General features: G+C 36.8%; 110 protein-coding genes and 1 other annotated feature (2 of these 111 only partly in view). Of the genes, 38 read left to right on the top strand and 72 right to left on the bottom strand.

The features are described 5' to 3' along the window. The 3 genes in view from HWV59_RS05995 to HWV59_RS05985 are tightly spaced (at most 50 nt apart) and all read right to left on the bottom strand, a layout consistent with a single transcriptional unit that may run on beyond the window. On the bottom strand, positions 1-74 hold the 5' portion of the coding sequence (locus tag HWV59_RS05995; protein ID WP_102228439.1) for an NAD kinase. It extends 730 nt beyond the left edge of the window; only the first 74 of its 804 coding nucleotides appear in the window; the start codon lies at positions 72-74; its stop codon lies beyond the left edge, outside the window. Positions 75-124: 50 nt separating this feature from the next. Continuing rightward, positions 125-751: a GTP pyrophosphokinase gene (locus tag HWV59_RS05990; RefSeq protein WP_102228438.1), complete on the bottom strand. Its 627-nt coding sequence runs from the start codon at positions 749-751 to the stop codon at positions 125-127. A 41-nt stretch (positions 752-792) separates the two neighbouring features. Beyond that, positions 793-1,176 carry a UPF0738 family protein gene (locus HWV59_RS05985; protein WP_175638305.1) on the bottom strand — a complete coding sequence of 128 codons (384 nt, stop codon included), beginning with the start codon at positions 1,174-1,176 and terminating at the stop codon, positions 793-795. A gap of 160 nt (positions 1,177-1,336) precedes the next feature. Between HWV59_RS05985 and HWV59_RS05980 the strand changes: the two genes are divergently transcribed. From HWV59_RS05980 to HWV59_RS05960, 5 genes are all read left to right on the top strand, one after another. Then, positions 1,337-1,921, top strand: a complete 585-nt coding sequence (locus tag HWV59_RS05980) for a CYTH domain-containing protein (RefSeq protein ID WP_102228436.1) — start codon at positions 1,337-1,339, stop codon at positions 1,919-1,921. A gap of 11 nt (positions 1,922-1,932) precedes the next feature. Continuing rightward, positions 1,933-2,571 carry a lytic transglycosylase domain-containing protein gene (locus tag HWV59_RS05975; RefSeq protein WP_407941616.1) on the top strand — a complete coding sequence of 213 codons (639 nt, stop codon included), beginning with the start codon at positions 1,933-1,935 and terminating at the stop codon, positions 2,569-2,571. 494 nt (positions 2,572-3,065) lie between these two features. Next, on the top strand, positions 3,066-3,500 hold the full coding sequence (locus tag HWV59_RS05970) for a globin domain-containing protein (RefSeq protein WP_175638304.1): 435 nt from the start codon (positions 3,066-3,068) through the stop codon (positions 3,498-3,500). After that, the gene (locus tag HWV59_RS05965; RefSeq protein WP_102228434.1) at positions 3,484-4,365 is read left to right on the top strand and encodes a ClpXP adapter SpxH family protein; all 882 of its coding nucleotides are present in this window, start codon (positions 3,484-3,486) and stop codon (positions 4,363-4,365) included. The genes HWV59_RS05970 and HWV59_RS05965 overlap by 17 nt, the downstream gene beginning before the upstream one ends. Positions 4,366-4,744: 379 nt before the next feature. Further along, positions 4,745-4,918: a hypothetical protein gene (locus HWV59_RS05960; protein WP_175637769.1), complete on the top strand. Its 174-nt coding sequence runs from the start codon at positions 4,745-4,747 to the stop codon at positions 4,916-4,918. Positions 4,919-5,113: 195 nt separating this feature from the next. Here the strand turns inward: HWV59_RS05960 and pepF are convergent, their stop codons facing one another. The 5 genes from pepF to mecA all read right to left on the bottom strand — a co-directional run bounded on the left by pepF (position 5,114) and on the right by mecA (position 11,023). Further along, positions 5,114-6,940, bottom strand: a complete 1,827-nt coding sequence (pepF, locus tag HWV59_RS05955) for an oligoendopeptidase F (RefSeq protein ID WP_102228819.1) — start codon at positions 6,938-6,940, stop codon at positions 5,114-5,116. Positions 6,941-7,080: 140 nt separating this feature from the next. After that, the gene (locus tag HWV59_RS05950; RefSeq protein ID WP_175638303.1) at positions 7,081-7,251 is read right to left on the bottom strand and encodes a hypothetical protein; all 171 of its coding nucleotides are present in this window, start codon (positions 7,249-7,251) and stop codon (positions 7,081-7,083) included. Positions 7,252-7,322: 71 nt separating this feature from the next. Further along, entirely contained in the window at positions 7,323-8,507 is a 1,185-nt protein-coding gene (locus HWV59_RS05945) for a competence protein CoiA family protein (RefSeq protein ID WP_175638302.1), read from the bottom strand. 128 nt (positions 8,508-8,635) lie between these two features. After that, on the bottom strand, positions 8,636-10,147 hold the full coding sequence (gene cls / locus HWV59_RS05940) for a cardiolipin synthase (RefSeq protein ID WP_102228432.1): 1,512 nt from the start codon (positions 10,145-10,147) through the stop codon (positions 8,636-8,638). A 204-nt stretch (positions 10,148-10,351) separates the two neighbouring features. Beyond that, positions 10,352-11,023, bottom strand: a complete 672-nt coding sequence (mecA, locus tag HWV59_RS05935; protein WP_102228431.1) for an adaptor protein MecA — start codon at positions 11,021-11,023, stop codon at positions 10,352-10,354. 504 nt (positions 11,024-11,527) lie between these two features. On the opposite strand from mecA, the gene HWV59_RS05930 reads away from it, so the two are divergent. Continuing rightward, on the top strand, positions 11,528-12,196 hold the full coding sequence (locus HWV59_RS05930; protein ID WP_102228430.1) for a TerC family protein: 669 nt from the start codon (positions 11,528-11,530) through the stop codon (positions 12,194-12,196). Positions 12,197-12,262: 66 nt separating this feature from the next. On the opposite strand, the gene spxA is transcribed toward HWV59_RS05930, so the two are convergent. The 7 genes from spxA to HWV59_RS05895 all read right to left on the bottom strand — a co-directional run bounded on the left by spxA (position 12,263) and on the right by HWV59_RS05895 (position 19,754). Continuing rightward, complete coding sequence (gene spxA / locus HWV59_RS05925; RefSeq protein WP_078435194.1) at positions 12,263-12,658, bottom strand: transcriptional regulator SpxA; 396 nt, start codon at positions 12,656-12,658, stop codon at positions 12,263-12,265. A 245-nt stretch (positions 12,659-12,903) separates the two neighbouring features. Then, positions 12,904-13,479: a GNAT family N-acetyltransferase gene (locus HWV59_RS05920; RefSeq protein WP_102228429.1), complete on the bottom strand. Its 576-nt coding sequence runs from the start codon at positions 13,477-13,479 to the stop codon at positions 12,904-12,906. Between the two features lie 486 nt (positions 13,480-13,965). After that, complete coding sequence (locus tag HWV59_RS05915; protein WP_235991667.1) at positions 13,966-14,904, bottom strand: ABC transporter ATP-binding protein; 939 nt, start codon at positions 14,902-14,904, stop codon at positions 13,966-13,968. A 1-nt stretch (position 14,905) separates the two neighbouring features. Next, a complete protein-coding gene (locus HWV59_RS05910; protein ID WP_102228427.1) occupies positions 14,906-15,949 on the bottom strand; it encodes an ABC transporter ATP-binding protein in 1,044 nt (347 codons plus the stop codon). A 20-nt stretch (positions 15,950-15,969) separates the two neighbouring features. Further along, complete coding sequence (gene opp3C / locus HWV59_RS05905) at positions 15,970-16,992, bottom strand: oligopeptide ABC transporter permease (RefSeq protein WP_102228426.1); 1,023 nt, start codon at positions 16,990-16,992, stop codon at positions 15,970-15,972. Further along, on the bottom strand, positions 16,992-17,921 hold the full coding sequence (gene opp3b, locus HWV59_RS05900) for an oligopeptide ABC transporter permease (protein ID WP_102228425.1): 930 nt from the start codon (positions 17,919-17,921) through the stop codon (positions 16,992-16,994). The genes opp3C and opp3b overlap by 1 nt, the downstream gene beginning before the upstream one ends. Positions 17,922-18,065: 144 nt before the next feature. Further along, positions 18,066-19,754: a peptide ABC transporter substrate-binding protein gene (locus HWV59_RS05895; RefSeq protein WP_102228424.1), complete on the bottom strand. Its 1,689-nt coding sequence runs from the start codon at positions 19,752-19,754 to the stop codon at positions 18,066-18,068. A gap of 403 nt (positions 19,755-20,157) precedes the next feature. Between HWV59_RS05895 and HWV59_RS05890 the strand changes: the two genes are divergently transcribed. Together HWV59_RS05890 and trpS are read left to right on the top strand one after the other, a co-directional pair. Further along, a complete protein-coding gene (locus HWV59_RS05890) occupies positions 20,158-20,520 on the top strand; it encodes a DUF3899 domain-containing protein (RefSeq protein WP_102228423.1) in 363 nt (120 codons plus the stop codon). 179 nt (positions 20,521-20,699) lie between these two features. Further along, positions 20,700-20,905: a binding site (T-box leader), on the top strand. Positions 20,906-20,967: 62 nt separating this feature from the next. Then, on the top strand, positions 20,968-21,957 hold the full coding sequence (gene trpS / locus HWV59_RS05885) for a tryptophan--tRNA ligase (RefSeq protein WP_102228422.1): 990 nt from the start codon (positions 20,968-20,970) through the stop codon (positions 21,955-21,957). 199 nt (positions 21,958-22,156) lie between these two features. Here trpS and HWV59_RS05880 read toward each other — a convergent pair whose 3' ends face one another. The 4 genes from HWV59_RS05880 to HWV59_RS05865 all read right to left on the bottom strand — a co-directional run bounded on the left by HWV59_RS05880 (position 22,157) and on the right by HWV59_RS05865 (position 26,459). Beyond that, entirely contained in the window at positions 22,157-22,909 is a 753-nt protein-coding gene (locus HWV59_RS05880) for a YjbA family protein (protein WP_175638301.1), read from the bottom strand. 141 nt (positions 22,910-23,050) lie between these two features. Beyond that, complete coding sequence (locus HWV59_RS05875) at positions 23,051-23,845, bottom strand: DUF2268 domain-containing protein (protein ID WP_175638300.1); 795 nt, start codon at positions 23,843-23,845, stop codon at positions 23,051-23,053. Between the two features lie 330 nt (positions 23,846-24,175). Next, a complete protein-coding gene (gene fabF / locus HWV59_RS05870; protein WP_175638299.1) occupies positions 24,176-25,417 on the bottom strand; it encodes a beta-ketoacyl-ACP synthase II in 1,242 nt (413 codons plus the stop codon). Between the two features lie 109 nt (positions 25,418-25,526). Then, the gene (locus HWV59_RS05865; protein ID WP_102228417.1) at positions 25,527-26,459 is read right to left on the bottom strand and encodes a beta-ketoacyl-ACP synthase III; all 933 of its coding nucleotides are present in this window, start codon (positions 26,457-26,459) and stop codon (positions 25,527-25,529) included. A 223-nt stretch (positions 26,460-26,682) separates the two neighbouring features. Between HWV59_RS05865 and HWV59_RS05860 the strand changes: the two genes are divergently transcribed. Next, on the top strand, positions 26,683-26,997 hold the full coding sequence (locus HWV59_RS05860; RefSeq protein ID WP_175638298.1) for a hypothetical protein: 315 nt from the start codon (positions 26,683-26,685) through the stop codon (positions 26,995-26,997). 217 nt (positions 26,998-27,214) lie between these two features. Here the strand turns inward: HWV59_RS05860 and HWV59_RS05855 are convergent, their stop codons facing one another. The 4 genes from HWV59_RS05855 to HWV59_RS05840 form a co-directional block, all read right to left on the bottom strand. Next, positions 27,215-27,397, bottom strand: a complete 183-nt coding sequence (locus HWV59_RS05855) for a ComZ family protein (RefSeq protein WP_102228415.1) — start codon at positions 27,395-27,397, stop codon at positions 27,215-27,217. Between the two features lie 28 nt (positions 27,398-27,425). Then, the gene (locus HWV59_RS05850; protein ID WP_175638297.1) at positions 27,426-28,379 is read right to left on the bottom strand and encodes a BMP family ABC transporter substrate-binding protein; all 954 of its coding nucleotides are present in this window, start codon (positions 28,377-28,379) and stop codon (positions 27,426-27,428) included. Between the two features lie 73 nt (positions 28,380-28,452). Next, complete coding sequence (locus HWV59_RS05845; protein ID WP_102228413.1) at positions 28,453-29,211, bottom strand: NAD(P)-dependent oxidoreductase; 759 nt, start codon at positions 29,209-29,211, stop codon at positions 28,453-28,455. 227 nt (positions 29,212-29,438) lie between these two features. After that, the gene (locus HWV59_RS05840; RefSeq protein WP_102228412.1) at positions 29,439-30,173 is read right to left on the bottom strand and encodes an alpha/beta fold hydrolase; all 735 of its coding nucleotides are present in this window, start codon (positions 30,171-30,173) and stop codon (positions 29,439-29,441) included. Positions 30,174-30,489: 316 nt separating this feature from the next. Between HWV59_RS05840 and HWV59_RS05835 the strand changes: the two genes are divergently transcribed. Further along, positions 30,490-30,681 carry a YjzD family protein gene (locus HWV59_RS05835; protein ID WP_102228411.1) on the top strand — a complete coding sequence of 64 codons (192 nt, stop codon included), beginning with the start codon at positions 30,490-30,492 and terminating at the stop codon, positions 30,679-30,681. A gap of 79 nt (positions 30,682-30,760) precedes the next feature. Here the strand turns inward: HWV59_RS05835 and HWV59_RS05830 are convergent, their stop codons facing one another. The 10 genes from HWV59_RS05830 to HWV59_RS05785 all read right to left on the bottom strand — a co-directional run bounded on the left by HWV59_RS05830 (position 30,761) and on the right by HWV59_RS05785 (position 42,407). Then, a complete protein-coding gene (locus HWV59_RS05830; RefSeq protein WP_026561040.1) occupies positions 30,761-30,940 on the bottom strand; it encodes a YjzC family protein in 180 nt (59 codons plus the stop codon). Between the two features lie 118 nt (positions 30,941-31,058). After that, on the bottom strand, positions 31,059-31,994 hold the full coding sequence (gene argF, locus HWV59_RS05825) for an ornithine carbamoyltransferase (protein WP_407941615.1): 936 nt from the start codon (positions 31,992-31,994) through the stop codon (positions 31,059-31,061). Positions 31,995-32,035: 41 nt separating this feature from the next. Then, a complete protein-coding gene (locus HWV59_RS05820; protein ID WP_175638296.1) occupies positions 32,036-35,125 on the bottom strand; it encodes a carbamoyl phosphate synthase large subunit in 3,090 nt (1,029 codons plus the stop codon). Beyond that, positions 35,118-36,188 (bottom strand): carbamoyl phosphate synthase small subunit, encoded by a 1,071-nt coding sequence (locus tag HWV59_RS05815; protein WP_102228408.1) that lies wholly within the window; start codon positions 36,186-36,188, stop codon positions 35,118-35,120. Before HWV59_RS05815 ends, HWV59_RS05820 begins: the two co-directional genes overlap by 8 nt. 102 nt (positions 36,189-36,290) lie before the next feature. Beyond that, complete coding sequence (locus HWV59_RS05810) at positions 36,291-37,451, bottom strand: acetylornithine transaminase (protein WP_175638295.1); 1,161 nt, start codon at positions 37,449-37,451, stop codon at positions 36,291-36,293. Further along, complete coding sequence (argB, locus tag HWV59_RS05805; protein ID WP_102228406.1) at positions 37,448-38,230, bottom strand: acetylglutamate kinase; 783 nt, start codon at positions 38,228-38,230, stop codon at positions 37,448-37,450. Before argB ends, HWV59_RS05810 begins: the two co-directional genes overlap by 4 nt. 11 nt (positions 38,231-38,241) lie before the next feature. Further along, a complete protein-coding gene (gene argJ / locus HWV59_RS05800; protein WP_102228818.1) occupies positions 38,242-39,474 on the bottom strand; it encodes a bifunctional ornithine acetyltransferase/N-acetylglutamate synthase in 1,233 nt (410 codons plus the stop codon). Positions 39,475-39,586: 112 nt separating this feature from the next. Continuing rightward, a complete protein-coding gene (gene argC, locus HWV59_RS05795) occupies positions 39,587-40,624 on the bottom strand; it encodes an N-acetyl-gamma-glutamyl-phosphate reductase (protein ID WP_102228405.1) in 1,038 nt (345 codons plus the stop codon). A 627-nt stretch (positions 40,625-41,251) separates the two neighbouring features. After that, a complete protein-coding gene (locus HWV59_RS05790) occupies positions 41,252-41,560 on the bottom strand; it encodes a metal-sulfur cluster assembly factor (RefSeq protein ID WP_102228404.1) in 309 nt (102 codons plus the stop codon). A 79-nt stretch (positions 41,561-41,639) separates the two neighbouring features. Further along, positions 41,640-42,407 (bottom strand): prolyl oligopeptidase family serine peptidase, encoded by a 768-nt coding sequence (locus HWV59_RS05785; protein ID WP_175638294.1) that lies wholly within the window; start codon positions 42,405-42,407, stop codon positions 41,640-41,642. A gap of 145 nt (positions 42,408-42,552) precedes the next feature. Between HWV59_RS05785 and HWV59_RS05780 the strand changes: the two genes are divergently transcribed. The 3 genes from HWV59_RS05780 to HWV59_RS05770 all read left to right on the top strand — a co-directional run bounded on the left by HWV59_RS05780 (position 42,553) and on the right by HWV59_RS05770 (position 43,830). Further along, complete coding sequence (locus tag HWV59_RS05780; protein WP_102228402.1) at positions 42,553-43,365, top strand: Cof-type HAD-IIB family hydrolase; 813 nt, start codon at positions 42,553-42,555, stop codon at positions 43,363-43,365. Between the two features lie 117 nt (positions 43,366-43,482). Continuing rightward, entirely contained in the window at positions 43,483-43,635 is a 153-nt protein-coding gene (locus HWV59_RS05775) for a hypothetical protein (RefSeq protein WP_175638293.1), read from the top strand. Next, the gene (locus tag HWV59_RS05770; RefSeq protein ID WP_102228401.1) at positions 43,636-43,830 is read left to right on the top strand and encodes a DUF3813 domain-containing protein; all 195 of its coding nucleotides are present in this window, start codon (positions 43,636-43,638) and stop codon (positions 43,828-43,830) included. A 22-nt stretch (positions 43,831-43,852) separates the two neighbouring features. On the opposite strand, the gene HWV59_RS05765 is transcribed toward HWV59_RS05770, so the two are convergent. Next, positions 43,853-44,335 (bottom strand): BsuPI-related putative proteinase inhibitor, encoded by a 483-nt coding sequence (locus HWV59_RS05765; protein WP_175638292.1) that lies wholly within the window; start codon positions 44,333-44,335, stop codon positions 43,853-43,855. A 7-nt stretch (positions 44,336-44,342) separates the two neighbouring features. Continuing rightward, positions 44,343-45,185 carry a YitT family protein gene (locus tag HWV59_RS05760; protein WP_175638291.1) on the bottom strand — a complete coding sequence of 281 codons (843 nt, stop codon included), beginning with the start codon at positions 45,183-45,185 and terminating at the stop codon, positions 44,343-44,345. 168 nt (positions 45,186-45,353) lie between these two features. Between HWV59_RS05760 and HWV59_RS05755 the strand changes: the two genes are divergently transcribed. Next, on the top strand, positions 45,354-46,211 hold the full coding sequence (locus tag HWV59_RS05755) for a DegV family protein (protein WP_175638290.1): 858 nt from the start codon (positions 45,354-45,356) through the stop codon (positions 46,209-46,211). A gap of 61 nt (positions 46,212-46,272) precedes the next feature. Then, complete coding sequence (locus HWV59_RS05750; protein ID WP_102228397.1) at positions 46,273-46,404, top strand: DUF3941 domain-containing protein; 132 nt, start codon at positions 46,273-46,275, stop codon at positions 46,402-46,404. A gap of 39 nt (positions 46,405-46,443) precedes the next feature. Here HWV59_RS05750 and HWV59_RS05745 read toward each other — a convergent pair whose 3' ends face one another. From HWV59_RS05745 to HWV59_RS05735, 3 genes are all read right to left on the bottom strand, one after another. Further along, a complete protein-coding gene (locus tag HWV59_RS05745) occupies positions 46,444-48,096 on the bottom strand; it encodes a methyl-accepting chemotaxis protein (protein WP_175638289.1) in 1,653 nt (550 codons plus the stop codon). Positions 48,097-48,105: 9 nt separating this feature from the next. Continuing rightward, the gene (locus HWV59_RS05740; RefSeq protein WP_407941614.1) at positions 48,106-49,068 is read right to left on the bottom strand and encodes a BMP family lipoprotein; all 963 of its coding nucleotides are present in this window, start codon (positions 49,066-49,068) and stop codon (positions 48,106-48,108) included. Between the two features lie 135 nt (positions 49,069-49,203). Continuing rightward, positions 49,204-50,067 carry a CvfB family protein gene (locus HWV59_RS05735; protein WP_175638287.1) on the bottom strand — a complete coding sequence of 288 codons (864 nt, stop codon included), beginning with the start codon at positions 50,065-50,067 and terminating at the stop codon, positions 49,204-49,206. 119 nt (positions 50,068-50,186) lie between these two features. Between HWV59_RS05735 and HWV59_RS05730 the strand changes: the two genes are divergently transcribed. The 6 genes from HWV59_RS05730 to HWV59_RS05705 all read left to right on the top strand — a co-directional run bounded on the left by HWV59_RS05730 (position 50,187) and on the right by HWV59_RS05705 (position 59,334). Further along, positions 50,187-50,678: a YajQ family cyclic di-GMP-binding protein gene (locus HWV59_RS05730; protein WP_102228393.1), complete on the top strand. Its 492-nt coding sequence runs from the start codon at positions 50,187-50,189 to the stop codon at positions 50,676-50,678. A gap of 717 nt (positions 50,679-51,395) precedes the next feature. Continuing rightward, positions 51,396-53,249: a bifunctional homocysteine S-methyltransferase/methylenetetrahydrofolate reductase gene (locus HWV59_RS05725; protein WP_175638286.1), complete on the top strand. Its 1,854-nt coding sequence runs from the start codon at positions 51,396-51,398 to the stop codon at positions 53,247-53,249. Further along, the gene (metH, locus tag HWV59_RS05720; RefSeq protein WP_102228391.1) at positions 53,242-56,664 is read left to right on the top strand and encodes a methionine synthase; all 3,423 of its coding nucleotides are present in this window, start codon (positions 53,242-53,244) and stop codon (positions 56,662-56,664) included. Before HWV59_RS05725 ends, metH begins: the two co-directional genes overlap by 8 nt. A 441-nt stretch (positions 56,665-57,105) precedes the next feature. Continuing rightward, positions 57,106-57,732, top strand: a complete 627-nt coding sequence (locus tag HWV59_RS05715; RefSeq protein ID WP_175638285.1) for an FMN-dependent NADH-azoreductase — start codon at positions 57,106-57,108, stop codon at positions 57,730-57,732. Positions 57,733-57,890: 158 nt separating this feature from the next. Beyond that, a complete protein-coding gene (locus HWV59_RS05710) occupies positions 57,891-58,325 on the top strand; it encodes a MarR family transcriptional regulator (RefSeq protein ID WP_175638284.1) in 435 nt (144 codons plus the stop codon). Between the two features lie 136 nt (positions 58,326-58,461). Further along, entirely contained in the window at positions 58,462-59,334 is an 873-nt protein-coding gene (locus tag HWV59_RS05705; protein WP_175638283.1) for an SDR family oxidoreductase, read from the top strand. 209 nt (positions 59,335-59,543) lie between these two features. On the opposite strand, the gene HWV59_RS05700 is transcribed toward HWV59_RS05705, so the two are convergent. Continuing rightward, on the bottom strand, positions 59,544-60,890 hold the full coding sequence (locus HWV59_RS05700; protein ID WP_175638282.1) for an alpha-amylase family glycosyl hydrolase: 1,347 nt from the start codon (positions 60,888-60,890) through the stop codon (positions 59,544-59,546). A 170-nt stretch (positions 60,891-61,060) separates the two neighbouring features. On the opposite strand from HWV59_RS05700, the gene HWV59_RS05695 reads away from it, so the two are divergent. Further along, entirely contained in the window at positions 61,061-62,815 is a 1,755-nt protein-coding gene (locus HWV59_RS05695; protein WP_175638281.1) for an alpha-glycosidase, read from the top strand. Between the two features lie 51 nt (positions 62,816-62,866). On the opposite strand, the gene HWV59_RS05690 is transcribed toward HWV59_RS05695, so the two are convergent. Beyond that, positions 62,867-63,727, bottom strand: coding sequence for a helix-turn-helix transcriptional regulator (locus HWV59_RS05690; RefSeq protein ID WP_102228385.1), 861 nt, complete (start codon positions 63,725-63,727; stop codon positions 62,867-62,869). Positions 63,728-63,847: 120 nt separating this feature from the next. Here HWV59_RS05690 and HWV59_RS05685 point away from each other — a divergent pair, with 120 nt between their 5' ends. Further along, positions 63,848-65,206 carry an MATE family efflux transporter gene (locus tag HWV59_RS05685; RefSeq protein ID WP_175638280.1) on the top strand — a complete coding sequence of 453 codons (1,359 nt, stop codon included), beginning with the start codon at positions 63,848-63,850 and terminating at the stop codon, positions 65,204-65,206. An 89-nt stretch (positions 65,207-65,295) separates the two neighbouring features. Here the strand turns inward: HWV59_RS05685 and asnB are convergent, their stop codons facing one another. Then, on the bottom strand, positions 65,296-67,146 hold the full coding sequence (asnB, locus tag HWV59_RS05680; protein ID WP_175638279.1) for an asparagine synthase (glutamine-hydrolyzing): 1,851 nt from the start codon (positions 67,144-67,146) through the stop codon (positions 65,296-65,298). Positions 67,147-67,358: 212 nt separating this feature from the next. Here asnB and HWV59_RS05675 point away from each other — a divergent pair, with 212 nt between their 5' ends. Continuing rightward, positions 67,359-67,919 (top strand): DUF2777 family protein, encoded by a 561-nt coding sequence (locus HWV59_RS05675; RefSeq protein ID WP_102228382.1) that lies wholly within the window; start codon positions 67,359-67,361, stop codon positions 67,917-67,919. Positions 67,920-67,980: 61 nt separating this feature from the next. Here the strand turns inward: HWV59_RS05675 and HWV59_RS05670 are convergent, their stop codons facing one another. Next, positions 67,981-68,340, bottom strand: a complete 360-nt coding sequence (locus tag HWV59_RS05670) for a YisL family protein (protein ID WP_102228381.1) — start codon at positions 68,338-68,340, stop codon at positions 67,981-67,983. Positions 68,341-68,499: 159 nt separating this feature from the next. Beyond that, positions 68,500-69,402: a fumarylacetoacetate hydrolase family protein gene (locus HWV59_RS05665; RefSeq protein WP_175638278.1), complete on the bottom strand. Its 903-nt coding sequence runs from the start codon at positions 69,400-69,402 to the stop codon at positions 68,500-68,502. A 266-nt stretch (positions 69,403-69,668) separates the two neighbouring features. Here HWV59_RS05665 and HWV59_RS05660 point away from each other — a divergent pair, with 266 nt between their 5' ends. The 7 genes from HWV59_RS05660 to HWV59_RS05630 all read left to right on the top strand — a co-directional run bounded on the left by HWV59_RS05660 (position 69,669) and on the right by HWV59_RS05630 (position 72,159). Continuing rightward, positions 69,669-69,848: an aspartyl-phosphate phosphatase Spo0E family protein gene (locus tag HWV59_RS05660; RefSeq protein ID WP_175638277.1), complete on the top strand. Its 180-nt coding sequence runs from the start codon at positions 69,669-69,671 to the stop codon at positions 69,846-69,848. A 222-nt stretch (positions 69,849-70,070) separates the two neighbouring features. Next, entirely contained in the window at positions 70,071-70,292 is a 222-nt protein-coding gene (locus tag HWV59_RS05655; RefSeq protein WP_102228378.1) for a spore germination protein, read from the top strand. A 52-nt stretch (positions 70,293-70,344) separates the two neighbouring features. Next, positions 70,345-70,584: a spore germination protein GerPB gene (locus HWV59_RS05650; RefSeq protein ID WP_102228377.1), complete on the top strand. Its 240-nt coding sequence runs from the start codon at positions 70,345-70,347 to the stop codon at positions 70,582-70,584. Between the two features lie 93 nt (positions 70,585-70,677). Further along, complete coding sequence (gene gerPC, locus HWV59_RS05645; RefSeq protein WP_175638276.1) at positions 70,678-71,283, top strand: spore germination protein GerPC; 606 nt, start codon at positions 70,678-70,680, stop codon at positions 71,281-71,283. A 15-nt stretch (positions 71,284-71,298) separates the two neighbouring features. Then, complete coding sequence (locus HWV59_RS05640) at positions 71,299-71,475, top strand: spore gernimation protein GerPD (RefSeq protein WP_102228375.1); 177 nt, start codon at positions 71,299-71,301, stop codon at positions 71,473-71,475. Next, on the top strand, positions 71,472-71,852 hold the full coding sequence (locus HWV59_RS05635; protein ID WP_175638275.1) for a spore germination protein GerPE: 381 nt from the start codon (positions 71,472-71,474) through the stop codon (positions 71,850-71,852). Before HWV59_RS05640 ends, HWV59_RS05635 begins: the two co-directional genes overlap by 4 nt. Before the next feature lie 88 nt (positions 71,853-71,940). Then, on the top strand, positions 71,941-72,159 hold the full coding sequence (locus HWV59_RS05630; protein ID WP_175638274.1) for a spore germination protein: 219 nt from the start codon (positions 71,941-71,943) through the stop codon (positions 72,157-72,159). A gap of 45 nt (positions 72,160-72,204) precedes the next feature. Here HWV59_RS05630 and HWV59_RS05625 read toward each other — a convergent pair whose 3' ends face one another. From HWV59_RS05625 to addB, 5 genes are all read right to left on the bottom strand, one after another. Continuing rightward, entirely contained in the window at positions 72,205-72,513 is a 309-nt protein-coding gene (locus HWV59_RS05625; RefSeq protein WP_175638273.1) for an HNH endonuclease, read from the bottom strand. 22 nt (positions 72,514-72,535) lie between these two features. Continuing rightward, positions 72,536-75,937 carry an SbcC/MukB-like Walker B domain-containing protein gene (locus HWV59_RS05620; RefSeq protein ID WP_175638272.1) on the bottom strand — a complete coding sequence of 1,134 codons (3,402 nt, stop codon included), beginning with the start codon at positions 75,935-75,937 and terminating at the stop codon, positions 72,536-72,538. Next, positions 75,934-77,115 (bottom strand): exonuclease SbcCD subunit D, encoded by a 1,182-nt coding sequence (locus HWV59_RS05615; protein ID WP_175638271.1) that lies wholly within the window; start codon positions 77,113-77,115, stop codon positions 75,934-75,936. Before HWV59_RS05615 ends, HWV59_RS05620 begins: the two co-directional genes overlap by 4 nt. Positions 77,116-77,201: 86 nt before the next feature. After that, complete coding sequence (gene addA / locus HWV59_RS05610; protein ID WP_175638270.1) at positions 77,202-80,921, bottom strand: helicase-exonuclease AddAB subunit AddA; 3,720 nt, start codon at positions 80,919-80,921, stop codon at positions 77,202-77,204. Continuing rightward, positions 80,914-84,405 (bottom strand): helicase-exonuclease AddAB subunit AddB, encoded by a 3,492-nt coding sequence (gene addB / locus HWV59_RS05605; RefSeq protein ID WP_175638269.1) that lies wholly within the window; start codon positions 84,403-84,405, stop codon positions 80,914-80,916. Before addB ends, addA begins: the two co-directional genes overlap by 8 nt. A gap of 386 nt (positions 84,406-84,791) precedes the next feature. Between addB and HWV59_RS05600 the strand changes: the two genes are divergently transcribed. Then, positions 84,792-85,934, top strand: coding sequence for an MFS transporter (locus tag HWV59_RS05600; RefSeq protein ID WP_175638268.1), 1,143 nt, complete (start codon positions 84,792-84,794; stop codon positions 85,932-85,934). Positions 85,935-85,942: 8 nt separating this feature from the next. Here the strand turns inward: HWV59_RS05600 and HWV59_RS05595 are convergent, their stop codons facing one another. The 3 genes from HWV59_RS05595 to HWV59_RS05585 form a co-directional block, all read right to left on the bottom strand. Further along, positions 85,943-87,112 carry an acetyl-CoA C-acetyltransferase gene (locus HWV59_RS05595; protein WP_175638267.1) on the bottom strand — a complete coding sequence of 390 codons (1,170 nt, stop codon included), beginning with the start codon at positions 87,110-87,112 and terminating at the stop codon, positions 85,943-85,945. Positions 87,113-87,258: 146 nt separating this feature from the next. Next, positions 87,259-87,759 carry a signal peptidase I gene (gene lepB, locus HWV59_RS05590; protein ID WP_175638266.1) on the bottom strand — a complete coding sequence of 167 codons (501 nt, stop codon included), beginning with the start codon at positions 87,757-87,759 and terminating at the stop codon, positions 87,259-87,261. A gap of 14 nt (positions 87,760-87,773) precedes the next feature. Further along, positions 87,774-88,385 (bottom strand): TVP38/TMEM64 family protein, encoded by a 612-nt coding sequence (locus HWV59_RS05585; RefSeq protein WP_407941613.1) that lies wholly within the window; start codon positions 88,383-88,385, stop codon positions 87,774-87,776. Positions 88,386-88,550: 165 nt separating this feature from the next. Between HWV59_RS05585 and HWV59_RS05580 the strand changes: the two genes are divergently transcribed. Then, positions 88,551-88,910 carry a hypothetical protein gene (locus tag HWV59_RS05580; protein ID WP_102228364.1) on the top strand — a complete coding sequence of 120 codons (360 nt, stop codon included), beginning with the start codon at positions 88,551-88,553 and terminating at the stop codon, positions 88,908-88,910. A 7-nt stretch (positions 88,911-88,917) separates the two neighbouring features. On the opposite strand, the gene HWV59_RS05575 is transcribed toward HWV59_RS05580, so the two are convergent. The 3 genes from HWV59_RS05575 to HWV59_RS27245 all read right to left on the bottom strand — a co-directional run bounded on the left by HWV59_RS05575 (position 88,918) and on the right by HWV59_RS27245 (position 90,096). Beyond that, positions 88,918-89,100: a hypothetical protein gene (locus HWV59_RS05575; RefSeq protein ID WP_142385582.1), complete on the bottom strand. Its 183-nt coding sequence runs from the start codon at positions 89,098-89,100 to the stop codon at positions 88,918-88,920. Between the two features lie 168 nt (positions 89,101-89,268). Then, positions 89,269-89,841, bottom strand: coding sequence for a competence protein ComK (locus tag HWV59_RS05570; protein ID WP_175638265.1), 573 nt, complete (start codon positions 89,839-89,841; stop codon positions 89,269-89,271). Between the two features lie 126 nt (positions 89,842-89,967). Continuing rightward, positions 89,968-90,096 carry a hypothetical protein gene (locus tag HWV59_RS27245; protein WP_268921749.1) on the bottom strand — a complete coding sequence of 43 codons (129 nt, stop codon included), beginning with the start codon at positions 90,094-90,096 and terminating at the stop codon, positions 89,968-89,970. A gap of 154 nt (positions 90,097-90,250) precedes the next feature. Here HWV59_RS27245 and HWV59_RS05565 point away from each other — a divergent pair, with 154 nt between their 5' ends. Next, positions 90,251-90,484, top strand: coding sequence for an IDEAL domain-containing protein (locus HWV59_RS05565; RefSeq protein ID WP_102228361.1), 234 nt, complete (start codon positions 90,251-90,253; stop codon positions 90,482-90,484). Positions 90,485-90,583: 99 nt separating this feature from the next. Here HWV59_RS05565 and aceA read toward each other — a convergent pair whose 3' ends face one another. The 6 genes from aceA to HWV59_RS05535 form a co-directional block, all read right to left on the bottom strand. Beyond that, a complete protein-coding gene (gene aceA / locus HWV59_RS05560; RefSeq protein WP_102228360.1) occupies positions 90,584-91,867 on the bottom strand; it encodes an isocitrate lyase in 1,284 nt (427 codons plus the stop codon). A gap of 40 nt (positions 91,868-91,907) precedes the next feature. After that, on the bottom strand, positions 91,908-93,497 hold the full coding sequence (gene aceB / locus HWV59_RS05555; protein ID WP_102228359.1) for a malate synthase A: 1,590 nt from the start codon (positions 93,495-93,497) through the stop codon (positions 91,908-91,910). A gap of 244 nt (positions 93,498-93,741) precedes the next feature. Next, entirely contained in the window at positions 93,742-95,004 is a 1,263-nt protein-coding gene (locus HWV59_RS05550; protein ID WP_102228358.1) for a M48 family metallopeptidase, read from the bottom strand. Between the two features lie 101 nt (positions 95,005-95,105). Continuing rightward, positions 95,106-95,414 carry an AzlD domain-containing protein gene (locus HWV59_RS05545; RefSeq protein ID WP_102228357.1) on the bottom strand — a complete coding sequence of 103 codons (309 nt, stop codon included), beginning with the start codon at positions 95,412-95,414 and terminating at the stop codon, positions 95,106-95,108. Next, positions 95,407-96,135 carry an AzlC family ABC transporter permease gene (locus HWV59_RS05540; protein WP_102228356.1) on the bottom strand — a complete coding sequence of 243 codons (729 nt, stop codon included), beginning with the start codon at positions 96,133-96,135 and terminating at the stop codon, positions 95,407-95,409. Before HWV59_RS05540 ends, HWV59_RS05545 begins: the two co-directional genes overlap by 8 nt. Positions 96,136-96,159: 24 nt before the next feature. Beyond that, positions 96,160-96,711 carry a helix-turn-helix domain-containing protein gene (locus HWV59_RS05535; protein ID WP_175638263.1) on the bottom strand — a complete coding sequence of 184 codons (552 nt, stop codon included), beginning with the start codon at positions 96,709-96,711 and terminating at the stop codon, positions 96,160-96,162. Positions 96,712-96,856: 145 nt separating this feature from the next. Between HWV59_RS05535 and HWV59_RS05530 the strand changes: the two genes are divergently transcribed. Next, on the top strand, positions 96,857-97,603 hold the full coding sequence (locus HWV59_RS05530) for an SIS domain-containing protein (RefSeq protein WP_175638262.1): 747 nt from the start codon (positions 96,857-96,859) through the stop codon (positions 97,601-97,603). Positions 97,604-97,642: 39 nt separating this feature from the next. Here the strand turns inward: HWV59_RS05530 and HWV59_RS05525 are convergent, their stop codons facing one another. Then, a complete protein-coding gene (locus tag HWV59_RS05525) occupies positions 97,643-98,368 on the bottom strand; it encodes a GntR family transcriptional regulator (RefSeq protein ID WP_175638261.1) in 726 nt (241 codons plus the stop codon). 115 nt (positions 98,369-98,483) lie between these two features. After that, on the bottom strand, positions 98,484-99,935 hold the full coding sequence (gene nagE, locus HWV59_RS05520; protein ID WP_102228352.1) for an N-acetylglucosamine-specific PTS transporter subunit IIBC: 1,452 nt from the start codon (positions 99,933-99,935) through the stop codon (positions 98,484-98,486). A 277-nt stretch (positions 99,936-100,212) separates the two neighbouring features. On the opposite strand from nagE, the gene nagA reads away from it, so the two are divergent. Both nagA and nagB read left to right on the top strand, forming a co-directional pair. Then, positions 100,213-101,421: an N-acetylglucosamine-6-phosphate deacetylase gene (gene nagA, locus HWV59_RS05515; RefSeq protein ID WP_102228351.1), complete on the top strand. Its 1,209-nt coding sequence runs from the start codon at positions 100,213-100,215 to the stop codon at positions 101,419-101,421. Continuing rightward, complete coding sequence (gene nagB / locus HWV59_RS05510; RefSeq protein ID WP_102228350.1) at positions 101,408-102,154, top strand: glucosamine-6-phosphate deaminase; 747 nt, start codon at positions 101,408-101,410, stop codon at positions 102,152-102,154. The genes nagA and nagB overlap by 14 nt, the downstream gene beginning before the upstream one ends. A 36-nt stretch (positions 102,155-102,190) precedes the next feature. On the opposite strand, the gene HWV59_RS05505 is transcribed toward nagB, so the two are convergent. From HWV59_RS05505 to HWV59_RS05485, 5 genes are all read right to left on the bottom strand, one after another. Then, positions 102,191-102,985 carry an ABC transporter ATP-binding protein gene (locus HWV59_RS05505; protein WP_102228349.1) on the bottom strand — a complete coding sequence of 265 codons (795 nt, stop codon included), beginning with the start codon at positions 102,983-102,985 and terminating at the stop codon, positions 102,191-102,193. Next, positions 102,960-103,955 carry an ABC transporter permease gene (locus HWV59_RS05500; RefSeq protein WP_102228348.1) on the bottom strand — a complete coding sequence of 332 codons (996 nt, stop codon included), beginning with the start codon at positions 103,953-103,955 and terminating at the stop codon, positions 102,960-102,962. The genes HWV59_RS05505 and HWV59_RS05500 overlap by 26 nt, the downstream gene beginning before the upstream one ends. A 13-nt stretch (positions 103,956-103,968) precedes the next feature. Beyond that, a complete protein-coding gene (locus HWV59_RS05495) occupies positions 103,969-104,982 on the bottom strand; it encodes an ABC transporter substrate-binding protein (RefSeq protein WP_102228347.1) in 1,014 nt (337 codons plus the stop codon). Positions 104,983-105,212: 230 nt separating this feature from the next. Next, on the bottom strand, positions 105,213-106,769 hold the full coding sequence (locus HWV59_RS05490; RefSeq protein WP_102228346.1) for a fatty acid--CoA ligase family protein: 1,557 nt from the start codon (positions 106,767-106,769) through the stop codon (positions 105,213-105,215). Between the two features lie 393 nt (positions 106,770-107,162). Continuing rightward, the gene (locus HWV59_RS05485; protein ID WP_102228345.1) at positions 107,163-107,903 is read right to left on the bottom strand and encodes an MBL fold metallo-hydrolase; all 741 of its coding nucleotides are present in this window, start codon (positions 107,901-107,903) and stop codon (positions 107,163-107,165) included. 223 nt (positions 107,904-108,126) lie between these two features. Between HWV59_RS05485 and yhfH the strand changes: the two genes are divergently transcribed. Then, positions 108,127-108,261 carry a protein YhfH gene (yhfH, locus tag HWV59_RS05480; RefSeq protein WP_102228344.1) on the top strand — a complete coding sequence of 45 codons (135 nt, stop codon included), beginning with the start codon at positions 108,127-108,129 and terminating at the stop codon, positions 108,259-108,261. A gap of 119 nt (positions 108,262-108,380) precedes the next feature. On the opposite strand, the gene HWV59_RS05475 is transcribed toward yhfH, so the two are convergent. From HWV59_RS05475 to HWV59_RS05455, 5 genes are all read right to left on the bottom strand, one after another. After that, complete coding sequence (locus HWV59_RS05475; RefSeq protein ID WP_102228343.1) at positions 108,381-109,400, bottom strand: LacI family DNA-binding transcriptional regulator; 1,020 nt, start codon at positions 109,398-109,400, stop codon at positions 108,381-108,383. Positions 109,401-109,586: 186 nt separating this feature from the next. Next, positions 109,587-111,878, bottom strand: a complete 2,292-nt coding sequence (amt, locus tag HWV59_RS05470) for an ammonium transporter (protein ID WP_102228342.1) — start codon at positions 111,876-111,878, stop codon at positions 109,587-109,589. A 168-nt stretch (positions 111,879-112,046) separates the two neighbouring features. After that, the gene (locus HWV59_RS05465) at positions 112,047-114,272 is read right to left on the bottom strand and encodes a YhgE/Pip domain-containing protein (protein ID WP_102228341.1); all 2,226 of its coding nucleotides are present in this window, start codon (positions 114,270-114,272) and stop codon (positions 112,047-112,049) included. A 113-nt stretch (positions 114,273-114,385) separates the two neighbouring features. Continuing rightward, the gene (locus HWV59_RS05460; RefSeq protein ID WP_102228340.1) at positions 114,386-114,958 is read right to left on the bottom strand and encodes a TetR/AcrR family transcriptional regulator; all 573 of its coding nucleotides are present in this window, start codon (positions 114,956-114,958) and stop codon (positions 114,386-114,388) included. An 89-nt stretch (positions 114,959-115,047) separates the two neighbouring features. After that, on the bottom strand, positions 115,048-115,343 hold the final stretch of the coding sequence (locus tag HWV59_RS05455) for a hypothetical protein (RefSeq protein ID WP_102228339.1). The gene runs 310 nt beyond the window's last position; the window shows 296 of its 606 coding nt (coding positions 311-606); its start codon lies off the right edge, out of view; it ends in the stop codon at positions 115,048-115,050.

The following is a 115,343-nucleotide window of genomic DNA, read 5'->3' as shown; positions in this document are numbered from 1 at the left end:
ATTAAATAGGTCTTCATTTTTTGCATGATTGAATTTGAAATTGGATCACCCTTTGATGAAATAGCAAATTTCATAGATACTACCCCTTTATTGTTTTATTTTCATAATAAGGCTAGTGTACATATTAATTATCGGTCTTTCTTGAGAAAATAGCTTGTGCTTCCTGGATTTCCCCTCTTATTTGGGACATTTCTTCATCAAGCGAATACGCTGCTTCTGCAGCTCGTTTTAAGCGGACTTTGATGTTATCAGGAATGTTCCCGCTATATTTATAATTTAATGAATGTTCAATTGTTGCCCAAAAATTCATTGATAACGTTCGAATCTGAATTTCGACTAAAAGCTTCTTTTCTCCCGCAATGGTCTGCACCGGATATTTTGCAACAAGATGATAGGATCTGTAACCACTATCTTTTTGATTTGTGATATAATCTCGCTCTTCAATGATTTCCAGATCATTTCGGTTTTTTAACATATTCACGACAAACCTAATATCATCGACAAACTGACACATCATCCTTATACCCGCAATATCCTGCAGACCTTCTTCCAAATCTTCCATTGATATATTTTTCCGCTTTGCTTTATCTAAAATACTAGCAATAGGCTTCACGCGACCTGTGACAAACTCGATCGGAGAATTGGAATGCTCCAGCTCATATTGTGATCGAATTCCTCTTAACTTAACCTTTAGTTCCTCAACTGCCTGGTTATAAGGAGCCAAAAATGCTTTCCATTGTTGACCTTCCATCTATGTATCCCCCTAACAAAACCTCCTGTTGTCAATACATGTTAGACAAGAGAAAAAAGTTCTACTACCTTACTCTCCATTTCATCTCCATAATTTGCATTATCTTTAATATTCTCTAATAGATAACGTAATTCTTCTAATAAATTTTCTAGTTCAACTTGATAATTACTCATTTTCATCTCAACTTGATAATCTTTGTCCAACGCTTCCTTTAGTTGTGGCCAAATTTGATGAGGAAGGCTTGCATAGACAAACTCATCATCTGATTCTAGTATATAAATAAATGCCAAATGATCTGAATCAACAAGCATCTGTCCTTGAGCCTTTAAAACACTTTGCTCTAACCCTGATGATACTTCTTCCGGCTCCAATATTAACGTATTATTTTCAATTTTTGTTTTAACTAATTCAATTCTAGTATTCATAATGAGTCTCCTTCCATTACAATCCAAGATTATTTTACCATATTAAAAAGTTACATGATAACATTGCAGACTATATAATTTCGAGATAATATTAAAAGCGGAAGCGCTCCGTTTACTTACGGCCTCCGCTTTAAACTATTGATTAGTGAGGGCAAACTGAATGTCACAAGAAATAGAAATTGAATTTAAAAACTTATTAACTAGTGATGAGTTTATGAACATAAAAGAAATCTTCCAATTGAAAGATGAACAATTCTTTCTGCAGGAAAATCATTATTTTGATACACCGCAATTTTCATTAAAAGAGCTTGGAGCTGCTCTTCGAATTAGAAAGAAACAGAATCAATTTGTGATGACATTAAAGGAACCTGCCGAAGTTGGCATACTTGAAACTCATCAAATGATTACAGAAGAATCAGCCCAAAAGATGATAAAAACAGGGAATCTCGAGAATGGACAGGTTACCGAAAGATTAACCAGCCTGGGAATCAATAAAAAAGATATGAGCTATTTCGGTACTTTATCAACATTACGCGCCGAAATAAATTATCAAAATGGTTTACTTGTGATCGATCACAGCCGATATTTAAATATAGAAGACTTTGAGCTTGAATATGAAGTAACAGATGAGCAGGAAGGAAAAAAGGTTTTCCTTAACCTTTTGAAAGAATTAAATATTCCATTCCGCGAGACAAAAAATAAAATCCGTCGTTTTTATGAGCAAAAATATAGTGAGATGAGGTAAGATTCTTGGATATTAAAATGAAATATTACAAAACAATGCTTGAATTGCAAGCACTTCAAAACTTTAATCAGTCTCCAAATCAGACGGGTGATTCCAATTTTGAAACGAATTTTCAAGAGTTACTAAAATCTTTTCTCTCAATGACTCCCGGTAATAGTGGGACAGTAAATTCGAATGTGCTTCCTGCACTTTCAACTTTACCAAAACTGGATATGAATTCTCCTGTTTTAAATCAGGTGACTTCAGCCAGCAAAGAAAACTCTCCTAATCAAGGAAACACAATTAATGAAATCATTAATAAGGCAGCTGAAAAGTATGGAGTCGATGAAAAGTTAATTCGTGCTGTGATTAAGCAGGAATCCGGCTTTAACCCAACGGCTAAAAGCCATGCAGGAGCAATGGGCTTAATGCAATTGATGCCGGCAACTGCCAGATCGTTAGGTGTCGATAATCCTCTTGATGCAACCCAAAATGTTGAAGGAGGAACAAAGTATTTAAAACAAATGTTATCAAGATACAATGGTGATGTATCCCTCGCTTTGGCCGCATACAACGCCGGACCTGGTAACGTAGATAAATACGGCGGTATTCCACCTTTTAAAGAAACGCAAAACTATGTAAGAAAGATTACTTCAACTTATATGGTGTAGGGTATTCTTTTACACAGACCATTCGTTATGATGGTCTTTTTTTTTTCACCTTTTTCCTGACTTTATGGAGCAAGATAATTGTACATACTCTCTTCTTTTACACATAAAATATTGGTAAATATAACATTTGAGAGCGGTTTGTTTGAGATATATAAGAACGCTTGTTAAAATGAACTTACATTAAAAACGAAAAACTACCTAAGATGAAAATCATTTTAGAAAGGCTGTTTTCGCAAAGATTAGTCTTTTAAAACAATATTTTAACTCTATAGTGAAATGGAGCGGAAGACACTCGACTCCTGCGGGAAGTGAGGAAAGCCTGAGACCCCGCAGGCGAAGCCGAGGCTCAGCTTCCTCCCCGCGGAAAGCGAGTGTCTGCAGCGCAATGAAACGGACTAATTTTTTACCTTTACTGTATCAAAAACAACAATTTGTGCGAAAACAGCCTTTAGAAAAGACCCTAGTATTTAGCATATCGAAAAGGAGAAATCAACATGACGAATCAACATTTAACACCTTATGAAGCGATTGGAGAAGAGACTCTTTCGCAGCTTGTTGATACCTTTTATTCACATGTAAAGAAACATCCATTATTGGCTCCTATATTTCCCGATGACCTTACGGAAACAGCCCGTAAACAAAAACAATTTCTGACACAGTACTTAGGCGGGCCACAGGCTTATACAGAAGAACATGGACATCCAATGTTAAGAGCAAGACATCTGCCTTTTGAAATTACACCTTCAAGAGCAAGAGCGTGGATAAGCTGTATGGAAGCTGCTATGAAAGAAACTGGCTTAGAAGGAGAAATAAAGGATTTTCTCCTCCACCGATTACAACTGACAGCTCACCATATGATCAACACATCTGAAACAGAAGAAGAAAGCAGCAATCAGAAAGAAGGCACAAGCAATGAAGGATCAGCATGAGAAACAGAACATATCCCTCTTCTTCTCCCATTGTCATGGGCATCCTGATAAGCCGATAGAAATCTATATGTTTGTCGATCCTCTATGCCCTGAATGTTGGGCACTAGAGCCGATCATAAAAAAGCTGCAAATTGAATATGGACGTCTTTTTACCATAAAATATATCATTAGCGGGCGTCTAGCGACATTGAATATTACGAAAAGAAAAAGCCCTGAAAAGCTCGCCCAGGCTTGGGAAAAAACAGCATGTCGTACAGGCATGTCATGTGATGGCAAAGTATGGCTGGAAAATCCGTTGTCCACTCCATATCGAGCATCACTTGCGATAAAATCCGCAGAACTGCAAGGAAAAAAAGCTGGCCTTCGCTACTTACGAAAACTGCAGGAATTACTATTTATTGAAAGCCAAAACGTATCTGATGAAGAGATCTTAGTAGAAATTGCTCGTAATGTAGGGCTAGATGCAAATGAATTTCGTAAGGACCTTCACTCTGAGAGTGCCGCAAAGGCTTTACAATGTGATCTAAAAATCACATCAGAAATGGATGTTCAAGAAATACCAACACTCGCCTTTTTTAGTGAAGAGGTTGAGCAAGAAGGATTAAAAATTACCGGCATTTATCCTTATGATATGTATGTACAGCTTTTAGAAGAAATGGTTGGTGACGTGATAAAACCATCACACACACCTCCATTAGAAATTTTTTTACAGCACTTTCGATTTGTTGCATCGGCTGAAATTGCCACTGTTTACAATATGACAATAAGCGAAGTAGAAAAAGAACTTAAGAAACTCGTCCTTTCTCAAACCGTTGAAAAGGTGCAAGCAAAACACGGAACATTTTGGAGATATATTGGAACGTAATAAGGGGTGACTGCTGTCATTCCCTTTTTTGTATACTTACTTTTAACAGGTAATCAGTATGAACATAAAAACAAAATAAAAAGACCCTATACAACGTATAAGGTCTTTTTTATATGTCTTAACGACAACAAAGGGGATGGGAGAAATTTTCACGGTCAAACAAAGGGGTAAATGTTTGTTTGTGATTAATTTCACATCTATAATATATCAAAATATGTCGACATTTGACAAGTAAGATAGCTCCTTTTCACAAAACTTTCACATTCAAATATAGAGCGCTTGCTGCTCTAGACAACTTAACCTGTCTCATCTTTCATGGATAATTAGGTAGCAGATAACATATAGAATACTAAGGATTAAATATAAGGGGGGATTGCTTTTGAAGCTTAGATGGATTCTACTTCTTACCATTATAACAATCATTTTATTCTTTATAAATTTATTAGCACTTATGGAAGTATTTCCGATTTATATTACATCACCACTTTTATTTATTGCTATTTTTATAACACTTTACTTAATTAACCATCGGAAAACGTTTAAAGGACTTTAAAAAGGAATGTGCATCAGCACATTCCTCAGACTGTTGACAAACGCTCGCTTTCTTCGTTACTCACCTTGCTGCGGTGCTCATTACCACCCCCGGTAACTCCGCTCCTCACAAGGCTTCGTGCCTCGAAAGCAAGCGTTAGCAATCAGTCTGAAGGGCTAGCGATTTTTACTTTGTCTACAGCACATTCCTTTTTATTTAACTATTAACCTTTGCTAATAGCTCTTCCATTTCATTTAGTTTTTCCTCGAACACCTTGCACGCTTCTTCAATTGGTGCTGATGAGGTCATATCAACACCTGCTTTCTTGAGTACTTCTATGGAATAATCTGAGCTTCCTGCTTTTAAAAATTCCAAGTATCGATCTACAGCAGGCTGCCCTTCCTCAAGAATTTGATTGCTTAATGCTGTTGCAGCACTATAGCCTGTTGCGTATTGATAAACATAGTAATTGTAATAGAAATGAGGAATTCGCGCCCATTCTAAACCAATTTCTTCATCAACCACAATATCTTCACCAAAGTATTTTTTGTTTAAGTCATAATATGTTTTCGTTAATAATTCAGGTGTTAGCGGCTCTCCATCCTGTGCTTTTTGGTGAATAAGATGTTCAAATTCAGCAAACATTGTTTGACGGAAAACAGTTCCCCTAAACCCTTCAAGGAAATGATTTAGCAAGTATAAACGTTTCTTTTCATCATCAATTGTATTTAATAGATAATGATTTAACAGTGCTTCATTACACGTTGACGCTACCTCTGCTACGAAAATGGAGTAGTTTCCATACGGATAAGGCTGTGATTTACGTGTGTAATAGCTGTGTACAGAATGCCCAAATTCATGCGCAAGAGTAAATAAGTTGTTCACATTATCCTGCCAGTTCATTAAAATATAAGGGTTTGTACCGTATGTCCCTGAAGAATAGGCACCACTGCGTTTTCCTTTATTCTCATGAACATCAACCCAACGATTTTCAAAGCCTTCTTTTAGAATGGAGATATAATCTTCACCTAGTGGCTCAAGACCTTTTAAGATATAGTCTTTAGCTTCATCATACGTTACATCCATTTTCACTTCTTTAATAAGCGGTGTGTACAAATCATACATATGAACTTCATCAAGCTTCAATACTTCCTTACGAAGCTTCACATAACGTTGAAGCAGACCCAGATGGTCATGAATGGTATTCACTAAATTTTCGTATACTTCTTCAGGAATATTGTCACTGCTTAGTGCTGCTTGTCTAGCTGAATCGTAGTTTCTTACCTTTGCACTAAAGTTATCTTTTTTAACTGTTCCGCTTAATGTACTAGCAAAGGTATTTTTGAATTCATCATATTTCCCATACACTGCTTTAAATGCCTCTTCACGTACTCGGCGGTCTTCACTTTCTAAAAAGCGGATATATCGGCCATGTGTGATTTCAACTTCTTCCCCATTTTCATCTTTAATAGTCGGGAAGGTTAAATCAGCATTGTTCAACATTCCAAATGTATTGCTTGAAGAGTCCAAAACCTCTGAAGCTTCTGCTAATAACTCTTCCTTTTCCGCTGATAAAACATGTGGACGTTGGCGATTAATCTCATCTAAAGCATGTTCATATAATTTAAGTTCTTCTTTTTCACCTAAGAATTGTTTGATTTTCGCTTCATCAACTGACAAAATTTCCGGGACAATATATGAGCTAATGCTTGAAGCTTGAGTGTATAAGTTTCTAGCACGATCATTTAGCGCCTGGTACTTAGAGTTTGTTGTATCCTGATCATACCTCATATGTGCATATGTATACAGCTTCCCTAAGCGCTCCATTACTTCATCTTGATAAGAAAGTGCTTCATAAAGAGATGCAGCACTATCCCCTAGTTTCCCTTTAAACTCTGCTAATTTAGGAAGTGCTTTTTGAACTTCATTATATTCCTTCTCCCATGCATCATCTGAAGAAAAAATATCCTCTAATCTCCAAGTATCTTCTACTTTGATGTCACTTCTAGATGGTAATTTTTTTACCGCTGCTTGCTCTGCCATATCATTTCCCCCTTTAACATTAACAGCCAATGCGGAGCTTGGATTCATTGTACCCATAAGTGTAAAAGCTGTTAGAAGAGATAACAGTTTGCTTTTGTTCATATCCAACCCTCCCGAAGATCATTCTCCGCATGAGCCAATTAAAAATCATTCCTTATATAATCGAAGGGATTTTCAGTTGGATATGATTCCTTACTATCTCTATCTTCACCCCGTATCGCTTCTTTTGTCAAATAGTAAGTTGCTGCCCCAACACCTAGCATCGAAGCAACCATTAAAACAGGATTACTTTTTCTCTTCATATTAAACATATGTCCACCCCTTTATGTTAATATCTCCCTTTTAATTTGTTCAAAAAATAAATTGCTATTCATCATTGAATTTATATTGTACTTATTATTTTTGTGTCTTCTAGTAGCAATTCGTCCATTTGGGTTATCCACCGTATTTCTTTTACTTTTTTTAAAAGTTCTTTCTCATCAAAAACAACTACTTTTAGAACAGCCAGCTTTTTAAGATATGCATCAATTGCAGTAATAAATGAAACCGGCTCTGTTAGAGAGCGAACTGTAATGAAACCATCATTCATTCTCATTGAAATAGCATAATAAACATCATGTACGCGAAATGAACCATACAAAGGGATAGACTGAATAAATAAGAGAATCAATCCTTGCCAAACATAGACAGGGGATTCAAAAATATAATTATAGACTAAAGGAAGAAATGCATAGGAAGGTAAATATGAAGGTGGGAGATGCACCATTTGATAGAGATATTGATGAAATCGAGAACTTTGTTTAGATTGAAATCCTGGGGGCTTGAGACGAAATTTTTTTATTTTTTGAAGCCATTCCTTTCGCAAATTGCCTTTATTATGAGTTTGCAGCTTCATGACATCTTGAAAGGATGTTGCAGGTAGAGGGTAATGTTTATGTTCAGATATAACTGTTCGTGAGGAGAATGGTAGAATATGATATAAAACAATTATTGACCTTAAATTAGGACAGTAAGCATAAAGGTAAGGAGCAGCATTTTTCTTTTTTATCACAAAATTCCATTGAAAAGGTGATAATTGATAGGATTGTTTTCCAACTCTAGTTAAAGTCTTGGCACCTAGGATCCATAAATAAGAGATTCCTTCTTGCTTATATAACTGTGACCTCTTTTTAAATGATCTCATATCTATTGTTGAACATTGATATTCGATAGCGATTTTCCTTTGGTTATATTCAATGTATAAATCAGGACGCTGTCTTGTTTCTTGTATGTAGGGTTCAAGTTGTACTGATTCTATTCCATGCTGACGATGAAACCAATGGTACAAGTCATGTTTTCCCTTCATATGATATTCACTTTCATAATTTCCTTTTACTGTAGAACATTCTCCATATTTTTTATGAGCAAAATGCGCCGCTATTATAGAGCCAATTTTCAAATCAACTTCCTGCTTACATGTTGGACAGATGAAGCTCCTTTCACTTCTTAACTTCATTAACCTCTGCCTTGACCACTTTTTTTCGGCAACATTTATCATCATTCCTTCTTGATCAATCGCAACAAACACGCATCTCCCCTCCTTTTCTTTTTATTATCCTCAGTGGAAACGGATTTGGCAAATCACTAAAATTAAATTTTCCTCAAAAAAATACAACCCGTTACACAGGTTGTATCAGAATGTCATGATTAACTATGTTATAGAAGAGGTGACATAAGCCTTGCTCCCGATTCAAAAAGTTTTACTGGAAGTGAACGTTTAGAAAACTGATCAAGCACGATTTCTCTGGAATTATTGATGTCATTAATATATTCATCTACCAGCTTTTGTGTACTACCCGTACGATATAGAAATGCGTTTACTTCAAAGTTAAGGTGAAAGCTTCTCATATCCATATTTGCTGTGCCAATGGATGCTAATTCATAATCTACAATGATAATTTTACTATGTAAAAATCCTTTTTCATATTCATATACTTTTACCCCTGCTTCTAATAATTCGGGGAAGTAGGATCTTGAAGCATAATAAACAATTTTTTTATCCGGTCGTTGGGGTACTAAAAGTCTAACATCAATTCCACTTAAAGCAGCAACCTTTAGAGCAGTGAGGATATCTTCATCAGGAACAAAGTATGGAGATGCGATCCATATTGATTCTTTTGCAGATATAATCATTGAAAAAAATAAATTCTTAATAACATCCCATTTATTATCCGGACCACTTGCGATTAATTGAACTCCACCTGTTTCCTCTATTGTATCTGCTTGTGTTGCTAAATACATTTGAGGTAACAGCTTTTTATCTGTCATATAGTACCAGTCTTGCAAGAAAATCATTTGTAATGTTCGGACTGCTTCCCCCTTGATGAGAAGATGTGTATCACGCCAATATCCAAAATAGGAATCTTTCCCTAAATATTCATCTCCTACATTCAAGCCCCCAACAAAACCAACTTCCCCATCAATTACAACGATTTTTCTATGGTTGCGAAAGTTAATTTTATTGTTTAGAAAGGGAATTCGAACCGGTAAAAAAGGAACCATTTCAATTCCGGAATTACCTAAGTCTTTAATATAGTCCTTTGGTAATTTCCAACATCCAACAGCATCATAAAGAAACCTGACCTCTACTCCTTCTTTCGCTTTTTCAATAAGGACATTTTTTAATTCCTGCCCTACCTCGTCAGACCTTACAATGTAGTACTCAAGATGAATATGATGTTTTGCCTTCTTTATTTCCCGAAAGATATGTTCAAATGTCTCAATTCCATCTGTTAATGCTTTAGTCCTCGTGCTAAAAGAAATTGGGCTATGGCCTAAACGATGAGCAAGATTAAACAATAATTGTTGATGGTCTCCCATATGCTCGATTTTATCTTGATAGGAGCGTTGATTTCCCTCTATCTCCAAAAAAGCTTTTTCATCTAAAAGAGCTTTCTTTTCAAACAAACGCCTCTTTTTAATATTTCTTCCAAAGAATAGATAAATAAAGAAACCTACTAATGGAAAACCTCCCAGGACAATAAGCCATGTGATCGTATGAGAAGGATGCCTGTTTTCCAAGAAAATAACTATGCAAATAAATATAATGGAAAGTGTAAAAAGAACACTGACAGAACCAACAATCCAATCTCCCCAAAAGTTTTTTGTAATTAGTATTATGGAAGCAATAAGTGTAATAAATAGTAGTAATCGGAATGTAAATTTCATTGGCTTTCACCTATCTTATTTTTATTCTTACTTCCCTTTATTTAATAAAACAAAACCTTTTTAATTTGGCCGTCGGTTCTTATTTCTAGTTTCTCACTATTTTATTACTTATCCACGATTTTTAACCCTTATTAGAAAAAATAAATAAAGACAGAAAAAACCGATTTATGAATAATCGGTTTTTCCTTACTTAGTATGATTTATTTAAGAGAAGTGCTTTCTGATAACTGTTAGTGCATGATCTTTTGCAATGATGGAACCATATTCCTCAAGGCGGTGAATCGTCACTCGAGATTCTTGTCCATATTCTAGGAGAATACTTAAAGTGTTCTCAATTTCGTCATCAGTAACCTCGTCATCAAACTCAATAAATAAATAATATTGTTGGTCGAGCGTGTATAAATGATTCGTCATCCCATTCAATAGCGAATATTTAGACAAGGAAATAATATGTTCTAGATCATTAAATTTTAACACAAACTGAAGCTGTTGCTCCATATCTTCTATGTGATCATCTTGTGAATCACTTGATTTATTGAAATGTTGATCCAAAAGGGATTCAATATTTTCATCTACTGGCAGTTCTTTAAGCTTCTCATCTGAAATTGGAAGTTCAAGCTTTTGTCCATCTTTTGATAATTGTGCCTTTGTCACGATCACTTCTAAGCCTTTATCAAGTGCCTGAACTTGAATCCAAAGAGGACCCTCAACCATAAACTCTTCTTCCTCATGGACTTCATCCATCATTTCCCAAAAAAGCTCTTCACTTCGATCACGATTATACCATATTTCATCACGATCAAAACCACGCTCTTCTATATCTAAATACGAAATATAAAACTTTACGGTATTCTCGTTTATACGTTCAATTTCCATTACTCAACCTTCCCTTCTATATAAGATGTTGAAGGGACAACCCCCCTCAGGGTAGTTGTACTTTACTACACTTTACCCAAAATTTCAACTATTTAACCGTGGGCAAAGGGAAGTGTCAAACATTCTCCTTAAAGCAAGAACGATTCACACCATTGTTCAAAACCTTCAATATTGAAAGAATCTTGTACTCCTATTTTATGATAAAAAGTGTTTAAAGGAAATAAAAAAACTCTGAATTTACAAAAACAGTTATTTACCTAGATGAATCTAAGGAGCATAACTTAAAAATGGTGTTCATATAATTGTACGAGCATTACGAAAAGCGTAAACGCCTCGTACAGCCCCGACAAGCATAAGACGATTTGGAATAGAAGGCGTTCTTTGCCTTCAATTCCAAATTGGCTTATGACCTCGAGGGGCTAGGCGTTGGAGCTAGACACCAAAACTAAGCACAAAATTATATACTTATTTAAACTTCAAAAAGCTGAAAAGAGGGTCTAAAAAATGGAACACGATTTTTTGTTATCACTTCTTATGATCATAGGGATTGATTTAGTCCTTGGAGCAGACAACGCTGTTGTTATTGCTATGGCATGCCGTAACTTACCCGTTGTTCAGCGAAACAAAGCCATCATAATGGGAACGATGCTTGCAATTGTCATTCGGATCCTCATTACTTTAGTTGCCGTGTATTTATTAAAAATCCCTTTCCTGCAACTTATCGGGGGTGTTTTCCTTCTTTATATCGCTTACCACCTCATTGTCGGAAAAGAAGAAGACACGAAGAGGATAAAAAGTCATCAATCATTATGGAAAGCCGTTAAGACAATTGTTGTTGCTGATTTATTAATGGGATTTGATAATGTACTTGCTGTTGCTGGAGCAGCACAGGGGCATATGATATTAGTAGCAATAGGCTTGTTTATTTCCATTCCTATCATCATATGGGGAAGTAAATTAATTCTTGTTTTACTAACAAAATATCCGTTTTTGATCTATATCGGCGGTGGATTACTGGCCCTTACATCAGGAAAGATGATTATTGAAGAACCTTATCTGCAAAGCCTGTATAGCTCTTACCCTATGATTGAGATGAGTATTCCTTATTTATCTGTATCCTTTATTTTATTAGCTGGCCTTATTTATCAACAAATCTCTTTGCGTAGAGACTAGCTTAAACATAAACAAAAAGAGGTATTTCTACATAGAGTCTATGTAGAAATAACCTCTTTCTTTTATTTAATTAACTAAACGTTGTGCTTCTTGTAATTGATAAGTACGAACACGACGCGGAAGGAAACGTCGAATTTCATCTTCGTTGTAGCCTACCTGCAATCTTTTTTCGTCAATGATAATAGGACGACGAAGAAGACCCGGATTCTCTTGAATCAACGTATATAGATCTTGCAATGGCATTGTTTCTAAGTTAATATTTAACTTTTGGAAAATCTTAGATCGTGTTGAAATAATTTCATCTGTTCCATCTTCTGTCATTCGAAGAATCTCTTTAATCTCTTGTATAGATAAAGGCTCAGAAAAAATATTTCTTTCAACATACGCAATTTCGTGTTCTTCCAACCATGCTTTAGCTTTACGACATGAAGTACAACTTGGTGATGTATACAATGTAACCATTGACTTTCACTCCTCTAAATATAGAATGAGTAACATTTATATCTTTCTAAAATTAAAATTAATTTAATTAAGAACTAATAAATTGATTATACTATAAAAAAGTAAGTATGCATATAGTTATTGTATTAAAAGTATGACAAAACGATTACAATCTTGAAAACTCTAAATAGTTTATGTAAACAATGACTAAATTTGGATATGTTCAACATTTATAATCCAAAAAAAGTCACTGTTCTCATTCTCAATTAAGATAGCTCATCGAAAATATTTTGATTATTTCCTTCATCGATTGTCAGTACTTCGTGTACAGGTTGATAGGATTCACCGTATAGTTCCTTATCTTTAAATGTATGAATAAGGGTATATGTTTCTTGCATCGCCTCAAAGATCGTCTTTTCAGATGCGTTATTTGGCGCCCAATATAAAATCTCTAGCTTATTTATTTCATTAGTCGCAAGAGAGCGTCTTTCATAGCCAATTGATTCAGCATGCTTAAATCCTTGTTTTTGATAAAATTTTAAGCGTTTTTCTGAATCAGAATCTTCATAATTAATTGGCTCGACCTCAAGAATGATGGGTTTTTTCTTATTTTTGAGTTTATTTATTAATTTACTGCCTAATCCTTCTCCCCGAGCATCTTTTGAAACGAATAGATAGTCAATAAAGATAAAATCAGGAAGTTCTGCATACATTAGGACATGGTTTACCCCTTCATCCTTATGATAGATATCTTTCCTCTCTTGAAGCAATGCTTCCATATGTTTCTTTGACTTCATTTCTTCAATGGGAAAATACTGATTTAACTTTTCATACCAGTTCATTTATCTACTCCTATCACATTTAATAAATTCTCCCATGCTTATGTATACCCTTTTGACGGATTATTAAACATATTAAACATTGACTGTTTACCACATACTTTGTTAGATAGAAATTAGTTCGTTCCATTTCGCTCCAGACACAAGATTCGCCGGGGAGGAAGCTGCGGCTTCGCCTGTGGGGTCTCAGCCTTTCCTCACTTCCCGCAGGAGTCAAGTGTCTTGCGCTCCATTCCACTATAAAGTTTTAAAATAATATTCAAACAACAAACTTTCCTTAAACAGCTAAACATCTCCACAATATAAAAAACCAAAAAGGAACATTTGTTCTATCTTAACATACTCTTCTATATATGTCTTGTTATTTATATAAGAAGATGAATTTTTGCTTTCCACCCTATTCAAATTTTGTTTTAAAAAAGAGATTAAATGAAACAATCTTTACACATAAAAAAAGAGAATACCAAACGGTAATCTCTTACGAAATGATTAAGCATGTTCTTTTTTATATTTCTCGAATTCAGATTCTGAACACATGACGAAGTGTCCCGGTTTTACTTCTCTAAATTCAACATTGTCACCTGGTTGGTAATTGTGTTGACTTGGAGAATATGTTTTTCTTACACGAGTACGCTCATAGTCTGGATCTGGAAGTGGAATTGCTGATAGTAAAGATTGTGTGTAAGGGTGAATTGGGTTGTTGTAGAGCTCTTCTGCACTAGCTAATTCAACAAGCTTTCCGAAGTACATAACACCAATTCGATCACTTATATATTTCACCATTGATAAATCATGGGCAATAAATAAGTATGTTAACCCTTTTTCTTTTTGAAGCTTTTTCATTAAATTGACAACCTGAGCTTGAATTGACACATCAAGAGCTGAAATTGGTTCATCAGCAATAATGAATTCAGGCTCCACTGCAAGCGCACGAGCAATTCCGATACGTTGTCTTTGTCCCCCACTAAATTCATGTGGATAACGATTTGCGTGCTCTTTATTTAATCCAACTGTTTCAAGTAATTCAATTACTTTGTCCATACGCTCTTTTTTCGATTTTGCTAGACCGTGAATATCAATACCTTCAGCAATAATATCCGAGACCTTCATTCTAGGATTTAATGATGCCTGCGGGTCTTGGAAGATCATTTGCATTTTTCGGTTAAATTCTTTTAATTGTGCACGGGATTTCTTTCCATGTACATCTACTCCATTAAATAGAACCTCACCATCAGTAGCATCGTATAATCGGATAATAGTTCGACCAGTTGTAGATTTCCCACAACCAGACTCACCTACTAGCCCCAATGTTTCCCCTTTAAAGATATCAAACGAAACATTGTCTACTGCTTTTACTTCATTAGGCTTGCCAATATTAAAGTATTGTTTTAGATTTTTAATTTCTAATAATTTTTCTGTTGTTTCCAATTTAGTTCCCCCCTTTTCCATCAGGGAATTGACGCTGGCGTCGTTGTACTGCTAAAGGTGGTTCAACCTTTGGCGCATCAGGGTGAAGCAACCATGTCGCAGCATAATGTGTATCAGATACTTTGAACATAGGAGGTTGCTCCTCAAGGTCAATTTGCATCGCATACTCATTACGTGGTGCAAATGCATCACCCTTTGGCGGGTGCAATAAATCCGGAGGTGTACCGGGAATTGCATACAATTCCTCTTCGTCTGTATCAAGACTAGGCATTGAGCTAATTAATCCCCATGTATATGGATGCTGTGGATTATAAAAAACTTCATCAACCGTACCAGTTTCAACAATTTTCCCACCATACATAACCGCAACACGATCAGCAACGTTTGCCACAACACCTAAGTCATGGGTAATAAAAATAATCGATGTATTAATTTTTTGCTGCAATTCTTTCATTAATTCAAGAATTTGAGCTTGAATCGTAACATCTAACGCAGTTGTAGGCTCATCTGCAATCAGAACCTTTGGATTACATGCAAGTGCAATCGCAATAACGACCCTTTGTCTCATTCCGCCTGAGAATTGATGTGGGTATTGATTAAAGCGTTCTTCAGGTCTAGGAATCCCAACAAGCCTTAAAATATCAATTGCACGCTCTTTCGCTGCAGCCTTACTTAGCTTTTGATGCTTGATAATCGGCTCCATGATTTGTTTTCCAACTTTCATCGTTGGGTTCAATGATGTCATTGGATCTTGGAAAATCATCGAAATATCTTTCCCACGAATTTTTTGCATATTTTTATTTGATTCTTTAGCTAGGTCTTTGCCTTCGAAAAGGATCTCACCTTGCTTAATATCTGAATTTGATTCGGGGAGCAAACGCATAATCGCTTTCGTCGTAACTGATTTTCCTGAACCAGATTCACCTACGATTGCTAATGTTTCCCCTTTATACAAATCAAAGTTAACTCCACGAATTGCCTGCACTTCTCCAGCAAACGTATGGAATGAAATGTGCAAGTCTTTCACTTCTAAGATTTTATCCATCTTCGGTTCACCTACCTTTTCTAGTCACGCATTTTCGGATCTAACGCATCGCGCAGTCCATCCGCAATCATATTAAAGCAAATCATAATTAAACTGATAACAATGGCTGGTATGATCATCTGATAAGGATATAATTGCAGAACTTTAAATCCATCATCAATGAGTGTACCTAGAGAAGCCAATGGCGGCTGTAATCCCAATCCAATAAAGCTTAGGAAGGCTTCAAAAAATATCGCACTTGGAATTGTAAACATTGTGTTGATAATAATAACACCGGCTAGGTTTGGTAAAAGATGCTTCCAAATAATCTTTCCATTTGATAGACCTAATGTTCTAGCTGCTAAAACATATTCCTGTTGTTTTAACTTCATTACCTGAGCACGAACAACCCTCGCCATTCCAACCCAACCAGTTATGGTTAAGGCGATGGTAATCGATAAAATCCCTGGATCCAACACAATAATCATGAGGATCACGACAACAAGGTTTGGAATACCTACTAATATTTCTGTAATCCGCTGCATAACATTATCTGTACGGCCGCCGACAAACCCGGAAATAGCACCGTATAATACACCAATAACCATATCAATAACAGCTGCTAATACTGCGATATATAAGGATACTTGAGTTCCTTTCCATACACGTGTAAATAAATCACGACCAAGACTATCTGTACCTAACCAGTAATATTCGTCTACATTCTTCTGCTCATATGCATTATAAACATCACCGTTTTTTCTTGTTAAGTTCCCATCAAATGGTAACCAGCTAACATTCTCTAACCCTTGAATTCTCGGGGGAAGATTTGAATGTTTAAGGTTTTGTTCATCTATCCCATGTCCGTTTATATGCGGGCCAACCAGAGCCATAATCGTTAGGAATGCTAATATAATTAAGCTGACGATTGCTCCTTTGTTTTTCCTAACTCGCAACCATGCATCCTGCCAATAATTAAGACTTGGCTTGGAAATCTCTTCACTCTTCGCTGAATCAATATGAGCGGGTTTAAACATATCTTTTGAAATTTTTTCATGTGCCATTATTTTTTACCTCCCGCTAAACGAATCCGCGGATCAATAATTCCATATAGTAAGTCTACAATTAAGATGACGACAACAAATAGAACCGCAAAAAGGATTGTCGTACCCATGATAACAGGATAATCATTAACTGTGATTGACTTTACGAATTGCTCTCCTAGTCCCGGAATACCAAATATCTTTTCAATAACAAGGGAACCAGTCATTAAACTAACAACCAATGGCCCTAAAACAGTTACTACTGGTATTAACGCATTTCTTAGAGCGTGTTTAAATGCAATTTCAAACCAGCTTGCACCCTTAGCCTTAGCAAGTGTAATATAATCCGATTCTAATACCTCTACCATTTCAGTTCTAACAAACCTTGCTGCAGTTGCAATCGGGAACATTGCTAACGCAATTGTTGGCAGAACTGTATATTCCGGACCTTTCCAGAATGCAACTGGAAACCATCCTAATTTTACCGCAACGTAATATTGCAATAGCCCCGCAAAAACGAAGGAAGGGATTGATTTACCAAGTACAGCTAAAAATGTTGCACTATAGTCAACCCATGTATTTTGTCTTAATGCTGAAATGACGCCTAAAATGATACCAAAAAATGTTCCGAAAAGGATCGCCTGAAATCCAAGTGTTGCTGAAGGACCAATGCTATCCATTAAGATCTCAGTAACTCCTACGTTATTGAATTGAAAGGAAACACCTAAATCACCTTTCAGCATATTCACCATATAGGTCGCATATTGTACCGGTATCGGTTCATCTAGACCATATTTGTCTTTCATAATTGTAAGCTGTGTCTCAGATAATTTACCAGCATTTGTAAAAGGTGTACCTGGGATTATTTTCATGAGGAAAAAAGTAAACGTGGCAATTAAAAAGAGTGTAATGACCATATAAATAACACGTTGAGTTAAGTATTTCGCCATATGACTGCACCTCCTAAATAAATTAAATATTCTACAAAGTTCGACAATTTCCCAACAAGGGAAAAGAGAGTATATCGGCATTCAATATACTCTCTCCTTACATCAATTATCACTATAATCAAAAAGTACTAATTAAATCAATACTTATTTTACAGATGCCCATTTGAAGCTGTATTCCGGTCCTACTAAGTGGTAAGTAAATCCGTCAACATTTTCATTTACTAACACGTTAGAAGAACGTTGATACATAGGTGCAATCGCAGCATCTTCTTCAAGTAGGATTCTTTCAGCTTCAGCAAGAGCTTCATAACGCTCTACTGGTTTTTGAGCTAAAGTTGTTTGAGCATCTTTAATTAATTGATCATACTTTTCATTAGAGTAATCCATTTTGTTGTTTCCTCCACCTGTTAACCATAGGTCAGAGAAAGTCATTGGATCTAGGTAGTCAGGACCCCAACCAGCCATTTGAATATCATAATCCTGAGAATTTTCACGATCTAAACGAACGCTGAATGGTACACTTTCAACTTTCAGTGTAAGTCCAGGAAGATTTGTTTCTAATTGGTTTTTAACGTATTCAGCAATTTTTTTAGCACTTTCCGTATCATCACCTAAGTATCTTACTTCAACTTTGTCTGTACCAAGTGCAGCTAAACCTTTTTCCCATGATGCTTTTGCTGCATCTACGTCATGTGGTAGTAATTCGTTTCCATTAATTTCACGGAAGTCTTTACCAGTTTCTTCATTCTTAACAAAATCTTGTGGAACAGCATAGTTTGCAACAATTGAACCGTTGTTTAATACACTGTTAACAAAATCTTCTTTGTTAACTGCTTGCGCAATTGCTTTACGAATATCTGGATTTTTTAGAGCTTCATTTTCTTTTTGGTTAAATTTCAACCAGAAGATTGTAGGCTCTAACCATTTTACCATTCTTTCATCGCCTTCATATTGAGGTACGATGTCAGAAGAAAGTTTTCCTGTTACATCTGCTTCACCAGTTTCAAATGCGTTTGCAGCTGCTTGAGAATCTTTTAATACATTCCATTGAACAGTTTCTAGCTTAACAGTTTCTGCATCCCAATAATCTTTGTTTTTAGTGTAAGTCCATTCAGATGCTGTGCTTCCGCCCCAGTCAGATAAAACGAATGGTCCGTTAAAAACTAGGTTTTCAGCTGTTTTAGCGTAGTTATCTCCTTGTTCTTCAACAAATTTTTGGTTTTGTGGATAGAACGTTGGGAATGCCATTAATGATTGGAAATATGGAATTGGTCTTTCTAATGTTACTTCAAGTGTTTTTTCATCGATCGCTTTAACACCTAATGTGTTAAGATCGTATTCTTTTTTCTCAGCACCAGCTGCAGAAATTTCAGCTGCTCCTTTGATTTTACCATCCATCATATATGGACCATATGGTGATGCGTTTGCAGGATCGATTGCACGTTGCCATGCATAAACGAAATCGTTTGCTGTAACAGGGTCACCATTTGACCATTTTGCATCTCTTAATTTAAATGTATAAACTGTACCATCTTCACTAACTTCAGGCTCACCTTCTGCCATACCTTCAACAACTTCCTGGTTTGGATCTAGACGGTATAAACCTTCCATTACGTTATTCATCGTAGTGAAACTTACTGTATCTTGAGCCATTACACTATCCATTGAAGGAATTGCTGTTGACTCCAATGCTGTAATTTTTTGCTCTGCTGTACCTTCATCACCGCCTGTATCTGTCTCTTTACCAGTATCTCCGCCGCCATTACATGCTGCTAAGAACATACTTAGTACAAGCGATAAAGCTAAAAGTAGAAAAAATTTCGACTTTTTCACAAATTTGACCTCCCTTTTATTTTGAACAAGTTTACTTTACGAGATTATTATACAAGTATTCAGTCAATTGTGCATTTATTTTTTTAATAAAGTTTACAGAAATGCAATACTGTTAATGAAAATCAAACAAAAAATAGGCATAAAGACCTATATATTTTCATTTGAATTTTCTTAATTTTTCATATAATTTCTTCACAATGCTTTAACGCGTTGAATTGTAAAGGGTTACATTATCTTCCAAACTTTTTTGTAGAAAATGTAGAAAAATGACGAATATATTTATATATTTTATACATTTATATCGAATAAATATTTCTACAATAACTTCGCTTCTTTTTTTCCAACCCCTTTCATCTGATATAATAGGTGTTAAAGTACTTTAACTAGAAAAGAGTGAAAGAAATTGCGCAATAAACGATCTGTTACACTCATTATTGTGTCTTTATGTTTAACAATCTTACTGTCTTTTATCATTTACCAAAAACTAACTATTTTGTCATTTGTTAATATTTCTTTCTTTTTTGCCATCGGATTGTTGTTTATATCCTTCTTTACAATCACAGTAAAAGGTGGTTTTTTTGATGGAATAACATACGGCTTTAGGAGAATGTTCGTCTCTAAAGGAAAAGAACTTTCAAAACAAGAAGTTAATGAAATGACTCCAGTTTCAGAGCTATTAACATTTAATCATTCTCCGTTTTTATTAAGCGGGTTAGTGATGACAGTCATTGTGATAATAGGAACGTTTCTTTACTATTTCATTTGATTCATTTATTATTTGCAAATGCATTCATGATCTCATATAATAAAGAAAACTCGCCGACTGGCGAGCCTGAAAGGTGAAGACAGAGGCGTAGTTGCACTTATACTTAGTACGTCAAATTAGCCCCTACGTCGAATAATCTTCCTTGCTGCTAATTTATATTTTTTAATGTATAAAAAAAATAGTTGGCTATGATGAAGAGTAGTACATATATGGCACATTTTACAGAGAGCCTGTGTGTGGTGGAAACAGGCAATGACCGATATGGAATGGACTTCTAAGCTTCTGTGCAGAAATTAAGTATGCTCAGACGTAATCTTGCGTTAAAAGACAAAGTGATTTCTACTAAGAAATAATTAGGGTGGCACCGCGGTCCATCGTCCCTATATTTGGGGCGAGTGGGCCTTTTTTGCGTTCATTTTTTATCTTACTTACTTTTAGGAGGCCAATATGAAAACAATTTTTTCAGGAATACAACCGAGTGGTTCAGTTACTTTAGGTAATTACATTGGTGCATTAAAACAGTTTGTTGATTTACAAGACGAGTACAATTGTTATTTTTGTATCGTTGACCAACACGCCATCACTGTTCCTCAAGACCGCTTAGCTTTACGAAAAAATATTAGAAGTCTGGCAGCTCTTTATCTTGCTGTTGGATTAGACCATGAGAAAGTAACATTATTCATTCAATCGGAAGTTCCTGCACATGCACAAGCTGGATGGATGTTACAGTGTGTTTCTTATATCGGCGAATTAGAAAGAATGACTCAATTCAAGGATAAATCACATGGAAAAGAAGCAGTTTCTGCTGGATTACTCACATATCCACCACTCATGGCAGCTGATATCCTTCTATACAACACTGATCTTGTACCGGTAGGTGAAGATCAAAAGCAACATTTAGAGTTAACACGTGATTTAGCTGAACGTTTTAATAAAAAATATAACGACGTTCTTACCATCCCTGAAGTAAGGATCCCAAAAGTTGGTGCCCGCATTATGTCACTAGTGGATCCTGTAAAAAAGATGAGTAAATCAGATGCTAATCAAAAAGCTTTTATTACACTACTTGATGAACCTAAACAAATAGAGAAAAAAATTAAAAGTGCTGTAACAGATTCTGAAGGAATTGTGAAATATGACAAGGAAAACAAACCTGGTATTTCAAACCTACTATCTATTTATTCAATATTATCGAATGAACCAATTGAAAAAATTGAAGCCAGATATGAAGGAAAAGGATACGGAGATTTTAAAGCAGATGTAGCTGAAGTTGTGGTAAATGCCCTAAAACCGATTCAAGATAAGTATTATCAGCTAATGGAGTCAGAAGAGCTGGATCAAATCCTTGATAAAGGTGCAGAAAAAGCCAATGCAGTCGCAAGTAGAACTTTAAAGAAAATGGAAAATGCGATGGGACTTGGCCGTAAGCGGAAGTAACACAGATTTTTAATCATCGCTTCCGGCTACGGCCGTCATAATTTTGCGACTTATCAAGTATTTTTGCAACTTGGGACGGTATTTTTGCAACTTTTCATTTTTTCTTGCAACTTCCCTGATATTTTTGCGACCACATGTAAATAGAAAAAACGATGTGTTCACTGACACATCGTTTTTTCTACAATGCAGCTTGTCCAAGTCAATTAACCTTTGATTCATGCTCCATATCCCAAAGCTTTTCGAAAAAGGGTTGTCCTTTTATTAGGCGTTCACATAACTGAATATGTTTTGGAGACCAACCAGCTAATGTTTCTTCATAGAGTTGATTCCACACTTCATCAAACTCTCTCTGCTGAATATCCTCATATTTTGTAGGGTTCCATTCTGTATACCAGTACTTAACTTCCGCAGTATTTCTCGTTGCTTGCAGCTGATCAAGTGCCATAAATAAAAGTTGTTTTAATTGACGCTCTTTTCTTGTTAAGCCTCTCATATATTGTGGTGCTAAAGACAATATATGATATTCTTTGTTTTCCTCTTCATTTATTATTTCTGTCGAATACATTTCCGGCTCAATATCTTTGATCATTTCAAATACCAACTGTTCTTGTCTTGGAATAATTCGGCTTTTGCGAATTGGAATTGTATAGCCAATTGTGTCAACTGCCAATATCCCAACTCCATCTGTCACTACAAAACAATAATCAAGTTGGATTCTCTCATGATTTTTACGAATATAAGCCTTTTGGAAAATATCTTTTAATAGACCAGGCGGTAACTCCGATAAGTTGTTTTCTATGTAGTCGAATAATAGGGAATCTACCTTTAATAAAGGAACCTGATCAAGGAGTTCAACACTGTCATCCTTTCTCCATTCATGAAAATGACAGACATTGTATCCATTCTCTTCACCTTCAAACCAATTTACCCAAACATCATGAAGAAATAACATATTAAAACCCCTCACTTCAGTACCATTTGTCAAACAGTATAGGCAAATTTTAGATAAATTATTCCATTCTATGAAGAATATGCATTGTTTTTTCATAAGTTTGAACATGTCCTAACACATTGTATGATTGATCCTTTCTGTTTATGAAGTATTCTTTATCCCATCATACTGTTTCATGATTCGTTCAGATGACATACCTAAAAGTTGTTTTGTCTTCAATCCTGTTTTGTCCATAATTGTCTTTACAATATGGTACCCTACAGAATAGCCCAACATATTTGGATAAAATCCGGTTCCATACATTAATTGGGGAAATTTTGAATGATCTCGTGCTATGTCTTTATGAGGCAGAATGATTCGCTTATAAAACCTCTCACATTGATCCAGGCCGTATAACTTCGTCCAATTAGATACAGCTTCTTCTCCAACTATTTCACGGACTGCATTTTCAGCTAACCCTTCCATGACCATGTTGTCTACTATAGTGAATGTCTCTTCAGACTTTTTAACAGTTGCCAGTCTGCAAACATGGTGATATTCATGTAAAAATAATGACTCAATGTCGTTTTTTAGTACATCTTTAGAAAGAAATAAAAATAACTTATCATGAAATGCCAGTCCTGATCTCCCTCGATATTCTCTCTCAATTTTCCGATTGGTTTGATCAATTGGAAAAATAAAAATGGCTACATCTGGACCATTCCATATATGTTGATATTTTTTTTCCAATGATCTAACATAGCTAACGATTTGTTTTTTTTCCATTTGTTCGATCCAGTCATTGATGTTTGATGTATGTTTGTACATTCCAAATGAATTTAGATAGGATGCAATTTCCCTTTTATTCATTTGATTGAAATAAGGTATTAATTTCTCACTAATTTCCAGCTGCTGTGGTGTTTTCGTTAACCAGTCAATTGTATTAATTAAGCTCATCGTATCATCTCTCCCTCATTTGTAGTTTATGAGGTGAAGGAGAAACTGTTCTTGATTATAGCTATCTAATTAGTGAAAGAATCATAGCTACCACAACTTATTCATTTTCTTACGCCCAAAACCGCTTAAGTTGATTGAAGCGGAAGGTGCGAGACTCCTGCGGGAAGAGTTGGACAGGTGAGCCCCCGCGGAATACGAGCAACCTGGAGCTGCAAGCAACAAAGCCTAAACTACTTACAAAGCATCTTCTAAAAAGAGACTAATCCTCTTCCCTTATTTATTAAACAATTTTCACAAAAATAAAACCCGACATTTCTGTCGGGTTTAAAGTTAAGCATCATACTTTTTAAAGATAATCGTTGCATTATGTCCGCCAAATCCTAATGAGTTACTTAGAGCTGCTTTTACTTCTTGTTTTCGAGCTTCATTTGGCACATAATCTAAATCACATTCAGGATCTGGAGTTTGTAAATTAATCGTTGGAGGAATGATCCCTTCTTTAATAGCTAAAACACTAAAAATAGCTTCAACTCCACCAGCAGCACCTAGTAAATGACCTGTCATAGATTTTGTAGAGCTTATCGCTAATTTATTGGCATGTTCACCGAATACCTCTTTAATTGCTAGTGTTTCAAACTTATCATTATAAGGAGTACTTGTACCATGAGCGTTAATATAATCAATGTCTTCAACTGCAAGGCCACTGCCATCAACTGCCATCCTCATCGCTCTTGATCCACCCTCACCACCTGGTGCAGGTGCTGTTATATGATAAGCATCTCCTGTAGCCCCATACCCAACGATTTCAGCATAAATTTTTGCTCCTCGTGCTAAAGCATGCTCTAATTCTTCAAGAACAACGATTCCAGCTCCCTCTCCCATAACAAAACCATCACGGTCTTGGTCAAATGGGCGGCTTGCTGTTTTAGGGTCCGTGTTTGTTGATAAAGCTTTATTCGCTGTAAAGCCTGCAAATGACATCTCTGTGAGAGGTGCTTCAGCGCCTCCGGAAATCATAACATCCGCTTCACCACGTTCAATAACACGGTACGCATCTCCAATCGAATTTGTCCCTGTTGCACAAGCTGTCACAGTACATGAGTTAAAACCTTTTGCCCCTAAAGCAATGGATACTTGACCTGTTGCCATATCCGGGATAAGCATTGGTACGAAGAATGGACTCACTCTTCTAGGACCTTTTTCTAAAAGTGTTCTATATTGCTGTTCAAATGTTTCCATTCCACCAATACCAGAACCGATCCAAACTCCAACACGCGGAGCGATTTCATCTGTAATTTCAAGGTTCGCATCTTTAACAGCCATGAAGGATGCTGCGACCGCATATTGTGTAAAGCGGTCCATTTTTCTCGCATCTTTTTTATCCATAAATTGTTCAACATCAAAGTCTTTAAGCTCTGCTGCCACTTTTGCTGAATAGGGCTCTGAATCAATTCTAGTGATTGGCCCAACACCAGACACTCCATTTATCGCATTTTGCCAAGTTGTTTCTACATCATTTCCAATCGGAGTTACTGCACCCAATCCTGTTACTACCACTCGCTTTTTTTCCATGATGATTCACCTCATTCTTTAATTATCGGAATTAATTTTTTTTTACAGCCAATAACTTTTATTTTTTTTAAACTGATTCCAACATCAGATTAACGAAACTCTTCTATGTTTATCGACCCCAACGAAGTGCGATTGCTCCCCATGTAAGGCCTCCGCCGAAACCGACCATAACTACTAGGTCACCATCTTTAATCTTTCCTGCTTCTACTTCCTCTACTAAAGAAATTGGAATAGAAGCTGCTGATGTATTTCCATACTTATGCACTGTTTTTGACATTTTTTCAACAGGCAAGTCTAAACGTTCTCTTGCTGCTTCCATGATTCGGATGTTTGCTTGGTGTGGAATTAAGAAATCTACATCTTCTTTTGTTAAACCTGCTTTTTCCAGCACATTTATACTAGATTCACCCATTTGCCTTACTGCGAATTTAAATACTTCCCGTCCGTTCATAATGATGTATTCATCTTGGTAAAGATGCTTTCCACCTGTACCGTCTGCACCTAATTCGAATGATAAAATACCTTTACTTTCACTTACAGGACCAATGACAGCTGCACCCGCACCATCTCCAAAAAGAACCGCGGTATTACGATCATCCCAGTCTGTAATTTTTGAAAGCTTCTCAACGCCAACAATTAAAACATTTTTATATGCACCAGACTCAACAAATTGTTTAGCTGTAACCATACCATACATAAAGCCTGCACAAGCGGCACTAATATCCATTGCAGCTGCTTTTTTTGCGCCTAATTTTTCTTGCAGCATACATGCAACAGATGGAAACGGTTGATCCGGAGTAACTGTGGCAACTAAAATTAAATCTAATTCCTCTGCCGCAATCCCGGCATCTTTTAAAGCATTTTCTGAAGCAAACACAGCCATATCTGAAGTATCGATTGAATCATCTGCAATGCGACGCTCCTCTATTCCAGTTCTTGATCTAATCCATTCATCAGATGTATCCATGATTTTTTCTAAATCTGCATTTGTAACAATCTTTTCAGGTGTGTATCGACCGATACCTATAATCCCTGCATTCATTTGAACAACTCCTGTCCATTCATTCTTCACTTACTTTGAAGTCTATTTATTGTTTTATATTAAAATTTTATATCAATTATTATGACTTGGTACTAATTTTATCTTATTTACTTTTTTTTTTCAATATCAATGTTTTAGTGCACATGTCTAGAACTTGCTTTTCATCAATTCATAAACTAGTTATAGATATGTATCGAAGACACTATGTTAGGAGGTGGTAGACATGACGTCTCATGAAAAAAAGGAAGACGAACAATTTGACTTAGAAGCACACTCAGATGACATCGAACAAGAAATTGAAACCAGCTCTCCTTCATCAGACCCTTTTACACAACTTATGTTCGGAAATAGGGTTCCCAAAAGATACAGAGAACAAAACAATTTGCAAGAAAAACAAGTGGAAGAACAAAACAATGAGGTAAATTATTTCACTTTAATGGAACAGATTGACGATATAATGTCTTCATTAGAAAATCTTAAACCTGTATTAAAAGAATTTGGACCGATTGTAGACTATATTAAGAAGAAAATTAAATAAAAAAAGCTACCATAAACAGGTAGCTTTAAGTTTGTAGAAAATGTAAGAATCGCTAGCCCCTCAGACTGATTGCTAACGCTTGCTTTCGAGGCACGAAGCCTTGGGAGGAGCGGAGTTACCGGGGGTGGTAATGAGCACCGCAGCAAGGTGAGTAACGAAGAAAGCGAGCGTTTGTCAACAGTCTGAAAGCTACCATAAACAGGTAGCTTTCTATTTTTTACTGAGCATCATTCTTCCCTAGCTCATATGCTTCACCCATTACTTTTGTAAAAAGTTCAAGCATTGGTTGGATGGTTTCCATTGATAATTCAATCCCTGATCCTTCAAGCTTTTCCTTAGCTTCAGGTAAATATTTCATAGCGATTTGCATAAATTCCATTGTTTTTGGATGTTGTTCCATTTTTCTTCACTCCTTTTTTCATTAAGTATTATAGCTGATTGGGTAAGAGTCCAGTTTCCTTGTACTCTTCAATAGATTCCAACACAATTGATTTGAATTCTTCATCAACTAGAGGACTAAATGTACCTAGTGAAATGACCCCATCTTTAAAATCATAATAGAGTTCTCCATTTTCTAGTTTTCCGTTATCAAAATCCTTTGCGACAACTTCGTACAATTTGTCAACATGTTGGACCGTACTTGTTAATACTGTACCTTTTCCCAAGTCAGATTGATCTGAAACAAAGCCGATTGCGTATAGTCCCTCTTCTTTTAGCTTTTCAATCACAGCTATATTATATCCGTCACCGGCTACATAGACAATGTCTACTCCATGTGCAATCATTTGATCAAGCAGAGTCAATGCAACATCCGTATTATTCCAATCTTGAACATATTGGATATCTACGTCCACATTTTCATTTTGATAATAAGCACCTTCGAAAAAGCCATCAACTTCAGGCTGCCATTCAAAAGCTGCTAAAACCGCAACTTTATTCGTCTCTGTCATTTCTCCGGCTAGCATCCCACCAAAAAAACCCATTGCATTGGAATCAAAATTCAAGCTTGTCACATTTTCACCATTGGCTTCTCCGTTAAAAATAACAAAATGAATGTCAGGGTATTCACTACTGATCTCATTAAAATAATTTGCAAATTCACTTCCATGTCCAAAAATGAGATTTACACCATTGTTATCAAATTCTTCGATTGCTTCACGTATACTTTTTTCATCTTTCATATTTTCTTTATAAAATACGTCCACATCTAATTCTGATTGAATTTTTAACAATCCTTTGTAGCCTTTAGCTCCCCAAACCTTTTCATCAATTGTTTCTGTAACAAGCAAACCAACCTTTTCGAGTTCCCCCGAAGCTATAGGTTGTCCACAACCAAAAAGCGAAAGAAGAATAATAAGAACAAAGCCTAGCTTTAAGTACATGGGCAACCACTTCCTTGTATACTTTTTCCCTTCTCTTTTTATTTTAGCCTTTCCTTATTTAGTTGTACAAGAGCTAACTATCAAGTTCATAGATCCCTTTAAAAGCTGTTATACAGGAAAGCTGTTTTAATAATCCCTCTTCAATAGGTGTCTTTGTTAAGAGAGAAAGTCGAATCGACTCGTCTTGAGCTTTTTCTGTTGCATTCATTTTTAACTCAACTGAAACTGATTCAATCTTTTCGTCCTTCAGTTCACTTAGAAACGAATACACTTTTTCATACTCACCTTTCCCTATTATCTCAACAATCGTTTCTGCAGCATCTGTAATAAATACAAGTGGCTCATTAATGATAAGAGACTTTTTCTGATCTGATAAAAAAGAATGTAAATGTTGATGAATTTGTTCTTCTGGTGGTTGAAACGGTCCAAAAAGCCTTGGCAATTTAAAGATTGAATAGGAGGTCAAGGTTGATTGAAGGTGCTGATACTCTCCTTCTCTCTGTATAGTTGCAGGGCTTACATAAAAATAATGACTTTTCGTTTCAAATGCTTCCTCAACTGATTTCTTAAAACAAATCTGATCTTGATCATGAGATTCTTCTTTACAATAAATCACATGGGTAACAGCTTCGTTTCTCCACTCATCTTCCAGTGAAAATTCTTGAAATAAAGCATTTCTACCAATTAACATCAATCTTTCTTCTAGAAGAAGCTTTTTCCTTTTTGAGGAACAATCTAGAAAGATTGCGCATACCTCTTTTCCTTCCTCAAGAAACCTTTCACAAAGTGCAAACCCAATATGTGACTGTGCTCCAAACACCATCACTCTCATATCCTTATTTCCCTCCTTATGGACGATATCATACAATATGCGAGGGATCGTTAATTTAGTATTCTTTCATAAGGAAAACTTAGTTGTTTGGAATCAAACATTAGAAAATCTTGACTATCACCAAAGCCCAAATGGCGATTAGTATACTATCATCCCTAAATACCGAGAGTACAAAAAAAGCTTAAGGGCAACTATTTGTAGTCATAGCACCTTAAGCTCTTTTACGTTTATAACACCTTTTCATTTTCTTTATAAAACCTTATAATTGATTGATTTATACGATACAGATTATCTCCAAGATGATAAATTAATTGAATAGGATGCTCCGCCTTACTTCTCATTTCCTCATATTTTTTACTGTGATCTTGTGGAGCATAGGTAGTGCTATTCATTTTTTGCCAAATTCTCACAGGAATGTGGTAACTTGTATTGTGAAGTGTCGGAAGATTTAAAGATGAAAGATTTCTTGGATCAACACCATATGCGGAGGAAATTTCCTTTTTCAAACGCTTATAAAAGAATTTATGTTCTTTTTCATTTTCAAGATGGGCTTGGAGGTCAAGGCAAGGATTCATCATGGCGACAGAACGAATCTTTTCAGGAATTTCCTGCATTAATTGTAAACCTGTTAATCCGCCCATCCCATCGATTAGCAGATGGATACGTTGATTTAATATTTCTTTTTTCATGACCATATGGTACAGCTGTTTCGCCATTGTGACTGAACGAGGGCTACCCCAATGGTTTCCATAAAGATTCGAATGAAAGAGTGTATATCCTTGCTTCATCAAATCTGATATTAATTGATTTCTTCCATAATGCTGATGCCAAAAGCTGGTAGTATCATCAACAAAATCAGACCGATCGCCAATGATTAAAATTCCAAACCCATTTGGCTTAAATGGTAAATGGATGACATTCCATTCTGTCTCAATCTGAAAAAAGCGTTCCGTTATCGTCATCACTTGCCCACCACCTTTCTCTTCTTTGTCATTTTATTTCTATATAATGTATGTCTAACTTTATAAAAAGAATGGGACTGTATCACGTTTCTTGTAAATATGGACACATGAAAAGGACAGCTTCATTAATGGATGCTCATCTTCGGTAACTATTCCCCAAATTCAGCACCTGTAAATCACCTTGAAATTTCTTTTGGTTTTAATATTTCATGCAGGTTATGGAGAGTTTATGAACAATTTAAAAAGGTTCTTTTAATCCTGAAATATTTTGTGATAATATATAATAAGAATTCGTCTGGAAATTGAGGTGAATGGTTTGCGTTTCTTTTGGACATTTTTTTGGGGCTTTTTATTAATTCATATGGCGTCATACGTAGTAAATAATATGACGGGTGGTCATTACGATTTTATGACTGCAACAGTTTTATCAGTGATTGCAATCGTTGTCATATTCTTCATTGCTGCAGTTATCCCTAATGAGCCTGCGGCTAAGCATGATCATCATTAAAAACTTTTGTACTAAAATGATTCGACTAAAAAGCAAAAAAACCTACTGTGAACAGTAGGTTTTTTTGCTTTTTCATCTATTAAGGCTTACGTTTATATGTCCATTGGCGATTATGATTAGCTGTTTCAGGGAAACGATCTCCAGCCTTCAGTTTAATTTGGCCAGGGTTTTTTACATTGTCCCCTGTTTCACCTATTTCTACATAAATTCCGTTATTTGGTGCTTTTTGTCCTACACGAAAACGATGTTGTTGTCCCATTATTAACCTCCTCTCATCGCATTACTACTATTATCTCCAGATAGCTTATTTTCATGTAACGGACAGCGGGGACAGGTTCCTCGTCCCAGTGGGACGAGGAACCTGTCCCCGCGTCTATTTATGAAAGTAATTTCTTTAGTAATGCTTTTTGGACATGAAGTCTGTTTTCAGCTTGTTCAAATACAGCTGAGTGTTCACCGTCAATGATTGAGGATGTTACTTCTTCCTCACGGTGTGCAGGTAAGCAATGTAAGAAGTGATAATCAGCTTTTGCATGCTGAACAAGTTGATCATTTACTTGGAATTCTTTAAATGCAACCAAGCGTTCTTGTTGCTCACTTTCTTGACCCATGCTTGCCCATACATCTGTGTAAATGATATCAGCATCCTTAACAGCCTCAATTGGATCATGCGTAATTGTAATCGTTGCACCTGTTTCTTCTGCAAGCTTTTGAGCTTTCGCCACAATATCTGCATCAGGTTCATAGCCTTTTGGACACCCTAATGAAAAGTCCATTCCTACTTTGGCTGCAGCAATCATTAAGGAATGAGCAACATTGTTTCCATCACCTAAATATGCAGTTTTAACACCTTCAAACGTTTCTTTAAGACGGTAAATGGTCTTTAAGTCTGCAAGTGCCTGACAAGGGTGAAAAAGATCTGTTAATCCATTTATAACAGGGATACTGGCATGCTTGGCCAATTCCTCAATTTTATCATGACCAAAAGTACGGATCATAATTGCATCAACATAGCCGGACAATACTTTAGCAGTATCAGAAACAGGTTCTCCTCTTCCTAACTGAAGATCCTGACTACTTAAAAATAGAGCATGCCCGCCTAATTGAAGCATTCCTGTTTCAAATGATACCCGAGTTCTTGTAGATGATTTTTCAAAAATCATCGCAAGAGTTTTTCCTTGCAGGACAGGCTGAAGCGGGTTTTCTTCTAATTTAAATGCTTCATCGATTAAAGCAAGAATTTCCTCCTTACTATAATCAAGAAGGGTTAAAAAATCACGTTTTTCGACTGCTGTTTTATTTTTGACTTGTATACTCATATCTAATCACTACCTTCCTTAGCTTAGACGGAAACTTATTGGTTTTTCACCAAAGGCTTTAAATATTCCTGAATTGAAAATGCATCATCATCAGGTGCAGTAATGGCTTGTAAACAAGCATTTAGTGTTGAAAGATTTGTAAATAAAAGCATTCCTTTTTCAATCGCTTGTTGGCGTGCTAATTTCGCTTCATCACTGTCAATTAAAGAGACGAAAATACCTTTTTCTCCCTCAACCCATGCTTCAAACTCATCTGTTACAACTTCAAGTCCAGCTTCTTTTGCTGTTTTTTCTGCTTCTTCATCTTTCAAATCGAAAAAGATACTTCTTACATTCTCTAAATCCTTTGTATAGATCTTTCGATAAATAGCTTCTAAACTATTTCCGATACACATTCCTTCACCAGTTGCCTTCATTTCCGGTCCAAGTGTAATATCGACATCATGTAATGCATGACTTGAGAATACAGGATATTTCACTGCCACCATTTTATTAGGCTCTGCTGGTGTAATGTCTAGTTCTGTTATTTTCTTACCACATAATAAATTAGTAGCATGCTTAATAATCGGAATTCCTGTTACTTTACTAATGATTGGTGCTGTTCTACTCGCACGTGGGTTTACTTCCACAATATAAATTGTGCCCTCATTTATTAGGAATTGAATATTCATGATCCCACGGTAATTCAGCTTGCCAACCAACGCACTTGCATAACTTTCAATCACCTGTTTATTTTCATCTGTTAGATGTTGAGATGGAAGAATTGCCAAGCTGTCTCCTGAGTGAACTCCGGCTGGCTCAACATGCTCAATATAGGTTGGAATAAAGATATCTTGACCATCTGAGATAAGATCGATTTCACCCTCAAGTCCTTGCACGAATTGATCAATAAGGACTGGATAAATCATATTTGTATTTTCCGCAAGTAACTTCACTAACGTTTCTTCATTATGAACAACGACCATGCCTTTTCCGCCAATAACGTATGAAGGTCTTAGAAGCATAGGGAATCCAATTTCTTTAGCTCCTTTTAATGCTTCTTCTGCATTGTTAGCTGTTAAACCAGCTGCATGTGGGATCGATAATTCATCAAGTATTTGATAGAACTTGTCTCGATCCTCCAACCAATCCAATGTTTCAGTATCTGTTCCCAGCAGCTTTATGCCTGCAGATTCTAATTGTTCAGCAAGGTTAATAGCTGTCTGTCCACCATATTGAACAATAACAGAATCAATTCCCTCGGAATCAACGATATTTAACACTTGTTCAAGTGTGATAGGCTCAAAGTATAAACGGTCTGCTGTCTCAAAGTCAGTACTTACGGTTTCCGGATTATTGTTAATCATTACCGCTTCATAGCCTAATTGCTTTAACGCCTTAATACCATGAACAGCACTATAGTCAAATTCAATCCCTTGACCGATACGTATTGGACCTGAACCAATGATTAAGATCTTTTTGTTTTCCGTTAATTCAGGCTGCTCATTTTCACCAAAGTAAGTAGAATAGAAATAATTTGTACGAGCTTCGAATTCTGCCGCACATGTATCTACATATTTATAGGATGCTTTTACTCCTGCATCGAGTCTAGCCTTTCTCACTTCTGCTTCAGGTGCATCTAGTAAGAAGGAGATTGTCTTATCAGAGAAACCTTTTTCCTTCACTGTCGCGATGAATTCTGCATCAAGTGTTGAGATGGTCTTTTCTTGTATTTGCTGTTCAAGATCGATGATTCGCTGGAATACCGAAAGAAAATACACATCCATTTCAGTTTGATCATGGATTTCTTTTATTGTTATTCCATTTCTTAACAGTTCCATAACCGCGAAGAAGCGGCGATCATCTGTTTTATTCATGACTATTTTTAGTTCATCAATAGATAAATCTTTTAACTCTGGTAAATGTGTACCGATATTATCCAGTTCTAATGAGTCACAAGCCTTCTGAATAGCAGCCTCCAGATTACGTTCAATTGCCATAACTTCCCCTGTTGCCTTCATTTTTGTTCCAAGTTTACGATCTGCCTTATTAAACTTGTCAAAAGGCCATCTCGGGAATTTCACAACAACATAGTCAAGAGCCGGCTCGAAGCTAGCGTACGTGCTCATCGTTAGAGGATTTTTTAATTCATCTAATGTATACCCTACGGCAAGCTTAGCAGCAATTTTCGCAATAGGATAGCCAGTAGCTTTTGATGCTAATGCAGATGATCTGCTGACCCGTGGATTTACTTCAATAACATAGTATTGCTTGCTTTTAGGATCTAAAGCTAATTGAATGTTACATCCACCGATCACACCAAGAGCCGAAACAATCTTTACTGCTGCACTTCTTAGCATATGGTAATCCTGGTCTGTTAATGTTTGTGATGGTGCAACAACGATCGAGTCCCCTGTATGAACACCAACAGGATCAATGTTTTCCATATTACATACAGAAATACATGTTCCTTTATGATCACGAATCATTTCATATTCTACTTCTTTAAATCCTGCAATGCTTTTTTCAATTAAACATTGGGTAATCGGACTTGCTTGCAATCCACTTCTGACGATCTTCTTAAACTCTTCAAGATTTGAAGCAATCCCGCCGCCTTTCCCGCCCAGTGTATAGGCAGGTCTGATGATAATTGGAAATCCAATTTTATTGGAAAATTCAAGTGCCTCCTCCAATGTAGTTACAATAGAGCTCTCAGGGATTGGCTCATTTAAATCATACATTAATTGACGGAACTCATTTCGATCTTCACCTTTACGGATCGATTCAATTGAAGTGCCCAGCAATTGAACACCATATTTCTCTAAAACTCCAGCTTCATGAAGCTCCATCGCTAAGTTAAGACCTGTTTGACCACCTAGAGATGCAAGTAAGCCATCAGGTTTTTCTTTATCAATTATTTTTGTTAAACTTTCAACCGTTAATGGTTCAAAATACAAAACATCTGAAAATTCTTCATCTGTCATTATGGTTGCTGGATTGTTATTAACAAGCACTACTTGGTAGCCTTCTTCTTTTAAGGCAAGGCATCCTTGTGTTCCTGCATAATCAAATTCTGCGGCCTGCCCAATAACAATTGGGCCGGACCCGATGACAACGATTTTCTTGATAGATTGATTTTTAGACATAAAGTATATCTCCTTTAGCAACTGCGACTATCTCTAAAAATTCATCGAAGATCCATTCACTATCTGAAGGTCCTGGATGTGCCTCCGGATGAAATTGTGCTGTTAAAATTGGTAAACTTTTGTGAGTTAATCCTTCAATGGAATCATCATTGATATGATAAAAACGTATAGATAAGTCTGTATCATGTAGACTTTCTTTTATGACAACATAACTATGGTTTTGAGAGGTCATGAACGCTTTGTTTGTCTTTGTATCAAGAACAGGCTGGTTTGCTCCTCTATGTCCAAATAACAGTTTTGTCGTTTTAGCACCAAGAGATAAAGCAATTAATTGATGACCTAGACAAATCCCCAATGTTGGATAAGCAGACACAACTTCTTTTATTTGAGTAAAGTAACTTGATAATTGCTCTGGATCTCCAGGTCCATTTGATAATAAGACACCATCAGGCTTTAAATCAGCTACTTTATCGATCATTTTAAATGGTACTGTCGTGACTTTACAGCCTCTATTTAATAAGGATGTGAGAATTGATTTCTTATATCCAAAATCTATTAAAGCAATATGCTTTTCACCATTTCCGTATGTTTCAAGCTTATCTGACACAACTTCAAAGACTCCATCTTCAAAAATGGCACATGGTTGCTCAGCTAAAGTAGATTTTGTTGTAATCGTAGCTGCCATTGATCCATGATGACGGATTTTTTTCACCACTGCACGAGTATCGATATGATGAATAATTGGAATATTCCACTTTTCCAAATACTCTTTAAAACTATACTGTGCTTCAAAATGAGAATATTGTGATGTACCTTCATAAATAACAACGGCTTTGACTTGTGGTCGTTTACTTTCATCATCACTTATATTTACTCCGTAATTCCCGATCAGCGGATACGTAAATACAACAATTTGATTTTTATAAGAAGGATCTGTCAGAACTTCCTGATATCCTGTCATTCCTGTGAAAAATACAATTTCTCCGTTTATATTCTCGGAAGACCCGTGCTCAAGTACTCCTGTATAAACTGAACCATCCTCTAAATGGAGATATCCTTTCATCTGCTTACACCTCGTTTGACTTTAATTCTACTCTTTTCCCTCTTGGATAATTATTTAAACATGAGTATTTTTATTCAATCATTTGTAAAAAAAATGCTCAAATTAATGAGCTTCTACCGGATAGTCCACTGTTGAGAAAACATCTTCTAATGTTTTTACAGCTATATCTATTTCTTCATAAGAAACCGTTAATGGTGGTAGTAGACGAATAACATTAGAACCAGCTGGTAGAACAAGTAGCTTATTCTCTCTTAGTTGGTTAATAATTTCCGAAACTTGTTCCTTACATTCGATCCCGACTAATAGGCCTTTCCCACGAACATCATTTACAAGTGGATGCTTTCCTACTAAACTATTCAACTTTCCTACTAAATAGTTACTTTTTTCTTCCACTTCTATTAAGAATTTTTCATCAAAAATTTTGTCTAATGTAACTTTTGCTGCAGCCATAGCAATCGGATTTCCTCCAAAAGTAGATCCATGACTTCCAGCCTGGAATGTTTCAATGAGTGATTTTTGACCAATCATTGCCCCTACCGGTAACCCACTGCCAAGACCTTTTGCAGATGTAATAATGTCAGGCTTAATTCCGTAATACTGATAACCAAACGGCTTTCCGGTTCTGCCTACTCCTGTTTGAACCTCATCGATAATTAGTAACGCACCAATTTTCTCACACGTTTCTGATACTTTTTGAATGAACTCTTTTTCAGCTGGAACGACGCCACCTTCACCTTGAACAACTTCAAGCATAATTGCAGCTACATCACTTTCTAGCTTATCTAAAGCTGCTAGATCATTGTAAGGCAGGTACTGGAACGTTTCGAGCATAGGCCCAAAACCTTGTTGAATTTTCTCTTGCCCTGTTGCAGACATTGTTGCAAATGTTCTCCCATGAAATGATTGCAAAAAGGTAACAATCTTTGTCTTACCTGTATGTTTTCTAGCTAGCTTAATAGCTGCTTCGTTCGCTTCTGCACCACTATTGCAGAAAAATACTGCATCTCCGTCACTAGCTTCAACTAGAAGCTTTGCAACTTCCTCTTGAATCGGCTGGTGAAATAAATTGGACATATGCCAATATTTTGTGAGCTGCTCTTGAACAGCTTTTGTCACTTCTTCATTGGCATGGCCAAGGTTACAAACAGCAATACCTGAAATAAAGTCTAAATATTTGTTTTCATTTACATCGGTAACCCATGAACCCTTTGCCTCTTTAATTGTTACGTCCCAGCGTGCATATGTTGGAAATAAATAACTCATGATGACAAGACCTCCTTTTCACTCACAATTTTCGTTCCAATAAAAGCATCTTTTTCAATAAATGCTTGCTGACCACTTACAATCATCACTTCTTGACAAATATCAGAAAGTGTTGCAACAGCTGATTCTACCTTTGGTATCATTCCGCCTGTAATGACTTCATTCTTTATTAGCTCATCAATTTGAGACGGTGTTACGGTTTCAATGACTTGTTTTTCTTTGTTTAAAATACCGGGTACATCAGTTACAAATAAGAATTTTTCTGCTCCGACCGCATCTGCAATAGCTGCAGCAGCTAAGTCGGCATTCACGTTAAGGGTTTGATGTGTATCAGTGTTTGCAAGTGGCGCTACAACAGGAATATAGCCATTATCCATTAGTAATTCTACTGCCGATGTGTTAACTGATGTCACTTTTCCAACCATTCCTAGGTTTTCTTGATCTAAGAAATCCGCTAGCAACAGATGATCATCAGTTCCAGACAATCCAATCGATTTTAATCCCTTTTGGTTTAATAGACTTGTAAGGTGCTTATTAATTTTCCCCGCTAACACCATTTCAGCAACTTCCAGTACTTCTTCTGTTGTTTTCCGTTGACCATTGTAGAATTCTGTCTCAATTTTTAAAGCCTTCAGCATGTTTGTGATATCTGGACCGCCACCGTGTACGATCATCACCCTCCAATTTGAGGAAATCAATGCTTGTAAGCTAGTAAAAAAGGACTCTGACAATTGATGAACTGTACTTCCGCCACATTTTAATACAACTGTTTTTGACATAACAATCTCCCTTACGTTCTATAGCTTGCGTTTATCTTTACGTAATCATATGTTAAATCACAGCCCCAGGCTTTCCCGTTTTCTTCACCAACACCAAGATGAACTGTAATCTTGACTTGATCCTGCTTTAAGTATTCTGTGGCAACTTCCTCTGAAAATGATTGAGGACGATTATCTGTAAACAAACAAATATCTCCTAAGTAAATATCGATTTTCTCCGGCTCAACCTGTGCTTCACTATATCCTACTGCACAGATGATTCTTCCCCAGTTTGCATCCGCACCGTATACAGCTGTTTTGACAAGGCTGGATCCGACAATCTTCTTGGCAACCACATTCGCTTCCTGCTTTGTTTTTGCTCCTGTTACTTCTACCTCAATTAGCTTAGTTGCCCCTTCACCATCTTTAGCAATTTGTTTTGCTAACTCTTCACTTACTTTATGAAACGCTGCTTTAAACTCATTCCACTCTGGATGATCCTCATTTAACAGCTCATTTTCAGCTTGCCCATTCGCCATAACCAATACCATATCATTTGTTGATGTATCACCATCGACTGTGATTTGATTATATGTTTTATCTGTTGTTTTGCTTAATAGTGCTTGAAGTGATGCAGAATCAATCTTTGCATCTGTTGTCACAAAAGAAAGCATCGTTGCCATGTTTGGATGTATCATCCCTGAACCTTTAGCCGCCCCACCGATGGTAACCGTTTTGCCATCAATTTCAACTGAATAGCACGACGTTTTCATTACTAAATCTGTTGTTAAAATAGCTGTTTGGAAGGCTTCAGCAGCTTCAGGTTCAGCTTTAGGTTTTAATTGCTCAATTCCAGCACGGATTTTATCCATTTTTAAAAACTCTCCAATTACACCAGTTGATGCAACTGCTACATAATTGGGTTTAATGTTAAATAAACCCGCCGTTTTTTCTCTCATCTCATAGGCATCTTTTAACCCTTGTTCTCCTGTACATGCATTAGCATTCGCACTATTTACAATAATCGCCTGCAGCAATTTTTCTTCAGCAATGCTTTCCTGCGTTACTTTTAGTGGAGCTGCTTGGAAATGACTTTGAGTATAAACTGCTGCACAATTTGCTGGTACCTCACTGTAAATAACACCTAAGTCATTTCTTGAATACCTGAGTCCGGCATGAACACCGTCGCTTGAGAATCCTTTGGGTGTTACAATAGATCCATTTTCAATTTTCGTAATAGCAGATGTTTCTTTTGCTTGTAGCACTTCTTTTTCCTCCCTGGTTGTCATGATCAAAACTCTTATACAATGACATTGGTTTAGTCAATATGCCTCAATCTTCGAGTCTGACCTTCCATTTCATCTGCAAAGTAGTCTTTTATGGATAAATAGGTGCGAAATACAAGCCGGTTGTTTCCTCATATCCGTTCATTAGGTTAAAGTTTTGGACCGCTTGACCTGCTGCACCTTTCATTAAGTTGTCAATTACCGAAACAATCGTGATTCTTCCTGTCCGTTCATCAAGCTTTAGCCCGATGTCACAGAAGTTTGATCCGTACACTTCTTTTGTTGAAGGAAATACATGTTCCTCACGGATTCGTACAAAAGGAGAGTCAGCATAAAAGCTTTTATATAAATCTAGTAATTTTTCTGTTGTATATGATTCTTCAACACTTGCATAAATGGTTGCCATGATTCCACGAGTCATTGGAATTAAATGAGTTGAGAATGTAATAGCACCAACTGCTTCATTTAAAGAGTGAAGAGCCTGCTCAACTTCCGGCACATGCTGGTGTTCATGAACTTTATATATTTTCGTATTTTCATTCACTTCAGAATAGTGTGTCGCCTGTGATGCATTGCGTCCTGCACCGGATACTCCAGTTTTAGCATCTACAATAATGGATTGCACATCGATGATTTTGTTTTGGACAACAGGTGCCAAACCTAAAATCGTTGCTGTTGGGAAGCACCCTGGATTTGCAAGAATATCAGCATTTCTGATTTCTTCCTTATTAAGCTCAGATAGTCCGTAAACAGCTTTCTCTAATACATCATCTGATACACATGGTCTTTTATACCAATGCTCATAAGCTAATCTGTCTTTTAACCTTAAGTCACCTGATAGATCGATAATTTTCACATTTGATCCTTGAAACTTTGGTGTTAAGTCCCTTGAAACTCCAGGCGGTGTGGCAAGAAACAAAAACTGTAAGTCATTTTTTATTTCTTCAACGTTGATATCTCTTAATATATGATTACTTAATTGATGCAGATGTGGAAACGAGTTGCTATATGGAACATCCATTTCTGAAGATGAATAGAGTATACATTCTTCTACATGTGGATGATTGGATAATATACGATATAATTCGACTCCACCATATCCTGTGGCTCCGATAATTCCGACTTTCACCAAATCACCTTCTCTTAAGTTCGTTATCTAAATTATTTCTCAATTATAAGTATGTATAAAAATAAAATCAAGTGTATAAATAATATTTTTGCTAATTTTTCAAAAAAATCATGATATTGAAAGGTTTTATAGGAAATTACGCGTTTTTATACGACATTATATATATGCATCTAATTGTATAAAATATTTGAAAATTGAATAGTGATTACATAAGGGTGGGTTTCGCGTACACTTGAAGTTTTTTGATAACACTTTCATATTCTATGGATTGAAATGTGGATTGCCACAGATTTAGGGATAATTATTTGTCATGGAATTCTGTCGCTATGTAATATGTATTGTTATGGTTGTTATAGGTAAAAATTGGTTCGTTCCAGACACTCGCTTTCCGCGGGGAGGAAGCTGAGCCTCCTTCGGCTTCGCCTGTGGGGTCTCACCCTTTCCTCACTTCCCGCAGGAGTCGAGTGCCTTCCGCTCCATTCCAATAAAGAGTTAAATTAATATTTTCAATCATAAATCTTTGCGAAAATAGTTTATAAAAAAAGTCAAAAAAAAGTAACTCAATATACAAATGATCTTCACTTAAATAGTGATGATCATCCATACAAGAGTTACTTTTACCCGCTTTTATTGAATTCCTAACGCGATTTTTGCTATTCTTGACATTTTATCTCTGGACCAAGGTGGATTCCATACGATATTAACTTCTGTACTTTTTACTTCGGGGATATCTTGAAGGGCTACTTTGATTTGTTCAACAATCGTAGCTGCTAGAGGACATCCCATTGAAGTTAAGGTCATTGTTACAATGGTATGGCCTTCCTCATCTTGTTCCACATCGTATACGAGACCAAGGTTGACAATGTCTACACCAAGCTCAGGGTCTATAACTGTTTCTAACGCACCGTAAATATTGTCTTTTAATAATTCATCCATTATTTTAAACACTCCTTTCTGCTAGTTCCTAGTTTGAGTATAGTAAAAGTTTTGAGTCAATGAAAGCATTATGCTTTCATTACAAATACCTCTCAAACCATTCCACCAATGCCAAGACACCTTCTCTTGATACTTTATGATCTGCTATTGGATCGGCTATAAAGTGGAGTTTCTCTGGTTCTTTTTCATACATCGGAACAATATCTTTATAAAATTGATAGGTTGGAGCAAATGGGACAACTTGATCACGCTCACCATGCCAAAAGAGTAATGGACGAAGTTGAAGTTTCTCTGTTTGAAGGCTTAAATCAAAGGGCTGCAGTAAGGAAAGCTGCTCTTCAATTTCTTCATTAGAAAGCGGAATTTCTGTACCGCTTTGCTTTATTGTGTAAAGCTGACTTTTTAGAAGCTCAGTATAACAAGGACTTCCCATTAAACTAACAGCTGCTTTAATCCAATCATATTGTGTCAGAGAACCTAAAGTTGTAATCCCGCCCATAGAAGTACCGGCAAGTCCAATTTTGTTAGGATGTATTAATTCATTATTTTCAAAGTATTGTTTGATTTTATTCACTTCTTCAATTTCATTTAGAACAATTTTCCAAAACCTGAAGGCAAGCTCTTTAGTACCATATTGCTCACTTCTTTCACCATGATACAATGCTTCCGGCAAAGCAACCCTAAATCCTTTTTCCGCCAAATAATAAGCAATATGGAGATTATTTTCCTTTGCACTTGTAAAACCGTGAATAAACATCACGAAAGGTGTTTTTGTCTCTTTTAACGACTCTTCCACAACGTGTAAGGTCGGAATACCTTCTATATGTAATTTCTCTACAATAATCAATGAAAAAGCGCCTCCCTAGTTATTTTCCCACTTATTGAGTGTAACATGTAGACATTAAACTTGGAAAAAAGATACACTAATAATGAAAAGCAGCAACAAATGTAAGAAAATTTCACAAAATATTTCATTTTAAAAAGGAGACGTTATGGATACAAAACCTTATTTAATCGCTTTAGATTTAGATGGGACACTATTAAAAGATGACAAGACCATTTCAGCTTATAACAAAGAAATGATAAAAAAAGCGAAAGAAGCTGGTCATGTTGTTTGTATCGCAACAGGAAGGCCATTCCGTTCAAGCTCCATTTACTATGAAGAATTAGAACTAACAACACCAATTGTAAACTTTAATGGTGCTTATGTTCATCATCCAAAAGATGATAATTGGGGAACTTATCATACTACACTCGATTTAGAAGTTGTGAAAGAAATCATCACTGTAGCTGAAGAGCACCATTTACATAATGTATTAGCCGAGATTATTGATGACGTGTATTTCCATTTACATGATGAAAAACTAATTGATGTTTTTAGCATGGGACACCCGAATATCACAATTGGAGACTTACGTGAAAACTTAGGTCAAGATGTAACAAGTATTCTTATTCATGCAGCTGAAGAAGATGTAGAAAAAATAAGAACTTATCTATCAGACGTTCATGCTGAAGTTGTTGACCATAGAAGATGGGCTGCACCTTGGCATGTAATTGAAATCATTCGGGCAGGAATGAATAAAGCAATTGGCTTACAAAAAATTGCTTCTTACTATAATATCCCGCAGGATCGGATCATTGCTTTTGGTGATGAAGACAATGACTTGGAAATGCTTCAATATGCAGGTCAGGGAGTCGCAATGGGAAATGCAATTGATGAACTAAAGAAAGTTGCGAATAAAGAAACAAAAACAAATGAAGAAGATGGAATTGCTCATTACTTAAAAGAAGTACTCTCCCTTTAGGGCACTTGAAAAACTCAAACAAATAAGATACATATTGCCATTTATATTATTTGCAGGAATGTACAAAATAATCTAGACGCGAAGTTAGCGTCAACACATATAAGGGGGGCTTTTTCAATGGGTAAACGTAACAAATCACGACGTTTTGTACAACAAGGCAAAGATACAGTTACTAAACACGATGAGAGGTTCCCTTACCATTCAACACTTTCTGAATCAGAACAACATAAATCAAATAAAACTGACGACAGTTTGCTTGGAGGTTTTTAAATGACAAATCAATTATTCCAACAAGCACGTGAAGCTGTCGCATATGCCAATTCAGTTGCCACAGGCTCTCAGCAAGGTGATAAATATGAAGCTGTCTTAAAAGCAAAAAATGCCTTGTCCTCAGCTTATGCAAATTGCACCGATGCTGAAAGAGCTCAATTAAGAGAGTTTCAACAAGCGATTGACTCCATTTAAGCTATTTGGACTGACCTTCAGTTTACTTATCTGAAGGTACAGTCCATTCTCTTTCCATTGTGAGATTTTCATCCTTATGAGATAAAACGGAAACTTTCGCCGTGTATTTGCCAGCCGGCAACCTTTCATGTTGCCAAATTTCTTCCCACTCCATACTTTCACCGGATTTAATTAAAGCTGTCTCAAGTGCTTGTGAAAACATTTTTCCCTCTGAATAAATAAACACTTCTTCCCCTTTATCATTTGTTACATTAATTTCATATTTTTGACTACTATGAAATTCCAGCTTTTTCAATTGATCTGATTGATTTGTTAAGGTGATAATAAATTGGGTTTCTTTAGAAGAGGGCATCACTTGAAAATCCAACTTGAGTTCATTGCTCATGACTTCCAGTACCTCCATTTCCTGATTTGGCTCCCCAGTTGCATTACCTTTGTTATCAGAAGTGCAACCTGTGAGCAGCAGGGATATTAGTACACTCATTAGAAATAATGATAATCTCATTTCTATTCTATTCCTTTCTAAAGAAGCCAAATATCCCTGTTGTTTGAACAATATTTGTAAATGCATTCGGATCTTCTTCTTTAATAATTTTTTCAAGGTCATATAGTTCATATCTTGTAATAACGATAATAAGCATATCTTTCGGTTCATTTGTAAATGCACCTTTCGCAGGAATCATTGTGATTCCTCTAACCAAACGGGAATGAATGGCCGCCTTTAACGAATCTGCCTTTTTCGTAATGATCATGGCTGTTAATTTTGCATGTCTTGTATGAATTGCATCAATTACCCTAGTTGATACATAAAGAGCTACCAATGTATACAATGCCTTTTCCCATCCATATAATAAACCTGCTGTAAGAATAATTATTGAATTAAATAAAAAGAAATAGGTTCCAACCGGCTTATCCTTCATCCGGGATAAAATCATGGCAATAATATCTAGACCTCCTGTTGAGGCACCGTATTTTAAGGTAATCCCAACCCCAACAGCAACAATTACACCGCCAAACACTGCATTCAGTAAAATATCTTGGGAAAATGAATGGAGGGGTACTATTCCTAAAAACACGGTTGTGGCTGCAACACTCAAGAAACTGTATAAAGTAAATGATTTCCCTACTTTTAACCATCCTAAAATGGCAACTGGTATATTTAATAGTAATAGTAACACACCGGTCGAAATAAAAAATGGTGTATATTCCTCAAGTATGCTAGATAGAAGCTGGGCAATCCCAGTAAATCCGCTTGCATATACATTTGCAGGGATTAGAAACATGTTTAAGCCAACAGCATTTAAAAAAGCACCTATTATGACGACAATAATCTTCATTGTTTCATTTTTAAGCATGTAATCTGCTCCTTATAATAAAATCTCTCCTTGCTCTAGTTTTTCCCAACTTTACTTCATTTGAATACAAAGATTGTATTTTATCAATAGAATGAATAAACTAAACATATAAAGCTTTTTTTACATATAACAATTCGAGGTACTTCTCGAATGTAATGAGGTGTTAAAATGAATGTTCACATTTTAGCTGATAGTGCTTCAGATTTACCAATTGAGTTTTTCGAAGAAAACTCCGTTTCGTTTCTCCCTTTAAGCGTTGAAATTGATGGAAAACAACTCGAGGACCAAAAAGAAATTAAACCGAAAGAAATCTATGATGCCATGCGAGAAGGAACAGTGGTAAAAACTTCTCAAATATCACCTTCTTTATTTAAAGATGTATTTACTGATCTGGCCAAAAAGGGAACCCCTAGTTTATATGTATGTTTTTCATCAGAGCTCTCAGGGACATACCAAACAGCCATGATGATTCGAAATGAAGTACTGGAAGAATTCCCGGAGTTTGAGTTATCTATTATCGACTCTAAATGTGCTTCACTAGGTTGTGGCTTAGCTGTTAAATACGCAGTTGATCTTGCCAAAGGCGGACAACCTCTCTCTAAAATAGAAGCTGCGGTAAGAAATTACTGCAAAAAGATTGAACATATTTTTACTGTTGATAACTTAGAATACTTAGCACGTGGCGGCAGAATCAGCAAAGCATCTGCGTTTGTTGGCGGGTTATTAAATATAAAGCCTCTCCTTCATGTTGAAGACGGAAAGCTCGTGCCCCTTGAAAAAATAAGAGGCCGTAAAAAAGTGTTCAGACGAATTATTGAATTGATGAAGGAACGCGGTGTGAATCTTGAAAATCAAACAATCGCCGTAAGCCATGGTGATGATGAGGAAGCTGCCAATGAGATGAAAGCGTTAATACAAGAGGCCTTTTCACCGAAAGAGGTTTATGTGAATCTTGTCGGGGCAGTTATTGGGGCTCATTCCGGACCGGGAACACTCGCGATTTTCTTTTTAAATGATGAGGTATAACACATAGGAGCATTTTTGATTGGGAATGATAAGCTTACATTCGTTTGAAAGGAGCTTCATCATGCCACATACTAGTGATAATGATAAAAAAGCACAAGACAACAACGCGAAACGTCATGAGAAAAACATGATGCGTGAAAAAAACCGCCAAAAAGGTGAAAGACAATATTCTAAAGAAACAGACCATAAATAAGGTAAAAAGGGTGATTCTTTGATAGAACCACCCTTTTCTTTATTTTAATTTAAAATAATTCATCGTTGATTGTAAGTCATCCGTCAGTTTTCTTAACATCTCAACCTTTTCCACAATTTTTTCAAACGCAGACAGCTGCTCCGTCGTAGAGGCGGAAATTTCTTCGTTTCCTGCTGCTGTTTCCTCTACTACTGCACTAATACTTTCCACACTATTCAACACCTGTTCACCAAACTGTTTTGAGGTATTCATTCCATCAACTAAAGACGTGAGCCTCTTCATCATTTCATCTACTCTATCACCGATCTTTACAAATGCTTCAGTCGTTGTATTCATAGATTGTTGCTGATCATCTGCAATGACCACACCTTCTTGAACCGCTTGTCTCACTTCAGAAATGCCTTCTTTAATTTTATCAACCATGTTGAAGATATGCTTCGTTGAATTGGTAGCTTCTTCTGCTAATTTTCTGACCTCATCCGCGACAACAGCAAAGCCTTTTCCAGCTTCCCCAGCACGCGCTGCTTCGATCGCTGCGTTTAATGCCAACAGGTTTGTTTGATCTGCTATACCTGAAACAGTCTTTGCCATGTCTTCAATTTCAGTCGTATATTCCGCAAATGTCTTCGTTGCTGCATCTATTTGTTGACTTGTTTGTTGATTTTTCACCATTAAAGTTCGTTGCAATTCAATGGCTCCTTGACCATCCGTTATAACTGAGACAACCTCAGTTCCAAACGTAACCGATTCTTCTGAACTACGGACATTTTCCTTAAAGTTATTGTCCATTTGTTCAATTAATGTTACTGCATCTTGTAAGTCACTGGAAATACTTTGCGTACCAATTGACATTTCATTTGTTGAAACAGCCACTTGGTTTGTTATGGCTGTTAGTCCTCTATTTTCTGTATCTAAATCTCTTGCGAAGCTTTCGACATTAGTACTTGCTGTTTCTATAGAGAACAATAATTCTTTCAGCTGCTCAACCATTTGGGTAAACGAGCTGTTCAATGAACCTAATTCGTCTTTTCCTTTATACGTAATTGTTTCAACAACAAGATTTCCTGAAGCAATTTCTTTTGCATTTTTAGATAATTGCTTCAGAGGACGTGTAATTGAATTTGTTATTTTCATTGTGATAAATAACGATAGTCCTATTAAAACAATACTTCCAACAATCGCTGAGATAATAACAAAAGATATTTGATTCGCTAATTCCCGTTGTAAGATTGAATATTGTTCATTTGCATATTCGTTTAACAGATGAATATCGTTTAAAACTCCATTCAACCGGTTCGACTGTCGCTTCGCTTCCGGACCAACTTTACTATCCAAAACCGTATTCACTTCATCTTTCCACTGCTCGTATTTTGAGGTTGCTTTATTTAAGGTTTCCACACTTTTCTCATAAGTGATATCTTTTTTTAATTCTGCCAATAATTCTTCACTATTCGAAATACTTACTAAAACCTCTTCCTTTTGTGCATCTGTTCCAGTGATGGAAAAATTATTTAATCCCTGCTTTGTAGAATTCATTTCCGCCTGGAGCTTTTGTACATTTAATAACGTATTTACTTCACCTTGGTTGGATGATTGAATGGAAAGCATATTAAAAATAATGAACGCAATCATTAATATCGCAATGATTAAAACACTCATTGAGTTAAATAAAATCTTATTCTTAATGGTCATAGTATCCTCCTAGCTGTCACTTGATAGTTTCTTTTTCCATTCCTCGATGATGTCTTGTTGTTCTTTTGAAAATGGAAACACTCTCAGAGGAGCCAGTCCTATTCCATCATCCTCAATCCCTAATTCAATGTGTCCTGTTTGCACTTTATTGTTCTTTATTAACTGTTCCGCTAATTGATACATTGCCACATCAACATTTTTTAACATGGAAGTCACAACCGCCTTTTCTGCATAAAAATATTGATCACTGTCTACTCCAATTGCCAACACTTTGTTTGCTTGTGCTTCCTTCAACATCCCAACGCCGGTAAACCCTGCTGCAGCATATAAGACATCAACATCGTTCTGTATCATTTCACGAGCTAACTTCGCACCTAATTGATCATTACCAAAGTCATTCGCATATGTAGCCTCAACCTGTATTGAAGGATTAATTGATTTTGCACCTTCTTCAAAACCTTCTTCAAATTTATGAATGAGCGGAACATCATCTCCGCCAATAAACCCGATTTTATTAGTTTTTGTCGTTAACGCTGCAACAACTCCAGCTAAAAAACTGCCTTGATCTTCCTTGAATGTAATGGATGTAACGTTTTTCAATTCCGAAATTGCATCAATTAAAATAAATTGTTGATCCGGGTATTTTTTAGCTATCTTTTCAAGATCCTCCTGCACCATAAAACCAAGACCAACAACGATATCATGATCCTCTTCTACCAGCTCAGTTAAACCATTTTCATATGTTTCTGATTCCTTTAATTCGCGGTAATCAAATCTTATACCCAGTTCATCCCTCGCTTTTATTAATCCATTGAAAGCTGAATCACTAAAGGATTGATCTCCCAACCCTACATCAGACAGCATAATCCCAATCTTCACCTTCTCATCTACTCTACTGGTTGCTTCTTCCTGGGAACAACCAGCTATCGCGAAAAGAAATACTAACCCCAACACGGATGCTATTTTCTTGATGATCATATTAAACCCTCTCTTTAAAACTATTTTTATGCCAATACTTGTATCGTCAATAAAGTCACAGTTTTAAAGAGTTTTCTACAAATCAAAAAAGGTTTTCACTTTTCTAAAAAGTGAAAACCATTACATCCATTATTCGTTGTTATCCTCTTCTTTAAAGTACGTCCAGCCATCCTTTTGATACACACGACCATTTTTCATCAAATGCCCTAGTGCTCGTTTAAAGGCACCTTTGCTCAAATTAAATCTCTCTTTTATATCCTCTGGATCACTTTTGTCAGTGTAAGGCATTGAACCATTTCTTTGTTGCATGTAGGCATAAATTTTTTCAGCATCACCGCTTTGTGCTTCATGCTTACGAGGAAGGAGCGAAACATTAATTGTTCCATCCTCTTTTACATCAATCACTCTTCCTGTCACCGTTTCACCCAATCTTGGTTCAACTTCACGCTGAGATGAATGAATAAACCCTTTATATCCTTCTTCTGTTAAAATAAATGAACCAGCCACAATCATTCGGTAAACTGTTCCTTTTACCTCTTTATTAAATAACGAGCGGTCTGCTTCCTTCATCAACGGTTCAACGATTTCTTCTGTTGCTAACCGAACAAAAAATCGGCCATTGCCTGAAACCTTTAATGTACAATATAGCTTGTCCCCTACATTTGGCCAAACCTCTCTTAAAAATGGAAGATGATCTTTCGCAACAAGACCGTCTTTACTTAACCCGATATCCACGAATGCTCCCATGTCTTCTACAATATCGACAACCTCAACCCAACCATAGGTATCTTCTGTAATATATGGTTTTTTCATTGTGGCATATAGTCGATCTTGTGCATCAACGCCAAAAAAGACCTCAATCTTATCGCCTTCTTCTACTTCTCCTAGCACTTCATTATTATGTAAAAGCACTCGTTCTCTTCCATCTGTTAGAAAGTAACCGTAATCTACCTTTTCATCTATTGTTAATGTTGCAAACGTACCTGGGATCATAAATGTATCCTCTCTTTCTTCTTTCTGTAAAAAAATTCATTAGACCAACTTCAAAAGTTGTGATCATTGTTTTATTTTACTATAATCAACCTATATTATATACGTATTGGAGGATAATTATGGCGAAAGATAGTTCATTTGATATTGTATCAAAGATTGAGTTTCCAGAAGTAACGAATGCGATTAATATTGCAATGAAAGAAATTGCGACAAGATATGACTTTAAGGGGAGCAAAAGCAACATCTCTCTAGAGAAAGAAGAGCTCGTTCTCGTTTCTGACGATGAATATAAGCTTGAGCAATTAAAGGATGTTCTTATTTCCAAACTCATTAAACGTAATGTTCCAATTAAAAATATTTCGTATAAAAAAGTTGAGAATGCTTCAGGCGGGACTGTTCGTCAAAGAGCTGAACTTGTTTCAGGCATTGACAAAGATAATGCTAAAAAGATAAATAGCATTATTAAAGACAAGGGCTTAAAAGTAAAATCCCAAATCCAGGATGATCAAATTCGTGTAACAGGCAAAAGTCGTGACGATCTTCAACAAGTTATTGCAGCCATTAGAGAAGCCGACTTATCAATCGATGTGCAATTCATTAATTATCGATAACATCGTTAGCAGGGTTGGACTATTATAGTTCAGCCCTATTTTTCACCCAAATTACTTCCAGTCAAAATAATAAAGCATAAATTCATATTTACTTCATACTTTTATAAAGGTCTAAACACACAACAATTTCACGTAAATTTTGCCAAATAGTCAATTTACTATTGATATTTTTCGAAATATTAGATAAATTAGGTGTAATACTTTTATATGAATGAAAGTTTTTACGACAAAAATTTCATATCTTATCAAGAGAAGCTGAGGGACTGGCCCTTTGAAGCTTCAGCAACCGGTCAATAACGAGTGAAGTCTGGTTTACATGATTGACTAAGTTAAGCACGCAAGCCTAGGTTGTTTTCTTTTAGCACAGAAAAATAATTTAAAATGAATCGAACAAAGCGTCCTTGTTTGTTCGAGGCATTTTAAATTATCTTTCTCAAGGCTTGCTCGTCAAGCCGCAGCAAGCGCAAGCTTGCCGTGCTAAAAGAAAAGACACAACACTATTTTCAAAGTGTTTAATTCTAAACCGTCAATCAATTCCCACCACGAACCAAGACTTCTGCGAGTGCCAAGGTGCTAATTCCAGCTAAGCATGTAAGATGCTTGAAAGATAAGGAGAAGCTAATAATTTTTCTAAGCCTTCTTCTAGAAGGCTTTTTTTATTTCCTTTCTCTAAAAAAATATTTACCTACTATTCATATAGATCGGAGGCTTTATTCAATGGGTTTTTTAGAAGAGTTAAAAAGTAAAATTCTAATCGGTGACGGTGCGATGGGCACAATGCTTTATGCACATGGTGTTGATCGTTGTTTTGAGGAGTTAAACCTATCTAGACCTGAGGATGTATTAGCAGTTCATCAAGCCTATATTGAAGCTGGTGCAAACGTAATTCAAACAAACACATATGGAGCGAATGATATCAAGCTTTCTCGATATGGATTAGAGGATGAGATTAGAAGAATTAATAAAAAAGCAGTTGAAATCGCGAAGAAGGCTGCAAACTCATCCACATATGTCTTCGGAACAATCGGCGGAGTCAGATCCTTTAAAAAGAGTGCTCACAGTATTGAAGAAATAAAACGAAACTTTAGAGAGCAACTATACCTCCTTCTTAATGAGGATGTTGATGGACTTCTGCTTGAAACCTATTATGATATGGAAGAAATGAAAACAGTCCTTCAAATTGCTCGTAAAGAAACGAACAAGCCTATAATTGCAAATGTGTCCCTTCATGAAGCCGGCGTCCTGCAGGATGGAACATCACTAAAAGATGGTCTTATACTTCTAGAAAATCTTGGCGCAAATGTGGTTGGATTAAACTGTCGCTTAGGCCCTTACCATATGATTCAATCATTGGAAGAGGTTCCTATACCAAATGAAGCCTATTTATCCGTTTTTCCAAACAGCAGTTTACCTGGCTTAATCGAAGGAAATCTTGTCTATGAATCTGATGAAACATACTTCAAAGAAAGTGCATTAAAATTTAGAGAACAAGGTGTGAGATTAATAGGGGGATGCTGTGGAACAACACCTAGACATATTAAAGCAATGGCTGATGCTGTTTCAAATCTTTCTCCTGTTACAACGAAACAAGTTAAGGTTCCTGCAACATCTCAAGTACATGTTCAAGAACATCAAGCTGCAGCTCCAACACCACTTGAGGAAATTGTTCTGGAGAGACGTTCTGTTATTGTCGAATTAGATCCTCCTAAAAAATTGGGGATGGAGAAATTTCTTGAAGGTGCAGAAGCCCTGCACAATGCAGGAATTGACGCCTTAACTCTTGCGGATAATTCATTAGCTTCACCAAGAATTAGTAACTTAGCTGCCGGAATTTTAGCAAAAGAAAAAACAGGAGCTAGAACCTTAATTCATATTACATGCCGTGACCGAAATTTAATCGGACTTCAATCCCATCTAATGGGTTTACATTCTCTAGGAATGTCAGATATATTAGCCATCACAGGTGATCCATCAAAAATTGGTGATTTTCCTGGGGCGACATCTGTTTATGATGTGTCATCATTTGACTTAATCAGTTTAATTAAGCAGTTCAATAAAGGTGTATCCTATTCAGGAAAACCACTTGGACAACAAACGAACTTCTCGGTAGCTGCTGCATTTAATCCAAATGTACGCCACTTGGATAAAGCAGTCGTAAGACTTGAAAAGAAAATTGCTCATGGTGCTGATTACTTTATTTCACAGCCATTATATTCAAATCAACAAATTATCGATGTATATGAAGCGACTCGAAACCTTAAGGCTCCGATCTATATCGGGATTATGCCATTAACATCCAGCCGAAATGCTGAATTTATTCATAACGAAATCCCTGGCATCAAGCTGTCTGACTCTATTCGGGAAAAAATGGCTTCAGCAGGAACGGATAAAGAACAGGCCCGCCAAGAAGGTCTTGCCATTGCAAAAGACTTAATTGATACAGCCTTCGATCTGTTCAATGGTATTTATTTAATTACACCGTTTTTACAATACGACCTTACAGTGGAGTTAACAAATTACATCCATGAAAAGGAAAAACAGCGAGCTGAAAGGAAGATTACACATGTGTAGCATCAAAAAAGAGCTAGAAAAACGGATTCTTGTCCTGGATGGTGCGATGGGGACGATGATCCAAGCAGCAAACTTATCTCCCGAAGATTTTGGTGGGGAAGATTATGATGGATGTAATGAGTATCTTACATTAACTTCGCCTAAGACAATTGAAGCCATTCACAACGCCTATTTAGAAGCTGGATCAGATATTATTTGTACCAATACCTTTGGTGCCACAAGTCTAGTTTTGGACGAATACGATTTAGGTCGCTTGGCTTTAGAGTTAAACATTGAATCTGCTAAAATCGCCAAACGTGCAGCGGAAAAATACTCTACACCTGAAAACCCTAGATTCGTAGCCGGCGCTATGGGACCAACAACGAAGACTCTTTCCGTTACAGGCGGAACAACGTTTGATACATTAGTTGAAAATTATGAGGAACAAGCAAGAGGATTAATTATCGGAGGAGCTGACTTGCTCCTTCTCGAAACAAGTCAGGATATGTTGAATGTGAAGGCAGGCTTTTTAGGCATTCAACAAGCATTTGAAAACACTGGTAAGGAACTTCCTTTAATGATTTCCGGAACAATTGAACCAATGGGGACAACTTTAGCTGGGCAGGATATCGAGGCATTCTATGTTTCACTAGAGCATATGAAGCCACTTTCTGTCGGTTTAAACTGTGCAACCGGACCTGAATTCATGACAGACCACATCCGTACCCTTTCAGGATTAGCTAATACAGCCGTTAGCTGTTACCCAAATGCAGGCTTACCTGATGAAGAGGGAAATTACCATGAATCACCAGAATCACTGGCTAAAAAGCTTGTTGCTTTTGCTGAACAGGGATGGCTGAATGTAATTGGTGGATGCTGTGGTACAACACCTGAGCATATTCGTGCTATTACTGAAGCTGTTTCAACTATTTCCCCACGCAAAATTGAAGGAAACTCTAATGGTCACACTGTATCCGGAATTGATGCCCTTCTTTATGAAGAAGGAATGCGTCCTTTATTCGTTGGGGAACGTACTAATGTTATTGGATCACGGAAATTTAAGCGTCTGATTGCAGAAGGAAAAATTGAAGAAGCTTCTGAAATTGCCAGAGCCCAAGTAAAAAGCGGTGCCCATGTTATCGATATCTGTTTAGCTGATCCTGATAGAGATGAACTTGAAGATATGGAAGCATTCATTCAAGAGGTTGTGAAAAAAGTTAAAGCACCTCTTGTCATTGACTCAACAGATGAAAAAGTCATTGAACGGGCACTTAAATATTCCCAAGGTAAAGCAATCATCAATTCTATTAACCTTGAGGATGGGGAAGAACGATTTGACGCAATTGTTCCTCTTGTCAAAAAATACGGTGGCGCATTAGTTGTTGGAACAATCGACGAGGTTGGCATGGCCCTAACTGCTGAAAAGAAACTAGAAGTCGCGATTCGCTCTCATGATCTGCTCGTCAAAAAACACGGACTAAAAGCAAGTGATTTAATTTTTGATCCACTCGTATTCCCTGTAGGAACCGGAGATGAGCAATATATCGGGTCGGCAAATGAAACTGTTCGAGGTATCCAACTTATTAAAGAAAAGCTGCCTGAATGCTTAACCATTTTAGGAGTGAGCAATGTTTCTTTCGGTCTTCCTCCAGTTGGACGCGAAGTACTGAATGCTGTGTACTTGTATCATTGCACACAAGCTGGACTTGATTATGCAATTGTAAACACGGAAAAATTAGAGCGATTTGCTTCCATTCCTAAAGACGAAATTCAAATGGCTGAAGATTTATTATTTAAAACAACGGATGAATCATTGGCAACATTTACAGCATTTTATCGGGGAAAGAAAAAAGAAGACAAAAAGCCTATCCAAAACCTGTCTTTAGAAGAAAGATTAGCCAGCTATATCATTGAAGGAACAAAAGAAGGCCTTATTCCCGACTTGGAGCTAGCACTTAAGAAATACCCTGAGCCGCTTGATATCATTAACGGTCCATTAATGGAAGGTATGGCTGAAGTGGGGGTTTTATTCAATGATAATCAGTTAATCGTTGCAGAAGTTCTCCAAAGCGCCGAGGTGATGAAAGCATCTGTTTCCTACCTCGAGCAATTTATGGAAAAACGCGATGACAGTGGTAAAGGAAAAATCCTTCTTGCAACAGTTAAAGGTGATGTTCATGATATCGGTAAAAACCTTGTAGATATTATTTTAAGCAATAACGGATATAGAGTTGTGGATCTCGGAATCAAGGTAACGCCACAAACATTAATTCAAGCTGTACAAGATGAGAAACCGGATCTTATCGGCTTATCCGGCTTACTTGTTAAATCTGCCCAGCAAATGGTCATCACTGCGCAGGATTTACAAAAAGCAAACTGTGATTTACCAATTCTTGTTGGTGGTGCAGCTTTATCAAGAAAATTCACGAGAATGAAAATTGCTCCTGAATACAATGGACCTGTTGTCTATGCAAAGGATGCTATGGATGGATTATCACTAGCAAATCAATTACGCACAACACCGGAATTATTTGCAGCAAAAGAAGCCGCGGTAACAGAAGAAGCCAAACCGAAGACTTCCCAAGCACAAGCTGTTACGGAATTGCTAATCAAGCGTGGAGCTGTAAGTGAAGCACCTATTTTTACGCCAGTTGATACAAAGCGTCATATACTCAAGGATATTGACCTTACTCACATCATTCCTTATGTAAATATGCAAATGCTTATCGGTCATCATCTGGGATTAAAAGGAAAAATCAAAGAACTAGTACAAAAGAAAGACCCTAAAGCTGTCGAGCTTGTTGAACTGATTCAAGAACTATTAAAAGATGGTGCCAAACAAAAATGGTTCAAACCAGCTGCGGCTTATCAATTTTTCCCATCTTATAGTGAAGGAAATAAGCTTCATATACTTGATCCGGAAAATACAGATAACATCCTGCAAACCTTTGATTTTCCAAGACAGGAAAAGCTCCCGCATCGCTGTATTTCTGATTATGTACGCCCAAAACAAGAGGACGGTTTTGACTATGTTGCGATGTTTGCCGTTACTGCAGGAAGTCAAATTCGTGAGCTTGCCCAAGGCTTTAAAGAACAAGGTGACTATTTAAAGAGTCATGCTGTTCAGGCACTTGCTTTAGAGCTTGCGGAAGGTTTAGCTGAACGCACTCATCAACTTATTCGTGACCGTTGGGGCTTCCCTGATGCACCGGACTTTACGATGGACCAACGTTTCTCAGCGAAATACCAAGGTCAGCGCTACTCCTTTGGCTATCCGGCATGTCCTGATCTTGAAGATCAAGAAAAGCTATTTAATCTTATCCGACCAGAGGACATCGGTATTCAGCTAACAGAAGGCTTCATGATGGAACCTGAAGCTTCTGTTACAGCTATCGTTGTTGCCCATCCGGAAGCGAAATATTTTAATGTTATGTAAGTATTTGCCCTAAAACAAATGTTTTAGGGCTCTTCTGTATCTAAACCTGTACTTCTGCCCCTTGCATTCAAGAAACTATCAACTTTCTTCGATTTTCTTTCAACTTCTTTTCAAAATCTATTAACTTTTTACTTCAATCTATCATTCGACACATTTTGACATACCTTCACCTTATTTAAATTAGGACTATCTATCGACAAAATCTCATCCTTTTGACCGACAATTTTTCATTCCAATTGCTATATAATTTTTTATAGGCAACATTGTTGACACATTGATCAATATTCTTTAAAATCAGTTTCGTGCACATTAGTATGTATAGCAACATATTTCAGTCAAAATACTTGAAGTCGAGATTCTAGATTCACTAGTAGTTGCTATGACAACATTAAAATAGCCGTAGCCTAGTTGTGATCAAACAAGAAAAATGGAGGAATTTACATGTCAAACGTTTTATTTATTAAAGCAAATTCACGCCCTGCAGATCAGGCTGTAAGTGTAAAATTATATGATGCTTTTTTACACACTTACAAAGAAACTCATAAAGAAGATACAATTACAGAGCTTGATTTATTCCAAGAAAACCTTCCTTATTATGGCGTAGAAGAAATCAATGGAATGTTCAAGCGTGCAAGAGGCATGGAATTAACAGCTGAAGAAGAAAAGGCTGCAAACTTAGTACAAAAGTACTTAGATCAGTTCGTTGCAGCTGACAAAGTTGTCTTCGCATTTCCACTTTGGAATTTCTCAGTTCCAGCAGTTTTACACACATACATGGATTATTTATCACAAGCTGGTGCTACATTCAAATATACACCAGAAGGTCCTGTTGGCTTACTTCCTGACAAAAAAGTAGTTCTATTAAATGCTCGTGGCGGTGTTTATTCAGAAGGCCCAGCTGCATCAGTAGAAATGTCTGTTAACTATGTTAAAAATGTGTTAGCATTCTGGGGAATTACGAATACAGCTGATGTTATCGTTGAAGGACATAATCAATTCCCGGATCGTTCAAATGAGATCATTGAAGAAGGTATCAAACAAGCTACTGAATTAGCAAGTAAATTCTAATAATAGAATAGACGTTAAAAAGCGAGTGAAATCACTCGCTTTTTTTCATCCATATAATCTCCTCATTTCAGTTAATATCTCCCATAAAATTGACAATATAGTAACTTATTACTAAACTAACATTAAAGTTATCTAGAATGATTAGGAGTCTATTGAACATGGCGATCTCACTTAATGAGTTTATCAGTATTTTTATCCACCAAACAGATTTAGAGCTCACAGGATATATCAAAAATAAATTATTACCTTTTAACATTGCTCCTGAACAAAATTTGGTTATGATGTTGCTTTGGGAAAAAGATGGTCTTAGTCAAAATGAAATTGCCATTAAATTAGATAAAGATAAAACAAATATTGCAAGAATGGCCTTTGGACTTGAACAAAAAGGATTTGTCAAACGAATTCATTGCCCAAAGGATCGTCGTGTTCAACGCTTGTATTTGACAAAAGAAGGAATGGAACTAAAAGAACATATTATCCCTGTTGCCAACGAGTTTAATTCATTACTTTGCCGCAATATTACGGATGAAGAACTAAAACAAGTAAGACAAATATTATGTAAAATGAGAGCCAACTTAACAAATCCGACTTAAAGAAGAAGCCAGTAAATTGGCTTCTTTTTTTGTTTAAGCTGCTTTCATAGTGGGAATAGAAAAACCACAGTACAAACATACTTTTTGATTTTCTTCACATAATAGGTAAACGATGAGATTATAGGAGGTAAAAACGATGAGTAATAGTCAAAATCAACAAAAACAAACAATGCCTGCACAGCATCAGGAAGTTCAGCCAGGACATGAGGATTTGATGAATCCAAAACCAACTTTTGATGATAAAGAATATACCGGAAGTGGAAAACTGAAAAATAAAGTTGCCATTATTACAGGTGGAGACAGTGGGATTGGACGAGCTGTTGCTCTATTTTTTGCAAAAGAAGGCGCTAATGTAGTCATTTCTTACTTAGATGAGCAAAAGGATGCAGAAGAAACGAAAAAATATGTGGAAGCAGAAGGACAAAAATGCCTGCTTGTTTCCGGAGATATTGGTGATGAAACTGTCTGTAAGGATTTAGTTTCAAAAACAGTTGAGACTTTTGGACAAGTTGACATCTTAGTGAATAATGCTGCTGAGCAACACCCCCAAAAAGGTATAGAAGACATTACAACCGAACAGCTTGAACGTACCTTTAAAACAAATATATTCTCGTTTTTCCATTTAACAAAAGCTGTGCTTCCTCATTTTAAAAAAGGAAGTGCCATTATCAATACATCATCAGTAACAGCTTATGCTGGAAATGAGCAGTTAATTGACTATTCATCGACCAAAGGTGCTATAACGGCATTTACCCGCTCGTTAGCTCTTAATCTTGCTGGTAAAGGGATTCGCGTGAACCAAGTAGCTCCCGGTCCTATTTGGACACCTCTCATTCCTTCTACATTCCCTGCTGATCAGGTTGCATCCTTTGGTGCAAATACACCACTGAAACGACCTGGACAACCTGAAGAGTTAGCACCTGCATACGTATTTTTAGCAAGTGATGATTCGTCTTATATGTCAGGACAAACGATTCATGTGAATGGTGGAAAAATTGTTAATGGATAAAAACAAAAGCGCAAGCGCCTTGATCAGCCTAGGGCAAATAAGACGCAAATGAATAGAAGACGTTCTTTGTCTTCAATTCATTTGTGGCTTATGACCTCGAGGGACTAGGCGCTGGAGCTGGATGTCGAAGCGCTTAGGCACAGTTCAAGAATTTTATAATTTCCTAAGCAAAAATAAAGGGACTGTCACATGACAGTCCCTTTAACATATTATGATTTCTTCTTTCCTCGCCTATAAGCCAGTATCAAAAATAAAATAAACAATACAGGGACAATGATAAACACACTAATAAACGGTATGTTTAGACCTGTCTTTTCTTTTATTTCATATACTTCCGCTATTTCACGATCAAGGATAAACTCGAATTCGTTATTTTCCATTTCAAATGTATCGCCGGTCAGCAAGCCTTCAAGCTTTTTATTATCAGCTATATCAGATGCAGGTATTTTTACTTTTTGAGTTTCAGTTGTATTATTAATGGCAACAATTAGTGATTCTTCTTGGTAGGATCGTTTAAAAATAATCATACCATCCTTTTCATATAGAACCTCATAATCACCCTTAGTTAGAGCAGGGAATGTTTTTCTGACAATTGAAAGTTTACCTAAATAATCAATCAATTCCTCATCAGATTGAAAATTCATTAATGGACGATTTGCCGGAGGCTCTCCCCCATCAACGGCAATTTCAGAACCGTAATAAACGATAGGAGTTCCAGGGATAGTATACAAATATGAAAATGCCATTTTCAACCGTACACCTGGGTGCTGATTATTTTCGATGGCATGTCTTGTAAAACGCATCGTACGATCATTATCCACATATGTACTTAGTTCTTGCGATGATTGAGAAACAACTTCTGAAATTGGTTGAAAAGGTTGATCGACGTTAGCAAATACGTTTGCTGTTTCTTCATAAAAAGTCTGATTAAGAATGGAATCAAAACCATTTTCTATATACGTAGAACGAACATTTGAATTATCTGACTCCATTGAACCTACTAAGTAATAATCCTCTTTAAGTCCTTTTAAGTCCTTATGAAAATCTTTCCAAACACTTACATCAATACTATCAACTTGTTCGAAATAGTAGCCATCTACATCAGTTTCTTTCATCCACCAAGTTGCTGTTTTTGTTAGATTTTGGTCAATCTCTCCATAATCCAATAATATATTCATTTCCAGTTTGTGTGCTTCCTCAACCAGTTGCTTAATATCTTCTACTGTTCCGGCATGTTCATCGAGTGTTTTTACTTCATTAGCATTATTTTCTTTATCAAAAATAGGTGAAAGAATGATTGAAGTAAATCCCATCTCATGGATATACTCGATTTTCTTAATAATCCCCTCAATATCTCCCCCATGATAAGCAGTCGGATCCTCAAAATCGAGATCACCCCCATCATTTTTAGGGTTTCCATTATTAAAGCGATCGACAACAACATAATAAGCAATTTCATCCTGCCATGCCTTTTCTTCTTTTTCAGCAGCATTCACCGGGATTGCGCCTAAAAGAAGAAACAGAATCAGCAAAAGTTTGATAGCTTGTTTAAACATATGTTCCGTTCCTCCTATATTCTATATCTCTACGTTCTTAAGAGTATCTCTTTGTGTCATATACCGTCAAATTTTATTTGGATTTCTTAACGTCTTTTCATGAATATCCTGTTTATGATTGGAAATAGCTTAATAATACACATTCTTCTAACGTAAAGGAGTCGTCATGCTTGCTGAAAGAAGCTATTTACCATCGTCCTAAAGACCAATATGCATACACTGCTTGTAATGGGTCTTTTCACATTCAACTTCGAACAAAGCATCAAGATGTTACATCTGTCACTCTTTTTTATGGAGATCCTTTTGAATTCGATAATGGTCAATGGAAGTACACATCTGCACAAATGATGCAAAGTGGTACAGATGGATTGTTTGATTACTGGTCAATCGCCGTGTCTCCACCACAAAAGCGCCTTAGGTATGCATTTCACCTAAAAAGTTTCAAAATGGAACTCTTTTTTACGGAAAAAGGATTTTCTGATAATGTTCATAATGATTTTCCAGCTTATTTTTGCTTACCATACTATCATCATTCTGATGCATTTAAAGCGCCTGAATGGGTAAAAAGTACAGTTTGGTATCAAATCTTTCCTGATCGATTTGCAAATGGAGATTCTTCAAATGACCCTTCTGCAACATTAGCATGGAACAGCATTGAGCCTACTTCAGATTCTATTTTTGGAGGAGATTTACGAGGAGTCATCCAACACCTTGATTATTTAGTAGACCTTGGGATAAACGGCATTTACTTTACCCCGCTCTTTAAAGCAAATTCAAATCATAAATATGACACGGTAGATTATTTCCAAATAGATCCGCAGTTTGGAAGCTTACAGGATATGAAGGAAGTTGTTGAAGAATGCCATGCGAGAGGAATACGTGTAATGCTTGATGCGGTATTTAATCATTGCGGAAAGGATTTCCCTCCATTTCAAGATGTGTTGCGACATGGTGAATCATCGAAATACAAGGATTGGTTTCATGTAAGCTTTTCATCAGCTGGTGACATACAGTATGAAACCTTTGCATTCGAGAAATCAATGCCAAAGTTGAACACTCAACATCCGGAGGTTCGTAAACTTTTATTTGACGTTGGGCAATTTTGGATAAAAGAATGCCACATTGATGGATGGAGGTTGGATGTGGCGAATGAGATTGACCATCAATTTTGGAGAGATTTTCGTTACGTGATAAAACGTGATGATCCTGACGTTTATCTTGTTGGAGAGGTGTGGCATGATGCAATGCCTTGGCTTGACGGAAATCAATTTGATGCTGTCATGAACTATCCTTTCGCACAAATGCTTCATCAATTTTTTGCTTATGACGTTATGAATGTGGAGGAGTTCACATTTACTTTACAAAAGTATTTACACCTTTATCCAAAGCCTGTTTATCAGACGTTGTTCAACATGGTCGGAAGCCATGATACACCAAGAATCATCAATCTTGCAAAAATGAATAAGCAAAAGATTAAGCTGTTATCCGTTTTTCAGTTCAGTTTCTTTGGTTCTCCTTCGATTTACTATGGAGATGAAATCGGCTTAACCGGAGACCAAGATCCCGGATGCCGAAAGTGTATGGAATGGGATGCTTCCAAGCAGGACCAGGATATGTTAACATTCATGAAAAAATTAATTCAACTTCGTAAGCAATATCCTGTCCTCGGAAATGACGGGGAATTCCAACTTTTATCTTATGATAAAAATAAAAATTCTCTTTGTTATCAAAGAGAAAATTCAAAACATCTTGTCATTATTATCATAAATAATCATCCTGAAAGGCAAACGATGCTGCTTCCACTTCAGCTTAAGGACCGCACTATTCTAGATTTATGGAACTCAGAAGAATTTGCTGCGCATTCTGATCAGCTTTCTATCACACTTGATGGATATGATTTTGCGTTATTGCTTTTAAAGAAATAGTGTTTTAAAATACACAATCTTTGCGAAAGCAGTCTGAAATAATCGTTTTCTTTATCTCCTTAAAATAACTTTTCTATATTCAATTGGTGTTATCCCTTCCATTTTCTTGAATAATTTTGAAAAGTAAGTGGAGTCCATAATTCCTACTTCTTTTGAGATATTGGCAATCTTTTGATCTGTTGTGGCTAACAATTTTTTTGCTTGGTTCATCCGATATTTATTTAAATAATGATTAGGTGTCTCACCAACAATTTTTTGCATACAACGAGTTATATAATCCGGGTGAAAATGGATGGCATCTGCAAGATCCTCCATTTTTACTTCATCCTTATAATGAGTCTGTATATAAGCTACCGCTTCTTCTACCACCTTTTCAGCAGCAGTAGGGATTTTACACGCTTCCTTTTGAAGGTGTAAAAGAAACTCCTGAAAAAACAATTGCTGTCTTAATTGATAATCCGGTGTTTGATGATCAACATTTAATAATTGCTGAAAAATTGTTTCTACAAAGCTCGTATTCTCTATTTCTCCATAGCAGGGAATTGACAATCTATAAGAAGGAGGCTGATCATAATCGCCTTGATACTCGTGAATATCAGCCCAGTTTGTAATTCCTTTTTCAACAATTTCATAGGTTGTCGGGATGATAAAATGAAACCAATAATATTCTGACTTCACATGACATCCTTTGTGACCAAAGTGTTCAAAACCTGGGATCAATATGATGTATTGGCCTTTGCCAATTGAGTATGGCTCATGATCCTCAGTTAGAAATAATTCCCCTGATTTTACATAAATCAAATCAAAAACGGTAAATGTTCTGTGAAAATGTTTTGTATTCTTTTCAAAAATAGCATATCCTCCCGTAATGAAGGTCGGAAAAGCTGGTACCTGAAACTCAATATGTGACAAGCCTCATCACCCTCTAAGTCGTATTTCTCCAAATTATATCGTGATCTTCTCTTTCTATTATACTGCAATCTATGTAAACTTATTAAGTATTATCGACTTGTAGTAAGGAGGTAGATAAAGATGTCTACTTTAAGGAAAGATCGTAAAATGACATTATTTGCATTAACATGGCCCATATTTATTGAAATTATGCTTCATATGTTAATGGGAAATGCTGATACATTGATGCTTAGTCAGTATTCTGATCATTCTGTGGCAGCTGTTGGTGTTTCCAATCAAATATTATTTCTATTAATTGTCATGTTTGGGTTTATTGCGACAGGGACGACGATTCTCGTTGCTCAATATATAGGTGGAAATCTTTATAAAGAAGCAAAAGAAATATCTTCTGTTTCACTTTCTGCAAATCTCTTATTTAGTATTCTGATTAGTGTTATCATTGTCATTGCAAGTGAAGATATCCTGCAACTGATGAATTTACCTCAGGAACTAATGGCAGATGCAATGTTTTATTTAAAGGTTGTTGGAGGATTTTCCTTTCTTCAAGCTTTAATCATGACAGCAGGTGCAATTCTTAAAAGCTATGGTTATACGAAGGATTCCATGTACCTGACAATCGGAATGAATTTAATTAATATTATTGGAAACTATTTATTTATCTTTGGACCTTTTGGTATTCCTGTTTTAGGTGTTCAAGGTGTTGCGATTTCAACTGTTGTATCCCGTTTTATTGGGTTACTCGCTATTCTTTATATTTTAAAGCAACGTGTTCACTTTACTCTTAGCCTTAAAGGTCTTTTCAAACTTCCGGCACATTATATTAAAAAGCTTCTTTATATCGGTATACCTACTGCTGGTGAACAATTGTCATATAATGCATCTCAAATGATGATCACAGTTTTCATCACAATGATTGGAACAGAAGCCTTAACAACAAAAGTGTATGCCCAAAATCTAATGATGCTCATTTTATTATTTAGCTTGGCAGTAAGTCAGGGGACACAAATTTTAGTTGGCTATATGGTAGGAGCAAAAGAGTATGATTCGGCATACAAAAGATGCCTAAAAAGCTTGCAATCTGGTATCGTTATTTCTACGTTGATGGCGATCGTCTTTACCTTGTTTTCCGATCAATTGCTCGGTATCTTCACCTCAAATGAAAGGATACTCGAGGTTGGCGGCACATTAATTTTACTTACCATCATACTTGAGCCTGGAAGAGCCTTTAATATGATCATCATCGGTTCTTTAAGAGCAGCCGGAGATATACGGTTCCCTACCTACATTGGGATCCTGTCAATGTGGGGCATAGGTGTACCAATTGCCTATGTGCTTGGCATTCATTATGACCTTGGACTTGTTGGAGTATGGATTGCTTATATAACAGACGAATGGGCACGAGGAATAATTATGTACTATCGTTGGAAATCAAAAGCATGGCAAGGAAAACGATTTACTCAAGAAGCTGTTGTTTCGTAAGCTGCCGTGGAAAATTTAAGGCAAATTAACAAAGGTCAGATCCTTATACAGGAATCTGACCTTTGTTGAATCAGTTATTTCTTATTCTTTTATCTTTCGTCAATATCAATTGAATAAGTGTCAAACCATACATGAATTTGCGCTAGATGGGCAAGAAGCTGTGGACCTGACATTAATTGTCCAAACCATGGTACTTGGAATGCTTTCCCTTCTGTTTCAATGATATCATTTAGCTTTTGCTTGTTGAGAAGCTCATGCAATATGGAATCCTTTCCACTCACAAGTGATAACAACCAATTTTTCACTAATCTCGTATACTCCGGATTATGTGTTTTCGGATAAGGACTTTTCTTGCGATAGAGAACTTCATTTGGCAGAATTCCTTCTAACGCTTTTCGAAGGATCCCCTTCTCACGATCTCCATACATTTTCACATCCCAAGGAATATTCCATACATACTCGACAAGACGGTGATCGGCAAATGGTACACGTACTTCTAAGCTGGCCCCCATACTCATTCGATCTTTACGATCTAATAAATTTGTCATAAACCAGTGCAAATTTAAATAAAAGAGCTGTCGTCTTTTCGCTTCGACTTCAGATTCACCTTCAAGTAAAGGTGTTTCGTTCACAGTTTCTTGATGACGAGCTTGAACATATTCATGTAAATTTAATTTCGTTTGCCATTCAGGCTTTAATAATGACATTCTTTCATCTGTAGAGCGCATCCACGGAAAGCCGGAGCTGGCTAAGTCTTCAGGACGATGAAACCATGGATAGCCTCCAAAAATTTCATCTGCACATTCACCTGAGAGGCCAACAACAAAATCATTTTTTATTTCACGACAAAACCAAAGCAATGATGAATCAACATCAGCCATACCTGGTAGGTCACGGACAAGAGTTGCTTCAATAAGATGATCAACTAACTCCTGCTGAGTAATGACACAGCGGTGATGTACCGTATTGAATTCATCGCTCATTTTCTGAATCCATGGGCCATCTGAGTTCGGTTGGAATTCATTTGCCTTAAAAAACTTCTCATTATCCTCGTAATCTATTGAATACGTATGAAGCTGGCCCTTTCCTTCTTTTTTGTAATGCTCCGCAGCAATGGCTGTAATGGCACTGGAATCTACCCCGCCTGAGAGGAATGTACATAGCGGAACATCTGAAACTAATTGTCTAGTTACTGCATCAGTAAATAAAGAGCGAACTTTATCTGATGTTTCTTCTACAGTATCTTCATGCGGTTTGCTTACCACATTCCAATAGCGCCATTTTTTCAAGCCGTCTTTCGTATAAACTAATGCATGTGCTGGACGGAGCTCATCAATGCCTTTAAATACACCGACACCTGGTGTACGAGCCGGACCAACACCAAAAACCTCCGATAAACCTGTTTTATCTAACTTTGCCGAAACCGACGGATGTGCCAAAATTGCTTTTAGTTCTGATCCGAAAAGAATAGAGCCATTTCCCTCTTTATAAAATAAAGGTTTTACTCCTAAACGATCTCTTCCAATAAACAGTTTTTCTTTTGCAGAATCCCAAACCGCAAAAGCAAATATCCCGTTTAATCGATGTACACATTCTTCTTCCCACTCTATATATGATTGGAGGAGTACCTCTGTATCGGAATGACCCTTAAATGTATACCCCTTCGCAAGAAGTTCCTTCCTGATGTTCTCTGTGTTATAAAGCTCTCCATTATAGCAAATGGTATAAGAACGATCTTCCTTTGTTCTTGTCATCGGCTGAACACCACCGGCAGGATCAACAACAACTAGTCGTTTGTGACCAAACAACACATGATCTTCTCCCCAAATATTTGTATCATCAGGTCCCCTTTTTGATAATGTCTCAGCCATTTTCTTCACAGTTTCTTTCTCTGAGCGTAAATTCCCTTTAAAGTTTACCCACCCTGTGATTCCACACATTTGCGTATCATCTCCTATTTTTCAATCCATGTTATATATTCTCACGCCAATTACTCCAACAGGTGTACCTAGTCTATGCCCAGGGCATCACAATGTTGAATTGTCCTAATCAAATAATCCATGCATAAACTTTTTCACTTTTGTCTAAAACGAAGATATCAACAAAAAATCTACTACATCACTTGTGTCAGAATGATTTGGAGGGTTATATCATGTTTCCACTAAAACGAACAGATCTGCTATTAAATCAAAAACGTTCGTATTTAACTGGACTGATCGAAATAGCTAATGATCAGTACGTCATTTATGATGATATGAATGATGAGCTACTTTTATTAGATGAGATTCAACATTCTCATCTGGAAATTTTGCAATCTACAGGATGGAAAAGCGGGGAATGGATAGGATTTGGTAAGATAAAAACAAACACAGGAACTTATTCAGTCAATAATGGTGATACTGTTCGTGTTCGAAAAAAACTACCGGTAGCACTGGATGAAATGTTGAAGGAACTTCAAGATGAGACATTCGTTCGATTCATTAAACAAATTAACTCACTTGGCTTTTCACTTTATGACTGTATCTATTCATATAACCAATTATTATTTATGGAAAATCGTGTTCATAAAAAAGGAGTATCATTTTATCAATTGGACAATGAGGAATGTATACTTGGTATCCAGCATCACTTCGAAAGGGGAATCCATTCCTCAGACCGACTGGAGATAACATCAAGCCTCGGGGAAAGAAGATTGGTTTGCAGTAAATTTTAATGAGTGAAAAACTGAATGTATTAAAAATGCCTCCTCAAACGAGAAGGCATTTCTATGTTTTTTATGAAAAACTCCAAATTCCTAGCGGCAAACGCATTCCTAATAAGATAGTAAGGATGACAACTATTACAAATTGAATCCAAAATACTCTTGTCGGCTTCCCTTTTTTCAAGCGGACTAATACCATTTCCATTGCACCAATTGTCCATACACCTAAGATCATTTTCGCGATGTATTCGCCATCTATCTGATAAATAGCTGATACAAGCATACCACCTGTCAAAATAATTAAAATATAAAATAATCTTAGAACCATATGTACAATTTTTGATGGCTTTTCTTTTCCAGACTTAAACAGCGAGTGTGCGACAAAAAATAAAATAATCGCAACAACCCATGTTGCTATGTGTGCATGTGTCATATTTTTTCCTCCTTAAACTGATCAAGACAACCCTATTTTAGCATGATTTGCTAAGAATATTAAAAGATAAACATGAAAAGAATGAACTTCCTGTGAATATTCGGTTATATGTGTGAAATAAAAAAGAAGTCAATCCATTGGCTGACTCCTTCCATTTGATTAACTTAACACAGTATTGCGTAATGTACCGATTCCTTCAACCTCGATTTCTATAATATCGCCTGGTTGTAGAAACTTAGGCGGCTTAAACCCTTTGCCTACGCCTGCCGGAGTTCCTGTTGCGATGATATCACCCGGCTCTAATGTTGTCCCTTGTGAGATCGTTGAAATAATATGCTCAATTGAAAAAATCATATCCTTCGTATGACCATCTTGACGTAATTCATTGTTTACTTTTGTTTTGATCGTTATATCATAAGGATTTGAAATGACCGATTTATGAACCAGGTATGGACCAATTGGACAAGATGTGTCTAAGCTTTTCCCCAATAGAAATTGCTTATGCTGTGCTTGTAAATTTCTGGCTGTAATATCATTAACGATCGTATATCCAAATACATAATTCATTGCTTCGTTCTCTGGAATACGCTTTCCTTTTTTCCCTATGATAACCGCAAGTTCTCCCTCATAATCTAATTCATTTGTAATATGGGAATGTGGATCAATTTCTTGTTCATGGCCAATAACTGTTGTTGGCGCTTTTGAAAAAAGCATCACATGCTTCGGGATATCTTCTTCCGTTCCCATTTCAATTGCATGCTCACGATAATTCTTTCCAACACAGAAAATATTTTTTTCCGGTCTTGGTATAGGAGCTAATATTTTCACATCAGAAGCTGCATATACATAGCTTTCTACCCTGTCTGCAACCTTCAATTTGTCGACGATTTGCTTAACATTTTGAACAAATTTATCGCCTAAAGCAACACATTCGACTAGTGTCTTAGGGAAAGAATTCATGTCAAAGATTACCTGTTCCGCTTTATGTATATCGATTATCTTATCTTCATGCACTAAACCAACAAAAGGTTCATTATGTATAATAGCTGTCACAAACTTCAATGTTTTTTCCTCCTTCAATTGTACTGTGCCAGAATGAAGCTTTTTAGCTTTTCCTTCTCTTTTTTCATTTATGTTCATATATTCGCTATGAAGAAGATATTCTCCTTTAATAGGAATGGAGAATTCATGAACCTAATTCCATTTCTCCCTTGTAAAAAATTGTATCTTTTTTGGATATTTTCATGATTATACGTTTTCATTATGTAAACATTGTATAATATTCTTGTCTTATAATCATAGAAAAATTTGAAATGGAGAAAACATACATGCCTTTGAATGAAATTGAACTTAAAAGACAGCAATTAATCAAAACAGCCCTTCATTACGGAATTAATTCACCCAAAACCATTCAATGCAGCCAGGAATTAGACTTGCTTCTATTAGAAGAATTAAAAGAGCTTAACAAACAAACAATAAAAAAGACTTTGCTTATCACCAAGTCCTAATGGCGTTAGCCTTAATTTCCCTTATACTCCTTAAAAGTTTACAAGTAACATCAAAGTCTTCCACACAGAAAAGAAGTTTTAGCACGATCACCCCAAGATGTATTTTCCCCATATAAATACGAATTTTCTTCCATTGTTCACACCTTTTTCACCTTCTTCATATTCTAAAAATAGGTAAATGTCATTTCTTGTTTTTTATTTTCAAGCTAAAGGATGTTAAAAATGCCAGCTATTGTAGGAGCTTTTAAGGTAAATAGTGTAGGAACAAGCAGCATTGTGCATGTTGGAGATGTTATTACTATTTCTCCTCATAGTGAGGTAAAAACATTTGCCGGTGCAGGCTCTTTTAATACAGGTGATGGATTGAACATATATAATCAAAACTCAGTCACAAATACGTATGATAATGATGTGATTGACCAGCCTATCACCGGAAACTTGTAAGACTTATGATTCTCTTTATTATAGGCTTATCTTGCCTAAAGGAAGTGTCAGTATGAACTTTTATATTAACCAATCAATCTGTATTAATTACCTCCGAGTTGAAGCAGTTAGTAACTCTTCTGTGTTGCAGATTGGAAGTGCAGGAATGATTAAGCCTTTATCAAATTTATATAACACTGGCGGCTTTTATCAACCTGCACCTCAAATTGAAACAGAAACGCCAACTGGTGTTCAAACACCTCCTTCTAATGGTTTTGTTGTTCCCTTGACCTCGCCGACTTCTGCATCGTAAATTGTTTGTTATAGGCATTCACCCATTTTTCATTATGTGCATACACTTTATGTATCAACTATTGTGCGAGAACCAAAAGGTGGGTGAATGACAATGAACTATAACGATATGATTAATTATTTACAGCAACTTCATCATTATGTTCAGCAGCAAGACAAAATGATTCAACAACTTAACAAACAACTAACCGGTCTTCGGACTGACATAGAAAAAATAAAAAATCAACCTGTTACGAATATTGAAAGGATAGAATATAAATTTGATCAATTAAAAGTAGAACAGCTTGATGGAGTTTTAAATATCGGTCTAAATCCAACTGATCCTGATCAAATCGATAACTTTGAGGTTCAACAAAAAGGAATGAATGTTAATGGTGGTCAACAGCAGCTTCGCGAAAAACTGTTAAAACAATGCACACAAGATATTCACCATTTTTTAAGCCATGATTGTGTCCACTATATTCATCATGCCGAAAAACAATATGATTTAAAGCTTGATGAACCTCATCGTCAGCATATTATTGCAGATATTCGAAAACAAATTGATAGTCGAATAAACTATTACTTAAATGCTCAGCCTTTATCGGATCAAGATTCTCTCGAAAATAAGAAAAAAGAAATATTTGCTTTGGTGAAAAAGGATGTAGAAAATTCAATAAATCATTTCCTGCAACACTTGCCTAAAGATTCTTATCAATAAGGAGTGGCTTTTCACATGAATTTTACTGTCGTGAATCGGAATATAGAGGTTGGAAACATTCGTGTCGTTGGGGTAGCGAGTTCATCAGTTTTTCTAATTGGAGATACACAAACAATTTCACTATCCTCCGTCTTTGATACTCCACCTGAATCTCTAATTATTGGTCCGTTAGTACCATTGGCACCACAATGATTAACCGTCAGTCAAATGTTACTTCAGCTTATGTAAATTCAGTTGGTCTAAGTTCTGTTTTCCAAATTGGTGATTCTCTGCAAATTACACCAACAACAAATGTCCTGGCTGTTCAGCGTGAAGAGGAAAAATTTTTCGGTTATGAGGGAGATACATCTATGTTCCAAGCCTTTCAGGAAGAAATTCCTCAGCCAATTATATATGAACCAGTTATAACAAACTTCTTCCATGAAATCCCAAGGATTAATGTTCATTCAGTAAATGTTACAGCTTTATCAAGTTCTTCTGTTTTCCATATTGGGTCAACAAAAGATATTATTGCCGAAGCGCGAGTCAAACATATTCGACAGTTAAAAAATAATAACAACGGACAATAGTTTATCAAAAGGATCATAAGAGTTCGAACACCTTTGAAATACCCAGCATACTGTAATGTAGGAGTAAACTATAAAGGGTGTTTTTTATATGCCAGCAATTGTCGGTCCGATAAAAATTAATCATGTAGGTGGCGGAGTAGTTAATTTTGGTGACACGTTCTATCTGGCTCCAAAAAGCCAATCCAAATCTGCCTCAGGGTCTGGCGGTGGAAACACAGGAGATTTCCATATTGTTAATAATGGAATTAATGCAACAAATTTAATTGACCCTGATGTGGCTGATCAAAACATGGTTGCTAATAACTAATAGGATGCAAAAAGGGGAGGTGTTTAGGTAAAGCACCTCCCCTTTTTATCTCCCTTTTTGCTTTCGTTCATTTGATTTTCTCGTTTGAACCAACTTCGTTGACGGCTGCTTTCGAATCCATTTAATAAAACCTCTGATTTTCTCATCTTGCTTTAACTCTTGAATAGTTGAAAGCCGTGCTGCTAGCTCTTCATTTGTATAAAGCGCATGAATCTGCTTATGACAAGCTATACAGAGCTTTGCTGTCGGTAAAAAGGTCCCGCCCATTTCCTTAGGAGTTAAGTGGTGAATGGTTGTTTCAACTTCTTCCCTCTCACATAATTCACATGTACCGATTTCCTTTTTCTTTGCCATCTTATCGTCAATCCTTTTATCATTAGAGAGATTCTAAATAGACAGAAGTTCCTTTCCCTGAAGGTTCGGCTGGTTCAACAATTAATTTTCTTGGAAGTCTAGCCCTTAATTCCTGCACATGACTTATTACTCCAACTGAGAGATTTTGTGCTTGTAGCTTCTCCAGTGCTGTAATAACTGTATCAAGCAACTCAACATCCAGTGTGCCAAATCCTTCATCCAAGAAGAAAAATTGAAGCGGGTATTCGCCTCTGAGTTGGATTTGCGTTGATAATGACAGTGCCAGAGCTAGAGATGTGAGGAATGTTTCACCACCTGACAGAGTTGAAACCGGTCGTCTGACTCCACCATTTGCATCATCTCTCATAATGAAGCCACCTTGAGAATCCACTTCGATTGCATAGCGTCCACGAGTTAACATCGACAATCGCTCAGTTGCATCACGACTGACTTGTTGCAGCTGTTCTTCTGCCACATATTCAACAAAACTATTTCCCTTAAAGACTGATTGTAGCTTTTCAAGCTTTTGAAGCATGTCATCAAGTTCATTTTGCTTTGTTTCAATCTCTGAAAAGCGCTCATGCTTATCAAGAAGTACTTCTAACGCCTTCGTTGCTGCTCCCTTATTCGCAACAGCTTCTTCTGTTTGCTGCTTCATCTCATCTCTTATCATTTGGATGCGATCCCATTGTTCTTGTGATACGACTTGTCCATCTAACTTCTCTTCAATTCGCTTTAAGTCTGTGTTAAGTTGTTTCATTTTATCCTTAAAGGCTTCAATTTTCACTTTCATTTGTTGTCTTTCAAACGAAGATAATAAAGAAGATAATGTTTCTTCAATTGTTAAAAATGCTGTATTATATTTTGCTTGTTCCCATGCTCTCTCAGCCTCATCCACTTGCCTGGCTGTTTGATTCAATGATTTTTCATATGCTGTTTGTTCACTTTGAAGCTTATAAAGCTCGTTTGATTCTCTTTGCCATAATTGATATAAATTATTTTCTTTCTCAGCCAGGTGCTTAATTTGTGCTTCAGTTGCTTGGATTTGTGTAGAAATCGCCATCTCGCCTTTTACTTCGCTAAGCTTTTCTTCCTTTTCCTTAATTGATGAACGTCGATTTTGCATTGTCGAGTGTATTGCAATTTGCTTTTCTGTTAGTTGTTGATTCATTTTTTCTTGTTCTTTCACAAGAGCCTGTTGTTCTTCAATAAAGGAAAAGCTTTTTTGAATTCTTTCTGTTAGCTGTTCGTTTGCAGTATCTTTTTCTGAGATCTCACCTTGTCGCTTTTCAACCTCTTCAAAAGGGATCATTGAGTATTTCTCTGAGTAATGAGATGTGCTTTGTTCATAGTTTTCCTTGTATAGATTCGCCTTTTCTTCCCATTCTCTCACATCGAGAAGTGCTGATGAGATACTATCCTTCCTTCTCAGTTCATCCTTCTGCAATTCACGATACAGTTTTACTGTTTTTTCTATTCCTTGCCTTACCTGTAAAAGGTCTTGGGTAAGACGTTTAAATTCAGTTTGCAAAAGATGAAACACTTGGTTAATAGATAAATCCTGAGAACTTTGAAGCAATTCGTTTATTTGAGCCTCTTCAATTTGTTTCACTTCTTTTAAAAATTCAAATTCTGAAACAAGCTGTTCTGATAAACCTTCTGCTTTCACCTTTAAGGATTGAGGCTCATGACTTAACATTTGTAATTGCTCAAGCTGTTTCTTCATTGTTTCAGAGAGACGATCAAGCTTATTATGATCTGGTTCAACATGGACAGCAGGGCTAGGATGACTACAAGATCCACAAACCGGACAAGCCTCTCCATCTTTTAACCCCTTTACAAGTTCAAAAGCAAGTTTTTGATTTTTGGCATCTTGTTCTTCCTTAGTAGCTATTTCTACTTTATTTTTGGCAACTGCCACTGCTTGCTTATATTCTTTTTCCCGATCAGAGACATAATGATAGAGTTGATTTAACTGACGAAACTGTGTTTCCAGCTGTTGTTTATTTGTTTGTAGTTGTTCTGTAGTTTGACTTGCTCTCTCTTTTTCCGCATGAATAGCATCTGTTTTCTTTTTTAGTAATTCAGTTGTTTCAACATATTGCTGCTTACTTCTAAGGACATGTTGTCTTGCATCAGCGGCACCACGTACTTGATCACGATCCTTCGCAGACACCAAATTTGCTTGTTGCTCTTCCTTTAGAGCATGTTGCTTATTCAACGCTTTTTCAACTAGCTGCTCTGCTTTTGATAATAATGTTTGATGATGTTCACGCTGATGTTGCAGGTTGTTGTACTCTATTTCTACATCTTTAAGCACCTTTTGTTCCTGCTCAAGCTCTTCTTCAACCTTTTGCATTTGCAATAATTTCTCACGCTTTGTCACCAATAAAGGTTCCTGCTCTGCTTTTTCCTTCCGAATTTGCTCGTACTCTCGACTGGTTACTTCGTACTTTTCCTTCATGTTTTCATAGTTTTTCTTTGCAGCAATCAAGTTGATTTCAGCTTCATTTCTTTCTTTCTTACGTGCTTGCAGGGCTTCTGCGTACGGTCTTAAAGCTTCTGCTTCCTCTGCAGACTTAAGTCGTTTTTCTAATCCGGCAATTTGTTCTTCTTCTTTTTTTAAAGCCAGCTTTTCTTTTTCGATTTCAGCCTTTTCCATTTGCAAGTTCCAAAGAGTTTGTTTTTGCTCAAAGTCTTTTGTAACACTCTCCAGCTCTTTTTGGCGCTTTTCTAACAAAATTTTTGCTTCAGTGACGTTACTTTTTGCTTCTTCCACTGCCTCGGCTGATGCATCACCTAAGCCTGTTTTCTCTGCTTCCAATTCATTTCGTTCAATTCTAGTTGAAGCTAAACGTCTTTTTAACTTTATCAACAATTGATCTCCATATTGCTCTAAGTGGAATAACCGCTGCAGCATTTGCCTTCTCTCTGCACCTTTTAAAGATAAAAATTCAGCAAATTTCCCTTGTGGCAACACGACTGCACGGGTAAAATCATCGATTGTCAGCCCAAGCAAGCCATAGATTTTTTCATTCACATCAACTGCCTTATCAGCCAGAACCACATGTTCCTCATCTTCTTCAATTAACCGGCATATGGCTGTTTTCACGCGGATATCGTCTGTACGTTTAAAAACACGTTCAACAATATATCGTTTTTTTGACGAAGCATTTTCAAGTTCAAAAGTGAAGGAAACCGATAGCTGATCCTCTGCATGATTAAGGATGCCATGTGTGTTATTCATCGCGCGCTCAACTTTTCCATATAAAGCAAGTGTCATCGCGTCTAAAATAGATGATTTTCCGCTTCCAGTTGGACCAAAGATTCCAAAGATTCCTCCATCACAAAGAGAATCAAATTGAATGGTCTGCTTTTCACGAAAACTGTGTAAACCGGCAACACTTAATGAAATAGGCTTCATGCTTCATCACCTTCCTCTTGCTCTTCATCCTGATTAACCAGTTCCAAAAACAGCTTAATAAGCTCGTCCTCTGGCTTTGCCCCACCTGTTTGTTTTTCGTAAAACTGTGTAAATAACTGATCGATCGGCATATTCGCCTGCCTTGCAGCTGCTAATTCCTGCTCTGCCTGAAAAACAGGACGTATATGAATAAAGCCGGGATGCCATTTGCGCAGGCGATGGATTTCTTCAATTGATAATGTACTTGTTAAATGGATTTCTAAATCAATCCATGCTGTTGAATCTTTGCCTTCATCAAGCCATTGATGAACCTGACTAATCCCTTCTGTTGCCTTCCATTTCACTAATGGCTTTCCAGATGATAACGGAATTTCTTTCACCACAACCGGCTGATTTGGTTCAGCATCAAGAATGGTAACTGATTTGGCATAGCCAATTTCTGAGAAACTATAAGCAAGCGGAGAGCCGGAATATCTTGTTATTGTACTTGCACGCTTCATATTTTGAGGACGATGTAAATGACCTAATGCTACATACTGAGCAGCTTCCGGCATGCTTGTTGCCGCAACTGTATAAGCTCCACCTACTTCGATAGGACGTTCGGAATCTGAAGAGCTTCCACCTGCTACATGAATATGACTCATGGCGATATTGACTGTGTCTTTTTGAAATTGCTTGCTCATGATGGAAAATAGGTCACGAATTCGTTCATCATATTTATTACGAAGCAATACTTCATCATGTTCTTGTGATAATACTTGCTCAAGCCTTGCTTCAGAAGGATAAGCCAATGCCGCAACCATCATTTGCTGATCTAATCTGGGCACATCTACTTTAATAACATCAGTTATTGGATATCCAATTAAATGAATGGAAGAATTGTTTGCTAAAGGGGATGCAGCAGATAATCGGTCCGGATTATCATGGTTTCCAGCAATAACGATGATCGGACGCTTGCCATAATCGGATAATCTCGAGAGTCCATCATAAAATAATTGCTCTGCCGCAGCAGGAGGATTTACTGTATCAAAGGCATCCCCGGCCATCAAAATGGCATCAACCTTTTCTTCTTCTACTATTCTGACAAGCTCGTCAATAAACTGAGCCTGCTCTGCCAGTCGGCTACGTCCTTCAAGAGCTCGACCTAGATGCCAATCTGCCGTATGCAATATGCGCATTCATTAACATTCCTTTCCGGCTTAGGTTTCTATAAAAGTAAAGCAAGAACAATCGGCTTTTAGCCGATTGCTCTCACATAATTTTTCTACATGTTGATTAAATAGCCTCCATCAAAGAAAAACAAGTACTTTTCCTGAAGTGGACGGTGCAGAATATCTTCTACAGCCTTTGTATATAAATCGATTTGAACACGATAGCGGTTCTTTAATCGTTCTTCAACAGCTAGTCTGTCTTGGTTGAAGCGTCCTTTGATCGTATCTGTTTTATAATCCAGCAAAACAGTTCCCTGCTCATCCTCAAATAAGCAGTCAATAACACCTTGTATTAAGATCGGTTCATCCTTCATATTTTCATAAAGTTGCTCAGCGTCTAACGCATAACTAAATGGAACCTCCCGATAGACATTCTTTGCGTTAACCATTCTTTGACCTAGATCTGATGAGAAAAAAGAAGTGATCTGAATCACATCAATCACATTTGCCAGCTCTGGAGTAAGAATTTCTCTTTGAACAAGCTCATCTACCTTATGTTTAATTGTTTTCTCTGTTATTTCTTCTTGTAGATTGATATGCTGCATGACAGCATGCATGGCTGTTCCTTTTTCCGCCGGAGTGATGGACTTCGTTTGCATAAATCCAGGTCGGTTAAAAAGAAGTGATTGTGCAGCAGGCTTCTGTAACAGCTGTTGATCACTGTATTCATCTTGAACTTCCTGTTGTCTCTTTAACTCTGTTACGGATTGCTTTGAGCGGCTTCTTGTTGCCTGCTTATAAGGATAAGACCAGGAAAGCTGATCACAAACAGCATCTTTTAGTTCACTCTCTATCGATACAGCTTCACCTTCTTGAATAGAAGTAAGCAGCTCGTGATTTAATTCCTGCTCTGCTTTATATGTTTCTTTCAGCTCTTCTCCTTTTACGTTTTCAATTGTCCAACGAGATGGATGTCCTGCAATTTCTTCTTCAAAGCATATCTGTCCGTCACTAAGCACAATACAGTCTTTATGACGAATTAACGCTGGTCCAATCCAATCCAAATAGCTTTTTGCTTTGGCACGTTCAAAGTCTGGCAACAGCCATTCTGTATGAGAAAGATGATTTCTCCAATTTGTGATGGTTTTATCAGGATCCTTTAACGTCCCTAACAGATAAAGCTTTTCTTTAGCACGAGTAAGGGCAACGTAGAGGACACGCATTTCTTCTGCGAGAAGCTCCATTCTCATTTTTTTCTTTAGTGCAATATAAGGAAGTGTTGGATAACTAACACGCAGTTTAGGATTAATTAACTTTGTGCCAAATCCCAGTTCTTTATCTAATAGATATTTTTTATTTAAATCCATCATATTAAATTGCTTGGAAAGACCTGCAACGAAAACAACCGGGAACTCCAATCCTTTACTGCTATGAATTGTCATTAATCTGACAACATCCTCCTGCTCACCAAGAGCACGAGCTGCTCCTAAGTCATCCCCGCGATCCTGCATTCGTTCAATAAAACGTAAAAAGCGGAACAACCCTCTAAACGATGTTGCTTCATATTGTCGTGCACGATCATATAACGCTCGGAGGTTTGCTTGACGCTGTTTACCACCAGGCATTCCACCAACAAAATCAAAAAACTTTGTGTCACGATAAAGCTGCCAAATTAAATCTGAAACAGAACCTTGTCTCGCCAGGTCGCGCCATCCTTGTAATAACTCAATAAATGGATTTAGTTTATGAAATAACTCTTTATGTGCCTGTTCTCCAGATGTAATGAATGCTTTCACAGCCTCATAAAATGTCCCTTTTCGATCATAGGTTCGAATTAAGGCTAATTCATTTTCACTTAGTCCGACAACTGGTGAGCGTAATGCTGAAGCTAGTGGAATATCCTGAAATGGATTATCAATAATTTTTAGGACAGACAGCATAATGGCTACTTCGGTAGCTTCAAAATATCCATTTGAAAGATTCGCATAGACTGGTATTCCAACCTGTTTGAATTCCTCCATAATTTGTGGAGCCCATGGCATAGAACGAAGGAGAATCACCACATCACGATATGTGATGTTGCGCGTTCCACCTATAGCTCGGTCATAAATTTGAAACTGTTCATCTATTAATGTTTTAATCTTTTTAGCCATTAATCTTGCTTCAAGTTGAACGGTTTCCAGCTCTTGCTCATCAAAGACACCGTCAGCTTCTTCCTTTTCAGCATCTGGCTCCACACCGCCACGTTCAACGAGTAAGAGCTCTGTGCTCATCTGATGGTTCTTCGGATAGTCAGCTCCCAGTTTTAATTCAGCATCATGATCATACACGATCTCTCCAACCGTCTCACCCATAATCTGCTTAAATAAATAGTTTGTTCCATCAAGCACTTCTGATCGGCTACGAAAGTTCTTTGATAAATCAATTCGCATTCCGGTATTTTCCGGCACTTGTGTAAATCGTTTATACTTACTTAAAAAGAGAAAAGGCTCCGCCAATCGGAAACGATAGATTGATTGTTTTACATCTCCTACCATGAAAAGATTTCCGGTAGCTTCTTCATCCTTCGTGACTAATTTCAAAATCGATTCCTGCACAAGATTCGTATCTTGATATTCATCAACTAACACTTCTACAAACTGCTGTTTATAATAAAGAGCTGCCTCACTTGGTTGTCCCTCTTCTGCTTGAAGAATTTGCAGGCAATAATGCTCTAAATCCGCAAAATCAACAATTCCTTTTTCTTTTTTCATGCCTTCATATCGGTCTGCAAACTGTTGCACCAGTGAAACAAGTTTTTTCACAACAGGTTTTAAGTGTTCGAAGTCTTGAATATACGCTGCCAATGGCCGAGAAAAAAGTTCATCCCGAAGCTGCTCGATTTGTTTTTTCGCTGCATTTCGCAGTGATGTCACTTGATCAGTAAGACTTTTATCGTATTGATCACCTTTTACAATTTTTGCGCGGGTCATTTTAAAGTTTTTCAGGTGTTCTCCCAGCTTATCCCACGAATCCTTGTGTGCAATAATGTCAGAAATCTGTTTTAAATCATCCTCTAAGTTTTCCGCTCTTGGAGCCGGTCCAGCTGGCTGCTTTGTCAATTCCATCGCTTGTAATAACTGATCTTTAGCCCCTGTCAGCTGCATCCCAATATCCTGTAGGAGATACGTAATGAACGGCAAAGAATCGATATCATTTTCGTCAATATCGTACATCTCTATCAGCTGATCAAGCCAAACAGTTGGTGTTGGATGTGATCTTGAGAAAAAGTAAAGCTCCCGAATCAATGATTGCAGTTCAAGATCACTACGGTCTGATGTATATCGATCAACTAAGTCAAAAAACTCTTCATTGTCTTCCAGACTATATTCTTCTTCAAACATCTCATCAAGAACTTCATCAATCAGTAGTTGTCCCTCTGTTTGATCAGCGATGCGGAAGCTTGGATCAATATTAATCAAATAATAATATTTTCGTACAACTTGTAAACAAAATGAATGTAAAGTTGAAATAGATGCTTTATTGAGCAATGTAAGCTGTCTTCGTAAATGAAGAGATGATGGATTCTCTTTTAACGCCTTTTCAAGAGCTTCACCAATACGGCTCCTCATTTCAGCAGCGGAGGCATTTGTAAACGTAACGACTAATAGTGAATCAACATCAACAGGGTTTTCGCGATTTAAAATCTTTCGGATGATTCGCTCAACTAAGACAGCTGTTTTTCCGGAACCTGCTGCTGCAGCAACTAATATATCCTGTCCGCTAGCGACAATCGCTTTCCACTGATCATCTGTCCATTGACTATTTTCCGGCTTTGGAATAAGTTCATTCATGATGCCCTGCCTCCTCTCTTAGTTTTTTTAGCACCTCATCATTTTTCTCACTTTTTAAGATGCGGAAATTATTTTCCTCTAACGATTCATCAAATTGACAAACCGATTTATATTCACAATACGTACATGGCATTTTGTCCTTGAGCTTGTATGGGCTAATATCGGTTACACCATCGGTAATATTTGTCCCAATTTTTTTAAATGTAGAACGAACATGGTTGCGTAACAGCTCAAATTCCTCAACGCTGGCAATCGAGGATGTTGAACGGAATCCACCATCTTTTTTCAAGCCTGCAGCGATAATATTAGATGTGCCTCCTTCAGTTAATGTGTTATCCATTAATTTAACTGTTTCTTCATCACCTAGTAAGAGGCCCTTCATTTTAAACTTCTTAAAAATTTCATCGTCAAGCTTATCTTCAGGTAATAGAGATGATGCTTGAATCATCGGATCATGCACATGGAAATACAATACACCTGCAGGAGTCGCCTTTACACCTAGCCATAAATTGGAGTTTGAAATAATAACATCCAAATATGTGAGCATTTGCAATGCTAATCCATAATACACTTCAGAAAGCTGGACATTTTTTTCACTGGATTTATAGTCAACAATTCGTAATAACACACCATTTGAACCTGTCGCTTTATCCACACGATCAATTCTCCCTGCTACCTCCATCGTGCAGCCGTTCGGCAGCGTAAAACGAATTGGCGGCAGTTCCCCGCCTTTTCCAAAGCCCAGCTCCAATCCTACTGGGGCAAATCCGCTTGCTTTGGCATGCTCACTTAAGATAGATGAAGCGCGGGCAAGAATTTTTTGAAGCTTTCTTTTTATATAGTGATAGCGATTCGAGCTTAATAAAATTTCCTTTTGCAATCGTGGCGCTAATCGTTCAACAGCATCATTCGAAAGTCGCTCACACTGATCTTTCGTAAGCTCCCTCCAATCAAGCTGCAATTGCTGCAAACGATCTGAAATGAGCTTAAGAGCAGAGTGGAACATTTGTCCAATATCAGGTGCCTCAAGCTTGAAAAATTGCCTTTCTCTCAGCTTTAAGCCATGTGATGCAAAATGGGCGAATGGGCAGCTATTAAATTTCTCCATTCGCGACACACTACCTTGAATATGCTCACCGTACAGCTCTCTACTTATGTTTGGCTCAAGCTGCTTTGATTTGTTTTCGTATAATAAACTACTTAACACCTTCTTGGTCATTAGCTTATTTTCTGATGTCACGAAATAGTTATAGGCATCCCACCATAGCGGATGAATCGGGTATCCTCTTTTCCAGAATTGTAACTGTGAGGTCACATAAGAAAGTGTTACATTTTGATTAACAATAAAAGATAACTGATCCTCAGGTTTAAGCTGCTCAGGCTCATTGATCAGCCTTTGTTGTTTAATCTGAGGAAACATTTCCTGTATTCTTTTAATGATTACAGATGGAAGCAGTGCCTTTCCCTCTTCATCTGCCATTGGATACGATATAAAAAGCTTTTCAGATGGACTTGATAACCCCATATAAATAACAAAGTTTTCATCTAAGAGCTGCTGTCTCGCTGTAGGGGCTAATTCAACACCTTGATAGTGGAGGAACTCTCTGTCATCCTCTGTTAAAATACCTTCTTCCTTCGGTCTGGCCGGAATAACCCCATCATTTGCCCCAACAATGAAGGAGCATTTCACATGAAAGAACCTTGATTTTTCTAAGTCGGCAATTAATACTTGATCAATGGCCGGTGGAACAAGTGAGAACTTCATCGATTCTAAACCAGTTTCAAGCATTTCAGAAAAAAGCTTTAATGAAACAGGCTCTTCTGCCATCATTTCTACAAACTCATCTAATAGATTCACAACTGCCTGCCATACTTGGTCATGCTCCCGTGCTTCTAATAACTGTCCTTTTTCCTCTGCTTTTTGACGGAGTGCTTCCAGCTTCTGGGGAATCTGTAATTCTTCTAAATATAAATACAGAGCCTCTGCAAGAGAACGTCCTGTTTTACTTCGTTTTAATCTTTTATGCAAGGATTGAACCGGTTGGACAATCAGCTCCCGCAGCTGATTTAATTTGTCTTCCATTTGTTTTTCTTCATCTGTAACGACGAATTCATCGTCAAGTGAATAAAAACGACGGTAACGCCAACGCTCATCCTTTGTCCATTTTGAGCCTTGAATGCCATAAGATAAAACATAGTTTTCCAGCAGGTCTATATCCTCACGAAGAGATTGGACTTTCTCTGTTAACGGAAACAGCAATTCTGTTTTCACTCCACGGAACACGGCCTCATATCGCCAATGACCGTTGATTACCTCTAAAGTTGAACGAATAAGTTCTACTAATGGATGATTTAACATCGATCGTTTTTGATCAATGAAAAACGGAACCTCATAATCACGAAAAACCTGTTCAATTACGTCCCGATATTCATTAGAATTTCGAACAAGCAAAGCGATATCCCGGTATCGGTACTCTCCTTGTCTGATGAGTGATTGAATATTTCTTGCAATCCCTTCAATTTCAGAACGGCGGTTTGCAGCTTGGTAAATAGTAAGATCTGTGTTTTCATCAAATACTTGTGTTGGTCTCATATCAAAAAATGCTTCTAGATGCTGCAGAGAAGGGCTTTTATAAAAACGATGCTGCTCCTTAAGAAGGATAGGTTTGTCTACTTCTTTGCCGGCTTCTGTCGCCAGCTGAAGAATTTTATGATAGGTTTTTCCTGTCATTTGAAATAAATGCAATTCATGCGGAAGGAAATTTTCGTACGGCTTGTCCGCCGTAAGTGCAATTTTTACATTTTTGGCATGCTTGATTAAAGAGCCTATCACTTCAAATTCTTGTGGTGTAAAGCTATGAAAGCCATCAATATACACATCTGCTGATTGTAGATAACTTGAGTCTTGTACTTTTTCTGCAAGCAGTTTTAAATAATCTTCAGAATCAACATACTGCTGACTTAATTGAATTTCCATTTGCTTATAGAGAATAGCCATGTCATGAAGCTTATCTGTTAATGATTTTTGATCAAGCTCTGTTTGAGCGCCTGCTAGATATTGTTCCAGCTCTTCCGGTGATAAACAGTATCGTTTAAATTCTGTAAGCATGGTCTCTAGTTGTTCAATAAAACCATTTTTATCACTTGCTTTTGAAAACACCTTAAATTCCTGTTTATATTGTTCTACTAATTTTCTTAATAACATTTGAATGCCGGTACTTGATAGATGCTGGCGCGTCATCCCGCCTGTTTCCTGCAGCACCCTCCAAGCCAAACGGCTGAAACTAAAGGTTTGTGCTCTAATCATTCCACCTAAGTTGGGGGTGCGAATTAATTCGTACTCAGCTCCAAATGTCATCTGGTCTGGAACAAGGTAAATGATCGGCCGTCCAATTGGTTCTTCAAATAAGCTATGTCTAATTTCATTTAATATTGTTTCTGTTTTTCCGCTGCCAGAGCGACCTAGAATAAATTGAATCGTCAAGCTAAATACCCCCGCTAACGTTTTAGAATCTTGCTTTTTTATGATGAAAAAATAAATACCACAACTAAAATAGCGTGGTAGTCATAGGTTTATTTGGAAAAGCGCAAGCGCCTTGTCCAGCCTAGGGCAAATAAGACACAAATGAATAGAAGACGTTCTTTGTCTTCAATTCATTTGTGGCTAGACCCTAGAGGGGCTAGGCGCTGGAGCTAGACACCAAAACTTAGTTCGTAATTTCACACTGTCTCTTCTACAATGTTTCTAATTATCTATTACTATTTTACTTTACTTTTTAAGTAAATTCCATTTTTCATGCCTACCAACTTTTGTCTAAGGGACACCAAAGCCTATGGTGGAACATAAAATGACAGAAGGAGGTGGTTTGGTTGAAAAATCAGCTTATTTCTTTTTATTTTTGGCTTGCTGCTGTTTGTGTAGCAAGTAATATCTATTTACTTATTCCTATGTACTCTCACCTGGCGGATGGCCTTTCCTCTACATATGAAGAAGCTGTTTTCTCTAGCACGATCTTTACCTTTTGTTATGCCATCGGTCTCTTAAGTTTCGGACCTATTTCCAAAGCTTTTTCTAAGAGGTATGTTTTATGTTTAGGAATGTTTGCTTCTTTTCTTCTAACGTTTAGTCTTGCTACTGCTGGTTCATTGCAAAACTTTTATATTTTAAGAGGAATTCAAGGGATCGTGTTAGGGAGCTTTGCTCCTGTTGCCTATGCTTACTGCTTTGATGCTTTCTCTGTTAAACGGAGAACATTTGTTATCGCGATTATTAATACCGGTTTTTTAATGGCAGGAATCATCGGACAGCTTATTAGCTCAACCCTTGTACATGCGTATCATTGGCAAGCTGTTTTCTACTTTTTAAGCGGGTCATATTTGTTTCTATCCATATGTGCTATTTTTCTACTTCCTAAAGTAAATAAAAACAAGCCGGTTCATAAAATTCCCTCTTCTCCATCATCAAATAAACTTTTTCACGCACCTGTCACTATTGGACTTTGCATGACTTTTATAACACTTATGTCATTCGTTGCTTTTTATGAAGAGCTTGCCCAGTATTATGCGGGACAGGAAAAGGAGTTATTTTTAAGTAGAAGTATTGCACTAATCGGTACACCACTTTCTTTGCTTAGCGGACATTGGTTTAGTAAATCTTCTCCTCAAAAAATCATGCTCATTTGTTTATCACTCATGATTCTTTCTTTTGCATTTATGCTCCACGTGAAACAACTAGTCATTATTACAGTTCTATCCATCTTTTTTGTTTCTGCCATCGCTGTTTTTATTCCGTCTTTGATTACGTTTATAGGAGAAGCTGCAGCCGAAAGAAGAGCAACTGCCATTTCTCTCTATTCCTTTATCCTATTAACAGGTGCGAGCCTTGGTCCGATCGTATCAAGCGCATTGTCTTTTCAATCAACGTTGATTTTATTTATTGCTTTGTTTGGAATCGGATTCCTGGCACTCATTCAATATAGGAAAAATCCCAAAAAACAGGCTAAGAATTCTTAGCCCGCACTTTATCTTTCTATAAACAGCGCTACTCCAATCCCTCCACCTACACATAGAGAGGCAAGCCCTTTTTTCGCATTGGTTCGTTGCATCTCATGCAAAAGACTCACAACAATTCTTGAACCCGTGCAACCAATTGGATGTCCTAAGCTAATTCCACTTCCATTCACATTTACTTTTTCTCTGTTTAGATTTAATTCTTTTTCAACAGCTAGATATTGAGCAGCAAATGCCTCATTAATCTCGATCACATCAAGATCATCGACAGACCAATCGAGAGCTGTTAATCCTTTTTGAATGGCAGGTACCGGTCCGATTCCCATCATTTTCGGATCTACTCCTGCTACTGTATAGTGAGAGATTCCCCCTAAAATTGGCAATTCTCTTTTTTCCGCTTCCTCTCTTGTCATTAATACAAGTGCGGCAGCTCCATCATTTAATGTAGAGGCATTCCCTACTGTTACAGAGCCATTTTCTCTAAAAATAGCAGGTAATGCAGCGAGTTTTTCTCTCGAAACCCGTTTTGGACCTTCATCTTGAGAAATGGTTATTTCTCCTTTTTTGGACTTCACCTTTATCGAAACAATTTCATCCTTAAATTTCCCACTTTCTATTGCTGATAATGCACGGTTTTGGCTCGATAATGCAAGCTCATCCTGCTCCTGGCGTGTTATGTTATAAACATTAGCCACATTTTCAGCTGTTTCACCCATCATAATGTGATGAATTGGATCCTCCAATATCTCCCATACACTATCTGTCACTTGACTATGCTGTAGTCGTGAGCCCCAGCGATGCTGTTTTAGCAAGTACGGACTTGAACTCATCACTTCTACCCCACCGGCGATGACAATATTAGATTGACCTGTTTGAATTTGCATGGCAGCTGATAAAATAGCCTGAAGCCCCGAGGCACATTGCCTTTGAATTGTGTACCCTGTCGTTGTATCTGGAAATTCCGCTAACAGCGCAGATGTGCGTGCTGTATTAGGCTCATCGGTACGTTGAATACAGTGCCCTAATATGACTTCATCTACCTCTCGTTTCTCAAGCTTGCTTCTTTTTACAACCTCATCTAATACCGGCACAGCTAATTGAGTAGGCAACATTTCTTTGAAAGCGCCGCCAAATGATCCAATTGGCGTCCTAGCTGCGGCAGTAATAACAACCTCGCACATGTTTCCATCCCCTTATTCTTCACAATTTTACTTGAGCAGGTGCTCATAGTATTAGTATATGATAGGTTACTAGAAATATGGAAAGAGTATACTCTCTTTCTAACTAAAAAAATGCCAACTCGCTTGGGGTTCCCAATGAGTCAGCATTATTTTTTATCTTGTACTGTCCCGATGATATCATCAATCTTAACTAGACCAAAATGACGACTGTCCCGGCTTTGGATGCGGTTATCTCCAATGACAAATATATATCCTTTTGGAATCCTGGTTTTATCAGTAATCTCCTCAAGAGTGAAGCTTCCTGTTTTTTTGATCAGACCCACATTTTTCTCTAAGAATGGTTCATTAACCGCCTTATCGTTCACGTATAGCTGATCATCCTTATAGTGAATTTCATCACCTGGCAGGCCGATAATCCTTTTGATATATATTTCTTCGCTATCTGGTGGATGAAATAAAACAACATCAAATCTTTTTAACGATGAAAAAAGAAAACCTAATTTATTTATAGAGAGCAACCGGCCTTCTTCATAGGTAGGTTGCATAGATACCCCTTCAACTTTGTATTCGACAAAGATAAGATTTTTCATAAAAATAGCCGTAAAGCAAATACCTACTGCAGTAAAAGCAATTCCTCGTTTTTTCATACAACCCTCCGGCATTAGCGACCCCTTTTTCTTGTTGTCATTGTTGTATTCAAACGTTTCTCTACTTGCTTGCCAACAAACCATAATAATAAAATAACGACTCCTGCAATAGCTGCTCTTGTTGGTTGAGTTATCAGAGCATGCAGATCCTGTCCAATAAAGCTCACCATAAATATCATAACAAATTTACCGGATAAGACCGCCAAAATAAATTGCCAATAACTTATTCGGGAAAGCCCTGCAACAACATTAATTGCAGCAGATGGAGTAAAAGGAAAGCACAAAATAAGAAAAAGCGGACTAAAACCTCTACGCTCTATCCAAGTTAATAGCTTCCTCATTCCCTTCTTGTCTTTCATCCGTTGAATCCATCTAAACTTGCCAAGCTTTCTCATGATAATAAATACAATAATAGCACCTGAACAAGCCCCTATCCAAGATAAAAAGAACCCCATCCAAAGTCCAAATGAATTAACATTTGCAACGATGAAGACTACAAGTGGCAAAAATGGGAAAAATGCTTCTAATAAAGGCAGCAATATTGCAAAAAACGGACCAAATGAACGATATGTTTCAAAAACTTCCATTAATTGTTCTAAAGTAAAAATATCCTGTAACGTCTCCAATATCATTTATAACTCCTCATAAGAACCTTTGTATCTATTGTACACACTTATATAAAAACTTAAAAGAAAGAACATAATCAAAGTATGACTTACTTGCAAACTTATGTAGTGTCATTTATAATAAAAATAGAACACTTGTTCTACATTCTACAGGAGGTCTTTTTTATGACGAGAATTCCAAGCGACATCAGAGACATGATTGAACAGTCTATTTACTTACCTATGGCTGTTTCCATTTTCAACAAAGATTTAGCTGTCATTGAACAAAGTCCTTTTAAATTACATCGTCCATATTTAACAATTGTTGAAGAATCTTTAAAGCTCGCACAAAAAGATTTATCAGAAATAAAACGTGAGCTTTACAAACGAAACATTAAAGTTCATCAAGTTGAACGTGATGAAGCATTTACTCTCTACTCTTTTATTTATAACGGCTATGAAGAAAAACACAATTATTTTAACCCCAGAATTAGAAACAAAGTTTCTGAAATTATGGAAGATTACTTATTTAAGCCAAAGAAATAAACAATCATTATGTCCAATCAAAAAATCTAATGATTGCTCTAATTCCATACCAAAGAAGTCGAAATGGCCAAAAAATAATTTCCGGAGCATAAAAAACAACATCTGATAGAAAATCAATAAATGTATAACGATCATCTATCTGACCCTTTTTCCTTTTCTTGTTGCCTCTTCTTCTTCGATGTTTAAACATGTTATTCCCCTTTTCATTACCTTTTTGCAACTGGAGATAGCTCATGGTTCTCCAAAAGGATTATGCATCCCTCCTGATAAATGAGCTATCATCAATAATATCGCATAGTTAAGTTATGGAAAAATTCAGGTTATACCATATATTTATATTCCACGGCCGATCATTTTATCAGAACCGATTCATTTTTCTAATGAGTTGTTCATAAAAAGCATTCACTTCTTTTTCATTTTTGGGGAATAACAGCATATTAATTTTTCTTTGCTCGTGTTCAATACGAGAGGAAATAATCGTTCTTAATTGAGCTGTTCGGAATAACTGATTTTCAAAAGAACCAACAGAAACAGGTACAGTAATTTGCTTTCCATTTGTAAAAGTGATATCAGTATTATCTTCTTTAGTCGCAGAATACTCTTTTACAAAACTATGAGAAATCCATGCACAGTGAGCTCTAGTTGAGGAAGTTGTAGGAAAAAAATAAATGGAGTTTGCCGGGTCAATGACAATAGGTGGCTTGTGTGTTACTTTCATTAGATCTTTTGTCCCGGTTTTTCTGCCGCTATAACTGCTTCCAAAATACCGACAACTTTGATCTATAACTTCCATCGGCCGTTTTTCCACAAACAATTCCTGTTCAAACTCCAATACTTCTGAACAAAACTTATTTCCTTCAGGAAGAATCGCCATCGTAAAACGATTAATTGTATAGTCCTCTACTCTTACTTTTGTTGGATCATTCACCATTTTCAACACCTCTTAATTTATTTATTAGGTAATATATCCCATAATCTAGCATGTCTTTTTTTATTTTTCTATAAATTTACAAAAAATCCACAAAAAAATGACTTCTTTTACATTATTGTAAAGAAGTCATTCATTTTCATTCATTTCAGCCGATCTATCAAGTGTTTCATTTTGAATTTCATCACCATTCATATCTATACCAAAAACCGGGTTTAAAGGTGTTGGGGAAAATTCAGTCTCTTTTTCTCTTTTCATGACATCACATCCTTACAAATAGCATCTCCCTTTGTAAGGTTTTCATACACTCATCAAAATATTCCTGTTAAATTTTTAAAAAATTTTAACAATTCAGTTGATTTCCCACTTTAAATTCCATACAATATAAAAAAGGCATCAGGGGTGATAATTCATGAAAAATAAAAAGTCATCGTACACTGAAATCATGAAGTCCCGTAATACGAAAAACGTTCCATCCGAGCAACCTGTATTAGACATGTATATTCAAATGATTTTGGATGAAGCGCTGTTTAACAGGAAAAAAGCATTGCTAGAAGAACGTATCAATGATGCACTTGACACAAAGAACAAAACAGTCTTTATGAAACTCTCAGATGAATACAGAGGAATGCGTAAGTTAGGATGAAGATTGCCGAAAGGCGGTCTTTATTTTTTGCGGCTAGATGAACAAAAGGCTCAGCAAAAAAGCTGAGCCTTTTGGTGTAACACAATTAATGTTCTTTTCTTATCCCTGCATAAACTGCTCTGTCTCAGTTGATCCCTTTAAAGCAGTCGTTGAAGAAGTTCCCCCTGTGATGGTTTGTGCTACCTCATCAAAGTAACCAGTACCAACTTCACGTTGATGTCTTGTTGCAGTATATCCGTGAGCCTCACTAGAAAATTCGTTCTGTTGCAGCTCTGAATAGGCAGCCATCCCACGGTCTTTATAGCCACGGGCGAGTTCGAACATACTGTGGTTCAAGGCATGGAAACCGGCAAGAGTGACGAATTGAAACTTGTATCCCATTTGAGCAATTTCCTTTTGAAAATTCGCAATGGTTTTTTCATCCAGCTTTTTCTTCCAATTAAACGATGGTGAACAATTATAGGCTAACAATTTACCAGGATATTTTTTATGGATTTCATCAGCAAATTTTTGTGCCTGTTCAAGATTAGGCTCTGATGTTTCACACCAAATTAAATCTGCATAAGGTGCATAGGATAAACCTCTGCTAATCGCTTGATCAATGCCGGCACGGGTGCGATAGAATCCTTCTAACGTGCGTTTACCTGTAATAAATTCATGATCACGAGGATCTACATCACTTGTAATAAGGTCTGCTGCATCTGCATCGGTTCGAGCGATAATAATTGTCGGAACTCCCATTACATCTGCTGCTAACCGAGCTGATATTAAATTTTTTACCGCTGTTTGAGTTGGAAGTAAAACCTTGCCACCTAAATGGCCACATTTCTTTTCTGACGATAATTGGTCCTCAAAGTGAACACCTGCAGCCCCTGCTTCAATCATGGCTTTCATTAATTCAAATACATTTAACTGACCTCCAAATCCAGCTTCAGCATCTGCCACAATCGGAGCAAACCAATCAATAGCCCCTTCACCTTCAAGATGCTGAATTTGATCTGCACGTTGAAGCGCTTGATTAATTCGCTTTACAACATGTGGTACACTGTTTACTGGATATAAGCTTTGGTCCGGATACATATGTCCAGAAAGATTTGCGTCTGCTGCAACCTGCCAGCCGCTTAAATAAATAGCTTTTAGTCCTGCTTTTACTTGTTGTACTGCCTGATTTCCTGTTAAGGCTCCTAAAGCATGAATATACTGCTCTTCATGAAGATACTTCCATAGCTTTTCAGCTCCACGTCTTGCTATAGTATGTTCAATATCAATAGATCCTCGTAATCGAATAACCTCATTTGCCCGGTAAGGTCGAGTTATTCCATTCCATCTCTCATCAAACTCCCAGCTTTCTTGTAATGCTTCTACCCTTGTTTGATCGTTCATTTTATATCCCCCATTCAATATTTTTTCCCTTTGTCCCTGCTTAAAGATTTTCATAACATGGTATGGTTAAGAAATCTATGAATTCATCTTCTTTAACAAGCTGATCAAAAATAGTGATTGCCTGGTCAAACTTTCCTTTTTGATAAGCTATTTCTCCAATTTTTTCTCTTATATGTTGAACCTCTTCATCTCTTAATTTCTCGTATAATCCTATGGTAAGTCTGCTTCCATCTTCCAGTATTCCTCTTGGATGGCGAATCCATTGCCACAATTGGGCTCTTGATATTTCAGCAGTTGCCGCATCTTCCATCAAATGATTAATTGGAGCTGCCCCTCTACCGCTAAGCCATTCTCCGATATACCTTATTCCTACATTGATATTGATTCTTACTCCTTCCTCTGTAATAATCCCATCTGGCACCTCTAGTAGATCATGTGAAGTTACCCGTATTTCCTCTCTTTTTCGATGAATTTGATTTGCTGTCTGCATATGCTCGTTAAAAACATTCATCGCAACTTCTACGAGAGCTGGATGAGCCACCCATGTTCCGTCATGACCATCTGTTGCTTCTCTTTCTTTATCTTTTCTAACCTTTTCAAATGCATGATCATTTGCTTCAGGATTGTTTTTCACTGGTATTTGCGCTGCCATACCACCGATTGCATGAGCGTTACGCTTATGACAAGTTTGAATCGCTAATAATGAATAAGATCTCATAAAATGAACTGTCATTGTTACCTGGGAACGATCTGGTAGAATAACTGATTCACAGTTTCTTAGTTTCTTTAAATAGCTAAAAATATAGTCCCATCGGCCACAATTTAAGCCTGCTGAGTGTTCTTTTAACTCAAACAGAATTTCATCCATTTCAAATGCTGCCATGATTGTCTCAATGAGAACCGTGGCTTTTATTGTTCCTCTTGGTACGTTAAATTCATCCTGTGCAAAACAAAACACTTCATTCCAAAGTCTTGCTTCAAGATGACTCTCTATTTTTGGCAAATAGAAATAAGGTCCACTTCCTCTATTTACAAGCTCTCTCGCATTATGAAAAAAGAATAATCCAAAGTCTACTAAACTTGCTGATACACGTCTTCCATCCAGTTCAATATGCTTTTCATCAAGATGCCAACCTCTAGGTCGAACCTTTAATGTTGCGATCTTCCCGTTCAGTTGATAGACTTTACCGCTTTCATTTGTATATGAGATGGTTCGACGAACTGCATCTCGAAGGTTGATTTGGCCTCGCATGATATTTTCCCAGCTGGGAGATGTTGCATCCTCAAAATCAGCCATAAACACTTTTGCTCCAGAATTTAATGCATTGATCACCATTTTTCTATCGACAGGACCCGTTATTTCCACTCGCCTGTCCTGAAGATCGTCTGGTATTGGAGCAACAGTCCAAGTTCCTTTACGAATATGCTCCGTTTCTGATAAAAAATCCGGTAGCTTCCCATTGTCAATTTCCCGTTGTCTTTCCACTCGTTGCTGTAATAGTTCACGCCTGCGACCCCCAAACGTTCTTTCTAGCTTCTCAATGAATTGCAGTGCTTCAGGTGTTAATACATGCTGATATTCTGTTTCCTTGTTTCCAACAATTTTACAGCCTGTCATCTGTGTAGACATTTGTGAAACAACACCTTCCTCTTAATTGTTATAATACAGATTAGTATTTCTAAAACTAATATATAACAGACGAGATAAAAATGGAACAATTTTCTTTTAAAAAATTAAAAAAGTTTCTAAACCATCCAAACGCAGATTATTAAATCCCTTACCACCAAGCCTGGTGGCGAAATTATTAAGTTTTTAACAATACAAAAAAAGCCTATGCAACGACATGCATAGACTCTTATTGTTATAAAACAGATCATTCTTTTAAAGTACCATGTTCTTCAAGATAGAGGATTCGTTCAAGCATTGTTGGATGTGTATAGCGAAAGATCTTTACCAATGCCGGTGGGTTTACCTCACTTAATCCTGCTCTGGACAATTCCTGGAATGAACTGATTGCCGCTTCATGATTGTCCGTCATTTCAATTGCATACATATCAGCTGATTTCTCCTGGTGCCGTGCAACAGCATTTGACAAAGGACTTGATGCAAAGGTTAATGCCCCTAAAAGCAGAAGAAATAACGGAAACGCAGCAAGCTCCTTCATTGAGTGGATTTTTAGCAATCCTCCTTGTCGAGCAATAAAAAACCTCATAAGGATATGAATAACATATAAACCAACTAAACTCAGCAATAAGTAACCCGCTATTCCAACATAGATATGCTTCATCACGTAATGACCCATTTCATGAGCCATAATGAATAGAATTTCATCATCGTTCAATTTATTTAATGTTGTGTCCCAAAGGACAATTCGAGAATTAGCTCCAATCCCTGTTACATAGGCATTAAGAGCATTGGTCTTTTCCGACATGTTCACCTCATACACATGCTCTGCCGGGATATCTGCCTTTGCAGCGATCTCTAAAATTTTTTCTTCAAGCTCTTTATTTTTTAATGGATAAAAGTCATTATAAAGAGGATCGATCACTACTGGTTGTATAAACATTAAAAACATGGAAAAAGGGATTGAAAGTAACCAAGCATACAACCACCATCTTCTCTCGAAACGTTTTATTAACGAATAAAGCACGATAATAATGATGGTCATTAATAAATAATTCACCCAAAAGTCAATCAATTGATCTTTCATCCAGGTCGAGAAGGATTGAGTTGTAATGTGGTACATTTTTGATAACCGGTACCCAATCCAATCAACAGGAAATGATAATATGCTGACAAAAAGAGATAACCAGAAGAAATAAATCGCAGATTGAACACTGAATATTTTTGATGATGCATTAGACCAATCCTGCATTTTCCTAGAAAGACCTGTAATCATAAAAACAAACAGGAGAAACCACTCAAACGGAATCGTGACAAAATACAGGAAATTTCTAATCGTGGAGTATTCCTGTGACAATACTAATTCTCTACCAGACATAAATGTTGAAGGATCTGCCGATGTCCCCTCATATGGAGCCGGTACACCTGTGCCCGAAAAGATAAACAAATACCAATAAACAACTAAACCATATAGAAAATAGAGCAAAATTGATGTTGTTAACCATTTCCTCATCCGGCCTTTCCCCCTTGAACAAGCTGTTACTATTAGTGTAGTACTATGTACATTGAGTTAGAACATGAAAAGGGATCAGCTAAAATGCTTTCATCTTTTATTTAAGCAAAAAACATACTATATAAAACCAACGTACCTATAGATCCCATTACAACAACAATAACATTTGCACCAGTAAAAGCAATCAATGTAGCAGCAATAGCCCCAATAATACCAAAGATCATGTCATCACTAATAAGAAAAATGCCCGGAACAATTAATGCTCCCAATGTTGCATACGGCACATTTTTTAATACATTTTGCACAAATACAGGTAATTTCAATTGACTTAGAGCAACAAGCGGGATCATCCGCGGGATATATGTGACAAGTCCCATTCCAATAATCATCATCAAGATTGTACTATCCATTTGCCTCCCCCTCACTTGTATACTTCATATAAAACAGTTCAACAATGATAGCCGAAATTAATGTTGATAATACAATCGACCAACCTGTTGAAAGCATTTGTGACGCGTAAAAAATTGAGTTAAAGATTGCTGCCGCAACCGCTAAAAACATAACCTTCCGATGCTTTTTAAGAGATGGAATTAATAGCCCTATAAACATTGCATAAAGAGCAATTCCCATGCTTTCCTGAACAGTTGTCGGCAAACTTGCACCGATCACATACCCAATCCCTGAATTAATGACCCAGCTTGCATAAGATATCAGCATTAATCCAAACAAATACCCTGAATTTACAGTACCCTCTTTTGTTGATGCAACTGTAAAAGTCTCATCTGTTAGTCCAAATGAATAAAGTGCTTTTTTCCATAAAGAATCGTTTTCCACCTTTTCACTAAGTGAAGCAGACATTAAAAAATGGCGAATATTCACGATAAACGTTGTAAAAATGATTTCAATAATTCCTGTGCCTACTGAAAGTAGGCTTAAAGAAATATATTGGGAAGCTCCTGCAAAAACAATTAGACTCATTAGCACTGTCTCTGATAAAGACAAACCGGTTGATTTTGAAAGCAACCCAAAGGTTAATGCAACAGGTAAATACCCGATTGCGATACTAATTCCACCTTGCAAACCTAGAAGAAAACTAGATTGCTTTTTTACGAAAGTGGTTGTCGATCCCACACTAATACCTCCCATTACTACTATTTAAGAATAATAAATTAGTAGATAAAAACTTGTTATTTGATTTGTTTCGTTTGCATATGTATGTGAGTGATTTGCCTGAAATTTCATCGAATCACCTTTTTTTAATACATATGACTCTTCTTGTATTGATACTTTGGCTTCCCCTTCACATACAAGTACATATTCTTCAACATTTCCATGGTGACGATCTGAAGTGTGAATGCATCCTGGTTTCATTTCAATATAGTAGACTTCAAATTTTTTGGAAGAATCAAATGGGAAATAAGGGTATACTTGATACTGTTCCCCCTCTTCCATGACCGCACTTTTATCATGTAATCTTATAACAGATACAGTAGGTTCGCTCTCCTCAACAAGTGATGAAAATGACACCTGAAGTCCATTTGCTATTTTCCATAGCGTGTTAACAGTGGGACTTGATTCACCTTTTTCAATTTGGGAAAGCATTCCTTTACTCACACTAGTTAAATTCGCCAACTGATCATAGCTATATCCCCGAAGCTTACGTATTTGTTTTAAATTTTCTGCGATTTGAGTTTGAATTGATTTCATCATATTCCCCCATATATTGCCATCGTATAATATAGTATACATCTGTATCATATAACATACAACTTTTTTGTTGCATTTAGCTTTTCTTTCGAAACATAATAAACTAAATGAAATAAAATTAACTTAACTAATTGAAGGTGAATACATGCTTACAGCTTATTTTGAAAAGATCCAGGAGAAGCTTGAACTTGTACTTGAACAGGAAAAAAAGTCTATGGAAATTGCAGCAGAGAAAGTCTCAAATTCGATTCAAGCAAATGGCATTATCCACCTTTTCGGGTGTGGTCACTCTCATATGCTAACAGAGGAAATGTTTTATCGGGCAGGTGGCTTGGCACCTGTTAAACCGATCTTCATTGAGGAATTAATGCTGCATAAAGGGGCGGTTAAATCATCATATCTTGAAAGGCAAAACAATTATGCTGAAGGGTTTATCTATAATCAAGATATCCATTCTAATGATGTTGTTTTTGTCATATCAACCTCTGGAATAAATCCCGTCCCAATTGACGTTGCCATACATTCGAAAAAACAGGGCGCTTATGTGGTAGGCATGAGTTCCTTTCATTATGTAGACGGAAAAGCATCGAGGCATAAAAGCGGAAATTTTTTATCTGAGGTCGTTGATTTAGCCCTTAATAACCATGTGACAAAAGGAGATGCTGCTCTTTACTACGAAAACTCCCCGGTTCCATTTGGACCAACTTCAACAGTTATTGGAACAACGATGTTGAATGCTATTTTTGCTGAAGCAATAAAAATGATGATAAATGTTGGACATGAGGCTCCAGTGTTTTTAAGTGGTAATATTGAAGGCGCTGAGGAGCATAATCAGAAATTGATTGAAACATATCATGATCGTATTCCATTGCTTAAGTTTGATAAAAAATAAAAATGAGCCCTTCCTAACAACATTAGGTTGGGCTCATTTTCATTTTCTTTCGATATCAATCTTAAACTTATATTTATCCGCACGGTATGAGGACCTTACAAGCTCAAGTGGAGTGCCATTTTCCAAGTATGTTTCCCGTTGAATTAACAGGATTGGAACACCTTTATTTATGTTCAAATGCTGTTGATCTTCAGCATCGACAATGGCTGCCTCAACCGTTTGTGAGGCATGACCGATTGTCAATTCCAGATCTTGTTCAATATAGGTGTAGATGGAGCTTGCTAATATATCAGGCGTTAAACCGGGAACCAGATTAACTGGTAGATAGCTTGTCTCTACAGCAATTGGATCATTATTTGCTAAGCGAAGGCGCTTTATTTTATAAATAAATTCATCCTCTTTAAGAGAAAGCCTTGCTTTTATATCATCATCAGCAGGATATATTTCAAAATGCAATAACTTACTTCCCGGGACTAAGTTGCGAGCTTTCATATCTTCGGTAAAACTTGTGAGACCTTGTAGATTTTGTTCAAATTTTTGGTTGGAAACAAAGGTCCCTTTTCCTTTTTCCCTAAAGAGATATCCCTTGTTAACAAGGTTTGTAATAGCTTGACGAACAGTCATACGACTTATTTGATAGCTTTCTGAGAGCTCTCTTTCTGAGGGCAGGGCATCCCCTGGTTGCAGATTTTCTGTCTCTATAGATTTTTTTATTTGCTCTTCTAACTGATAATACAATGGAAGAGGAGAATTTTTGTCTATCACATAAAGATCTCCTTTCGATATCACTATTACCTATTATAATAAATAGTACAATGGATTTACAATTAGAAACAAAACAGAAAACTACCTGAATGTAACAGGTAGTTTTCTGTTTTGTTTACTTTCTAATCTTAGCAATCTCATCTGCAACAAATTGCACTTGTGTCCCTACAATCACTTGAATGCTTTGTGGGCCAACAATGTTGATACCCGGAATACCGGTTGATTTAATTTTACTTTGATCAACTGCATCCATGTCTTTCACTTCAATTCTTAATCGGGTAACACAATTGTCTACAGATGTAACATTTTCATCTCCACCCAGACCTTCATAAATAACATTTGCCATTCTTGCAAATTTATTTTCTGAAGTGACAGGTCCTTCTTCTTCAGCCTCAACAGCTTCTTCTGTATCTGCCTCTCTACCTGGTGTGGCCAAATTAAACTTTGTAATTAAAAATCTGAATAGAACATAATAGATCACTGCAAATGCTAACCCTTGTAGTAGAAGCATATATGGTTGATTTGCTAAAGGTAATCTTGAGCTTAGGACAAAGTCGACTAATCCTGCACTAAACCCGAATCCAGCGGTCCAATGGAAGAATGAAGCAACTGCCAATGATATCCCTGTTAAAGCGGCATGTACAACATAAAGTCCAGGTGCTAAAAACATAAATGAAAATTCAAGCGGCTCTGTCACTCCAGTAAAGAATGAGGCAAACCCTGCCGCTAGCATTAAGGATGCAGCTTGTTTTTTACGCTTTGTTTTTGCTGTATGATACATCGCTAAGGCTGCTGCCGGTAATCCAAACATCATAATTGGGAAGAATCCAGCCTGATACATACCTGTAACTCCTTTTGTACCAGTTCCAGCCCAGAAGTTACCAATATCATTAATTCCCGCTACATCAAACCAGAATACTGAGTTTAAGGCATGATGTAATCCTGTTGGAATTAACAAACGATTAAAGAATCCATACAATCCTGCTCCGATAAACTCCAGTTTACTTATAGCTGTTCCAAAAGTTACTAATCCCGTGAAAATGACAGGCCATGCGAAAAAAAGAATTAATGAGGCTACCAGCATAGATACAGCTGTCATAATTGGAACTAGTCTTTTACCACTAAAGAACGCTAAAGCAGCAGGTAACTGAACTTCGCTAAACCGGTTATACATAACTGAAGCAACAATCCCTGATAAAATTCCAATAAACTGATTCCCAATTTTTTCAAAAGCTGGATTAACTGATTCTGCATCAATTCCTTGAAGCATTGCTACAGAATCGGTTGAAAGTAATGTTGTAATGACAAGGTAAGCGACTAAACCACTTAATGCAGCAGATCCATCTCTATTTTTAGACATTCCCAGTGCCACACCTACTGCAAATAGAATCGACATATTGTCAATAATCGAGGAACCGGCTTTAATTAAAAATGCAGCTACTGGACTGCCTGCTCCCCAGCCAGCCGGGTCAATCCAATAACCAATCCCCATTAATATTGCTGCAGCCGGTAAAACAGCAACTGGCAACATTAATGACCTTCCAATATTTTGTAAATATTTCATCATGTTGACTTCCCCCTATCCAATAATATATAGGAATAAAATTAGATCATTTTGCTAATAACACGCTAACAACTTTGAAAGCGTTTCATACGCATATAGTAACACCAATAATTCTAGATGTCTATACCAATTTTATATATCAAACAATTATTCTTGTCATATTTGTTGTAAGATTAACATACAAGGTTTTTAACTGGTATAGACAACTATATTAAGAGATGATATTCTATATTCATAATTTAAACCTTTTCCTCTAATACTATTCAAAGGGGGTATTCATATGGAGATCATTTCAGACAAATTGATCATTAAGCATGGAACCATTTATTCTGAGGAACAAATAGTGAAATCAGGTTTCCTTCAAATTGATCGTGGAAAAATAACAAATATAGGCAGATCTAATGAACATCTTTCTTCATCAGATTATAAGATTATTACTATACCGGAAGAATATCAGATTATCCCTGGTATGATTGACCTTCATATTCACGGCGTGAATGGAGCCGATACGATGGATGCTTCAAAAGAAGCTCTTGATACGATGGCTTCTACCCTTCCGAAAGAAGGAACGACCAGCTTTTTGGTAACTACAATAACAGAGGACATAACCGAGATAGAAAAATCATTAGGAAATGCGGGAGAATATATAACTTCCCTCCAAACTGAAGGAAATGCCGAAGTGTTAGGGATTCACTTAGAAGGTCCATTTATTCATAAAGGCAAAGCCGGTGCCCAACCTATTCAACATATAGTTGACCCAAATACCCAAATTTTCAAAAGACTTGAGTCCTTATCAAATAATCAAATTAAGCTTGTTACTCTAGCTCCAGAGTTGCCAGGAGGAAATGAGCTTTTAGACTATTTAAAGAATAAAAACATTCTTTCTTCGATTGCCCATTCCGAGGCATCTTATCCACAAGTTTTGGAAGCGATTGATCATGGACTTACACATGTCACACATTTATTTAATCAAATGACTGGACTACACCATCGTGATCCAGGGATTGTTGGTGCTGCTTTCCTTAGGGATGAGTTAATGGTAGAAATTATCGCAGATGGAGTTCATGTTTCACCGGAAATTGTAAATGTTGCTTATAAGCAGATTACAGATGAAAGAATGATGTTAATAACAGATGCGATGAGAGCTAAATGGCTGGAAGAGGGAGAATATGATTTAGGCGGTCAAATGGTCACCGTAAAAAACGGGAAAGCTTTACTCGATGAAAACACTTTAGCTGGTAGTGTCCTTAAAATGATAGATGCATTTAAAAATATACAGAAATTCACTGGGTGCAGTATTAAGAGTGCAATTAAAATGGCTTGTGAAAATCCTGCTAAGCAACTCAATGTTTTTGATAGAAAAGGGAGTATCGCGATCGGCAAAGATGCAGACCTCGTAATCCTTGATGAAAATATGGACATCTTTATGACCATTTGCAAAGGAAAAATTGCTTATTTTAAAGGAGGTGCTAACCTTGAAAATCATTGAAGTGAAGGATTATAACGAAATGAGTAAAAAAGCTGCTGAATATATGTTAAACAAAATCAAAAGCAGCACTCAATTAAATTTAGGATTAGCTACAGGCGGTACACCTAAGGGAGTATATGAAGAATTAATCGCAGATTATAGGCTACATCAAACTTCTTACACCCATGTAAAAACTTTTAACTTAGACGAATACATTGGACTTAAAAAAGATGACTCAAACAGCTATTTTCACTATATGAATGAACATCTATTTAAGCATATTGATATTTCATTAGATCAAACTCATATCCCTTTAGGTACAAATGAAAACACACAAGCAGAATGCGAAGAATATGAAAATAAAATAATCAATGCCGGTGGAATTGACCTTCAAATTTTAGGGATAGGAGCCAACGGTCACATAGGTTTTAATGAACCTGGTACTTCCTTTCAATCAAGAACACATGTTGTTGATTTAGCTGCTTCTACTCGAGAAGCAAATGCGCGATTTTTTGATCGTCTTGAGGATGTTCCGAAACAGGCTATTACAATGGGAATCCAAACAATCTTTCAAAGCAGAGAAATCCTTCTGTTAGCTTCCGGAAAAGCAAAACAACAAGCAATGGCTGAGTTATTTAGAGGAGAAGTGACAGAATCATTCCCGGCTTCAATCCTAAATCAGCATCCACACACGATTGTGATTGCTGATGAAGAAGCCTTGCAAGGAGTAAAAAAAACGACGAATAGTATATAAAAAAGGTACATGCTCCGAACTTGGAGCATGTACCTTTTAAATTAATAACGCCTTATCTGATAAAGCACTATCTGATTTAATTTTTGAGAATTCTTCAAGTAGAGAACTCACTGTTAAGCCATGCTTTTGTTCTCCTTCTGCCTGGAACACGATATTCCCTTTATCCATCATGATTAAACGATTTCCAAGATCAACTGCTTGTTGCATATTATGAGTAATCATTAATGTTGTTAAATTCCCTTTTTCAACAAGCATTTTTGTTAAGTTGGTAATGAGCTCTGCACGTGATGGATCCAGAGCAGCTGTGTGTTCGTCAAGTAAAAGGATATCCGGTTTTGTAAAAGTTGCCATTAATAACGATAAAGCCTGGCGTTCTCCACCAGATAACAAACCAACCTTGGCAGATAAACGATTTTCAAGACCTAAGCCTAACATTTCTAACTGCTCCTTGAAGAACACACGTCTTTTGGCTGTTACACCTGGTCTTAATGTTCTCTTGTGGACACGTGAATAAGCTATAGCTAAATTTTCTTCAATGGTTAGTGTTGGAGATGTCCCGGCCATCGGGTCTTGGAACACCCGACCGATATATTGTGACCGTTTATACTCTCTTACATCCAGCATGGATTTATTCTTTATTCGAACATCCCCATCATCTGGAGTAATTCGTCCGGCAATCACATTTAGAAGTGTTGATTTTCCAGCACCGTTACTACCAATAACTGTAACGAAATCCCCTTCTTTTAAAGATAAAGAAAGATGGTCGAGGGCCACTTTTTCATCTAATGAACCCTCATTAAACACTTTAAATATTTGCTCTAGTTGAAGCAATGTCGTTCCCCCGCTTTCTGCGTAAGCTTTTTTTCCGTTTGTCCTTTTGCTTATCAATCATTTGCGGGATGACAAGAGCACCAATTACGATACATGCTGTAATAAGCTTCATATCACCTGTCTCGAAAAAGTTAACACGAAGGGCCAACGCCACAATAAGACGGTAGATAATCGCCCCGATAATAACAGCAATCGTTGCACGAACAATGGTTTTTGTGCCGACTAATGCTTCCCCGATAATTACAGAGGCTAAACCGATGATGATCATACCGATACCCATACCAACATCACTGAAGCCATTGTATTGAGCAATAAAAGCACCTGAAAAAGCAACAAGTGCATTTGAAAGCCCTAATCCAACAATCTTTAACATGTCAGTGTTTGCTGAAAAGCTTGTAATCATATTTTGGTTATCACCAACAGCTCTTATCGCTAGACCAACCTCTGTTTTTAAGAAGTAATCCAATGCATATTTAATGACTAAAATAATAATCAGCATTGTGATAACAATCGACCATGTTTTCGGCACATAGCCTTCCAATCCAATTGAAATGAAGAGCTTCTCTAGACCTGTATCTATTCCAAGCTTGCTCCACCAATCAAGTAATTGAGTGAAAACTGTTTCCTCTTGTAATAGTGGAACATTCGATTTTCCCATAATTCTAAGATTTATAGAATACAGGGCAATCATCATTAATATCCCGGATAAAAGCGGGTTAATGTTTCCTTTCGTATGCAGTACCCCTGTGATACAGCCTGCCAAAAAGCCTACAAGTAATGCGACTAACGTGGCTAAGAAAGGATTCACACCATTTACAATTAACACAGCACTCACAGCTGCACCTGTGACGAAGCTGCCGTCAACTGTTAAATCCGGAAAGTCTAATATTCGAAATGATAGGTATACTCCAAGAGCCATTATCGCATAAATTAAGCCTGACTCTACTGATCCAAATAGGGCTGTAAACATAATTCCTCACCTTTTATTCAAGAATTTCTGCTTCTTCTTTCCACTCTTCTTTAATTTCAATTCCCATATCTTCTGCTGCTTTTGCATTAATTTGAAGTTTTAGATTTTGCGGATATTGTACAGGAACTTCACTTACTTCTTTCTCACCAGTTAAGATGCTTGCAGCCATTTCTCCTGCCTCAAAACCGATATCATAGTAGTCAAACCCATAAGCTGCGAATCCTCCGCGTTTAACAGAATCTAATTCACCAACAAATAATGGGATGTCATTATCACTGGCAACACCGATGACACTTTCTAATGCAGAAACAACCGTATTATCAGTAATTACGTATAAAGAATCCACTTTACCTACTAGTGATTCTGTTGCCTGCTTTACTTCAGCTGATGTGGAAACAGAAGCTTCTACTACTTCTAATTGTGTTCCTTCCATTGCTTTCTTTACTAAATCAATTTGTGCAACAGAGTTTTGCTCTCCTGAGTTATAAATCATACCTACTTTTGTTCCTTCAACATTATCTGCAATAAACTTCACTGTGTTAGGAATGGCATCAGGGTGAGTATCTGTTGTTCCTGTAATATTTGCACCTGGTTCTTCAAAGCTTTTCACCAGACCTCCACCAATAGGATCTGTTACTGATGTAAATACAATCGGAATATCTTGAGTTGCATTCAATGCACTTTGAGCGCTTGGTGTTGAATTAGCAAAAATTAAATCAACATTGTCCCCTGCAAAATTAGTCGCGATCGTTTGGCTATTATTTTGATCTCCTTGAGCGATCTGTACGTCATATTCAACTTCCAAACCTTTTTCTTTTAATGCAGCTTGAAAGCCTTCTAATGCTGAGTCTAATGATGGATGCTCTACAATTTGGTTTACACCAATTGTATATGTTTTTTCTCCGCTGCCAGAATCATTACTTCCTTCACTTGTGCTTCCGGACGAACTGTCACTACTTCCACACCCGGCTAGTGCTAAAAAACTAGCTAACATCATTCCTGTACCAATTTTCAACCCTTTTTTCATGCTATATAATCCCCCTTTAATTCCTTAAAATCTCTTTTATGCTTTTATGCTTTTATTGATTAAATTATACAGGAGAAATCAAATAGTTCAATATATTTTGAAAACTTTGCTTATTTTTTTCTATTATTAATAGCAAAAACCCTATCATATCAACAAAAAACACAGATATCTTCACGATATCTGTGTTTTTCTGTAAACATTGTAAGATAAGATTACATTCTATTACAATACTATTTTTGTAAAATTTGATCTTTCAATGCTCTTCTTAATATTTTCCCTGTTGTATTTTTCGGAAGTTCTTCTAAAAACTCGATTGAACTAGGTACTTTATACTTAGCTAAATGCTGTTTACAATATTCCATGAGTTCTTCTACAGTCACTGTATGATTTCTTACAACAACAAAGCATTTTACTGCTTCTCCAAAGTTTGGATCAGGTACTCCTAATACTGCAACTTCAACAACTTCTTCGTGATTATATAATACTTCTTCTACCTCGCGTGGATATACATTATACCCGCCAACAATAATCATGTCTTTTTTCCGGTCAACAATATAAAAGTAACCTTCTTCATCTTTTCTGGCAAGATCGCCTGTATATAACCAGCCATTTCGGAGAGCATAGGCCGTTTCTTCCGGCATTTTATAATAGCCTTTCATAACGTTTGGACCTTTTACAATTAATTCTCCTACTTGATTAGGTAGTAATTCTTCTCCTAATTCATTAACAACTTTATTTTCTACATTCATAATATTTGTCCCAATTGAACCAGGCTTTCTTGGACGATCGAGCGGGTTAAAGCATGTAACCGGAGAAGCCTCTGAAAGACCATATCCTTCTGACAAGATCACTTTGTACTTCTGTTCAAACCCTTTTAATAAAGCAACAGGCATGGACGCACCACCAGAGACGCACATACGTAATGATTTTAAATCTTCTGGTTGAGCCTTATCATATTGAAATAAAAAGTTATACATTGTTGGCACACCAGCGAAAACTGTTGCCTGATACGTTTTGACAATTTCAAATATTACGTCAGGACTAAATCTAGGTACAATGAGCAATGTTGAACCATTCATAAGTGGTGCATTTAACGCAACAGTCAGGCAAAAAACATGGAACATCGGCAGGACAGTGACGATTACATCATTACTGTTCATTTTCAAGTAATTAGCTGTATCCAGAGCATTACTATATAAATTTTTATGTGTTAGCATTGCTCCTTTAGGTTTACCGGTTGTTCCAGATGTGTATAAAATAACGGCAACATCTTCTTCATCCAGTTCTGGACCCTTGAATTGACTGCTGCCTGTTGAGAGCATATTTGTAAACCTTTTCAATTTGGTGTAAATTGATAGCTCTGATATATCTATACCTTTATTTTGCTCATTCGATGGAGTATCACATGTAATAATATGTTCAAGCTTCGGTAGCATACTGTCCATCTTCTCAAACAGCGGCAGAAGTAAATCCAATATGACAGCTGCCTTTGCATCGCCATTGTCAATAATATATGCAATTTCATCGGGGGTATAGATCGGGTTAATAGGAATAACGGTTGCACCTGCTCGTAAGGCACCATATAACGAAATGACAAAGTATGGAGAGTTTCCAAGAACAATTGCGACATGATCCCCTTTGTTAATTCCTAACTCCTTTAAGCTGCTCGCAAACTGATTGATTGCCCCTTCCAGTTGCGAATATGTTGTTTCAGTTCCATCAAATATAAAAGCCGGCTTTGATCCATGTTCTTTTACAGTTTCAGACAACCGTAAAGATAAATTCATTCTCCCACCCCTTTTTAAAATGAATGAATAACCATTCATTTTTTATGATAGAAACTTTTTTCTATTGGTATGACGAAACCCCTCTGTTCTAGATGACTTTACCTCTAGAAAAACATTCTATTCTTATTATATTGAATGACGGAATATTTCACAATGACTGAGATTGATTTCATATTAAGAAAAGCGCAAGCGCCTCGATCAGCCTCGGGCAAATGGACTTATGACCTCGAGGCAGTTTAAGAACGCTACGTCAATCTCCACGACTGCACTTGCACCTCCTATGCTTCGGGGCTAGGCGCTGGAACTGAACACAAAAACTAAGTAGAAAATTATAAACTTTCTTAAATGTTAATAGAGACTTATTTCATAAACTTGAACTGAATCTAAAATCAGTTAATCCTCTGAATTCCATACAAATCCTGTGCTAGCAAGGTTTATTTTCCCTTTATATTGCTCATTTGCCTGTGCGATTAAATCTGCATGATCACCGTAATGAGGAAGGTGTGTTAATAATAATTGTTTAACCTGAGCTTCTTGAGCAATGTGTCCCACTTCCCTACTATTCATATGACCTGCACTTGTTCCATCTTGATGAGCGTATAGGCTGCACTCTGCAATAAGGAGGTCGGCATTAGTAGAAAATGGAATAAAATTTTCCTGGTAACTTGTATCAGCAGTATATATGACAGTTGACTTCATATCAGTGATTTTCATGGCGAAGCAGGGTGCCGGGTGGGTGGTTTTTAAAAAAGTAATGGAAAATGGGCCAATTGACAGAGCTTCCTTTTCCTTATACACGACACCAATTGTTGCATCCTTATACGTTAGTTTTTGAAAAGCAGCTTGATCTAAATCATGTCCATAAATAGGCAGTGTTTTTTTCTTATTGTGGATCAATGCTGTTACATAACACCCATACTGCAGTGGTCCTATATCTGCTACATGGTCATGATGATAGTGTGATAGTACAACAGCATCCAGTTGATCAATTGAGATCGTTTCCTGCAATTTCGACAAAACTGCACTACCACAATCAATTAATAGCCTAAAACCGTTTGATTCGAATAAATAACCAGATGTTGCCTCACCTGCGTTTGGAAAGCCACCCCAATACCCAATAACCGTTAACTGCATGAATCACTCAACCCTTTCGTATGATCTCACAAAGAACATTATAGCCATTGTTATGTCTTTTTCATAATGATTAAAAATTGGCTAACACCTATTTATCAAAAAATAAACCTTTATTAATCAATATTTGCACTTATTATCCCGAAAATTGTTACAAAACAGTTGTTGACACTTCCTTAACTGTTATAATACAATATGAGTAACAAAACAAACGGAGGGGATCCAAATGTTAATGAAAATAACTGAATTTTTTAGAAATTTACCAAAAAAACAATGCAAAGAGTGTGGTTGTGAAATAGAAGAACAACATGAGTGTTATGGTAATACTTGCAATGAGTGCTTACATGTAACAGATCTTTAATCTATTTTTGCGCCCTCACTGTTAAATAACAGTTATAAAAATAACCTCGTGATATGTTACAGGTAGGTATGATCTCCAATAAAAATAAGAAGGTTGACCTAAGGTCAACCTTCTTATTTTTATGATGTCGCGACTAAATGATCTCTACTATTAGATGAACCCCGATATGCCAGCTTAGAAAAGAATTCATGTTTTTCGAAAGTACGGAATTGCTTTCTATGTATCTTTTCACACATAATATCGATTGATTTTTCAGCCATGGCATCTACTGGTTGAATGACCGTCGTTATCATTGGATCTACTAGTTTAGTAATCTCCATATTATCATAGCCAACTACAGCTAAATCCTCCGGTATTCTCCAGCCTGACTTTTTGGCCTCTGAAATTATGCCTGCAGCGACAGCATCTCCCCCAGCAAAAATAGCTGTCGGTGATACTTTCATACAAGCTAATTTCCGAAAAACCTGCTTACCATCTTCAACTGTTGAGACTCTATCAAAATAAAATATCTCATAAGAGTGTATATTTTCTTCTTGTAAAGCAGCTTGAAACCCTTTAATTCTTGCCTTCATTCCTTCGCTTTTTACCCCATTCGAACAATAAGCGATATTAGTATGTCCCCTTTCAATCAAGTGCTTTGCGATCACATAGCCGCTTTGCGCTTGATTGACATACACCATTGGAATGCTTGCATTCTCAATTTTCTCATTACAAAGAATAATCGGCCCATAATTTAAATAAGAATCAATCACAGACCAATCATTTTCAATAGCCGTCATAATGACTCCATCGACTTGTTTGGTTTTTAATAGATTCAAGTACCGACATTCTTTCTGTTTTGAGTATTGAGTTTGACAAATAATCAATTGATACCCCTTCATTGAGGCTTTCATTTCCAGCAGCTCAACTAATTGACTATAAAAAGGCGTTGATATTTTTGGTATTAGAACAGCAATAATTCCCGTCCTTTGATTTCTTAAGCTTCTAGCAGCAGAATTTGGAACATACCCCAGTTGCTCCATTGCCTTCTGTACAAGTTGCTTTTTTTCATCTGAAACATATGGGTGATCATTTAACACTCTGGACACAGTTGTCCTCGATAATCCCGCTAGCTTCGCGACATCTTCAATGGTAGACAATTTACTCCCTCCCCATAGGCTCTATGTTGCCCACCTTGCTTGACCTGGAAACGTTTTCAATTACGATTATATGAAAATATTAACTATAATTCAATCTTTTTTTACAAAAAGTGTTTATTTACCTATTGTTTCATGAGCATTTAAAGTTTAGCAGGAGCAATTCATAGGAATTGCCCCTGCTCGATTTTATCCTATATCAGCTGTTACAAATTGCTTAACAGACCGATGTAATTGCTCATTTTGTTGTTTCATTATATTAATTTTTTCAACCATATCAAGAGTAAGATCAAGATTTGATGTCATATTTTGAAAGACCTTCTCCATTCGTCCTGTCATTTCTTTAAAACTATCCTGCTGCTCATATCTTCTACCTTGAATCGTGACAGTGTCCTTGTTTACACGTTCTAAAGTAATGAGGAAATCATTCATAAATTGACTAACTTGATTGACCTTATCATCAATCGTATGAAATCTTTTCGGCATTTTTACTAATTGATCACTTAATACTTCTATTTGCTCGGCTAACTCGATGACCTCTGTAAAACCAGCTGTTGTTTCTTGGGCTGTGCGTTGAATCATATTTCTAATATCTGAGGTTGAATCTTTAGATTTATTCGCAAGCTTTTTAATCTCATTTGCGACAACCGTAAAACCTCTACCAGATTCTCCAGCTCTCGCAGCTTCAATGCTGGCATTTAAAGATAATAAGTTTATTTGTTCAGAAACCTCTGTAATCAGATTAACCATTTGTTCACTTTCTTTTGCATAATTGGTAATTTTGGACACATTATCATGGAAAATAGTCAGTTTATGATTGACATCATCATTCAATTCACCCACATTTCTTACAAAGCCTGAAATGTCTGACATCTCTTTTTGAATCCAACCCAATTGATGACCAATTTGTTCTATAGATGAAAAAGCCTGTTGAATTTCAGCGATCACTTGGTTCTCCACTTCAATTTCCTGTTCAAGCCACTTTTCTGATTTTGATACAAACGTATAGGTTTCTTCGATTTCTTTCATTTGTTGGGTTGCACTTTTTTTCGAATCTTCACTTAGTGACAGCACATTCACTGTAGTATTAAGCACATGCGATGTTTGTGTTTTCACCTGGTGTACGAGATCATTTAATGTTGAAAGAACAGTATTAAATGCTTCGTTCAGCTCGCCCATATCTTCTCCAGGCTCATACTTTATCTTCTTTGTTAGATCTCCTTTTGCGGCAGCAATTTCATTCATCGCAACGATCGTATCTAAAACAGAAATTGAAGCACCATGTTCACTTACATTTAATCCAGCCTCCTCTTCATGCTTTTCCACTCTTATATTCATGGTAAATTTCATAACTCCATAGATTAATAGGCCTAAACCAAAAGCCCAAACAAATGCAGTTCCAACCCCTAAAGCTTGGACACCAATTTGCTCTAACCTTGACCCAAGCACAAGATTCTCTGCCGGAGCAAAGAGGGCAAGTGCAATTGTTCCCCATGCGCCACAAACTCCATGAACAGCGATTGCCCCAATTGCATCATCCACTTTAAATACTGAATCGATCATTCTCAAAGAAAAAACAACGATAATCCCACTAATTGCTCCTGTAAGCAATGCTGTTTCAGGTGTTAAAACATTAGCTCCCGCTGTTACAGCAACAAGTCCTGCTATAATACCATTTAAGATATCCTCTACCTGTGGTCTCTTATCAAGGAACCAGCTTACAACCATCGCGACCAATCCACCACTCACTGCTCCAAAATGTGTATTTAATGAAATTAATGCAATCTGAATGTCGGCCACTCCTGTTGATCCGGCATTAAAACCGAACCATCCAAGCCATAAAATAAAAACCCCTGTAACAGCTAATACAGCATTAGACATGGCAAATTTACGACTCTTTCCATTTGGTGAATACTTACCAATACGGGGTCCGACAATTATGGCGGCAGCTAAAGCAACCCAGCCTCCCACCGAATGAACAACAGTTGATCCAGCGAAGTCCATAAACCCTAATGCTTCCAACCACCCCTGGCTTTCACTATTCCATAAGCTGCCCCAAGCCCAATGTCCAAAAATCGGATAAATGATGGCACTAATCATGATTGTCCCGATAATATATGCGCTAAACTTAACTCGTTCGGCAATAGCACCAGATACTATTGTCGCAGCAGTTCCTGCAAAGACAATTTGAAATAATAAAAACGCCCAATTATATGGATCATCCTCAAGTCCTCTTAATAAGAACCCTTCAAATCCAATCCATCCACTAGCTGATGACCCAAACATAAAAGCAAAACCAATTAAAGAAAACATGACTGTTGTAATTAACAAATCAACAACATTCTTCATTGCCACATTTATTGAATTTTTTGCCCTTACTAATCCAGCTTCCAATAATGTAAAGCCTGCTTGCATAAAAAAGACTAAAAAAGTGGCAATTACCATCCATAAAACATTTACATTTAGTTCAATTGTCTCCATTCGTTACCTCCATTGTTGAAAAATATGACGTATAATGTTATATTTTATAACATTTTAGGCTAAAAGGGGGAATTTTCTGAAAAAATAGTGAATTTTTTATGCAAACGCATGTCATTATACCTATCACAAATCCAAAAAAGAGCTGACCCTATTCGGATCAGCCCAACATTACGCATCTATTGTTTCATTATGTTGAATACGGTCTTTCTTTACTTTTCGAGAGAAGTAAAGAATCGTTCCCCCCATCATTACCACTGTGATTCCAGCTAGTTTATATACTTGATTCCACATGGTTCCAAAATCTCCAATTGAAATAATAGATCGAAACCCTTCTACAGAATACGTCATCGGTAACCAATGATTGATTTTCTGAAAAATCTCAGGAAGCAACTCAACTGGGAAAGTCCCGGCACTTGTTGTTAATTGAAGAATTAACACAATAATCGCGATAAATCTTCCTGGATTATCAAATGTTGTTACTAAAAACTGTACAATCGCCATAAACGTTAAGCTCGTTAATATACTAAACAGCATAAAATATCCAACACTTTTTACTTCCAGCCCTAATCCATATAATAGAACAACATCTGCAAGCAGAGATTGGACGATGGCCACTATACATAACACACTAAATTTACTAGCAAATAAGGAAATTCCTGATTTCGATATCCCTGTTGTATCACGTAACGGAAATACAACAGTAACAAGTAAGGAACCTACAAATAAAGCTAATGATAGAAAGTATGGTGCAAGACCTGTACCGTAATTAGAAACTTTATTTAGTTCTTTTGTTTCAAGGTGAACCGGGTCTGCCATCATTTCATATTGATCATCGGTACCTTTTACATCTTTTGTATCATTTGTTGCATCACTTAACTTGCTCGAAAGCTCATTTGTCCCTTCAGATAAATCTGTTACACCAGTATTTAATTCATTTGCTCCATCCGCAAGTTTACCTGTCCCATCCTCCAACGCAACAGACCCGCTCGCCAATTCATGAATTCCGTTATCAAGTTCTTTTCCGCCGCTTTCTAATTGTTCTACCCCAGCTTTTGCTTCTCCAATTTTTTCACCAAATGTTTTTAACCCTTGGCTTAATTGTGATTGACCATCATTTATTTTGACAGCTCCATTATAAAGCTCTTTTTGTCCTGATGTTAACTGTTGCACAGCGTTTTCAACAGATGCAGCTCCTTCGTGAAGCTTGCTTGCATTTTCAGGTAATTGTTGAACATTTGCATAAAGATCATTTGCTCCACCTTCGAGCTGATGTAAATTCGTCGCTAGTTGCTTTCCCCCGGCATCTATACCATTTAGCGCTTCGACAAGAGCGAGTAATTGCTTTTGCTGTTCTTCATTTAATGGTGCAGCTTCCAATGTTGTTGCCAATTTATTTACTGTATCGGCCAACGCTGAAATATTTTGCGATAAAGAGTCTGCCCCTTGGCTTGCAGAACCATTACCTTCAGCAAGCTTTTTAGCGCCTGCAACTAATTCAGGGGCACTTTCATTTAATTGATTTGTTCCTGTTGTTACTTGAGGTATAGACGTATTAAGTTGCTCCATACCATTAATTGACTTCTCCAGACCCTTTACCAATTCTCCTGTACCATTTTCAGTTTGCACAGATCCATCATAAAGCTTACTCTGCCCTTGTTGCATGGCCGACAGACCACTATTCAAAGCAGATAGTCCATTTGACAATTGAGTCGAACCGCTTGAAGCTTCATTAAGTCCATCCTTAAACACAATTGCCTTAGACACAAGTTTATGAAGATTTTCATCTAAAGACTGAGACCCTTCCTGAAGATCAGAAACACCATCATTTATCTTTGTGGCACCATCACTTGCATCATTGAATCCATCTGCCATCAATTCAATATTGTCAAACAAGCTTTCTGCATATGTTTCTGTTAAGGAATTTGCTACTTCTTCTTTTATTTTCTCGATTGCGCTATCCCCAATTTGACCTGATATAAAGTTATACCCTTTATTCGTTGTAAAGGTTAAACCAAGTTGCTTTGGTTCATCATCCAATAAAGTTGTGGCATTTTTCGAAAAATCTTCAGGTATTTCGATTACCATATAATAATTGTGGTCCTGAAGTCCTTTGTCCGCCTCTTCACTACCAACAAAATGCCAGTCAAATTTATTGTTTTCTTTTAAATTGTCCTCAAGCTCACCACCAACATCAAGCTCTTCCTCTTCAAATGTTGTCCCTTTGTCTTGATTAACAACAGCAACTGGCAGCTGATCGAGTTTTCCATAAGGATCCCAAAACGCACTCAAATAACCACCACTATACATTAAAGGAATAAACAGAACCCCTATGACAGCAATAAGTACTTTTTTATTTTTAAATAAAGCTTTCCATTCTTCTTTCAATCCTGACATGTTCTACTCCCTCCTAAGTGACAAGCTTTCTATGATTGACATGTCGTTTTAACTCCTGAAACTTTATGACTGTTTTATTCATTTAGTCAATACTTTGGAAAATAAGAGGATTATCATGTTGATAATCCTTTTAATAGGTACCCTTCAAATATCTCGGCAATTTTCTCTCTTTCTAACGGTTCATGATGCTTTTCCCAATCGAAAATAAGGGAAACATATAATTTTAAAATGATAAAGGCAGTCAGCTTTGGATCACATTGTTTTAATTCGTTACGACCGATTGCGTCAATAATTTTTTGTTCAATATATTTCAAGACCATTTCTTCCACTTTTTGTACACCTTCATTTACTGTCGGTGTGCCCAATTCATCACTTTCCTGATATATCTTAATTGTTAATTGATGTGTTTTCCGGAAATCTAAAATGCTATATAACGCTTGGTGCACGCTGTCTACAAATGGCAGTTGTGAGTCAAAAGCCTTGTCTGCAGCAATCTTCATATCAAGTAAAAGACGATCAATGATTTCAGAAAATAATTCTTCTTTATTTTTATAAAAGGTATAAATTGTACCTTTTCCAACGTTCGCAAGTTTTGATACTAGGTCCATCGTCGTCCCTTTGTAGCCAAATTGTGCAAATGACTTTGTCGCAGCTTCTAATATTTGTTGCTTACGATCAATGCTCATAACTTTCACTCCTGGAAAATTGACCAAATGAACAAAATGGTCAGTTATTATTTATGTACTATAACATGCCAATCAATTTTTCACAAGTATTAGGAAACTTTTTTTATGCCTTGTTCATCTAAAAGATTCAGTATTTGGTTTAATTGTTCTTGTTGATCAATAACCACAAATTTTGTTGTCGAAAATAGTGTACCTTTTACTTTCACCGAAAGTTTGTATGCGTTATCAACCCTTGTGCTATAACCATATAGTTCGTGCCAACGAATGATTTTTTCTGTTTTATAGGAATGAATTTGTTGTGTAGAGTAATACTTGCCATCTAAAATAATCCCATCTGATAAAACATAAAAACAACTCATATGTTTTACCGCACTAATAAGGACAA

Source organism: Metabacillus schmidteae (assembly GCF_903166545.1).
Lineage (GTDB): Bacteria > Bacillota > Bacilli > Bacillales > Bacillaceae > Metabacillus > Metabacillus schmidteae.
The sequence above is the reverse complement of the archived record's forward strand: the minus strand, read 5'-3'. Positions and strand labels throughout refer to the sequence as shown.

What these genes read in the sequence shown, in the direction of transcription:
- HWV59_RS05990 (WP_102228438.1), bottom strand. Translation starts at nt 751, where the DNA reads ATGGAAGGTCAACAATGGAAAGCATTTTTGGCTCCTTATAACCAGGCA.
- HWV59_RS05985 (WP_175638305.1), bottom strand. Translation starts at nt 1,176, where the DNA reads ATGAATACTAGAATTGAATTAGTTAAAACAAAAATTGAAAATAATACG.
- HWV59_RS05980 (WP_102228436.1), top strand. Translation starts at nt 1,337, where the DNA reads ATGTCACAAGAAATAGAAATTGAATTTAAAAACTTATTAACTAGTGAT.
- HWV59_RS05970 (WP_175638304.1), top strand. Translation starts at nt 3,066, where the DNA reads ATGACGAATCAACATTTAACACCTTATGAAGCGATTGGAGAAGAGACT.
- HWV59_RS05965 (WP_102228434.1), top strand. Translation starts at nt 3,484, where the DNA reads ATGAAGGATCAGCATGAGAAACAGAACATATCCCTCTTCTTCTCCCAT.
- pepF (WP_102228819.1), bottom strand. Translation starts at nt 6,940, where the DNA reads ATGGCAGAGCAAGCAGCGGTAAAAAAATTACCATCTAGAAGTGACATC.
- HWV59_RS05950 (WP_175638303.1), bottom strand. Translation starts at nt 7,251, where the DNA reads ATGTTTAATATGAAGAGAAAAAGTAATCCTGTTTTAATGGTTGCTTCG.
- cls (WP_102228432.1), bottom strand. Translation starts at nt 10,147, where the DNA reads ATGAAATTTACATTCCGATTACTACTATTTATTACACTTATTGCTTCC.
- mecA (WP_102228431.1), bottom strand. Translation starts at nt 11,023, where the DNA reads ATGGAAATTGAACGTATAAACGAGAATACCGTAAAGTTTTATATTTCG.
- HWV59_RS05930 (WP_102228430.1), top strand. Translation starts at nt 11,528, where the DNA reads ATGGAACACGATTTTTTGTTATCACTTCTTATGATCATAGGGATTGAT.
- spxA (WP_078435194.1), bottom strand. Translation starts at nt 12,658, where the DNA reads ATGGTTACATTGTATACATCACCAAGTTGTACTTCATGTCGTAAAGCT.
- HWV59_RS05920 (WP_102228429.1), bottom strand. Translation starts at nt 13,479, where the DNA reads ATGAACTGGTATGAAAAGTTAAATCAGTATTTTCCCATTGAAGAAATG.
- HWV59_RS05910 (WP_102228427.1), bottom strand. Translation starts at nt 15,949, where the DNA reads ATGGATAAAATCTTAGAAGTGAAAGACTTGCACATTTCATTCCATACG.
- opp3C (WP_102228426.1), bottom strand. Translation starts at nt 16,992, where the DNA reads ATGGCACATGAAAAAATTTCAAAAGATATGTTTAAACCCGCTCATATT.
- opp3b (WP_102228425.1), bottom strand. Translation starts at nt 17,921, where the DNA reads ATGGCGAAATACTTAACTCAACGTGTTATTTATATGGTCATTACACTC.
- trpS (WP_102228422.1), top strand. Translation starts at nt 20,968, where the DNA reads ATGAAAACAATTTTTTCAGGAATACAACCGAGTGGTTCAGTTACTTTA.
- HWV59_RS05880 (WP_175638301.1), bottom strand. Translation starts at nt 22,909, where the DNA reads ATGTTATTTCTTCATGATGTTTGGGTAAATTGGTTTGAAGGTGAAGAG.
- HWV59_RS05875 (WP_175638300.1), bottom strand. Translation starts at nt 23,845, where the DNA reads ATGAGCTTAATTAATACAATTGACTGGTTAACGAAAACACCACAGCAG.
- fabF (WP_175638299.1), bottom strand. Translation starts at nt 25,417, where the DNA reads ATGGAAAAAAAGCGAGTGGTAGTAACAGGATTGGGTGCAGTAACTCCG.
- HWV59_RS05865 (WP_102228417.1), bottom strand. Translation starts at nt 26,459, where the DNA reads ATGAATGCAGGGATTATAGGTATCGGTCGATACACACCTGAAAAGATT.
- HWV59_RS05860 (WP_175638298.1), top strand. Translation starts at nt 26,683, where the DNA reads ATGACGTCTCATGAAAAAAAGGAAGACGAACAATTTGACTTAGAAGCA.
- HWV59_RS05855 (WP_102228415.1), bottom strand. Translation starts at nt 27,397, where the DNA reads ATGGAACAACATCCAAAAACAATGGAATTTATGCAAATCGCTATGAAA.
- HWV59_RS05850 (WP_175638297.1), bottom strand. Translation starts at nt 28,379, where the DNA reads ATGTACTTAAAGCTAGGCTTTGTTCTTATTATTCTTCTTTCGCTTTTT.
- HWV59_RS05845 (WP_102228413.1), bottom strand. Translation starts at nt 29,211, where the DNA reads ATGAGAGTGATGGTGTTTGGAGCACAGTCACATATTGGGTTTGCACTT.
- HWV59_RS05840 (WP_102228412.1), bottom strand. Translation starts at nt 30,173, where the DNA reads ATGACGATAACGGAACGCTTTTTTCAGATTGAGACAGAATGGAATGTC.
- HWV59_RS05830 (WP_026561040.1), bottom strand. Translation starts at nt 30,940, where the DNA reads ATGGGACAACAACATCGTTTTCGTGTAGGACAAAAAGCACCAAATAAC.
- HWV59_RS05820 (WP_175638296.1), bottom strand. Translation starts at nt 35,125, where the DNA reads ATGTCTAAAAATCAATCTATCAAGAAAATCGTTGTCATCGGGTCCGGC.
- HWV59_RS05815 (WP_102228408.1), bottom strand. Translation starts at nt 36,188, where the DNA reads ATGAAAGGATATCTCCATTTAGAGGATGGTTCAGTTTATACAGGAGTA.
- HWV59_RS05810 (WP_175638295.1), bottom strand. Translation starts at nt 37,451, where the DNA reads ATGAGTTATTTATTTCCAACATATGCACGCTGGGACGTAACAATTAAA.
- argB (WP_102228406.1), bottom strand. Translation starts at nt 38,230, where the DNA reads ATGTCAAAAACAGTTGTATTAAAATGTGGCGGAAGTACAGTTCATCAA.
- HWV59_RS05790 (WP_102228404.1), bottom strand. Translation starts at nt 41,560, where the DNA reads ATGGATGAATTATTAAAAGACAATATTTACGGTGCGTTAGAAACAGTT.
- HWV59_RS05780 (WP_102228402.1), top strand. Translation starts at nt 42,553, where the DNA reads ATGGATACAAAACCTTATTTAATCGCTTTAGATTTAGATGGGACACTA.
- HWV59_RS05775 (WP_175638293.1), top strand. Translation starts at nt 43,483, where the DNA reads ATGGGTAAACGTAACAAATCACGACGTTTTGTACAACAAGGCAAAGAT.
- HWV59_RS05770 (WP_102228401.1), top strand. Translation starts at nt 43,636, where the DNA reads ATGACAAATCAATTATTCCAACAAGCACGTGAAGCTGTCGCATATGCC.
- HWV59_RS05765 (WP_175638292.1), bottom strand. Translation starts at nt 44,335, where the DNA reads ATGAGATTATCATTATTTCTAATGAGTGTACTAATATCCCTGCTGCTC.
- HWV59_RS05760 (WP_175638291.1), bottom strand. Translation starts at nt 45,185, where the DNA reads ATGCTTAAAAATGAAACAATGAAGATTATTGTCGTCATAATAGGTGCT.
- HWV59_RS05755 (WP_175638290.1), top strand. Translation starts at nt 45,354, where the DNA reads ATGAATGTTCACATTTTAGCTGATAGTGCTTCAGATTTACCAATTGAG.
- HWV59_RS05750 (WP_102228397.1), top strand. Translation starts at nt 46,273, where the DNA reads ATGCCACATACTAGTGATAATGATAAAAAAGCACAAGACAACAACGCG.
- HWV59_RS05745 (WP_175638289.1), bottom strand. Translation starts at nt 48,096, where the DNA reads ATGACCATTAAGAATAAGATTTTATTTAACTCAATGAGTGTTTTAATC.
- HWV59_RS05735 (WP_175638287.1), bottom strand. Translation starts at nt 50,067, where the DNA reads ATGATCCCAGGTACGTTTGCAACATTAACAATAGATGAAAAGGTAGAT.
- HWV59_RS05730 (WP_102228393.1), top strand. Translation starts at nt 50,187, where the DNA reads ATGGCGAAAGATAGTTCATTTGATATTGTATCAAAGATTGAGTTTCCA.
- HWV59_RS05725 (WP_175638286.1), top strand. Translation starts at nt 51,396, where the DNA reads ATGGGTTTTTTAGAAGAGTTAAAAAGTAAAATTCTAATCGGTGACGGT.
- metH (WP_102228391.1), top strand. Translation starts at nt 53,242, where the DNA reads ATGTGTAGCATCAAAAAAGAGCTAGAAAAACGGATTCTTGTCCTGGAT.
- HWV59_RS05715 (WP_175638285.1), top strand. Translation starts at nt 57,106, where the DNA reads ATGTCAAACGTTTTATTTATTAAAGCAAATTCACGCCCTGCAGATCAG.
- HWV59_RS05710 (WP_175638284.1), top strand. Translation starts at nt 57,891, where the DNA reads ATGGCGATCTCACTTAATGAGTTTATCAGTATTTTTATCCACCAAACA.
- HWV59_RS05705 (WP_175638283.1), top strand. Translation starts at nt 58,462, where the DNA reads ATGAGTAATAGTCAAAATCAACAAAAACAAACAATGCCTGCACAGCAT.
- HWV59_RS05700 (WP_175638282.1), bottom strand. Translation starts at nt 60,890, where the DNA reads ATGTTTAAACAAGCTATCAAACTTTTGCTGATTCTGTTTCTTCTTTTA.
- HWV59_RS05685 (WP_175638280.1), top strand. Translation starts at nt 63,848, where the DNA reads ATGTCTACTTTAAGGAAAGATCGTAAAATGACATTATTTGCATTAACA.
- asnB (WP_175638279.1), bottom strand. Translation starts at nt 67,146, where the DNA reads ATGTGTGGAATCACAGGGTGGGTAAACTTTAAAGGGAATTTACGCTCA.
- HWV59_RS05675 (WP_102228382.1), top strand. Translation starts at nt 67,359, where the DNA reads ATGTTTCCACTAAAACGAACAGATCTGCTATTAAATCAAAAACGTTCG.
- HWV59_RS05670 (WP_102228381.1), bottom strand. Translation starts at nt 68,340, where the DNA reads ATGACACATGCACACATAGCAACATGGGTTGTTGCGATTATTTTATTT.
- HWV59_RS05660 (WP_175638277.1), top strand. Translation starts at nt 69,669, where the DNA reads ATGCCTTTGAATGAAATTGAACTTAAAAGACAGCAATTAATCAAAACA.
- HWV59_RS05655 (WP_102228378.1), top strand. Translation starts at nt 70,071, where the DNA reads ATGCCAGCTATTGTAGGAGCTTTTAAGGTAAATAGTGTAGGAACAAGC.
- HWV59_RS05650 (WP_102228377.1), top strand. Translation starts at nt 70,345, where the DNA reads ATGAACTTTTATATTAACCAATCAATCTGTATTAATTACCTCCGAGTT.
- gerPC (WP_175638276.1), top strand. Translation starts at nt 70,678, where the DNA reads ATGAACTATAACGATATGATTAATTATTTACAGCAACTTCATCATTAT.
- HWV59_RS05640 (WP_102228375.1), top strand. Translation starts at nt 71,299, where the DNA reads ATGAATTTTACTGTCGTGAATCGGAATATAGAGGTTGGAAACATTCGT.
- HWV59_RS05635 (WP_175638275.1), top strand. Translation starts at nt 71,472, where the DNA reads ATGATTAACCGTCAGTCAAATGTTACTTCAGCTTATGTAAATTCAGTT.
- HWV59_RS05630 (WP_175638274.1), top strand. Translation starts at nt 71,941, where the DNA reads ATGCCAGCAATTGTCGGTCCGATAAAAATTAATCATGTAGGTGGCGGA.
- HWV59_RS05625 (WP_175638273.1), bottom strand. Translation starts at nt 72,513, where the DNA reads ATGGCAAAGAAAAAGGAAATCGGTACATGTGAATTATGTGAGAGGGAA.
- HWV59_RS05620 (WP_175638272.1), bottom strand. Translation starts at nt 75,937, where the DNA reads ATGAAGCCTATTTCATTAAGTGTTGCCGGTTTACACAGTTTTCGTGAA.
- HWV59_RS05615 (WP_175638271.1), bottom strand. Translation starts at nt 77,115, where the DNA reads ATGCGCATATTGCATACGGCAGATTGGCATCTAGGTCGAGCTCTTGAA.
- addA (WP_175638270.1), bottom strand. Translation starts at nt 80,921, where the DNA reads ATGAATGAACTTATTCCAAAGCCGGAAAATAGTCAATGGACAGATGAT.
- HWV59_RS05595 (WP_175638267.1), bottom strand. Translation starts at nt 87,112, where the DNA reads ATGTGCGAGGTTGTTATTACTGCCGCAGCTAGGACGCCAATTGGATCA.
- lepB (WP_175638266.1), bottom strand. Translation starts at nt 87,759, where the DNA reads ATGAAAAAACGAGGAATTGCTTTTACTGCAGTAGGTATTTGCTTTACG.
- HWV59_RS05580 (WP_102228364.1), top strand. Translation starts at nt 88,551, where the DNA reads ATGACGAGAATTCCAAGCGACATCAGAGACATGATTGAACAGTCTATT.
- HWV59_RS05575 (WP_142385582.1), bottom strand. Translation starts at nt 89,100, where the DNA reads ATGTTTAAACATCGAAGAAGAAGAGGCAACAAGAAAAGGAAAAAGGGT.
- HWV59_RS05570 (WP_175638265.1), bottom strand. Translation starts at nt 89,841, where the DNA reads ATGGTGAATGATCCAACAAAAGTAAGAGTAGAGGACTATACAATTAAT.
- HWV59_RS27245 (WP_268921749.1), bottom strand. Translation starts at nt 90,096, where the DNA reads ATGAAAAGAGAAAAAGAGACTGAATTTTCCCCAACACCTTTAAACCCG.
- HWV59_RS05565 (WP_102228361.1), top strand. Translation starts at nt 90,251, where the DNA reads ATGAAAAATAAAAAGTCATCGTACACTGAAATCATGAAGTCCCGTAAT.
- aceA (WP_102228360.1), bottom strand. Translation starts at nt 91,867, where the DNA reads ATGAACGATCAAACAAGGGTAGAAGCATTACAAGAAAGCTGGGAGTTT.
- aceB (WP_102228359.1), bottom strand. Translation starts at nt 93,497, where the DNA reads ATGTCTACACAGATGACAGGCTGTAAAATTGTTGGAAACAAGGAAACA.
- HWV59_RS05550 (WP_102228358.1), bottom strand. Translation starts at nt 95,004, where the DNA reads ATGAGGAAATGGTTAACAACATCAATTTTGCTCTATTTTCTATATGGT.
- HWV59_RS05545 (WP_102228357.1), bottom strand. Translation starts at nt 95,414, where the DNA reads ATGGATAGTACAATCTTGATGATGATTATTGGAATGGGACTTGTCACA.
- HWV59_RS05535 (WP_175638263.1), bottom strand. Translation starts at nt 96,711, where the DNA reads ATGAAATCAATTCAAACTCAAATCGCAGAAAATTTAAAACAAATACGT.
- HWV59_RS05530 (WP_175638262.1), top strand. Translation starts at nt 96,857, where the DNA reads ATGCTTACAGCTTATTTTGAAAAGATCCAGGAGAAGCTTGAACTTGTA.
- nagE (WP_102228352.1), bottom strand. Translation starts at nt 99,935, where the DNA reads ATGATGAAATATTTACAAAATATTGGAAGGTCATTAATGTTGCCAGTT.
- nagA (WP_102228351.1), top strand. Translation starts at nt 100,213, where the DNA reads ATGGAGATCATTTCAGACAAATTGATCATTAAGCATGGAACCATTTAT.
- HWV59_RS05500 (WP_102228348.1), bottom strand. Translation starts at nt 103,955, where the DNA reads ATGTTTACAGCCCTATTTGGATCAGTAGAGTCAGGCTTAATTTATGCG.
- HWV59_RS05495 (WP_102228347.1), bottom strand. Translation starts at nt 104,982, where the DNA reads ATGAAAAAAGGGTTGAAAATTGGTACAGGAATGATGTTAGCTAGTTTT.
- HWV59_RS05490 (WP_102228346.1), bottom strand. Translation starts at nt 106,769, where the DNA reads ATGAATTTATCTTTACGGTTGTCTGAAACTGTAAAAGAACATGGATCA.
- HWV59_RS05485 (WP_102228345.1), bottom strand. Translation starts at nt 107,903, where the DNA reads ATGCAGTTAACGGTTATTGGGTATTGGGGTGGCTTTCCAAACGCAGGT.
- yhfH (WP_102228344.1), top strand. Translation starts at nt 108,127, where the DNA reads ATGTTAATGAAAATAACTGAATTTTTTAGAAATTTACCAAAAAAACAA.
- amt (WP_102228342.1), bottom strand. Translation starts at nt 111,878, where the DNA reads ATGGAGACAATTGAACTAAATGTAAATGTTTTATGGATGGTAATTGCC.
- HWV59_RS05465 (WP_102228341.1), bottom strand. Translation starts at nt 114,272, where the DNA reads ATGTCAGGATTGAAAGAAGAATGGAAAGCTTTATTTAAAAATAAAAAA.
- HWV59_RS05460 (WP_102228340.1), bottom strand. Translation starts at nt 114,958, where the DNA reads ATGAGCATTGATCGTAAGCAACAAATATTAGAAGCTGCGACAAAGTCA.